General features: G+C 74.0%; 106 protein-coding genes, 1 pseudogene and 1 riboswitch (2 of these 108 cut by a window edge). Of the genes and pseudogenes, 66 read left to right on the top strand and 41 right to left on the bottom strand.

Annotation, left to right across the window (positions count from 1 at the left end):
* The 4 genes from folB to ACIQBJ_RS26125 all read left to right on the top strand — a co-directional run.
* On the top strand, positions 1-117 hold the 3' portion of the coding sequence (folB, locus tag ACIQBJ_RS26140; RefSeq protein WP_400715320.1) for a dihydroneopterin aldolase. 243 nt of this gene lie to the left of the window's left edge; the window shows 117 of its 360 coding nt (coding positions 244-360); its start codon lies off the left edge, out of view; it ends in the stop codon at positions 115-117.
* Positions 114-752, top strand: coding sequence for a 2-amino-4-hydroxy-6-hydroxymethyldihydropteridine diphosphokinase (gene folK, locus ACIQBJ_RS26135; protein WP_400715318.1), 639 nt, complete (start codon positions 114-116; stop codon positions 750-752). The genes folB and folK overlap by 4 nt, the downstream gene beginning before the upstream one ends.
* A 120-nt stretch (positions 753-872) precedes the next feature.
* Positions 873-1,361 (top strand): DUF3180 domain-containing protein, encoded by a 489-nt coding sequence (locus ACIQBJ_RS26130; protein ID WP_400715208.1) that lies wholly within the window; start codon positions 873-875, stop codon positions 1,359-1,361.
* 116 nt (positions 1,362-1,477) lie between these two features.
* A complete protein-coding gene (locus tag ACIQBJ_RS26125; RefSeq protein ID WP_400715206.1) occupies positions 1,478-2,527 on the top strand; it encodes a hypothetical protein in 1,050 nt (349 codons plus the stop codon).
* A gap of 77 nt (positions 2,528-2,604) precedes the next feature.
* On the opposite strand, the gene ACIQBJ_RS26120 is transcribed toward ACIQBJ_RS26125, so the two are convergent.
* Both ACIQBJ_RS26120 and ACIQBJ_RS26115 read right to left on the bottom strand, forming a co-directional pair.
* The gene (locus ACIQBJ_RS26120) at positions 2,605-3,180 is read right to left on the bottom strand and encodes a TerD family protein (protein ID WP_400715204.1); all 576 of its coding nucleotides are present in this window, start codon (positions 3,178-3,180) and stop codon (positions 2,605-2,607) included.
* A gap of 105 nt (positions 3,181-3,285) precedes the next feature.
* Positions 3,286-3,786: a hypothetical protein gene (locus tag ACIQBJ_RS26115; protein ID WP_400715202.1), complete on the bottom strand. Its 501-nt coding sequence runs from the start codon at positions 3,784-3,786 to the stop codon at positions 3,286-3,288.
* 54 nt (positions 3,787-3,840) lie between these two features.
* Here ACIQBJ_RS26115 and arfB point away from each other — a divergent pair, with 54 nt between their 5' ends.
* A complete protein-coding gene (gene arfB / locus ACIQBJ_RS26110) occupies positions 3,841-4,269 on the top strand; it encodes an alternative ribosome rescue aminoacyl-tRNA hydrolase ArfB (RefSeq protein WP_400715200.1) in 429 nt (142 codons plus the stop codon).
* A 58-nt stretch (positions 4,270-4,327) separates the two neighbouring features.
* Here arfB and ACIQBJ_RS26105 read toward each other — a convergent pair whose 3' ends face one another.
* On the bottom strand, positions 4,328-4,897 hold the full coding sequence (locus tag ACIQBJ_RS26105) for a flavin reductase family protein (RefSeq protein ID WP_400715198.1): 570 nt from the start codon (positions 4,895-4,897) through the stop codon (positions 4,328-4,330).
* 213 nt (positions 4,898-5,110) lie between these two features.
* Here ACIQBJ_RS26105 and ACIQBJ_RS26100 point away from each other — a divergent pair, with 213 nt between their 5' ends.
* A complete protein-coding gene (locus ACIQBJ_RS26100; RefSeq protein ID WP_400715196.1) occupies positions 5,111-6,910 on the top strand; it encodes a diguanylate cyclase domain-containing protein in 1,800 nt (599 codons plus the stop codon).
* A gap of 76 nt (positions 6,911-6,986) precedes the next feature.
* Complete coding sequence (locus ACIQBJ_RS26095; RefSeq protein ID WP_400715194.1) at positions 6,987-7,904, top strand: hypothetical protein; 918 nt, start codon at positions 6,987-6,989, stop codon at positions 7,902-7,904.
* A 20-nt stretch (positions 7,905-7,924) separates the two neighbouring features.
* On the opposite strand, the gene ACIQBJ_RS26090 is transcribed toward ACIQBJ_RS26095, so the two are convergent.
* The 4 genes from ACIQBJ_RS26090 to ACIQBJ_RS26075 all read right to left on the bottom strand — a co-directional run bounded on the left by ACIQBJ_RS26090 (position 7,925) and on the right by ACIQBJ_RS26075 (position 12,053).
* Entirely contained in the window at positions 7,925-8,782 is an 858-nt protein-coding gene (locus ACIQBJ_RS26090; RefSeq protein WP_400715192.1) for a ketose-bisphosphate aldolase, read from the bottom strand.
* A 109-nt stretch (positions 8,783-8,891) separates the two neighbouring features.
* Positions 8,892-10,067, bottom strand: a complete 1,176-nt coding sequence (gene nagA / locus ACIQBJ_RS26085) for an N-acetylglucosamine-6-phosphate deacetylase (protein WP_400715190.1) — start codon at positions 10,065-10,067, stop codon at positions 8,892-8,894.
* Positions 10,064-10,996 carry an ROK family protein gene (locus ACIQBJ_RS26080; protein ID WP_400715188.1) on the bottom strand — a complete coding sequence of 311 codons (933 nt, stop codon included), beginning with the start codon at positions 10,994-10,996 and terminating at the stop codon, positions 10,064-10,066. The genes nagA and ACIQBJ_RS26080 overlap by 4 nt, the downstream gene beginning before the upstream one ends.
* Positions 10,997-11,132: 136 nt before the next feature.
* Complete coding sequence (locus ACIQBJ_RS26075) at positions 11,133-12,053, bottom strand: SIS domain-containing protein (protein ID WP_400715186.1); 921 nt, start codon at positions 12,051-12,053, stop codon at positions 11,133-11,135.
* A 155-nt stretch (positions 12,054-12,208) separates the two neighbouring features.
* Here ACIQBJ_RS26075 and ACIQBJ_RS26070 point away from each other — a divergent pair, with 155 nt between their 5' ends.
* The 4 genes from ACIQBJ_RS26070 (at position 12,209) to otsB (ending at position 15,631) form a co-directional block, all read left to right on the top strand.
* A complete protein-coding gene (locus tag ACIQBJ_RS26070) occupies positions 12,209-12,997 on the top strand; it encodes a DeoR/GlpR family DNA-binding transcription regulator (protein WP_400715184.1) in 789 nt (262 codons plus the stop codon).
* A 183-nt stretch (positions 12,998-13,180) separates the two neighbouring features.
* The gene (locus ACIQBJ_RS26065; protein ID WP_400715182.1) at positions 13,181-14,449 is read left to right on the top strand and encodes an extracellular solute-binding protein; all 1,269 of its coding nucleotides are present in this window, start codon (positions 13,181-13,183) and stop codon (positions 14,447-14,449) included.
* 57 nt (positions 14,450-14,506) lie between these two features.
* Positions 14,507-14,737, top strand: a complete 231-nt coding sequence (locus ACIQBJ_RS26060) for a DUF3263 domain-containing protein (RefSeq protein WP_400715180.1) — start codon at positions 14,507-14,509, stop codon at positions 14,735-14,737.
* Between the two features lie 45 nt (positions 14,738-14,782).
* A complete protein-coding gene (otsB, locus tag ACIQBJ_RS26055) occupies positions 14,783-15,631 on the top strand; it encodes a trehalose-phosphatase (RefSeq protein WP_400715178.1) in 849 nt (282 codons plus the stop codon).
* A 17-nt stretch (positions 15,632-15,648) separates the two neighbouring features.
* Here otsB and ACIQBJ_RS26050 read toward each other — a convergent pair whose 3' ends face one another.
* Together ACIQBJ_RS26050 and ACIQBJ_RS26045 are read right to left on the bottom strand one after the other, a co-directional pair.
* Complete coding sequence (locus ACIQBJ_RS26050; protein ID WP_400715176.1) at positions 15,649-17,115, bottom strand: trehalose-6-phosphate synthase; 1,467 nt, start codon at positions 17,113-17,115, stop codon at positions 15,649-15,651.
* Between the two features lie 62 nt (positions 17,116-17,177).
* Positions 17,178-18,176, bottom strand: a complete 999-nt coding sequence (locus tag ACIQBJ_RS26045; protein ID WP_400715174.1) for a glucosyl-3-phosphoglycerate synthase — start codon at positions 18,174-18,176, stop codon at positions 17,178-17,180.
* A 138-nt stretch (positions 18,177-18,314) separates the two neighbouring features.
* A riboswitch (SAM riboswitch) is annotated at positions 18,315-18,442 on the top strand.
* Between the two features lie 17 nt (positions 18,443-18,459).
* On the opposite strand from ACIQBJ_RS26045, the gene thrC reads away from it, so the two are divergent.
* The 6 genes from thrC (at position 18,460) to ACIQBJ_RS26015 (ending at position 23,661) form a co-directional block, all read left to right on the top strand.
* On the top strand, positions 18,460-19,740 hold the full coding sequence (gene thrC, locus ACIQBJ_RS26040; protein ID WP_400715172.1) for a threonine synthase: 1,281 nt from the start codon (positions 18,460-18,462) through the stop codon (positions 19,738-19,740).
* 59 nt (positions 19,741-19,799) lie between these two features.
* The gene (locus ACIQBJ_RS26035; RefSeq protein ID WP_400715170.1) at positions 19,800-20,078 is read left to right on the top strand and encodes a MoaD/ThiS family protein; all 279 of its coding nucleotides are present in this window, start codon (positions 19,800-19,802) and stop codon (positions 20,076-20,078) included.
* Positions 20,079-20,695: 617 nt separating this feature from the next.
* Complete coding sequence (locus ACIQBJ_RS26030; RefSeq protein WP_400715168.1) at positions 20,696-20,902, top strand: cold-shock protein; 207 nt, start codon at positions 20,696-20,698, stop codon at positions 20,900-20,902.
* 345 nt (positions 20,903-21,247) lie between these two features.
* The gene (groL, locus tag ACIQBJ_RS26025) at positions 21,248-22,870 is read left to right on the top strand and encodes a chaperonin GroEL (protein ID WP_073811566.1); all 1,623 of its coding nucleotides are present in this window, start codon (positions 21,248-21,250) and stop codon (positions 22,868-22,870) included.
* Between the two features lie 174 nt (positions 22,871-23,044).
* On the top strand, positions 23,045-23,404 hold the full coding sequence (locus ACIQBJ_RS26020) for a hypothetical protein (protein WP_400715165.1): 360 nt from the start codon (positions 23,045-23,047) through the stop codon (positions 23,402-23,404).
* Positions 23,401-23,661: a DUF4031 domain-containing protein gene (locus tag ACIQBJ_RS26015; RefSeq protein WP_400715163.1), complete on the top strand. Its 261-nt coding sequence runs from the start codon at positions 23,401-23,403 to the stop codon at positions 23,659-23,661. Before ACIQBJ_RS26020 ends, ACIQBJ_RS26015 begins: the two co-directional genes overlap by 4 nt.
* Positions 23,662-23,668: 7 nt before the next feature.
* Here the strand turns inward: ACIQBJ_RS26015 and ACIQBJ_RS26010 are convergent, their stop codons facing one another.
* Positions 23,669-24,307: a hypothetical protein gene (locus ACIQBJ_RS26010; protein WP_400715161.1), complete on the bottom strand. Its 639-nt coding sequence runs from the start codon at positions 24,305-24,307 to the stop codon at positions 23,669-23,671.
* Between the two features lie 162 nt (positions 24,308-24,469).
* On the opposite strand from ACIQBJ_RS26010, the gene ACIQBJ_RS26005 reads away from it, so the two are divergent.
* From ACIQBJ_RS26005 to ACIQBJ_RS25985, 5 genes are all read left to right on the top strand, one after another.
* A complete protein-coding gene (locus ACIQBJ_RS26005; RefSeq protein WP_400715159.1) occupies positions 24,470-25,198 on the top strand; it encodes an ABC transporter ATP-binding protein in 729 nt (242 codons plus the stop codon).
* Complete coding sequence (locus ACIQBJ_RS26000) at positions 25,195-27,897, top strand: ABC transporter permease (protein WP_400715157.1); 2,703 nt, start codon at positions 25,195-25,197, stop codon at positions 27,895-27,897. The genes ACIQBJ_RS26005 and ACIQBJ_RS26000 overlap by 4 nt, the downstream gene beginning before the upstream one ends.
* 72 nt (positions 27,898-27,969) lie before the next feature.
* On the top strand, positions 27,970-28,314 hold the full coding sequence (locus tag ACIQBJ_RS25995; protein ID WP_400715155.1) for a PadR family transcriptional regulator: 345 nt from the start codon (positions 27,970-27,972) through the stop codon (positions 28,312-28,314).
* The gene (locus tag ACIQBJ_RS25990) at positions 28,311-29,258 is read left to right on the top strand and encodes a hypothetical protein (protein WP_400715153.1); all 948 of its coding nucleotides are present in this window, start codon (positions 28,311-28,313) and stop codon (positions 29,256-29,258) included. The genes ACIQBJ_RS25995 and ACIQBJ_RS25990 overlap by 4 nt, the downstream gene beginning before the upstream one ends.
* A 182-nt stretch (positions 29,259-29,440) precedes the next feature.
* Positions 29,441-30,127, top strand: coding sequence for a copper homeostasis protein CutC (locus ACIQBJ_RS25985; RefSeq protein ID WP_400715151.1), 687 nt, complete (start codon positions 29,441-29,443; stop codon positions 30,125-30,127).
* A gap of 17 nt (positions 30,128-30,144) precedes the next feature.
* Here the strand turns inward: ACIQBJ_RS25985 and ACIQBJ_RS25980 are convergent, their stop codons facing one another.
* Complete coding sequence (locus ACIQBJ_RS25980; protein WP_400715149.1) at positions 30,145-32,223, bottom strand: HelD family protein; 2,079 nt, start codon at positions 32,221-32,223, stop codon at positions 30,145-30,147.
* 301 nt (positions 32,224-32,524) lie between these two features.
* Here ACIQBJ_RS25980 and ACIQBJ_RS25975 point away from each other — a divergent pair, with 301 nt between their 5' ends.
* Complete coding sequence (locus ACIQBJ_RS25975; protein WP_400715147.1) at positions 32,525-32,680, top strand: hypothetical protein; 156 nt, start codon at positions 32,525-32,527, stop codon at positions 32,678-32,680.
* 6 nt (positions 32,681-32,686) lie between these two features.
* Here ACIQBJ_RS25975 and ACIQBJ_RS25970 read toward each other — a convergent pair whose 3' ends face one another.
* On the bottom strand, positions 32,687-34,315 hold the full coding sequence (locus ACIQBJ_RS25970) for a DNA repair helicase XPB (RefSeq protein WP_400715145.1): 1,629 nt from the start codon (positions 34,313-34,315) through the stop codon (positions 32,687-32,689).
* A 108-nt stretch (positions 34,316-34,423) separates the two neighbouring features.
* Here ACIQBJ_RS25970 and ACIQBJ_RS25965 point away from each other — a divergent pair, with 108 nt between their 5' ends.
* Together ACIQBJ_RS25965 and ACIQBJ_RS25960 are read left to right on the top strand one after the other, a co-directional pair.
* Positions 34,424-35,986, top strand: coding sequence for a recombinase family protein (locus ACIQBJ_RS25965; protein ID WP_400715143.1), 1,563 nt, complete (start codon positions 34,424-34,426; stop codon positions 35,984-35,986).
* Positions 35,987-36,505: 519 nt separating this feature from the next.
* Positions 36,506-37,081: a recombinase family protein gene (locus ACIQBJ_RS25960; protein ID WP_400715141.1), complete on the top strand. Its 576-nt coding sequence runs from the start codon at positions 36,506-36,508 to the stop codon at positions 37,079-37,081.
* A 230-nt stretch (positions 37,082-37,311) separates the two neighbouring features.
* Here the strand turns inward: ACIQBJ_RS25960 and ACIQBJ_RS25955 are convergent, their stop codons facing one another.
* The 4 genes from ACIQBJ_RS25955 to ACIQBJ_RS25940 all read right to left on the bottom strand — a co-directional run bounded on the left by ACIQBJ_RS25955 (position 37,312) and on the right by ACIQBJ_RS25940 (position 38,753).
* Entirely contained in the window at positions 37,312-37,485 is a 174-nt protein-coding gene (locus tag ACIQBJ_RS25955; RefSeq protein ID WP_400715139.1) for a hypothetical protein, read from the bottom strand.
* Between the two features lie 6 nt (positions 37,486-37,491).
* A complete protein-coding gene (locus ACIQBJ_RS25950; RefSeq protein ID WP_400715137.1) occupies positions 37,492-37,707 on the bottom strand; it encodes a DUF2188 domain-containing protein in 216 nt (71 codons plus the stop codon).
* A gap of 615 nt (positions 37,708-38,322) precedes the next feature.
* Positions 38,323-38,457 carry a hypothetical protein gene (locus ACIQBJ_RS25945; RefSeq protein WP_400715135.1) on the bottom strand — a complete coding sequence of 45 codons (135 nt, stop codon included), beginning with the start codon at positions 38,455-38,457 and terminating at the stop codon, positions 38,323-38,325.
* Positions 38,458-38,564: 107 nt separating this feature from the next.
* Positions 38,565-38,753: a hypothetical protein gene (locus ACIQBJ_RS25940; RefSeq protein WP_400715133.1), complete on the bottom strand. Its 189-nt coding sequence runs from the start codon at positions 38,751-38,753 to the stop codon at positions 38,565-38,567.
* Positions 38,754-39,091: 338 nt separating this feature from the next.
* Here ACIQBJ_RS25940 and ACIQBJ_RS25935 point away from each other — a divergent pair, with 338 nt between their 5' ends.
* Entirely contained in the window at positions 39,092-39,826 is a 735-nt protein-coding gene (locus tag ACIQBJ_RS25935) for a helix-turn-helix domain-containing protein (RefSeq protein WP_400715131.1), read from the top strand.
* 164 nt (positions 39,827-39,990) lie between these two features.
* On the opposite strand, the gene ACIQBJ_RS25930 is transcribed toward ACIQBJ_RS25935, so the two are convergent.
* Positions 39,991-41,592: a DUF2079 domain-containing protein gene (locus ACIQBJ_RS25930; protein WP_400715129.1), complete on the bottom strand. Its 1,602-nt coding sequence runs from the start codon at positions 41,590-41,592 to the stop codon at positions 39,991-39,993.
* A gap of 179 nt (positions 41,593-41,771) precedes the next feature.
* Between ACIQBJ_RS25930 and ACIQBJ_RS25925 the strand changes: the two genes are divergently transcribed.
* A complete protein-coding gene (locus ACIQBJ_RS25925; RefSeq protein WP_400715127.1) occupies positions 41,772-42,059 on the top strand; it encodes a hypothetical protein in 288 nt (95 codons plus the stop codon).
* Positions 42,060-42,128: 69 nt separating this feature from the next.
* Here ACIQBJ_RS25925 and ACIQBJ_RS25920 read toward each other — a convergent pair whose 3' ends face one another.
* On the bottom strand, positions 42,129-44,618 hold the full coding sequence (locus ACIQBJ_RS25920; protein WP_400715125.1) for a helicase-associated domain-containing protein: 2,490 nt from the start codon (positions 44,616-44,618) through the stop codon (positions 42,129-42,131).
* A 294-nt stretch (positions 44,619-44,912) separates the two neighbouring features.
* On the opposite strand from ACIQBJ_RS25920, the gene ACIQBJ_RS25915 reads away from it, so the two are divergent.
* Positions 44,913-45,779: a hypothetical protein gene (locus ACIQBJ_RS25915; RefSeq protein WP_400715123.1), complete on the top strand. Its 867-nt coding sequence runs from the start codon at positions 44,913-44,915 to the stop codon at positions 45,777-45,779.
* 268 nt (positions 45,780-46,047) lie between these two features.
* Here the strand turns inward: ACIQBJ_RS25915 and ACIQBJ_RS25910 are convergent, their stop codons facing one another.
* The gene (locus ACIQBJ_RS25910) at positions 46,048-47,058 is read right to left on the bottom strand and encodes an ABC transporter substrate-binding protein (protein ID WP_400715121.1); all 1,011 of its coding nucleotides are present in this window, start codon (positions 47,056-47,058) and stop codon (positions 46,048-46,050) included.
* A 97-nt stretch (positions 47,059-47,155) separates the two neighbouring features.
* On the opposite strand from ACIQBJ_RS25910, the gene ACIQBJ_RS25905 reads away from it, so the two are divergent.
* Positions 47,156-47,764: an HAD family hydrolase gene (locus ACIQBJ_RS25905; protein ID WP_400715119.1), complete on the top strand. Its 609-nt coding sequence runs from the start codon at positions 47,156-47,158 to the stop codon at positions 47,762-47,764.
* A 7-nt stretch (positions 47,765-47,771) separates the two neighbouring features.
* Here ACIQBJ_RS25905 and ACIQBJ_RS25900 read toward each other — a convergent pair whose 3' ends face one another.
* Positions 47,772-48,029 (bottom strand): hypothetical protein, encoded by a 258-nt coding sequence (locus ACIQBJ_RS25900; protein ID WP_400715117.1) that lies wholly within the window; start codon positions 48,027-48,029, stop codon positions 47,772-47,774.
* A 398-nt stretch (positions 48,030-48,427) separates the two neighbouring features.
* On the opposite strand from ACIQBJ_RS25900, the gene ACIQBJ_RS25895 reads away from it, so the two are divergent.
* Positions 48,428-48,811 carry a cold-shock protein gene (locus ACIQBJ_RS25895; protein WP_014137515.1) on the top strand — a complete coding sequence of 128 codons (384 nt, stop codon included), beginning with the start codon at positions 48,428-48,430 and terminating at the stop codon, positions 48,809-48,811.
* 19 nt (positions 48,812-48,830) lie between these two features.
* On the opposite strand, the gene ACIQBJ_RS25890 is transcribed toward ACIQBJ_RS25895, so the two are convergent.
* The 4 genes from ACIQBJ_RS25890 to ACIQBJ_RS25875 all read right to left on the bottom strand — a co-directional run bounded on the left by ACIQBJ_RS25890 (position 48,831) and on the right by ACIQBJ_RS25875 (position 52,318).
* Positions 48,831-49,682 carry a 1,4-dihydroxy-6-naphthoate synthase gene (locus ACIQBJ_RS25890; RefSeq protein ID WP_400715114.1) on the bottom strand — a complete coding sequence of 284 codons (852 nt, stop codon included), beginning with the start codon at positions 49,680-49,682 and terminating at the stop codon, positions 48,831-48,833.
* A 1-nt stretch (position 49,683) separates the two neighbouring features.
* The gene (locus ACIQBJ_RS25885; protein ID WP_400715112.1) at positions 49,684-50,364 is read right to left on the bottom strand and encodes a futalosine hydrolase; all 681 of its coding nucleotides are present in this window, start codon (positions 50,362-50,364) and stop codon (positions 49,684-49,686) included.
* A 12-nt stretch (positions 50,365-50,376) separates the two neighbouring features.
* Positions 50,377-50,919: a hypothetical protein gene (locus ACIQBJ_RS25880; RefSeq protein WP_400715110.1), complete on the bottom strand. Its 543-nt coding sequence runs from the start codon at positions 50,917-50,919 to the stop codon at positions 50,377-50,379.
* Between the two features lie 97 nt (positions 50,920-51,016).
* Positions 51,017-52,318 (bottom strand): MFS transporter, encoded by a 1,302-nt coding sequence (locus ACIQBJ_RS25875; RefSeq protein ID WP_400715316.1) that lies wholly within the window; start codon positions 52,316-52,318, stop codon positions 51,017-51,019.
* Positions 52,319-52,848: 530 nt separating this feature from the next.
* Here ACIQBJ_RS25875 and ACIQBJ_RS25870 point away from each other — a divergent pair.
* Complete coding sequence (locus ACIQBJ_RS25870) at positions 52,849-53,730, top strand: DUF3027 domain-containing protein (protein ID WP_400715108.1); 882 nt, start codon at positions 52,849-52,851, stop codon at positions 53,728-53,730.
* 127 nt (positions 53,731-53,857) lie between these two features.
* Positions 53,858-57,145, top strand: coding sequence for a sacsin N-terminal ATP-binding-like domain-containing protein (locus tag ACIQBJ_RS25865; protein WP_400715106.1), 3,288 nt, complete (start codon positions 53,858-53,860; stop codon positions 57,143-57,145).
* A gap of 187 nt (positions 57,146-57,332) precedes the next feature.
* Here ACIQBJ_RS25865 and ACIQBJ_RS25860 read toward each other — a convergent pair whose 3' ends face one another.
* Positions 57,333-59,816 carry an HAD-IC family P-type ATPase gene (locus ACIQBJ_RS25860; RefSeq protein WP_400715104.1) on the bottom strand — a complete coding sequence of 828 codons (2,484 nt, stop codon included), beginning with the start codon at positions 59,814-59,816 and terminating at the stop codon, positions 57,333-57,335.
* Between the two features lie 76 nt (positions 59,817-59,892).
* A complete protein-coding gene (locus ACIQBJ_RS25855; protein WP_400715102.1) occupies positions 59,893-60,177 on the bottom strand; it encodes a DUF2530 domain-containing protein in 285 nt (94 codons plus the stop codon).
* A 200-nt stretch (positions 60,178-60,377) separates the two neighbouring features.
* Here ACIQBJ_RS25855 and ACIQBJ_RS25850 point away from each other — a divergent pair, with 200 nt between their 5' ends.
* From ACIQBJ_RS25850 to aspS, 7 genes and pseudogenes are all read left to right on the top strand, one after another.
* Positions 60,378-61,841, top strand: coding sequence for an NCS2 family permease (locus ACIQBJ_RS25850; protein ID WP_400715100.1), 1,464 nt, complete (start codon positions 60,378-60,380; stop codon positions 61,839-61,841).
* 305 nt (positions 61,842-62,146) lie between these two features.
* Positions 62,147-62,665 (top strand): DUF4365 domain-containing protein, encoded by a 519-nt coding sequence (locus ACIQBJ_RS25845; protein WP_400715098.1) that lies wholly within the window; start codon positions 62,147-62,149, stop codon positions 62,663-62,665.
* Between the two features lie 196 nt (positions 62,666-62,861).
* Complete coding sequence (locus ACIQBJ_RS25840; RefSeq protein WP_400715096.1) at positions 62,862-63,815, top strand: hypothetical protein; 954 nt, start codon at positions 62,862-62,864, stop codon at positions 63,813-63,815.
* Between the two features lie 90 nt (positions 63,816-63,905).
* Positions 63,906-64,055: pseudogene (locus ACIQBJ_RS25835) on the top strand (NCS2 family permease); the annotation flags it as partial.
* Positions 64,056-64,186: 131 nt separating this feature from the next.
* Positions 64,187-64,387, top strand: coding sequence for a type II toxin-antitoxin system VapB family antitoxin (locus tag ACIQBJ_RS25830; protein WP_400715094.1), 201 nt, complete (start codon positions 64,187-64,189; stop codon positions 64,385-64,387).
* Positions 64,384-64,803 carry a PIN domain nuclease gene (locus ACIQBJ_RS25825; protein ID WP_400715092.1) on the top strand — a complete coding sequence of 140 codons (420 nt, stop codon included), beginning with the start codon at positions 64,384-64,386 and terminating at the stop codon, positions 64,801-64,803. Before ACIQBJ_RS25830 ends, ACIQBJ_RS25825 begins: the two co-directional genes overlap by 4 nt.
* 272 nt (positions 64,804-65,075) lie before the next feature.
* Positions 65,076-66,392: an aspartate--tRNA(Asn) ligase gene (gene aspS, locus ACIQBJ_RS25820; RefSeq protein ID WP_400715090.1), complete on the top strand. Its 1,317-nt coding sequence runs from the start codon at positions 65,076-65,078 to the stop codon at positions 66,390-66,392.
* Positions 66,393-66,398: 6 nt separating this feature from the next.
* Here aspS and ACIQBJ_RS25815 read toward each other — a convergent pair whose 3' ends face one another.
* Positions 66,399-66,887: a hypothetical protein gene (locus tag ACIQBJ_RS25815; protein ID WP_400715088.1), complete on the bottom strand. Its 489-nt coding sequence runs from the start codon at positions 66,885-66,887 to the stop codon at positions 66,399-66,401.
* A gap of 185 nt (positions 66,888-67,072) precedes the next feature.
* Between ACIQBJ_RS25815 and ACIQBJ_RS25810 the strand changes: the two genes are divergently transcribed.
* On the top strand, positions 67,073-67,618 hold the full coding sequence (locus ACIQBJ_RS25810; RefSeq protein ID WP_400715086.1) for an FHA domain-containing protein: 546 nt from the start codon (positions 67,073-67,075) through the stop codon (positions 67,616-67,618).
* A 30-nt stretch (positions 67,619-67,648) separates the two neighbouring features.
* On the opposite strand, the gene ACIQBJ_RS25805 is transcribed toward ACIQBJ_RS25810, so the two are convergent.
* Positions 67,649-68,215 (bottom strand): SMI1/KNR4 family protein, encoded by a 567-nt coding sequence (locus ACIQBJ_RS25805; protein WP_400715084.1) that lies wholly within the window; start codon positions 68,213-68,215, stop codon positions 67,649-67,651.
* A gap of 121 nt (positions 68,216-68,336) precedes the next feature.
* Between ACIQBJ_RS25805 and ACIQBJ_RS25800 the strand changes: the two genes are divergently transcribed.
* Both ACIQBJ_RS25800 and ACIQBJ_RS25795 read left to right on the top strand, forming a co-directional pair.
* Positions 68,337-68,771: a MarR family winged helix-turn-helix transcriptional regulator gene (locus ACIQBJ_RS25800; protein WP_400715082.1), complete on the top strand. Its 435-nt coding sequence runs from the start codon at positions 68,337-68,339 to the stop codon at positions 68,769-68,771.
* A gap of 115 nt (positions 68,772-68,886) precedes the next feature.
* Complete coding sequence (locus ACIQBJ_RS25795; protein WP_400715080.1) at positions 68,887-70,449, top strand: MFS transporter; 1,563 nt, start codon at positions 68,887-68,889, stop codon at positions 70,447-70,449.
* A 15-nt stretch (positions 70,450-70,464) separates the two neighbouring features.
* Here the strand turns inward: ACIQBJ_RS25795 and ACIQBJ_RS25790 are convergent, their stop codons facing one another.
* Complete coding sequence (locus tag ACIQBJ_RS25790) at positions 70,465-70,995, bottom strand: GNAT family N-acetyltransferase (protein WP_400715078.1); 531 nt, start codon at positions 70,993-70,995, stop codon at positions 70,465-70,467.
* 52 nt (positions 70,996-71,047) lie between these two features.
* Between ACIQBJ_RS25790 and thpR the strand changes: the two genes are divergently transcribed.
* Positions 71,048-71,608: an RNA 2',3'-cyclic phosphodiesterase gene (gene thpR, locus ACIQBJ_RS25785; protein ID WP_400715076.1), complete on the top strand. Its 561-nt coding sequence runs from the start codon at positions 71,048-71,050 to the stop codon at positions 71,606-71,608.
* A 29-nt stretch (positions 71,609-71,637) separates the two neighbouring features.
* Here the strand turns inward: thpR and ACIQBJ_RS25780 are convergent, their stop codons facing one another.
* Positions 71,638-73,404 (bottom strand): beta-galactosidase, encoded by a 1,767-nt coding sequence (locus ACIQBJ_RS25780; RefSeq protein ID WP_400715074.1) that lies wholly within the window; start codon positions 73,402-73,404, stop codon positions 71,638-71,640.
* Between the two features lie 117 nt (positions 73,405-73,521).
* Between ACIQBJ_RS25780 and ACIQBJ_RS25775 the strand changes: the two genes are divergently transcribed.
* Complete coding sequence (locus tag ACIQBJ_RS25775; protein ID WP_400715072.1) at positions 73,522-74,358, top strand: AraC family transcriptional regulator; 837 nt, start codon at positions 73,522-73,524, stop codon at positions 74,356-74,358.
* Positions 74,359-74,478: 120 nt separating this feature from the next.
* Here ACIQBJ_RS25775 and ACIQBJ_RS25770 read toward each other — a convergent pair whose 3' ends face one another.
* The 3 genes from ACIQBJ_RS25770 to ACIQBJ_RS25760 form a co-directional block, all read right to left on the bottom strand.
* The gene (locus ACIQBJ_RS25770) at positions 74,479-75,114 is read right to left on the bottom strand and encodes a ScbR family autoregulator-binding transcription factor (protein ID WP_400715070.1); all 636 of its coding nucleotides are present in this window, start codon (positions 75,112-75,114) and stop codon (positions 74,479-74,481) included.
* Positions 75,115-75,448: 334 nt separating this feature from the next.
* Complete coding sequence (gene serC / locus ACIQBJ_RS25765) at positions 75,449-76,573, bottom strand: phosphoserine transaminase (RefSeq protein WP_400715068.1); 1,125 nt, start codon at positions 76,571-76,573, stop codon at positions 75,449-75,451.
* A 204-nt stretch (positions 76,574-76,777) separates the two neighbouring features.
* Complete coding sequence (locus ACIQBJ_RS25760; RefSeq protein WP_400715066.1) at positions 76,778-77,878, bottom strand: citrate synthase 2; 1,101 nt, start codon at positions 77,876-77,878, stop codon at positions 76,778-76,780.
* A 313-nt stretch (positions 77,879-78,191) separates the two neighbouring features.
* Here ACIQBJ_RS25760 and pdxH point away from each other — a divergent pair, with 313 nt between their 5' ends.
* The 7 genes from pdxH (at position 78,192) to fxsT (ending at position 88,463) form a co-directional block, all read left to right on the top strand.
* The gene (gene pdxH / locus ACIQBJ_RS25755; protein ID WP_400715064.1) at positions 78,192-78,899 is read left to right on the top strand and encodes a pyridoxamine 5'-phosphate oxidase; all 708 of its coding nucleotides are present in this window, start codon (positions 78,192-78,194) and stop codon (positions 78,897-78,899) included.
* A gap of 166 nt (positions 78,900-79,065) precedes the next feature.
* Positions 79,066-79,200, top strand: coding sequence for a hypothetical protein (locus ACIQBJ_RS25750; RefSeq protein WP_400715062.1), 135 nt, complete (start codon positions 79,066-79,068; stop codon positions 79,198-79,200).
* A gap of 329 nt (positions 79,201-79,529) precedes the next feature.
* Positions 79,530-79,715 carry an FxSxx-COOH cyclophane-containing RiPP peptide gene (fxsA, locus tag ACIQBJ_RS25745; protein WP_400715060.1) on the top strand — a complete coding sequence of 62 codons (186 nt, stop codon included), beginning with the start codon at positions 79,530-79,532 and terminating at the stop codon, positions 79,713-79,715.
* A 31-nt stretch (positions 79,716-79,746) separates the two neighbouring features.
* Positions 79,747-82,131 (top strand): FxsB family cyclophane-forming radical SAM/SPASM peptide maturase, encoded by a 2,385-nt coding sequence (locus ACIQBJ_RS25740; protein WP_400715057.1) that lies wholly within the window; start codon positions 79,747-79,749, stop codon positions 82,129-82,131.
* On the top strand, positions 82,128-82,997 hold the full coding sequence (locus tag ACIQBJ_RS25735; RefSeq protein ID WP_400715055.1) for an aminoglycoside N(3)-acetyltransferase: 870 nt from the start codon (positions 82,128-82,130) through the stop codon (positions 82,995-82,997). Before ACIQBJ_RS25740 ends, ACIQBJ_RS25735 begins: the two co-directional genes overlap by 4 nt.
* Before the next feature lie 102 nt (positions 82,998-83,099).
* A complete protein-coding gene (locus ACIQBJ_RS25730; protein WP_400715053.1) occupies positions 83,100-84,353 on the top strand; it encodes a TIR-like protein FxsC in 1,254 nt (417 codons plus the stop codon).
* A 108-nt stretch (positions 84,354-84,461) separates the two neighbouring features.
* Positions 84,462-88,463, top strand: a complete 4,002-nt coding sequence (fxsT, locus tag ACIQBJ_RS25725; RefSeq protein ID WP_400715051.1) for an FxSxx-COOH system tetratricopeptide repeat protein — start codon at positions 84,462-84,464, stop codon at positions 88,461-88,463.
* 64 nt (positions 88,464-88,527) lie between these two features.
* Here fxsT and ACIQBJ_RS25720 read toward each other — a convergent pair whose 3' ends face one another.
* The 3 genes from ACIQBJ_RS25720 to ACIQBJ_RS25710 all read right to left on the bottom strand — a co-directional run bounded on the left by ACIQBJ_RS25720 (position 88,528) and on the right by ACIQBJ_RS25710 (position 91,239).
* Positions 88,528-89,397: an alpha/beta fold hydrolase gene (locus tag ACIQBJ_RS25720; RefSeq protein WP_400715049.1), complete on the bottom strand. Its 870-nt coding sequence runs from the start codon at positions 89,395-89,397 to the stop codon at positions 88,528-88,530.
* A gap of 14 nt (positions 89,398-89,411) precedes the next feature.
* Positions 89,412-90,341, bottom strand: a complete 930-nt coding sequence (locus ACIQBJ_RS25715; protein ID WP_400715047.1) for a DUF4231 domain-containing protein — start codon at positions 90,339-90,341, stop codon at positions 89,412-89,414.
* 148 nt (positions 90,342-90,489) lie between these two features.
* A complete protein-coding gene (locus ACIQBJ_RS25710; RefSeq protein ID WP_400715045.1) occupies positions 90,490-91,239 on the bottom strand; it encodes a sugar isomerase domain-containing protein in 750 nt (249 codons plus the stop codon).
* 196 nt (positions 91,240-91,435) lie between these two features.
* On the opposite strand from ACIQBJ_RS25710, the gene ACIQBJ_RS25705 reads away from it, so the two are divergent.
* Entirely contained in the window at positions 91,436-92,125 is a 690-nt protein-coding gene (locus ACIQBJ_RS25705; protein WP_400715043.1) for a metal-dependent transcriptional regulator, read from the top strand.
* A 560-nt stretch (positions 92,126-92,685) separates the two neighbouring features.
* Here the strand turns inward: ACIQBJ_RS25705 and ACIQBJ_RS25700 are convergent.
* Positions 92,686-93,390 (bottom strand): bifunctional DNA primase/polymerase, encoded by a 705-nt coding sequence (locus tag ACIQBJ_RS25700; protein ID WP_400715041.1) that lies wholly within the window; start codon positions 93,388-93,390, stop codon positions 92,686-92,688.
* 255 nt (positions 93,391-93,645) lie between these two features.
* Here ACIQBJ_RS25700 and ACIQBJ_RS25695 point away from each other — a divergent pair, with 255 nt between their 5' ends.
* Complete coding sequence (locus tag ACIQBJ_RS25695) at positions 93,646-95,022, top strand: transcriptional regulator (RefSeq protein WP_400715039.1); 1,377 nt, start codon at positions 93,646-93,648, stop codon at positions 95,020-95,022.
* Positions 95,023-95,212: 190 nt separating this feature from the next.
* On the top strand, positions 95,213-96,391 hold the full coding sequence (locus ACIQBJ_RS25690) for a hypothetical protein (protein ID WP_400715037.1): 1,179 nt from the start codon (positions 95,213-95,215) through the stop codon (positions 96,389-96,391).
* Positions 96,392-96,453: 62 nt separating this feature from the next.
* Here the strand turns inward: ACIQBJ_RS25690 and ACIQBJ_RS25685 are convergent, their stop codons facing one another.
* Complete coding sequence (locus tag ACIQBJ_RS25685; protein ID WP_400715035.1) at positions 96,454-97,743, bottom strand: ABC transporter substrate-binding protein; 1,290 nt, start codon at positions 97,741-97,743, stop codon at positions 96,454-96,456.
* Positions 97,744-98,027: 284 nt separating this feature from the next.
* On the opposite strand from ACIQBJ_RS25685, the gene ACIQBJ_RS25680 reads away from it, so the two are divergent.
* The 8 genes from ACIQBJ_RS25680 (at position 98,028) to ACIQBJ_RS25645 (ending at position 105,352) form a co-directional block, all read left to right on the top strand.
* Positions 98,028-98,465, top strand: coding sequence for a hypothetical protein (locus ACIQBJ_RS25680; protein ID WP_400715033.1), 438 nt, complete (start codon positions 98,028-98,030; stop codon positions 98,463-98,465).
* Positions 98,466-98,583: 118 nt separating this feature from the next.
* Complete coding sequence (gene purU / locus ACIQBJ_RS25675; protein ID WP_400715030.1) at positions 98,584-99,465, top strand: formyltetrahydrofolate deformylase; 882 nt, start codon at positions 98,584-98,586, stop codon at positions 99,463-99,465.
* 385 nt (positions 99,466-99,850) lie between these two features.
* The gene (locus ACIQBJ_RS25670; protein ID WP_400715028.1) at positions 99,851-100,306 is read left to right on the top strand and encodes an ATP-binding protein; all 456 of its coding nucleotides are present in this window, start codon (positions 99,851-99,853) and stop codon (positions 100,304-100,306) included.
* A 394-nt stretch (positions 100,307-100,700) separates the two neighbouring features.
* On the top strand, positions 100,701-101,969 hold the full coding sequence (locus tag ACIQBJ_RS25665; RefSeq protein ID WP_400715026.1) for an MFS transporter: 1,269 nt from the start codon (positions 100,701-100,703) through the stop codon (positions 101,967-101,969).
* A gap of 92 nt (positions 101,970-102,061) precedes the next feature.
* A complete protein-coding gene (locus ACIQBJ_RS25660) occupies positions 102,062-103,369 on the top strand; it encodes an MFS transporter (protein WP_400715024.1) in 1,308 nt (435 codons plus the stop codon).
* Positions 103,370-103,406: 37 nt separating this feature from the next.
* Positions 103,407-103,934, top strand: a complete 528-nt coding sequence (locus ACIQBJ_RS25655; protein WP_400715022.1) for a GNAT family N-acetyltransferase — start codon at positions 103,407-103,409, stop codon at positions 103,932-103,934.
* A gap of 73 nt (positions 103,935-104,007) precedes the next feature.
* Complete coding sequence (locus tag ACIQBJ_RS25650) at positions 104,008-104,337, top strand: DUF4229 domain-containing protein (protein ID WP_400715020.1); 330 nt, start codon at positions 104,008-104,010, stop codon at positions 104,335-104,337.
* Positions 104,338-104,341: 4 nt separating this feature from the next.
* Positions 104,342-105,352, top strand: coding sequence for a LacI family DNA-binding transcriptional regulator (locus ACIQBJ_RS25645; RefSeq protein ID WP_400715018.1), 1,011 nt, complete (start codon positions 104,342-104,344; stop codon positions 105,350-105,352).
* Positions 105,353-105,368: 16 nt separating this feature from the next.
* Here ACIQBJ_RS25645 and ACIQBJ_RS25640 read toward each other — a convergent pair whose 3' ends face one another.
* Positions 105,369-105,803 (bottom strand): GNAT family N-acetyltransferase, encoded by a 435-nt coding sequence (locus tag ACIQBJ_RS25640; protein WP_400715015.1) that lies wholly within the window; start codon positions 105,801-105,803, stop codon positions 105,369-105,371.
* A 73-nt stretch (positions 105,804-105,876) separates the two neighbouring features.
* The gene (locus ACIQBJ_RS25635; protein ID WP_400715013.1) at positions 105,877-107,073 is read right to left on the bottom strand and encodes an MFS transporter; all 1,197 of its coding nucleotides are present in this window, start codon (positions 107,071-107,073) and stop codon (positions 105,877-105,879) included.
* Between the two features lie 428 nt (positions 107,074-107,501).
* Between ACIQBJ_RS25635 and ACIQBJ_RS25630 the strand changes: the two genes are divergently transcribed.
* Both ACIQBJ_RS25630 and ACIQBJ_RS25625 read left to right on the top strand, forming a co-directional pair.
* Positions 107,502-108,833, top strand: coding sequence for a dicarboxylate/amino acid:cation symporter (locus ACIQBJ_RS25630; RefSeq protein WP_400715011.1), 1,332 nt, complete (start codon positions 107,502-107,504; stop codon positions 108,831-108,833).
* Positions 108,834-108,957: 124 nt separating this feature from the next.
* Positions 108,958-109,518 carry a Uma2 family endonuclease gene (locus tag ACIQBJ_RS25625; protein WP_400715009.1) on the top strand — a complete coding sequence of 187 codons (561 nt, stop codon included), beginning with the start codon at positions 108,958-108,960 and terminating at the stop codon, positions 109,516-109,518.
* 8 nt (positions 109,519-109,526) lie between these two features.
* Here the strand turns inward: ACIQBJ_RS25625 and ACIQBJ_RS25620 are convergent, their stop codons facing one another.
* Positions 109,527-110,078, bottom strand: coding sequence for a DUF1707 domain-containing protein (locus ACIQBJ_RS25620; protein ID WP_400715007.1), 552 nt, complete (start codon positions 110,076-110,078; stop codon positions 109,527-109,529).
* 103 nt (positions 110,079-110,181) lie between these two features.
* Here ACIQBJ_RS25620 and ACIQBJ_RS25615 point away from each other — a divergent pair, with 103 nt between their 5' ends.
* Both ACIQBJ_RS25615 and ACIQBJ_RS25610 read left to right on the top strand, forming a co-directional pair.
* Positions 110,182-110,544, top strand: coding sequence for a DUF1304 domain-containing protein (locus tag ACIQBJ_RS25615; RefSeq protein ID WP_400715005.1), 363 nt, complete (start codon positions 110,182-110,184; stop codon positions 110,542-110,544).
* Positions 110,541-110,800, top strand: the start of a protein-coding gene (locus ACIQBJ_RS25610) for a TetR/AcrR family transcriptional regulator (protein WP_400715003.1). It continues 304 nt past the right edge of the window; only the first 260 of its 564 coding nucleotides appear in the window; its start codon is at positions 110,541-110,543; its stop codon lies beyond the right edge, outside the window. The genes ACIQBJ_RS25615 and ACIQBJ_RS25610 overlap by 4 nt, the downstream gene beginning before the upstream one ends.

Below are 110,800 nucleotides of genomic sequence, written 5' to 3'. Positions count from 1 at the left end.
CGGTGCCTGGAACACGAGGTGGTCGAGGAGGTCGAGGTCACCGTGCACAAGCCGGACGCCCCGATCACCGTCCCCTTCGACGACGTCACCATCACGATCCGCCGCGGCCGCGCCTGACCGCGCCCGGCGGAGCCCGAGCAGAGGGAACTCCATTGGCCACCACCGACCCGACCGCCACGCCGAGCACCTTCGACCTCCAGGGCAAGGTGGACCGCGTGGAGTCCACCCTGCACGACTCCCGCACCGCCGTCGTCGCCCTCGGCAGCAACCTGGGCAACCGCCTGGAGACCCTGCAGGGCGCCGTGGACGCGCTGGAGGACACCCCCGGGGTCCGGGTGACCGCGGTCTCCGCGGTGTACGAGACCGACGCCGTCGGCGGCCCCGCCGACCAGCCCAGCTACTTCAACGCGGTCGCGCTGCTGCGCACCTCGCTGCCGCCGCAGGACCTGCTGGAGCGGGCCAACGCGGTCGAGGACGCCTTCGGCCGGGTCCGCACCGTGCACTGGGGCCCGCGCACCCTGGACGTCGACCTGCTGGCCTACCAGGACGTCACCAGCGCCGACCCGCACCTGACGCTGCCCCACCCGCGGGCGCACGAGCGGGCGTTCGTCCTCGCCCCCTGGCAGGACGCCGACCCGGCGGCCGAGGTGCCGGGCCGCGGCGCGGTCGCCGAACTGCTGGCCGGCCTCGGCGGCGCCGCCGGTCAGGGCGTCCGGCTCCGCGCCGACCTGCAGCTGCGGCTGCCGGAGTGAGCGCCCGCCCGCCCGGCCGGGGAACTTCCGCGGCCGCGCGGGCGTAGCTCCCTGGCGAAGGCCCCACCGCCCTGCACCGCACCACCCCGTACCGCACCACTGGGAAGGACGCCCGTCCGCGTGAAGCCGCTCCGTCTCCGCCTGCTGCTCGGCATCACCGGGATCACCGGGCTGCTGTCCTGGGGCGCCTCCCGGCTGTGGGACACCCTGGGCACGCTGCCCTCGGTGCCCCGCTACGCGCCGTACGTGCTGGCGGCGGTCGCCGTGGTGCTGCTCGCCGTGACGCTCTCGCTGCGCTCCCGGCTGAAGGCGGCCCGGGAGCGGCAGCGGGACGCCAAGCGGGTCGACCCGCTGCACGCGGCGCGGGCCCTGGTGCTGGGCCAGGCCAGCGCGCTGGTGTCCGCCGTGGTGACCGGGATCTACGCGGGCACCGGGGCGTTCCTGCTCGGCCAGCTCGACAACGCGGCCCGCCGCTCGCAGGCGCAGACCGCGCTGTTCGCGGTGCTGGCCGGCGCCGCGGTGATCGCCGTCGGGCTCTGGCTGCAGCACGTCTGCCGGCTCCCCGACGACCCGGACCACCCGGGCGGGACGGCCGCCTCCCCGCGGTGACCCGCGGTGGACGCGGCGTCACCGTCCGGTCGCGGAAGGTGGCGCCGGTGGCCTGTCAAGGCCCGAATGGGGGGCGAGGCTGACAGGGCCGCGATTCGCACGCTAGTTTCTAGTCCATGTCTCGCGGACGCCACCGTCATTCCTCCGTCCTCGGCCGGTCCCTGCCACCGGTCGCCTCCGGTGTGCTCGTGGTCGCGGCGGTGGCCGCGCTGGTGGCCAGTCCGGACCAGATCGTGGCCCGCTCGGTCGGCGTCGCCGCCGTGATCGCGGTGGTCGGCCTCGCCCTGGTGCTGCGCCAGCGCGACCGGGCCGCCAAGGCCGCCGCCGAGCAGGCCATGCAGCGCCGCCTGCGGGTCGAGGAGCGCTACGAGGAGCAGATCGCCGAGGCCGAGTACGCGGCCGAGGTCGCCGAGGAGCGGGCCACCCGCTTCGGCCGCCGGCTGACCGCGGAGAAGTCCCGGCTGGCGAAGGCCGAGACCGAGATCGCCCGGCTGCTGCGCGAGCGCGCCGTGATGGTCGCCGAGCAGGCGCTGAAGGAGGCCGACGCCGCCCGGCAGGCGCTGGAGGCGTCCCGCCCCAAGCACCCGCTCACCCAGGCCGGCTACGTCCGCGCCCAGGCCGCGATGCGGCACCTGGAGCGGCAGGCGGCCGCCGCCGAGGCGCGCCGCGAGGCCGACGGGCGGGCCCAGGTCGAGCTGCGCCCGCGGATGCCCGAGCCCGTCCCCGCCACCGCCGGCACCACCGCCGCCGCGCTGCGCCCGGTCGGCCCGGCGCTGCCCGGCACCCGCCCGGCCGCCGAGGAGGACGGCCGCCCGGCCGCCGCCGCGCACCCGGTGCCGCCGCGCCCGCGGGCCGCCGCGTTCAGCTTCTTCGGCCGGCCCGGTGCCGCCCGGGCCGCGCTGCGGGCGGCCGCCCCGGCCCCCGCGGTCGGCGACCTGGCGGACCTGGCGGACGTGGTGGGCGACGAGGCGGTGGCCGAGTCCGAGCGCTACGCCGTGGTCGGCGCGGCCCCGGTGGACGCCGGCCGCCCCGCGCACCAGGCGGTGGAGCAGCCGCCCACCCACCAGCACGCCGAGTCCGACACCGAGCCCGAGGTGGTCGACCTGACCGCGCACGACGAGACCGAGCTGCTGGAGCTGCCGGAGCTGCGGGCGACCCGCAACTGACCGGCCGCCGCCCGCGCCGCACGCGGAAGGCCCCCGCTCCGTCAGGAGCGGGGGCCTTCGCGGTGCGTGACGCCGGATCAGACGTTGACGCCGAAGTCCTGGGCGATGCCGACCAGGCCGGAGGCGTAGCCCTGGCCGATGGCGCGGAACTTCCACTCGGCGCCGTTCCGGTACAGCTCGCCGAAGATCATCGCGGTCTCGGTGGCCGCGTCCTCGGAGAGGTCGTAGCGGGCGATCTCGGCACCGCCGGCCTGGTTGAGGACCCGGATGTAGGCGTTGCGGACCTGGCCGAAGCTCTGGCCGCGGCCGTTGCCGTCGTAGATCGAGACCGGGAAGGTGATCCGGGTGACGTCGGCGGGCAGCGCGGCCAGGTTGACGTTGATCTGCTCGTCGTCGCCGTCGCCCTCGCCGGTGCGGTTGTCGCCGGTGTGGACGACGGTGCTGTCCGGGGTGCTGGTGTTGTTGAAGAAGACGAAGTGGCGGTCCGAGTAGACCCGGCCCTCGCCGTTCAGGACGATCGCGCTGGCGTCCAGGTCGAACTCGGCGCCGGTGGTGGTGCGCACGTCCCAGCCGAGGCCGACGACCACGGCGGTCAGGCCGGGCGCCTCCTTGGTCAGCGAAACGTTGCCACCCTTGGAGAGGCTCACGGGCATGGTCTGTGGTGTCCCTTCGGTCGGTTCTGCCGGAAGAACGCGGGACGGGTGGCCGTTGGTTCCACCGGTTGGTGGACGGACGGATTCCCGGCCGCCCCGCGGCGGTCAGATCCGGGGGTAGCGGCCCTGCACGGTCCAGACGTTCGGGTTGTCCGCCAGACCCTCGTGCAGCTCGGTCAGGTCGGCGAGTACATCCTGCAGGAAGTCCCGTGCCTCGCGGCGCAGTTCCGCGTGTCGCACCACCAGCGGTTCGTCCTCGGGCCGCCAGGTGGCGGAGATCTCGACCCAGCCGAACCGGCGGGCGAAGCGCAGCAGCTCGGTGTTCTGGGTGAAGTCCAGGTCCTCGGTGCGGACCCGGGACTCCCGGCTGCCGCGCGGGTCGGCGTCCAGCCGCTCGGCGATGTCGCACAGCGCCCAGGCGAAGTCCAGCACCGGCACCCAGCCCCAGCGGGTCTCCAGGCCGGCGCCCTCGTCGGTCTCCAGGTAGACGTCGCCGGCGAACAGGTCGTGCCGCAGCGAGCGGACCGACGCGGTGCGGTAGTCGGTCTGCGGGGGGTCGGGGAGGCGGGTGGAGAGGGAGTAGCCGAGCTCGATCACGCCCGCCATTGTGCCGGGTTAACCAGGTGACGCGGGCCGCGCCCGGGCGGGATGATGGGCGGCATGACTGAGCCCGTGCGCGTCCGGGGCTCGGTGGTCGTCCCCGACGCCGAGCTCGTCTGGCGCTTCTCCCGTTCCTCCGGCCCCGGCGGCCAGCACGTCAACACCTCCGACTCGCGGGTCGAGCTGCTGTGGGACCTGGCCGCCTCGGCCGCGCTGCCCCCGGTGTGGAAGGAGCGCGCCCTGGAGCGCCTCGCCTCCCGGCTGGTGGACGGGGTGCTGACGGTCCGCGCCTCCGAGCACCGCTCGCAGTGGCGCAACCGCGAGGTCGCGGCCGCCCGGCTGGCCGCGCTGCTCGGCGAGGCCACCGCGCCGCCGCCGAAGGCCCGGCGGGCCACCAAGCCGAGCCGGGGCATGGTCGAGCGGCGGCTGGAGAGCAAGCGGCACCGCTCGGGCCTGAAGCAGGGCCGCGGCCGGGTCCGCCCGGAATAGGGGCCGGAGCGGGGCCGGAGTGGGGCTGGAGTGGGGGAGCGGGGTCGGCGGGCCGCCGTCAGCCGAGCTGCCGGTAGCCGCCGCGCAGGTACAGCAGCGGCCGGGCGGCGGGCGCGGGCACCTCGGCGGCCAGCACCCGGCCGAGCACCAGGGTGTGGTCGCCCGCGGGTATCAGCCGCTCGGTGCGGCACTCGACGGTGGCCAGCGCGCCCTCGATCAGCGGCGCCCCGGAGCGCGGGCCGCGCCGCCAGGCGGCGTCGGCGAACAGCAGGCGGTCGCTGAGCCGCCCCTTCATGGCGAAGCGCGAGGCGAGGGTGCGGTGCTCCTCGGCCAGCAGCGACACCGCCCAGGACCCGGTCCGGGCGAGCAGCTCGTCCATCCGGGAGCCCTCCCGGACCGAGACCAGGACCAGCGGCGGCTCCAGCGACACCGACAGGAACGAGGTCGCGGTCATCCCGGCGTCCTCGTCGTCCTCCTCGTCGTGCAGGGTCAGCAGGGAGACGCCGGAGGCCAGTTGGGCGAGGGCGGCGCGGAACTCCTCGGGGGCGGCGGCGGCCGCCGGGCCGGAGTCGGGGCCGGGCGCCGCGGGGGCGGTGGGGGGCTGCGTGGGGCTGGGCACGTACCGCACGGTAGTCCCCGGTCGGGGGAGCCGGTATCGGGCCCCGGACGTAGGTCCGCTCGGTCCTTGGTCGTCCACTCCTTGATCATTATGTGATTTGAGTCACACTCACGGGCTATTGCTGACCGAGCGTGCCTATCGCAGTGCTCGCTGTGATTCAGTTCTTCTGGCAATCGGACGACAACCTTTCAAGAACTATCCGAGCAGCCGGGGAGCCCCCGCATGGAAGCCGAGTCGGAGCCCTACGTCCGCCTCGCGACCCTCCGCACCTTGCACCGGGTCGTGGCGGACCTCAACGCTGCCCGGAGCCTGGCGGGAACCCTGCAGGCGGTCGTCGAGGGAGCGGTCCACGGGCTCGGGTTCGACGCCGCCGCGGTCAGCCTGGTGCGCCCCGACGGCGACCTGGTGGTCGCCGCCGTCTGGGAGATCGAGGAGAGCGCCTTCGGCGGCCCCGCCGTGCTGCTCGGCCAGGTCGGCTCCCGCGAGTCCTGGGAGCGGATGCTCCAGGTCGCCGACCACTGGGGCACCCTGCGCTTCCTCCCGCACGACCGCGGCTGGGCCATCGCCACCGACATCCCGACCTGGACCGGCGACGGGCCGATGCCCGTCTACGGCAACGACTGGCACCCCCAGGACGTCCTGCTCGCCCCCATGTACAGCGCCGGCGGGGACCTGCTCGGCATCCTCTCGGTCGACCGCCCGCGCAGCGGCAAGCGCCCCGGCGCCTGGACCAGGGAGGCGCTGGAGATGTTCTCCCTGCAGGCCTCCATAGCCATCGGCAACGCCCGGCTGCGCGCCGAGATGCAGCGCGCGCTGGCCCGGCTGGAGAAGGAGCAGCAGGCGCTGCGGGCCAGCGAGGAGTCGTTCCGGCAGGCCTTCGAGTACGCCCCCAGCGGGATGGCCATCACCGAGCTGCACGGCGACGCGATGGGCCAGCTCACCCGGGTCAACGACGCGCTCTGCCGGCTGCTCGGCCGCCCCCGCGCCACCCTCCGCCAGCAGCGCTTCGCCGACCTGGTGCACCCCGAGGACCTCGAACTGCTGCACCGCACCAGCGCCGAGGGCGGCCGGGCCGAACTGCGGCTGGCCCGCCGGGACGGCGGCTACCAGTGGGTCTGCCTGCGCAACTCGGTGGTCGCCGACGCCACCGAGGGCCCGAGCTTCCTGCTCACCCACGTCGAGGACATCGAGGACCGCAAGCGGCACGAGCTCCAGCTCGCCCACCGGGCCAGCCACGACGCCCTGACCGGCCTGCCGAACGGCGCCGAGCTGCGCGCCCGGCTCGCCCGCCGGCTCTGTCCGCGCCCCCCGCTGCCCGACCCGGTCGGCGTGCCGGGCCAGGCACTGCCGCCCGCCGCCCCCCATCCGACCTCCTACGCCCCCCTGGGCGACCTCCCGGCCCCCGGGGCGCCCGCCCCCCCGGCGCACGGCTACGCGGCCCCCGACGGGGCCCTGGAGCGCGACCGCGCCGCCTTCGCGGCCGGCCAGGTGCTCCGCCACGACGGCACCCCCGCCCACCACGTGCACACCGCCGTCCCGTCCGCCGACCAGCCCGCCGGCGACCTCTGGCACGGCCACCGCCGCGGCCCGGCCGGCGACAAGGGCCTGGCCGTCCTCTACTGCGACCTGGACGGTTTCAAGCTGGTCAACGACCGCTACGGCCACAACACCGGCGACGCCGTCCTGATCGAGATCGCCCGCCGGCTCCAGCAGGTCGTCCGGGAGGGCGACACGGTGGCCCGGATGAGCGGCGACGAGTTCGTGGTGCTCGCCGACGGCATCGGCCGCGAGGAGGCCAAGGAGCTGGCCGGGCGGCTGCGCGCCGCGATCCTGCCGCCGATGCGGATCGACAACCGGACCGTCCGGGTCGGCGTCAGCCTGGGCATCGGCTGGGCCGGCTGCGGGATGAGCATCGACGAGGTGCTGCACGCCGCGGACGAGCGGATGTACGACGAGAAGCGCACCCGGGGCGGCCCCGCGCGCGGCGCCCGCGGCGAGCGCTCGCACCGGCGCGCGGGCTGAACCGCTTACCGGGCCCCCGCCGGGGGCAGGTAGGGTGCCCTGGGTACACAGCACATCCAGTACTGGGGAGTTGACCGTGACCACGCCCGGCGACAACGGCGCAGCGCCCGACGAGGCGGGCCAGGACGACCCCTTCGCCTACCTGTACCGGCCCGCCGACGGCGAGCAGCCGGTCGCCGAGCGCCCGCGCACCGGGTACCAGCGCCCGATGGAGGTCGGCCGCGCCACCTACGGCGAGCGGCCCGCGTACGCCCAGCCCGGCCCGCCGCCCGGGTACGGTCCCGGCCCCGGCGCGGAGCCCACCGCGGCGCTCCCCCCGCAGCAGAGCCGGTACGCCGAGCGCTCCCGCCCCCGTCCCGGCGAGGACCGGCCGATGGGGCGCGGCAAGGCCGCCGTCATCGGCGCCGTCGCGGTGGTCGCCGCGATCGCGATCGGCGCGGGCGTCGCACTCTCCGGCGGCGGCGACGAGAAGGGCGGCAAGGCCGCCCCCGTCGGCCACAGCACGGGCGCGCCGGCCCCGACCGGCACCGGCGCGGCCGGGGCCAGCCCCTCGGCGAGCGCCAGCGCGTCGTCGGCGCCGGTCAGCGACGCCACCAAGCTGCAGGCGCAGGGCGCGGCCACCGACAGCGCGGTCAAGGGCGCGGTCTCCGCGGACGGCTCGTACCTGACCCTGCAGGGCGGCTCCACCGTCACCTGGACGGTCAACGCCGACGCCGCGGGCCAGGCCAAGCTCTGGCTGCACTTCAACAACACCGGCGCGGACCAGCCCGCGCAGGTCCTGGTCAACGGCAAGGACCACCCCAACGGGGTGGTGCTGAAGAACTACGGCAAGAACACCGACCCGGCGATGTCCTGGTTCAGCACGAACATATGGCCCACCCTGCAGGCGGGCCCGAACACCATCACGCTGACCCTCCCGGCGGGCGCCGGCCCCGTCCTGCTGGACCAGGTCGCGCTCACCCCGATGTCGGTGAACACGTACCCGACCCGGTAGGGCGGGGCGGCGGGGCGCGCTCAGAACCGGGCGGAGACCACCCGGGCCAGCTGCTCGACGGTCGCCGCCATGGCGGTCCGGGCCGCGGTCAGGCCGGGCCGGGGGTCGCTCGCCGTCGGGTGGGCGGCCAGCCGGGCGCGGACGGCGGGGGTGTAGGCGAGGTTCAGCGCCGTCCCGATGTTGATCTTCACCATGCCGGCCGCGACCGCCTCGGCCAGGCTCGCGTCGGGCACGCCCGAGCTGCCGTGCAGCACCAGCGGGACGGGGACGGCGGCGGCCAGCTCGCGGATCAGCGCGTGGTCGAGCGAGGCCGTCCGCGCGGTCATCGCGTGCGAGGAGCCGACCGCCACCGCGAGCGAGTCCACGCCGGTGTCGGCGACGTAGCGGGCCGCCTCGGCGGGGTCGGTGCGGGCCCCGGGGGCGTGCGCGCCGAGCGGGGGCTCGCCGTCCTTGCCGCCGACCCGGCCGAGCTCGGCCTCCAGGTGCAGGCCGTGGCGGTGCGCCCAGGCGGTGGCCTCGGCGGTGGCCTTGACGTTCTCGTCGTGCGGCAGCGCGGAGGCGTCGAACATCGCGGAGGAGAACCCGGCGGCGGGCGCGGCCCGCAGCAGGTCGACGTCCTCGACGTGGTCGAGGTGCAGCGAGACGGGGACCTCGGCGGCGGCGGCGACCTCGGCGCAGGCGCGGGCGATCGGCAGCAGGCGGCCGCCGCGGAAGGCGATCGCGTTCTGGCTGAGCTGGAGGACCACGGGCGTGCCCGCGGCCTCGGCGCCGGCGGCGATGGCCTCGGCGTGCTCCAGGGTGATCACGTTGAAGGCGGGCAGGCCGCGGCGTTCGGCGGCGGCGGCGGCGAGCAGGTCGGAGGTGGGGACGAGGGGCACGGCAGGGGCTCCCGGTGGGGTGAGTAGCGGGGCGCAGGTTCCGCTGCTCACCCGACCGTGGAACCGGGCGGGAGGACCGGGTGCCGCCCCTCCGCGGGGCGGCGCCGGGTCAGGCCGGGTTGCCGGCCCTGGCGAAGCGGTCCGCGCCGACGATCCACTCGCCGCGGCGCATGACGGCGGCGAGTTCGTAGCTGTCGGAGTCGAGGACGACCAGGTCGGCGTTCTTTCCGGCCTCCAGGGTGCCGATGGTGTCGGCCAGGCCCAGCAGGCGGGCCGGGACGGTGGACAGCGAGGTGACGGCCTGGTTCAGGGACAGGCCGAGGACGGTGACGGCGCGCCGGAAGGCGACGTCCAGGGTGAGGGTGGAGCCGGCGATGGAGCCGCCCTCGACCAGGCGGGCCACGCCGTCCTCGACCCGGACCTGGAGCGGGCCGAGCGGGTACAGGCCGTCGCCCATGCCGGCGGCGCCCATCGCGTCGGTGATCAGCGCGACGCGCTCGGCGCCGGCCGTGCCGTAGGCGAGTTCGACCACCGAGGGGTGCAGGTGGATGCCGTCGTTGACCAGCTCGACGGTGACCCGCTCGTCCTCCAGCAGGGCGACGATCGGGCCGGGGGCGCGGTGCTGGATGCCCGGCATCGCGTTGAACAGGTGGGTGGCGACGGTGGCGCCGGCGTCGACCGCCCGCAGGGTGGTCTCGTAGTCGGAGTCGGTGTGGCCGACGGCGGCGATGATGCCCAGCTCGGACAGCATCCGGACCGACTCCAGGCCGCCGGGCAGCTCCGGGGCCAGGGTGAACATCTTCGTGTGGCCGCGGCCCGCGTCGGCGAGCTTGCGCACCAGCGCCGGGTCCGGGTCGCGCAGCAGGTCGGGGCGGTGGGCGCCGCACCGGTTGTGCGAGATGAACGGGCCCTCGAAGTGGATGCCGGCCAGGACGCCGTCCTCCACCAGCTCGGAGAGCACCGCCGCCTGCCGGCAGACCTCGTCGATCTCGCCGGTGACGGTGGAGGCCATCGTCGTGGTGGTGCCGTGCTCCAGGTGCGCGCGGGCGGCGGTGAGTGCCTCCTCGGCGATGCCGGAGGCGTACGAGGCGCCGCCGCCGCCGTGCACGTGCAGGTCGACGAAGCCGGGGACGACGGTGTAGCCGGTCAGGTCGAGGTCGCTCGGCTCCGCCTCGCCGCCGAGGCCCGCGACGCGGGTGCCCTCGACGGAGATCCGGCCCGCGTCGATCACCCCGCCGGGCAGGACCAGTCGGGCTCCGGCCAGTGCAGTACGGTCCGCGGTCACGCGGTCACCTCCATGGAGAGCAGATCCCAGGCGAGCAAGCCTGCGCCCAGGGACGCGGCGGTGTCTTTGAGCATGGCCGGTACGACCTTCGGGGGCATCTGGAAGGTCAACCGCTCGGAGACCGCGGCGCGCAGGGGGGTGAAGAGCGTGTCACCGGCTTCCGCCAGCCCGCCGCCGACGATCACCGTCGACGGGTCGAGCAGGCTCTGGGCCAGCACGATGCCGTCGGCGAGGGCGTCGACCGCGGTCCGCCAGACCTCGACCGCCCGCGGGTCGCCGGCGTCGACGGCGCTCGCGCAGGCGGCGGCGTCGGCCTCCGGGTCGCCGCTGGCGCCGGCCCAGGCGCGGGAGACCGCGGAGGCCGAGGCCAGGGTCTCCAGGCAGCCGCGGGCGCCGCAGCCGCACAGCGGCCCGCCGGGGCGGACCACCACGTGGCCGATCTCGCCGCCGTAGCCGTGCGCACCCGCCTCGATCGAGCCGTGGATGCCGATCGCGCCGGCGATGCCGGTGCCCAGCGCGATGAACAGGAAGCGGTCGACTCCCTGTCCGGCGCCGATCCGCCCCTCGGCGAGCCCGCCGGAGCGGACGTCGTGGCCGAGGGCGACCGGGATGCCGCCGAGGCGCTCGCCGAGCAGCTTGCGCATCGGCAGGTCGCGCCAGCCCAGGTTCGCGGAGAAGACCGCGATCCCGTTCTTCTCGTCGATCGTTCCCGGCACGGCGACGCCCGCCGCGAGGGGGGCGGCACCGAACCGGGTGCGGCCCTCCTGCGCCAGGTCGGCGGCGAAGTCGAGGATGGTGGCGACGACGGCGTCCGTGCCGTGCTCCCGCCCGGTCGGTCGGCGTGCTTCGAACAGCACGGAGCCGTCCTGGGCGACCAGCGCGGCCTTCATGCCGGTGCCGCCTACATCGAGTGCGATGACGTGCTTCACGGGGGACAGTTTCCCTTGGCCAGGTCGAAGAGGTCTAGTCCAGTTGCTCGATTGGTCTGGTCCTGAGAGGTGAGGTTTATCGCTCTTTGGAATCTCCTGGGGGTTTTGCGTTCCGGGGCGCGGCGGCCCCGGGGGGTCAGGACAGCACGATGGAACGGGTCAGGTTGCGCGGCCGGTCGGGGTTCAGGCCGCGGTGCTCGGCCAGCGCGACGGCCAGCCGGTGCACCCGGACCAGGTCGGCCAGCGGGTCCAGGCCGCCGGTCCGCGAGTCGGCCACCAGCGTGCCGCCGACCGCCGCCACCTCGTCCGCCAGGCCGTCCGGCAGCTCGCCGAACGCCCAGGCGGCCCGGCCGGGGGCGGTGATGGAGATCGGGCCGTGCCGGTACTCCATCGCCGGGTAGGACTCGGTCCAGGCCAGCGCGGCCTCGCGCATCTTCAGCCCGGCCTCCTGGGCCAGGCCGTTGGTCCAGCCCGCGCCGAGGAAGGAGATCTGCTCCAGCGCGACCAGCTCGGCCGGCACCTGCCAGGCCACGGCCCGCTCGGCGTCCGCGGCCGCCCGCTCGACGGTGGCGACGCCGGGCGGCAGTGCGCCCTCGGCCTCCAGGTGGGCCCGGAGCAGGGCGACCACGGTGGTGGCGAAGCGGGTCTGCACCACCGAGGACTCGTCGGCGAAGCCCAGGTCGACCAGGTCGCCGGCCACCGCCGCGACCGGCTGGTCCGGGCAGGCGGTGATCGCGGTGCTGGGCAGGTCGGTGGCGGCCAGCAGGCGTAGCACCTCGGTGGTGGTGCCGGAGCGGGTGATCGCCAGCACCCGGTCGTAGCGGCGGGCGAGCGGGAACTCGGAGGCGGCGAAGGCGTCGGTCTCGCCGTGGCCGCCGGCCTCGCGCAGCGCGGCGTACGCCTGCGCCATGAACCACGAGGTGCCGCAGCCGACCACGGCCACCCGCTCGCCGCGCCGCGGCAGGCCGGCCGGGCCGGTCGCCGCCAGCGCCGCGGCGGTGCGCCAGTTCTCGGGCTGGGTGGCGATCTCCTCGCCGGTCAGGGACAGGTGCGGCATGGGTGGGGACTCCTCTGGCTTCGGCGGAGCAGGCTGTGTGCGCAAAGCTGATTGATTTATAGCTGTTTCGAGCACGAGTGCGCAATGCATCGGGAGTGCTCCCGGTGTGCGAAGCTGTCCCGACCGCGAACCGCACGGTCGGGAGGAGCAGGACGGTGTCCAGGTACGAACGGTGGAACGCACTGCTGGAACTGCTGGCCGAACACGGCAAGTTGGACGTGGAGGAGGCGGCCGGCGCACTGGACGTCTCGGCCGCGACCATCCGCCGCGACCTGGACCAGCTGGCCCGCCAGCAGATGGTCACCCGGACCCGGGGCGGAGCGGTGGCGCACAGCGTCTCCTACGACCTGCCGCTGCGCTACAAGACCGCCCGCAACGCCGACGCCAAGCAGCGGATCGGCGCGCTGGTGGCGGGCCTGGTCGAACCCGGCGAGGTGGTCGGCCTGAACGGCGGTACCACCACCACCGAGGTGGCCCGGGCGCTGGCCGTCCGCCCCGACCTGGCCGAGCAGGGCGAGAGCGGCCAGAGCCTGACCGTGGTCACCAACGCGCTCAACATCGCCAACGAGCTGACGGTCCGTCCGCAGGTGAAGATCGTGGTCACCGGCGGGGTGGCCCGCCCCCAGTCCTACGAGCTGATCGGCCCGCTGGCCGCCCAGGTGCTCGGCGAACTCGCCCTGGACACCGCGGTGCTGGGCGTGGACGCGATCGACGTCGAGCACGGCGCCACCGCCCACCACGAGGGCGAGGCGGCGATCAACCGGCTGCTCGCCGAGCGCTCCCGCCGGGTCGTGGTGGCCGCCGACTCCTCCAAGCTCGGCCGCCGCGCCTTCGCCCGGATCTGCGGCCTGGACCGGGTCGACACCCTGGTCACCGACGAGCAGGTTCCGGCCGAACTGGCGGCCGCCTTCGCCGAGGCCGGGGTGACCGTCCTGACCGCCTGACGGTTCGGGTGGGTGCGACCGTTTTGGTCCGGCCGGTTTCCGCATAGCGGACGGAAAAGGACCCGGTGTTGCGCTGGGCGCAACGGGATCTGACACTTCGATAACTTCCGTCACTACAGGTCTGGACCACTACGGCACGGGCTGTCAGGGTCGCCGCTGTTACCCTCCCGAAGGCGGTCCACCTTGAAGCGAACAGCGCTGATCCCCCTGCCCCTCGTCGGATGCCTGCTGCTCACCGGCTGCGGTCTCGTCTCCGGTGCGAGCGGGGTGACGCTCACCGTGGTCGCCGCCGACTACGGCGACGGCCCGGCGAACTCCAGCACCGCCTACTGGACCCAGCTCGCCAAGGACTTCGAGGCCGCCAACTCGGACATCAAGGTCAAGGTCGACGTGGTGCCCTGGCCCGACATCGACAAGCACGTCGCCCAGCTGATCGCCGACGGGAAGATCCCCGACGTGGTGCAGACCGGCGGCTTCGCCGACCAGGTCACCGCCGATCGCCTCTACCCCGTCGGCGACGTGCTCTCCATCGACACCCAGGCCAACCTGCTCGACTCCTTCAGCAAGGCCGGACAGGTGCTCGGCAGCCAGTACGGCATCCCGTTCATCTCCTCCAGCCGGGTGTTCGTCTACAACAAGGCGATCTTCGACAAGGCCGGCATCACCGCCCCGCCCACCACCTGGGAGGAGCTGCGCAAGGACGCCGACCTGGTCAAGGCCAAGGTCCCCGGCGTCACCCCGTACGCGCTGCCGCTCGGCCCCGAGGAGGCCCAGGCCGAGTCGATGATCTGGTCGATGAGCGGCGGCGGCGCGCTCTCCGACAACGTCGGCAACTACACCATCGACAGCCAGCCCAACCGCGAGACCTTCAAGTGGCTGCGCACCAACCTGGTCGACAAGGGCCTCACCTACGCCGACCCCGGCAAGGTCAACCGGGCCACCGCCTTCGAGGACTTCGTCAACGGCAAGGTCGCCATGCTCAACGGCCACCCCGGCCTGCTCAAGGCCGCCGCCGGCAAGGTCCAGTTCGGCACCGCCGCGATCCCGCGCAAGGACAAGACCGTCAAGCCGGTCGCGTTCGGCGTCGCCGACTGGCTGATGGCCTTCAAGGCCAACGGGCACCGGGCGGAGATCAAGAAGTTCCTCAACTTCACGCTCGGCAAGCAGAACACCCTCAAGTTCGACGAGGAGTACAACCTGCTCCCCGTCACCCAGGACACCCTCGACGAGCTGTCCGCCAACCCCGCGCACCAGGACCTCACCGAGTTCCTCAAGGTGCTGCCCACCGCCAACTTCTACCCCTACGGCGACCCCTCCTGGGACAAGGTCAGCAGCCTGCTCAAGCAGCGGATGGGCGAGGTGGTCCGCCCCGGCGGCAACGCCGACGGGGTGCTCGGCGAACTGCAGAGCTCCGCCGCCGCCGAGTCCTCCCGGGCCCGCAAGAGCGGCTGACCGGAACGGGGCACCGGTCCGGCGGGGGCCGACACCCCGGGCGCTTAGCCTGGGGACATGGCCGAACTGACCGAACGCGACCGGGCGGTGCTCGCCCTGGAAGCCCGCGGGTGGCGGACCGCCGGCGCCAAGGAACAGGCGATCCGGCAGGAGCTCGGGATCTCCGCCACCCGCTACTACCAGCTGCTCAACGCCCTGCTCGACCGCGCCGAGGCGCTCGCCCACGACCCCGTCCTGGTCAACCGGCTGCGCCGGGTCCGGCAGGCCCGGCGCGAGGCCCGGCAGTGACCGGACACCGCCCGCCCGGGCCCGCCGCCCGGTAGCGTCTCGGCCATGGGAATCGCCGAACAGCTCACGTCCCCGGCCGGCCGCGACGGACTCGCGGGCCTGCTCGCCGACCCGCGCGCCGCCGTCGTCGGACTCGACTTCGACGGCACGCTCGCCCCGATCGTCGCCGACCCCGAGCAGGCCCGCGCCCACCCCGGCGTGGTCCCCGCGCTCGGCGCGCTCGCCCCGCTGGTCGGGGCCGTCGTCATCGTCACCGGGCGCCCCGCCGCGACCGCCGTCGCGCACGGCGGCTTCGCCGGCGCCCCCGGACTGGAGCACCTCACCGTCCTCGGCCACTACGGCGCCGAGCGCTGGGACGCCGCGACCGGCACCGTCACCGCCGCCCCGCCGCCGCCCGGCGTCGCCGCCGTCCGGGCGGCGCTGCCCGGGCTGCTCGCGGACCTCGGCGCCCCCGCGGGGACGTTCGTGGAGGACAAGGAGCGGGCGGTCGCCGTGCACACCCGGCGCGCCCCCGACCCGGACGGGCTGCTGGCCCGGCTGAGCGGCCCGCTCGGCGAACTGGCGGGCCGGCACGGCCTGGTCGTCGAACCCGGCCGGATGGTCCTCGAACTGCGGCCCCCCGGCGTCGACAAGGGCGTCGCGCTGCGCGGCTTCCTCGCCGAGAAGGCCGCCGGCCCGGTGCTGTTCGCCGGCGACGACCTCGGCGACCTGGCCGCCTACGCGGAGGTCGCCCGCCGCCGCGAGGCCGGCCTCCCCGGCCTGCTGGTCTGCAGCGGCCCGGTCACCGGCGAACCCCCGGTGGCGGCCCTCGCCGACCGCGCCGACCTCGTGGTGGCGGGGCCGGCCGGGGTGGTGGACGTGCTCGACTCGCTCGCGGAGCTGCTCGGCCGGTAGCGCGGCCGCGCCGGGGCTCAGAGGGCGTTCAGCTGGTCCAGGAACCACTGCTGGGGCGGTAGGGCCGTCGCCGCCGCCGCGAGCCGCTTGGTGCGGTCGGCGCGTTCGTCGGCCGGCATGGCGAGGGCCTCGGCGAGGGCGTCGGCGGTGGCGGTGACGTCGAAGGGGTTGACGGTGATCGCGTCCTCGCCGAGCTCCGCGTACGCGCCGGCCTCGCGGGACAGGACCAGGGCGCAGCCGCGGTCGGAGACCACCGGGACCTCCTTGGCGACCAGGTTCATGCCGTCCCGGATCGGGTTGACCAGGGCGACGTCGGCGAGCCGGTACGCGGCCAGCGAGCGCGGGAAGTCGTCGTCGAGGTGGAGCAGCACGGGCTGCCAGTCGGCGGTGCCGAACTCGGCGTTGACCTCGCCGGCGAGCCGGCCGACCTCGGCGGTGTAGTCGCGGTAGGCGGCCAGGTCGGTGCGCGAGGGGTAGGCGAAGGCGACGTGGACCACCCGGTCGCGCCACTCGGGGCGGGTGCGCAGCAGGTGCCGGTAGGCGAGCAGGCCGCGGACGATGTTCTTGCTCAGCTCGGTGCGGTCGACCCGGACGACGGTGCGCCGGTCGCCGACGGCCGCGCGCAGGGCGGTCAGCCGCTCGTCGACGTCGGGCCGGTGGGCGCGCTCGCGCAGGAAGTCGCCGTCGGCGCCGAGGCCGTGCACGCCGAGCCGGGTGGTGCGGCCGCCGTGCGTGACGGTCAGCGCGGCCCGGTCGACCTCGGCGCCGAGGACGGCCGCGCAGCAGTCGGCGAAGGCGAGCGCCCAGCGACGGGTCAGGAAGGCGGCCCGGTCGGCGCCGAGGATGCCCTCCAGGACAGTGGCGGCCACGTCGTCGGGGAGCAGCCGGTAGTAGTCCGGCGGGGCCCACGGGGTGTGCGAGAAGTGGCCGATCCGCAGGTCGGGGCGGAGGGCCCGGAGCAGCGCCGGGGCCAGCGACAGGTGGTAGTCCTGGATCAGCACGGCCGCGCCGGGGGCGGCCTCGGCGGCCAGCGCCTCGGCGAAGGCGGTGTTGTAGGCGAGGTAGCCGGCCCACTCGGTGCGGAACTCCGCGCCGAAGGCGGGTTCGACCGGCATCTCGTACAGCAGGTGGTGGACGAACCACAGGGTGGAGTTGGCGACGCCGTTGTAGGCGCGGGCGAAGGTCTCCGGGTCGATGTCCAGCATCCGGACGGCCTGTCCGCCGACGTCGTGCCCGGCCAGGTCGAGCCGCCCGTCGGGGGCCTGCCGGGCGGCGGCGCGGTCGGCGTCGGAGAGCGCGGCGCACACCCACACCGCCGAGGGGTCGTCGATCGCGGACAGCCCGGAGACCAGCCCGCCGCCGCCTCTGCGCAGGCTCAGGGTGCCGTCGTCCTCCGCGCGGAAGGACACCGGCCCGCGATTGGAGGCCACCAGGATCGGGGCGGCTCCGGACGACTCGGGACGTTCGGTCACGTGATCGGCCATACAGCCAACCTTGCCGTGCGACCGCCGCAGCAAACCACTCGACGCGGCCCGGGCGGGGGCGGTCAGCGGTCGCGGTACTCCGGGACGGTGGCCATCGGGGGGCGTTCGGCGGTCGGGACGGGGTGGGTGCGGGGGGTGAAGCCGGCGGGGGTGCGGGTGTACTGGGTGAGCAGCGGGCGGACCAGGTCGGGACCGGCCTTGAGGCGGTCGGTGCGGTCCAGGCGTTCCAGGGCGGTGCGGTAGATGGTGGCGGCCATCCGGCCGAGGGCCTGGCCGTCCTGGTGGCGGTGGTGCCGGACGCCGACGTCGACCTGGGCCAGCGCGTCCAGTCCGACCAGCTCCAACGCGTCGACCAGTAGGCCGAGTTCGACGCCGTAGCCGGTCGGGAAGGGCAGCCGCTCCAGCAGGCTGCGGCGGGCCGCGTACTCGCCGCCGAGCGGCTGCACGAAGCCGGCCAGCTGCGGCCAGTGCAGGTTGAGCAGCGGGCGGGCGACCAGCTCGGTGACCCGGCCGCCGCCCGCCGGGACGACCGCGCCGTCGGCCTCGAACGGCCGGTCGTACATCGCCTTGACCAGCTGCAGGCCGGGGTCGGTGAGCAGCGGGCCGACGATGCCGGAGACGAACGCCGGGTCGAACTCGCGCAGGTCGGCGTCCACGTAGCAGACGATCGCGCCGCGGGTGGCGAACAGGGAACGCCAGAGCACCTCGCCCTTGCCGGGGCCGGCCGGCAGCCGGGGCAGCACGCTGTCGCGGTGCACCACCCGGGCGCCGGCCGCGGCCGCCGCGGCGGCGGTGCCGTCCACCGAGCCGGAGTCGACCACCACCAGCTCGTCGACCAGCGGGTGACGCTCCATCAGCTCGGACCGGATCGCGCCGACGATCGCGCCGACGGTGGGCTCCTCGTCCAGCGCGGGCAGCACCACGGAGACCGTGCCGGCCGGGCCGGCGGCGCGCTTGGCGGCGAGCAGGGCGGCGAGCGGCCGGTCGGCGGCCGTCCACGACCTGCGGCGCAGCCAGTCGGCCACCTCCGGCAGTACCCCGGGCTCGGGCTGCTCGGCCAAGGTCTCGCTCCCTGTCTCGGTTCGTCTCGGGTGTCGGACGGCAGGTGGGTCCACCGCCGCCTTCGGATACAGTCTTCGTAATGCGGTCGGACCTTCGCACGTCGGGGTCGCTCGCAGCGTACGACCACAACTTCACAGAGCTCATCCAGAGGGACTGAGGGAACGGCCCGTTGAAGTCCCGGCAACCCTCCCGTGCGGCCAGCAGGCCCGGCGGGACAGGTGCCAATTCCGTCCCGGACGCGACCGCGCTCCGGGGAAGATGAGGAGAAAGGGCCTCGCCACCATGGCTGCTGACACCGCCGCACCTTCCGCCGTCGACCTCGGTCCGGCCACCGCGCTGTCCTGTCGGGAGTGCGGCACGCGCTTCCCGCTCGGCCCGAGCTTCGCCTGTCTGGAGTGCTTCGGCCCGCTGGAGATCGCCTACGACTACGCGGGCTACGACGCCGAGGAGCTGCGCAAGCGGATCGAGGCCGGCCCGGCGTCGATCTGGCGCTACGCCCCGCTGCTGCCCGTTCCCGCCGACGTCGCGGGCAAGCCGAACCTGAACCCGGGCTGGACCCCGCTGGTCAAGGCCGACAACCTGGGCCGCGAGCTGGGCTTCACCGCGCAGCTGCACATCAAGGACGACTCCGGCAACCCCACCCACTCCTTCAAGGACCGGGTGGTGGCCTGCGCGATCGAGGCCGCCCGCGCCTTCGACTTCACCACCCTCTCCTGCTCCTCCACCGGCAACCTGGCCGGCGCGGTGGGCGCCGCCGCCGCCCGGGCCGGCTTCAAGTCCTGCGTGTTCATCCCGCACGACCTGGAGCAGGGCAAGGTCGTGATGGCCGGCGTGTACGGCGGCGAGCTGGTCGGCATCGACGGCAACTACGACGACGTGAACCGGTTCTGCTCCGAGCTGATCGGCGACCCGGCCGGCGAGGGCTGGGGTTTCGTCAACGTCAACCTGCGCCCGTACTACGGCGAGGGCTCCAAGACGCTGGCCTTCGAGATCTGCGAGCAGCTCGGCTGGCGGCTGCCCGAGCAGATCGTCATCCCGATCGCCTCCGGCTCCCAGCTCACCAAGATCGACAAGGGCCTGCAGGAGCTGATCAAGCTCGGCCTGGTCGAGGACCGGCCGTACAAGATCTTCGGTGCCCAGGCCGAGGGCTGCTCCCCGGTCTCCGCCGCCTTCAAGGCCGGCCGTGACGTGATCAAGCCGGTCAAGCCGGACACCATCGCCAAGTCGCTGGCGATCGGCAACCCGGCCGACGGCCCGTACGTGCTGGACATCGCCCGCCGCACCGGCGGTGCGGTCGAGGACGTCACCGACGCCGAGGTGGTCGAGGCGATCAAGCTGCTGGCCCGCACCGAGGGCATCTTCGCCGAGACCGCGGGCGGCGTCACCGTCGGCGTGCTGAAGAAGCTGGTCGAGACGGGTCAGCTGGACCCGGCCAAGGAGACCGTCGCGATCAACACCGGCGACGGCCTGAAGACCCTCGACGCGGTCGCCGACGCCGGCATGACCGCCGTGATCCGCCCGACGCTGGAGTCCTTCCGCGCCGCCGGTCTCGTCACCGCCTGACCTCCAGCCGTAGGACCCCCACGCCGCCCGTACGCCGCCGCACGCCCGAGGAGCCCCGCATGAGCGCCACCGTCCGCATCCCCACCATCCTGCGCACCTACACTGGCGGCGCCGCCGAGGTCACCGCCGAGGGCGCCACCCTGTCCGCCGTCATCGCGGACCTGGAGGCGAACCACGCGGGCATCGCCGCCCGCCTGCTGGACGACACCGGCAAGCTGCGCCGCTTCGTCAACGTGTACGTGAACGACGACGACGTGCGCTTCGCCGAGGGCCTGGACACCGAGATCAAGGACGGCGCCTCGGTGTCGATCATTCCGGCGGTGGCCGGCGGCTGCTGAGGCCGTACCGCATTCACGTCGCCGCCGCCAGACCCGGAATTGCTTTTCCGGCCCGTCCGGCGGCGGCTTCGTGCGTAACGGTGCGCGTATCGGCGGGAATGCCGGCGGGCCGCGGTTTCCCACCTGGTGGGCCGCTGGAATTCGGCTCGCGGCGGAGCGGTAGAGTGCCGGTGCGGGCGTTCCCCGCCGCGGACCGGTTCAATCCTGATTTTCCGCACTGCCTCGCACACCGCCGCACTGCCCGCACCGCACCGTGCCCCGCCCGTTCAGGACCGCCTTCCGTCCCGGGTTCCGTCCCGGCTTCCGAGACGCGGGCCGGACCGTCCGCCGACCTTTCTGTCAGGCCGCCGTCAGAATTATCCCGGCGTTTTGCGGTGATGCGTCCGTTATGCCCGGTGGCAATTGTCGGCCGATGCTCCTTTCGCCCCGTCATATCCCCGGCCCGGCTTGGCCATTCCCGGAAATTAGGGCCTGTTGCAGAGGGCGCATATCCGGATACATTCAGCCGCGACAGAGGCTGCGCCGTACGGGGGGGAGTCCCCAGGCCGGCCTTCCAGACCTCCGGGTCCGCGTCCGCGGATCTCTGAAGGGCCAGCACAGCACAAGGGGAGTTCGGAATGGCTCAGGGCACCGTCAAGTGGTTCAACGCCGAGAAGGGCTACGGCTTCATCGCGGTCGACGGTGGAGCGGACGTGTTCGTCCACTACAGCGCGATCCAGATGGACGGCTACCGCACCCTGGAAGAGGGCCAGCGGGTCGAGTTCGAGATCTCGCAGGGTCAGAAGGGTCCGCAGGCCGACATGGTCCGGGCCCCCGGCGCCTGACGGCACCGGCAGACCGACAGCGCACGGCCCGGCGGGCCTGTTCCCGACGCATCGCGTCCGGGGGCAGGCCCGTCGGCCTTTCCGGGGGCGCGGACGCCCTTTCCGGGGCCCCGGCGGCGGCCTGCGGGTTTCCCCGGGGAGCCACCGGCGCGGGCCGAATGGGCTTGCACTCGACACCCGAGAGTGCTAATCATTGGCGTTAGCACTCGCAGTGTGAGAGTGACAAACGGACCGGGCCGGTGAGGCTCCGGAGGCGGTAGGGGAAGGGACCCCCGCTTCCTGGGCCGTCCGTCGCGGGCACCCCTTGGTCCGAGCAGTCGACCGTGTCCCGGAGGACCACTTCTGATGGCCAAGATCATCGCCTTTGACGAGGAAGCCCGCCGCGGCCTTGAGCGTGGCATGAACCAGCTTGCCGACGCCGTGAAGGTCACGCTCGGCCCCAAGGGTCGCAACGTCGTCCTGGAGAAGAAGTGGGGCGCCCCCACGATCACCAACGACGGTGTCTCCATCGCCAAGGAGATCGAGCTCGAGGACCCGTACGAGAAGATCGGCGCGGAGCTCGTCAAGGAGGTCGCCAAGAAGACCGACGACGTCGCGGGTGACGGCACCACCACCGCCACCGTGCTCGCCCAGGCGCTCGTCCGCGAGGGTCTGCGCAACGTCGCCGCCGGCGCCAACCCGATGGCCCTGAAGCGCGGCATCGAGAAGGCCGTCGTCGCCGTCTCCGACCAGCTGCTGGCCCAGGCCAAGGACGTGGAGACCAAGGAGCAGATCGCCTCCACCGCCTCCATCTCGGCCGCCGACACCCAGATCGGCGAGCTCATCGCCGAGGCGATGGACAAGGTCGGCAAGGAAGGCGTCATCACCGTCGAGGAGAGCAACACCTTCGGCCTGGAGCTCGAGCTCACCGAGGGCATGCGCTTCGACAAGGGCTACATCTCCGCCTACTTCGCCACCGACCTGGAGCGCATGGAGGCGAGCTTCGAGGACCCGTACATCCTCATCGCCAACTCCAAGATCTCCTCGGTCAAGGACCTCCTCCCGCTGCTGGAGAAGGTCATGCAGAGCGGCAAGCCGCTCGTCATCATCGCCGAGGACGTCGAGGGCGAGGCGCTCTCCACCCTGGTCGTGAACAAGATCCGCGGCACCTTCAAGTCCGTCGCCGTCAAGGCCCCGGGCTTCGGCGACCGCCGCAAGGCCATGCTCGGCGACATCGCCATCCTGACCGGCGGCACCGTGATCTCCGAGGAGGTCGGCCTCAAGCTCGAGAACGCCGGCGTCGACCTGCTGGGCACCGCCCGCAAGGTCGTCATCACCAAGGACGAGACCACCATCGTCGACGGCGGCGGCGACAGCGACCAGGTCGCCGGCCGGGTCAACCAGATCCGCGCCGAGATCGAGAACTCCGACTCGGACTACGACCGCGAGAAGCTCCAGGAGCGCCTCGCCAAGCTGGCCGGCGGCGTGGCCGTCATCAAGGCCGGCGCGGCCACCGAGGTCGAGCTCAAGGAGCGCAAGCACCGCATCGAGGACGCGGTGCGCAACGCCAAGGCCGCCGTCGAGGAGGGCATCGTCGCCGGTGGCGGCGTCGCCCTGCTGCAGGCCGGTGTCGCGTTCGACAAGCTGGAGCTCGAGGGCGACGAGGCCACCGGTGCCAACATCGTCCGCGTGGCCCTGGAGGCCCCGATCAAGCAGATCGCGACCAACGCCGGCCTCGAGGGCGGCGTCGTGGTCGAGAAGGTCCGCAACCTGCCCGCCGGCCACGGCCTGAACGCCGCGACCAACGAGTACGTCGACCTGATCGCCTCCGGCATCATCGACCCCGCCAAGGTCACCCGCTCCGCCCTGCAGAACGCCGCCTCCATCGCGGCCCTGTTCCTGACCACCGAGGCCGTCATCGCCGACAAGCCGGAGAAGGCCTCCGCGGCCGCCGGCGGCGGCATGCCGGGCGGTGACATGGACTTCTGATCCCCCGGGATCGGAACGTTCCGCTCGTTCGCTCGTGAGGGCGGTCTCCTTCGGGAGGCCGCCCTCGCGGCGTTCCCGCCCGGGCCGCCCCTTTCCCGCCGCCGGCACCGTTCGACTTCGAGTCGAGTACGGCGGAGTTCCCGCTGCCGTGGCGGAGTGCGGGACAATGGGCGGATGGCCAGTTCCGACATCGAAGCCGCCCTGCACAGTGCGCGGGCGTTGATCCTCGCCGACCTGACCGCCCGGGACGTCGCGGAGGCGGCGATCGTCTCGTTGGTGGAGGACGCCGTCACCCATCGCCGGTGGTGGCTCGAACAGTGGCCCGCGGGCTGCGAGTTCGTGCTCGGGCTGATCGCGCAGGACGTGCAGGACGCGCTGCTGGAGTCCTACGGGCGGTGGCCGCTGTGCACCGCCTGTGCCGAGGAGGAGGACGACCCGCACGCGCTGGGCGTCGAGCCGGAGTTGGGGCCGGACCCGCACTGGGTGTGCGGGAAGCGCGGGGTGGCCGTGGCGCCCGTCGGCGGGCTGGCGTGATCCTGATCGATCCGCCGGATTGGCCCGGCCACGGGAAGTGGTGGTCGCACCTGGTCAGTGACGTCTCGCTGGACGAACTGCACGCCTTCGCCGCCGCGTTGGGGGCTCCCGCGAAGGGCTTCGAACGGGATCACTACGACATCCCGGCGCACTGGTACGGGAGGGCGGTGGCGCTGGGCGCGACCCCCGTGGCCAGCCGGGAGCTGGTGGCCCGGCTGACGGCGGCGGGGCTGCGGGTGCGCAAGCACGGCGGGTGAGGGGCCGTCAGGCGGTGAGCCGGTCCAGTTCGGCGTGCATGTTGGCGCGGGCCTGCGCGTCGTAGCGCGCGTGCGCCTCGGGGGTGCGGAACAGGGCGGGCAGGGCGAGGAGTTGGCGCAGGATCGCGGCGCGCCCCTCGCGGAAGGCGTCCGGCGGGACGAAGGCGTACTCCTCGCGGACGGCGGCGGTGTAGGCGGCGTACTGCTCGGGGGGCGCGCCGAGGACCGCGAGGTCGGCGTCGCAGAGCACCTCGCCGTTGCGGTCGCCGGGGTCGGGGTGGTGGGTGGTGGTGAGGCGGACCAGGCGGGCGACCTCGTGCACCAGGGGTTCGGGCAGGCCCGCCTCGCGCAGGGCGCGGCAGGCGAGGCCCGCGCTGCGCTCCTCGTTCTCGGAGCGGTCGGGCCGGTAGACGGCGTCGTGGAACCAGGCGGCCAGCCGGACGGCGTCGGGGTCGTCGGCGTGCCCGGCGAATTCGTCGACCCGGTCCAGGACCGCCGCCAGGTGGGCGGTGGTGTGGTAGCGGCGCTGCGGCTCGGCCCAGCGGGCGAGCAGGTCGTCGGCGTAGGGCCCGGGGTCGGCGGTGGCACCGCAGCGGGTGAGCAGGTCGTGCCAGCGAGCGGACAGCGAGGCGGTCATGGCGGCCATTCTGCTCCCTCCGGGTTCCTGCCGGGGTCGGTGTCGCCGTCCCCGCCGGTGTGACCTAGCCTATATGTAGTTCGCCGACTTATGTCGCAGACTTGAGTACTCGACGGCCAGCGGCTATACATACTCGGTATGCAAGACGTTCCGCTGTTCCGAGGGGGAGCCATGACCGGATCACTCGCGCAGGCCGTCCTGCGCCTGGAAGGCGTCGGCCGCGTGCACGGCAAGGGCGCCGCCGAGGTGCACGCCCTGCACCCGATCGACCTGGAAGTACGGGCCGGGGAGTTCCTGGCCGTGATGGGGCCCTCCGGCTCCGGCAAGTCCACCCTGCTGGCCCTGGCCGGAGGCCTGGACCGCCCGTCCACCGGCCGGGTGCTGGTCGAGGGAACCCCGCTGGAGGGCCTGAGCCGGGCCGGGCTGGCCGACGTGCGCCGCCGCTCGGTCGGCTACGTCTTCCAGTCCTACAACCTCCTCCCGTCGCTAACCGCGGCCGAGAACATCGCCCTGCCGCGCGAACTGGACGGCGTCTCCGCCCGCGCCGCCCGCAAGGAGGCGCTCGCCGCGCTCGCCGAGCTGGGCATCGGCGACCTCGCCGACCGCTTCCCCGAGGAGATGTCCGGCGGCCAGCAGCAGCGGGTCGCGATCGGCCGCGCCCTGGCCGGCGAACGCCGCCTGGTGCTGGCCGACGAACCGACCGGCGCACTGGACTCGGCCACCGGCGAGGCCGTGCTGGAACTGCTCCGGTCCCGCTGCGACGCGGGCGCCGCCGCCATGATGGTCACCCACGACGCCACCCACGCGGCCTGGGCGGACCGGGTGGTCTTCCTGCGCGACGGCCGGATCGTCGACGAGGCCGTGCACCGCGCCCCGCAGCGGACGGGAGCGGCCCGATGAGCACCTGGCGCCCCCTGCTCCGGATCGCCCGCCGCGACGCCTGGCGGGCCAAGGGCCGCAGCGCCCTGGTCGCCGCGATGATCGCGCTGCCGGTCCTCGGTGCCACCGGCATCGACGTGGTCCACCGCAGCACCCAGCTCGCCCCCGCCGAGCGCGCCGACCGGCTGATGGGCCGGGCCGACGCGCTGATCGGCGCCCACGACCCCGGCCACACCCTCCAGCAGGCGGTGTTCCCGGCGGACGGCGTGGTCGTCCTGCCCCGCCGCCCCGCGGACGGGCCCACCGCCGAACAGAAGCGCGCCGTCGAGACCGAACCGGACGTCCTGCTGCGCGAACTGCTGCCCCAGGGCAGCACCCTCACCCCCGCCCGGACCGGCCCGGTCGCGGTGGTCGGCAGCAAGGACGGCCTGGCCTCCGTCGACACCTTCGAGGCCGACCTGGCCGGGCAGCTCTGGCAGGGCCGGATCGACCTGGTCTCCGGCCGGGCCCCCGCCGCCCCACACGAGGCCGCCGTCACCGCCGGCTTCCTGGACGCCACCGGCCTGCGGATCGGCGACAGCGCGGTCTTCCGCGGCCTGGAGTCCACCCCGTTCCGGCTGACCGGCGTGGTCGAGCACCCCGCCGACCTGAACAAGGTCGAACTGGTCGCCCGCCCCGGCGAGCTCTACCAGCCGCTGGACGCCGCGATGGCCGCCGCCGGCATCGCCCCGAAGACCGAGGGCGCCGAACAGGCCGCCGCCCGCAAGGCCGCCTGGCTGGTCACCCTGCCCGCCGGCGCCCCACTGGGCTGGGACAAGGTCACCGAACTCAACCGCTACGGCTACACCATGGCGAGCCGTCAGGTCGCCGCCCACCCGCCCGCCGACGCGCTGCACATGGAGGAGGGGGTCACCGAGAAGGAGGAGCGCGAGCGCCGGGTGATGACCATCGCCACCACCGCCGCGATGGCGCTGCTGGAGGTCGCCCTGCTGGCCGGACCGGCCTTCGCGGTCGGCGCCCGCCGGGCCCGCCGCCAACTCGCCCTGCTCGGCGCGGCCGGCGGCCGCCCCGGCCACGTCCGGACCGTGGTGCTCGGCGGCGGCCTGGTGCTCGGCGCGGTCGGCGCCGCCCTCGGCGCGGTGCTCGGCACCGGCCTGGTCGCCGTGCTGCGCCCGCAGATCGAGAGCTGGGGCGGCAGCCGCTTCGGCGCCCTGACGCTCCGTCCGCTCGACCTGCTGGTGATCCTGCTGGTCGGCGTCGCCACCGCGCTGGCCGCCGCCCTGCTGCCCGCCCTGCAGGCCGGCCGCCGCGAGGTGCTGGCCGGGCTCACCGACCGCGACCCGGCGCGCCGCTCCGCCCGCTGGGTGCCGCCGCTCGGACTCGCCGTCGCCGTCGCGGGCGCCGCGCTCGCCCTGTACGGCGCCGTGCTGGCCCCCGCCGGCGGGATGCCGGTGCTCGGCGGCCTGTCCGCCCGCACCCTCTGCGTGCTCACCGGCGGCGTGCTCGCCGAACTCGGCCTGCTGCTGGTCATCCCGCTGCTGCTGGCCGGCCTCGGCCGACTCGCCCGCCGCCTCCCGGTCGGCCCCCGGCTCGCCCTGCGGGACGCCTCCCGGCACCGCTCCCGGACGGCGCCCGCCGTCGCCGCGGTGCTCGCCGCCGTCGCCGGCGCGGTCGCCGTCGGCGTCCACACCGCCGGCGCCGAGGCCCAGGACCGGGCCACGTACCGGCTCGACCAGCCGCCCGGCGCGGTCCGGATCGACCTGTACGGCGACGCCGACGCGATGCCGCAACTGCGCACCGCGGTGCCCCAGGACATCCCGGAGCTCGGCGAGCGCGCCGACCTCTACCAGGCCGTCTACGTGTTCTGCGACAACTGCCAGTCCATGGTGACGGCGCAGGGCGGCAAGTCCTTCGAGGAGAGCCGCGGGCGCTCCGCGGTGGTCGGCGACGCCGCCGTGCTGCACAACCTGCTGGCGCTGCGCGACCCCGCCGCCGAGACCGCGCTCGCCGCGGGCAAGGCCGTGGTCACCGACCCCGCGTACCTGCACGACGGCAAGGTCGTGCTCCAGATGCAGGGCAACGCCATGGAGCCGAAGACCCTGCAGGTCGACGCGGTGCTGGTCGACCGCCCGGTCGGACAGCGCTACGCGCCGGTGGTGGTCCCGCCGCGGACGGTCGAGCGGCTCGGCCTGAAGACCGCGCCCGCCGGGGCGGTCTGGCTGCCCGCCGGACCGGTCTCCGAACGCGCCGAGCAGCGCGCCGCCGCCACCGTCGCCCGGCTCGCCCCGCACTCCGAGCTGAGGGTGGAACGCGGCTTCCGGGCCCAGGACAGCGTCATGCAGATCGCCATCAGCGGCTTCGCCGCCCTGGTCGTGCTCGGCGCCGCCATGGTCTCCACCGCGCTGGCCGCCGCCGACGCCCGCCGCGAGCGCGCCGTGCTCTCCGCGGTCGGCGCCCGCCCCCGCACCCGGCGCACCGTCGCCGGACTCCAGGCCGGACTGATCGTCCTGTTCGGCGCCCTGCTCGGCACCGTCAGCGGATTCGTCCCCGCCTACGCCCTGCTGCGCTCCCGGGTGGCCGGCATGATGGGCGCGCCCACCGTGCTGAACCCCGCCGACGTCCCCTGGGCGAGCATCGGACTGCTGGCCCTGGCCCTGCCGCTGTTGGCCGGACTGCTCGGCGCGGCCCGCCGGGACGACACCGCGGGCTGGCGCGGCTGACGGACCGGCGGTGCGCGGTCGGCGGCCGGGCGGGGTGGCGCGGATAGGCAGTCCGGCGATATATGTAGTCGTATGACCGAACGCGCCATGCAGGAGCCCACGCTGCTGCTGCTCACCGCCCTCGCCGACGCCCCCCGGCACGGATACGCGCTGATCCAGGAGATCGACGCGATCTCCGGGGGGCGGGTGAAGATGCGGACCGGCACCCTGTACGGCGCGCTCGACCGGCTGCTCCAGCAGGGCCTGATCGAGGTCTCCGCCGAGGAGATCGTCGACGGCCGGGCCCGCCGGACCTACGCCCTCACCGACGGCGGACGCGGCCTGCTGGCCGCCGAGGCCGAACGGCTGCGCACCGTCGCCGCCGAGGCGCAGCGCCGCCTCGGCGGCCTCGGCGCGCCCAAGGGGGCGACGGCATGAGCGCCGCCCTGCGCACCGCCCTCGCGCTCTACCCCGCCCGCTACCGCCGGGACCGGGGCGCCGAGCTCGCCGAGGTGTTCGCCGACACCACCGAGGGCGCCGGCCGCCTCGCCACCGCCCGCGAGGCGCTCGACCTGGCCGGCTACGGCCTGCGGATGCGGGTCGGCCTGACCACCACCGCCCTCGGCGGCCGGCTGCTCGCCGTCGCCGCCCCGCTGCTGGCCGGCGCGATGGTCGGCCTCAGCGCGCTGCCCGGCTTCGGCGACAGCCGCCTGCTGCACGTGAAGTGGGCCGCCCGCGCGGGCCTGCACGCCCCCTGGGGCGAACTGCCGGAGAACCTGGCCGTCCTCGGCCTGGCCGTCGTCCCGCTGCTGATCGCCGCCGCCGTCGTGACCGGCGCCTGGCGGGCCGCCCGCGTCCTGGCCGCCGGGGTCGCGCTGCTCGCCGCCGTCCGGCTCGGCTTCGCCGCCGTCCAGTACTGCGACTTCGGGCAGGACTACTACTGGTTCTTCCTCTACGAGGCCACCGCCCTGGTGCCCTACCTGCTGGGCGGCGCGATGCTGGCCGCCGCCCCCGCCGACCTCCTGGAGTCGCGCGGCCGCACCGACCGGCTGCTGGTCCTGGCCGGCGCGGCGGCCGGGTTCGCCGTCACCCGCGCCCAGGGCGGCTACGACACCCGCAACCTGATGGACGGCTGGTGGCCGCTGCTCCTGCTGCTGCTCCCGCTGCTGCTGGTGCTGTTCGCCGCCCGCGACCGGCTGCTGCCCGCCGCGCTCGGCCTGGCCGTGCTGCCGCTGACCGCCGCGTTCAGCCTCTTCTCGCTCTGGGAGCAGGTCGGCGGCATGTGGCGGCTGGCGCCCGCCGCGCTGCTCGTCTCCGCCACGCTGCTGCTGGCCGCCCGCCTGCTGGGCGGCGGACGGCGGGAGCGGGCCCTGGAGTTCTGAGACCGCACCCCCCGAGGCCGGTCCCCGGAGCGATGTCCGCTCCGGGGACCGGCCTCGGTCGTACGGTCCGCCGGGCACCGATCCGGCGGACCGGGACGAACGGGACGCGAACGGTGGAGGAAGCCCCGCCGAACGGCCGAGAGGGCTCGCCCGGCGCGGGCGGATGTGGCACGCTATCCGATATGTCTAGACCAATGTTCGAAGTCATCGCGCTGACCCCCCAGGACGCCAGGGCCGCCGAGTCGGGCGGCGCCGACCGCCTCGAACTGGTCACCGACATGGCCGCCGACGGACTCACCCCCGACCTCCGGGACTTCGCCGCGATCCGCGCCGCCGTCGACCTGCCGCTGCGCGTCATGCTCCGCCTCCGCGACGGCTTCACCCCCGGCGACCTCGACGCGCTGCTCGGACGGGCCGCCGCGCTGCGCGCCGAGGGCGCCGAGGAGTTCGTCTTCGGCTTCCTCGCCGCCGACGGCTCGGTGGACCTCGACGCCACCCGCGCCCTCGCCGAGGCGGTGGCCGGCGGCCGCTGGACCTTCCACCGGGCCATCGACCACAGCGCCGACCGCGCCGAGGTCCGCGCCGCCGTCGCCGACCTCCCCGGCCTCGACACCTTCCTCACCTCCGGCGCGGCCGCGGGCGTCGACGCCGGCCGCGAGGTGCTGGCCGGCGAACTCGCCAAGGCCGGCGAGCCCGGCTACCGCCAGCGGATCCTGGTCGGCGGCGGCCTCCGGGCCGAACACGTCCCCGACCTCCGCGCGGCCGGCTTCGACGCCTTCCACATCGGCGGCGCCGCCCGCGAGGGCGGCTGGACCGGCGCGGTCGACCCGGCGAAGGTCGCGCACTGGCGCGAGCTCATCGGGGGCTGAGGCGGCGCGGTGCCGCACTACCCCAGTTCGGCGGGCAGCGGCTCCGCGTGCAGGACCGTCAGGCCGGAGACCGCGCGGGTCAGGGCCACGTAGAGGCGGCGCAGACCGGTGCGGTGGTCGGGCTCGCCGGCCACCACCGCGGCGGGCTCGTCGAGGACCACGTGGTCGTACTCCAGGCCCTTGGCGAGGGAGGCCGGGACGAGGGTGAGGCGGGCCTCGGCGGTGGTCTCGGTGCCGGGGTCGAGGAAGGGCAGCCCTGCGGCGTCCAGCGCCGCGGCGAGGACCGGGACCCGGGCGTCCGCTGCGATCAGGCCGACGGAGCCCTCGTGCCGGAGGGCCGCCCGGCAGGCGTCGAGGACGGCGGCGTCCAACCCCTCGGTGCCGTCGGCGACGTGCCGCAGGACGAGCGAGCCGGGCGCCTCGCGGACCGAGGTCGCGGGGGCCAGCCCCGGGGCGATCGCGGGGAGCAGCCGGGAGGCGTAGGTGATCACCTCGTCGGGGACCCGGAAGCCGGTGGTCAGCTCCTCGACGTGCGCGCCGTCCTTGCCGAGGTGGTGCAGGGCCTCCTCCCAACTGCCGGTCGCCCAGGGGGTGGTGCCCTGGGCGAGGTCGCCGAGGACGGTCGCCGAGCCGGTGGTGCAGCGGCGGCCGACGGCCCGGTACTGCATGGGGGAGAGGTCCTGGGCCTCGTCGACCACCACGTGGCCGAGCGAGGGGGTGCGGTGCACCAGGTCGGCGGCCTCGTCGATCAGCACGGCGTCGGCGGCGGACCAGGGCGCGGTGCGGACCGAGCGCGGGGCCTTCGCCCACCGCAGCAGGGCCTGCTCCTCGTCGCTGAGCAGGCCGTCCGCGGCGGCGGCCAGGAACGCGGCGTCGGTGAGCAGCCGGTGCACCAGCTTGACCGGGTCGACGGCGGGCCAGCACGCCTTGACGACGGCCTTCACCGCGGCGTTGCGGGCCACCGCGTCCTGGACCCGGTCGTCGGGGGCCTCGCCGCCCTGCTCCATCTTGACCAGGACGGCGTGCGCGATCCGCTGCGGCAGCGCCTCCATGGCGGCCCCGTAGCGGATCTCCCGGTCCATCAACTCCCGGACGATCTCCTCCAGTTCGTAGGCGGGGACGCGCCAGCGGCGGGAGCCGCGGACCACCATGCAGGGCTCGGCGGGCACCGTGATCCCGGCCCGGACGGCGTTCCGCAGCACCTGGGCCATCCGGGCGTCGCCCTTGATCCGGGCGGTGTCGGCGGCGTCGGTGCCGCGCACCTCGACGTGGCCGACGAGTTCCTGCACGGTGGCCTGGGCGACGTCCAACTCGCCGAGGGCGGGCAGCACCTGCTCGATGTAGTGCAGGAAGGAGCGGTTCGGGCCGACCACCAGGGTGCCGGTCCGGGCCAGCCGGTCGCGGTGCGCGTACAGCAGGTACGCGACCCGGTGCAGGCCGACGGCGGTCTTCCCGGTGCCGGGGGCGCCCTGGACGCAGACGGTGCCGGAGATGTCGGCGCGGACGATCTCGTCCTGCTCGGGCTGGATGGTGGCGACGATGTCGCGCATCGGGCCGACGCGGGGCTTCTCGATCTCCGCGGCCAGCAGCGCGGACCGAGTGTCGGCCTCCTCCGGGTCGGACAGGTTCTCGTCCTCGTAGGCCGTCAACTCGCCACCGGTGTAACCGAACCGGCGCCGCTTGGCGACGTCCATCGGCTCGGCGCGGGAGGCCCGGTAGAACGGCTGGGAGACCGGGGCGCGCCAGTCGATCACCATCGGGTCGCCGCCGGCGTCGTGGACGTGCCGGCGGCCGATGTAGAAGCGCTCGCCGCCGCTGCCCTCGGACGCCGCCTCGCTGATCGCGTGCAGGTAGTCGAGCCGGCCGAAGAACAGCGGGGTGTGGGCGAGGTCGGCGAGCGCCTTGATCCGCTCGTCGACCTGCTTCTGCAGCACCAGGGCGGACACCCAGGTGCCGGTGACGTCGCTCAGGTCGAGCGCCTCGACGTCCGCGCGCATCGCCTTCAGGGCGGCCCGGGACTCGGCGAGGTGGGAGCGTTCGCGGCCCAGCGGATCGGCGTCGGCGGCGAGCGTGTCGGTGGGGGTGGGGGAGTGCACGGCGGACCTTCCCGGCCGCCCGGCATCCACGGGCGGCGGACTCGTCTTGGCTCACGGTGAAGGACACCGGCCGGTTTCCGAGCGGCCGGCACCTCCCACGGCTGCCGACGCGGCACCACGGTTCGGGAGGGGCAGACGGACGATCCTAGACCCGCCGCCGACCGGGGACCAATCGATTTCCCCTCCGGGATCACCCCGTACCGGGGTAGGGGGTCCGTACGCCGCGAGGACGACCCCGCCGCCGGACGGGCGGGTCTTTCGGCCGATTCCCCCGACCGGGTTGTGAACCTACCGTGGAGACATGACGACCGAACGAGTGAACTCGCAGGCCAGGGGCGCCTCGCCCGCCAACGAACGCCGCCGGCACCCGGTGGCCAACGCCGTCCGCAACGTCGGCATCGTGCTGGACACCGCCGCGCGCGTGCTCTTCCTCGGGCGCGACGGCGTCCGGCTCTAGCCGCCGTCAGAGGTCGTCGGCGTCGACGATCCGGTAGGCGTAGCCCTGCTCCGCCAGGAAGCGCTGGCGGTGCGCCGCGAAGTCCTGGTCGACGGTGTCCCGGGCGACCACCGAGTAGAAGTGCGCCGCGTGCCCGTCCGCCTTCGGGCGCAGCACCCGGCCCAGCCGCTGCGCCTCCTCCTGCCGGGAGCCGAAGGTGCCCGACACCTGGATCGCCACGGTGGCCTCCGGCAGGTCGATCGAGAAGTTCGCGACCTTCGAGACCACCAGCACGCTGATCTCCTTCGAACGGAACGCGTCGAACAGCTTCTCCCGCTGCGCGTTCGAGGTCTCGCCCTTGATCACCGGGGCGTCGAGCGCCTCGCCCAGCTCGTCCAGCTGGTCGATGTACTGGCCGATCACCAGCGTCTGGTCGCCCGCGTGCTTCTCGACCAGCCGCTCCACCACCCGGCGCTTGGTCGCCGTGGTCGAGCAGAACCGGTACTTCTCCTCCGGCTCGGCGGTCGCGTACGCCAGCCGCTCCGAGTCGGTCAGCGTCACCCGGACCTCGCAGCAGTCGGCGGGCGCGATGTAGCCCTGCGCCTCGATCTCCTTCCACGGGGCGTCGAACCGCTTCGGGCCGATCAGCGAGAACACGTCGCCCTCCCGGCCGTCCTCGCGCACCAGCGTCGCGGTCAGGCCGAGCCGGCGGCGGGCCTGCAGGTCCGCGGTGAACTTGAACACCGGCGCGGGCAGCAGGTGCACCTCGTCGTAGACCACCAGGCCCCAGTTGCGGGCGTCGAACAGCTCCAGGTGCGCGTACACGCCCTTCCGCTTGGTCGTCATCACCTGGTAGGTGGCGATGGTGACCGGCCGGATCTCCTTGCGGGTGCCGCTGTACTCGCCGATCTCGTCCTCGGTCAGCGAGGTCCGCTTCACCAGCTCGTGCTTCCACTGCCGGGCCGAGACCGTGTTCGTCACCAGGATCAGCGTCGTCGACTTGGCCTCCGCCATCGCCGCCGCGCCCACCAGCGTCTTGCCCGCGCCGCAGGGCAGCACGACCACGCCCGAGCCGCCGTGCCAGAACCCGTCCACCGCGTGCCGCTGGTACGGGCGCAGCTGCCAGCCGTCCTCGCGCAGGTCGATGGGGTGCGCCTCGCCGTCCACGTACCCCGCGTGGTCCTCGGCCGGCCAGCCCAGCTTCAGCAGCACCTGCTTGATCTGCCCGCGCTCCGAGGGGTGCACCACCACGGTGTCCGGGTCGACCCGGGCGCCCACCAGCGGGGCGATCTTCTTCGAGCGCAGCACCTCCTCCAGCACCGGCCGGTCCGTGGTGGACAGCACCAGGCCGTGCACCGGGTGCTTCTGCAGCTGCAGCCGCCCGTACCGCGCCATGGTGTCCGCGACGTCCACCAGCAGGGCGTGCGGCACCGGGTAGCGCGAGTAGTTCACCAGCGCGTCCACCACCTGCTCCGCGTCGTGCCCGGCCGCCCGCGCGTTCCACAGCCCCAGCGGCGTCACCCGGTAGGTGTGGATGTGCTCCGGCGCCCGCTCCAACTCGGCGAACGGCGCGATCACCCGCCGGCACTCCGCCGCCCGCGGGTGGTCGATCTCCAACAGCAGCGTCTTGTCGCTCTGCACGATCAAGCAGGACACGCATACCTCCACGGTTAGGATCGCCGAGTGACCGACGCCACATCTGCCGCTGTCCGGGCCATGCCCCGTGCCCGTCGCCCGAAGGGCGTTCCGGCCGGTACCACCGGATTGCGCGCAGCCATCTATGTTCGCCTATCGCGCGAGACAGAGGAAACGACGTCTCCCGAGCGGCAGCGCGCCGCCTGTGAAGCGCTCTGCCGGGCCCGGGGCTGGACCGTCGTCGCCGTCGAAGAGGACATCGACGTCTCGGGCTTCTCGCGCGGGCTCGAACGGCCCGGACTCCAGCGGGTTCTGTCGAGGCTAACCGAACTGGACGTCGTCGTATTCTTCAAGATCGACCGGCTGGCCCGCTCCACCGTGGACTTCGCCGAGATCATGCGGATCACCGAGACCGCCGATGTCGCGCTCGCGTCCGCGACCGAACCGCTGGACCTGACCACCGCCATGGGCCGCGCCATGGCGAAGGTGATCGCGGTCTTCGCCGAGCTGGAGTCCGACACCATCGGCATGCGGGTCTCCAGCGCCCACGAACACCTGCGGCGCGAGGGCCGCTACACCGGCGGACGCGTCCCCTACGGCTACCGGGTGGCCCCGAACCCGGACGGCGCGGGCAAGGTGCTGGAGGTCAACCCGGAGGAGGCCGGGACCGTTCGCGGCATCGTGGAGCGCGTCCTCGCCAAGGACTCCCTGATGACCGTCGCCGCCGACCTGAGCAAGGCCGGCGTCCCCTCGCCCGGCCACACGTCGCGGCAGACCACCGGCAAGCGCAGCGACTCGAAGAAGTGGTACACGACCACGCTGCGGAGCCTGCTCACCAACCCGCAACTGCTCGGCCAGGTCATCGAGGACGGCAAGCCCATCCTGCGCACGGACGGCCTGCCACTGGTCAACCGGACGCCGATCCTGGACATCGACACCTGGCAGGCCCTCCAGGACGAACTGGAACGCCGCAGCAACCCCGGCGACCGGCGGCGCGAAGGCACGTCGCTGCTCCGGGGCATCGTCCACTGCGCGCTGTGCGGCTTCCGGATGTACACCTACGTGGCCGGCGGACGGCTCCGCTACCGCTGCATCGGGCGGTTGAAGAAGCGGCAGAGCGGCGAGCAGATCGACTGCTACGGCGTGAGCATCGCCGGGGAGTCGATGGAGAACCACGTGGAGGCCCGCTTCCTGGAGTCCTTCGGCAGGCTGCCCGTGGTGCGCGTGGTCGAGCAGGCCGGGGAGGACTTCCGCCCGCAGATCAGGCAGGCCCAGGAAGCCCTGTCCGACCTGGAGAAGGACCGGTACGACCGGGGCCTGTTCAAGGGCGAGGACGGTGCGGACCGCTACGCCGCGCAGTACGCCAAGCTCGAAGACCGCGTCGCCTCGCTGAAGGAGAAGCAGCGCACCGCCAAGCCCGGCGGCGTGCTCGAGGTCCCCACCGGCCGGACCTTCGGCCAGCACTGGAAGGCGGCCGACACGGCAGGCAAGCGGGACCTGCTGCTGCACGCGGGCGCGTTCGTGGAGGTCTCGCCCGCGACGAAGAGCGGCCCCGCTTTCGACGCCTCACGGCTGGCGGTCCGGTTCGGCACGGACGGGCGGGTCAGGCGGGCCGACGCGGAGGGCAAGGACGTGGAGGTCGTGATCAGGCAGGCGGAGGCGGAAGAGCTGGCAGGTAGTACGGGCCCGTAGCCCGTGCGGTAGCCAGCCGAGCCCCGTCCGGCCACTCAGGTTCGGGCGGGGCTTCTTCGCGCCCGCAGGCGGCGACCGGTTCCTGGCCTTTGTTGTCCCATCCCGGTGGGGGCCTGAAGCGGCGTTGAGGGCGGAGCGGGCGCCCACTGGCGTCCGGGGTGGTGACGGGTGACGCAGGAGATGAAGAAATCAGGTTCTTCTATGGGCGCGTACGTATGGGAGAAACCGATTTTCGTGTCTCCAGCGTCACCCGTCACCACCCTCCTGTGCTGCCACCCAGGGGGTGACTCCCCTCTTGGTTGGGGTGGCGCGGCAGGGAGGGAAAACTCTCACGTGGCCCATCGGGCTGTTTCGGTGGGCATGTGACGCAGGGTCACTCTGGTCTGGCGTCTCAGAAACGATGGTTTATGGGACGGTCGGCGAACGGGTCTCGAAGGGGCCCCGAGGGTGTTCATAACTCGTCTCAAAATTAGCTGAAACCCCTTGGTGTTGTGAGACGAGTTATGAGACAGTCGGGGCATGGCGAAGAACACGGGACACCTGATCGGCTACGCGCGAGTCTCCACCGACGACCAGGAGACGCAGCTCCAGCGCGACGCGCTCACGGAGGCGGGTTGCGCGCGGATCTTCACGGACAAGGCGTCGGGCAAGAACACCGACCGTCCGGAGCTTGCCGCCGTCCTGGACTACGTGCGCCCCGGCGACACCCTGTGCGTGTGGAAGCTGGACCGCTTCGCCCGTTCGCTGATCGACCTGGTGACGATGGTGGACGCGCTGTCGGCCCGGGGCATCGGATTCAAGGTGCTGACGGGTGCGCTGGCGAGCATCGACCCGAACACCCCCGACGGCCGCCTGATGCTCCAAGTGGTCGGCGCGATGGCGGAGTTCGAGCGGAGCCTGATCAAGGACCGCACCCGGGCCGGTCTGGATGCCGCCAAGGCACAGGGCCGTACCGGTGGTCGGCCGAACGTGCTGGACGCCGACAAGCTCGCCGCCGCCCGTGCCCGGCAGGCGAACGGAGAGAGTGTCACGGCCATCGCCAAGGCACTCGGTGTGAGCCGCGCGACCCTGTATCGCCACCTCGGCCAGGAGTGACGTGCCATCGACCTGACCAGCGGTGTCGCCCTTGGAAGCTGCGATGACCCGTGGAAACTCGCCGTCGGCCGTCAAGGTTGACGGCCATCAGCCGCCCCAGTGCGGCCCAGAATGAGCGGCTTCACAGGCCGCTGACGGATTTGGGCGCGGACCTCGGATGACCTGCCCCGAGGTCCGCGCTCAGTTCCAGGCAGCCGCATCTGGTCCGCGTCTGGTCCGGATCACGGCACTCAGGCGGCCCCGGGCTCCTCCCGCTCGATCACGTAGACCTGCCCCGCTCGAACCGTCAGCACGGGCGTGTTGTCGGCATCCACGAAGTGAATGAAGTCGCCCTCAACCCGGTAGGTCCACGCATCGATGGTCCGATAGTCGGAGTACCCGGAGTTGATCGAATACTTGGCCACAGCTACTCAACCCTTCGGCGGGTAGGGGTCGTTGCCGGGCTTGATCGTGCGCTTGTCCACGATCGTGCCGTTCCGACCATGCCGGATGACCTCGCCGCCGCCGGAGTTCCGGACGACCTCGGCAGCACGGCGATCTGCCGCTGCCTGCGTGTCGGCAACCACGATCGCTCGCGTCGCCGTGTCATCCTTCGCCTGCCACTTGCCGTCCGTACGCTGTGTCACATGCACAGTCCTGGGCCTTCCGGCCATGGGACATTCCTTCCTGAGGCATGTACCACCTTCGGGGGATGCCCCCTTGGTAGACCAGCTACGACGGGGTAGGGTCCGACCGCGCGACCAACGCAACGGGCCCCAACATCCGGGTGGGCATGACTCTTTGTCGACCCCGACGTTGGGGCCTGCTCACTCTGAGCAGTCATCAGTGAAGCAGGACACACCGACACTCGCAAACACCATCGACGCCCAGATGTTGTACACAGTCAGCGCAAGCCATACCACATCTTGTGTCCACAGCCTCTGATCAGCGCAATCCACAGCACTCGCCGGTTCATCCACAGCATGGTCCACAGCCCCCTGTGGACAGAGCGTGTTGCGACATGGGTGGCGGAGCGGTTTGGTCGGCGTCCCATCTGCTCTGGGTCCGAGCATGATCGGGAGCCGTAAGCTCGCCCGTGATGTCGGACAATCTCCTCGCCTGCCCGACATCTGGCCGGAAGGCCCTCGGTGTATCGGGGCGGAGCCCAGGGCGGTAAGAAAGTTCGGCACGATGCCGCTCTGCGATCCCGGCCCCAGCTTGCCGCGCACGCCCTGAGTCCGACGCCGTTTTTGGTCGGCCGATCAGGGGTGGTCCTGGTGGTAGACGGCCCACAGTTGTCCGCTGCCGTCGGCGAACCCCCGGTGCCCGTAGCGGTCGGACCGGCCCAGAACGGAGAGCACTTCGAGTTGGTCCACCTCGCTGTCTTCGGAGTGCACGGGAAGCCTGATGCGAACCCCTTCGGGGACTCCTGTCAGCTGTACCTCCGCACCCGTCAGCACCGCCAACCGCGAGGCCGCTTCCCAGGCTCGGCGGTACGTCTCCGTCATTGCTCCTCCGCCGTGTGCTTCGGCGGGGCCAACTCCTCTAGCACGGTGATGCCTTCGCGCCCGTCTCGCAGGTGCCGGACGAACACTCCGCAGGCGTGCACCGAGATCACCCGCACCGTCTGGCCGGAGCGCCGGTCGTAGGCTTCCCGTCCCTCTTCGGGCTCCCAGTGCTCAGGAGTGCTCATTCGCCCACCTCTCGGCGGCTCCGAAGAACGGGAACACCAGTGGTTCGCCGTCGGTACCGGTCACGGGGCTGTCGGCATCGGCGCAGTCGACCAACCCCCAGAGGTCTACGACCAGCGCACCGGGCGCTCCTGGTACGGGCACCACTCTGTAACACTGCCGGGATGCTGTTGGCATGGGCCGCTCCTCCGTCCGCTCGGTCTGCTTCCGCGCCCACACTGGCGCGCGCTATCGGACGAAAACGGCACGTACGCAGGACAGTTGGGCCGTCGTGGCAGTAGGTTCGGAAAAGGCCCAAACGTCCCTGGGGGAAGTCTTGAACGCTGCCTTACGATCGGCTATGTCCGCTGCCGGACTTTCACCACGTCAGTTGGCGGGCCGGGTTGGGGTGTCGGGCAAGACCGTCGAACGGTGGCTGTCCGACGGCCAGCTGATCCCCCACGCCCGCAACCGCGAGGATGCCGCCGAGGCGCTGGGAGTTGACGCAACGATGCTGTGGCCGAAGGCCGTCCGGGAGGCGCTCAAGACCGGCCCGGATCGGGAGATCATTCGCAGCTACCCGTACCGGTCCTCCTGCCCGTCCACCGTGTGGGGCGACCTGATCAAGGACGCCAGGGCGGATCTCTACTTCGCCGGTTACACCAACTACTTCCTGTGGCTGGAACAGCCGAACCTCGTCGAGAACCTGCGCCGGAAGACCGAAGCGGGCTGCCGCGTGCGGTTCCTGCTCGGCGACCCCGACGGTGAGGTGACCCGGCAGCGGGAAGCGATCGAGGATGTGGCTCTGACGGTCTCCACGCGCATCAGGATCACCCTGGAGCACCTGGCCCGCCTCGGCCCCCTGGAGGGCCTGGAAGCCCGCTTCTCGGCCCCGCAGGACGCCATGAACCACGTCAGCCTGTCCGTGTTCCGCTTCGACCGTGACGCGCTGGTCACGCCCCACCTCGCCCGGCTGGTGGGCCACGACTCCCCGCTGATGCACCTGCGCGGACAGGAGAAGGACGGCATGTGGTCCCGCTTCACCGACCACGCCGAAGAACTCTGGGGACGCGGCACGCCCGTTTCGCCGGCCTGACGGGCGGCCGGGCCGGACAGCCGTACTGACAGCAGATCAGCCGCTAATATGCGCACCAGGCTTGATCGCTTGCACGATCAGCGGTCCGTCCACGCCTGTGCATCCCCTTCCGCGCGGGCCAAACCTCCAGTGTGCCGCATCGGCGCGGCGCGCGGCGGGGCGCGTCAGCCGAGGAAGAAGTTGTGGCCGACGTCCGGGGGGATGACCTCGACGTACGGGGTGGAGCCGGGGCCGGGGAGGTGGGTGCCGGGGACGGGGTCGGTGCCGGTGCGGTGGAGGAGGGTGACGCCGTCCTGGTCGAAGAGCTCCTGGTAGCCGTGGGCGAGCAGGAGGGCGCGGTACTCGGCCTGCTCGGGGTCGCGCTGGAACGGGAAGGCGCGCTGGGTGTAGCGGAGGATCACGTACTCCTGGCCGCGCGGGGTGCCGTCGGCCAGCATCACCTGGGTGCGGTTGGTCAGGCGGGGCGCGATCTGGTTGTCGGCCTCGACGGTCGCGCCGTCCGGGATCAGCTTCGCCGCCCGGGCCAGCGCCGCCGTCGGGGCCTTCGGCTCCCACTCGTACGGGACGGCCAGGTGGTAGAGGCCGAGCCCGGTGGCGGCGGCGAGCGAGAGGGCGGCCGCGGCGGTGCCCAGCCGGCGGGCCTGCCGGTGCCGGCCGCTCGCCCACAGGACGCCGAGGGCCTCGATCGCGGCGGTCACCAGGATCGGCCACAGGAAGGCGTCGTAGTGCCGGGCGATCGACCAGTGGTTCGGGTTGTCGGAGAGGACGCGCTCGGCCAGCAGCGGCAGCGCCACGAAGGCGGTGGCCGAGCGCAGCGGCAGCGCGGCCGTGGTGAGGACCAGCCAGCCCAGCAGCATCGGCTTGAGCGGGCTGGAGAACGCCGACTCCACCAGCAGCCACGGGTTGCCGAGCACGTGCCGCAGCGCCTCGCCGCCGTCCGCGCCGAGCTGCGAGTAGTTCCAGTAGTAGCCGGGCACGCCGCCCATCGCCGGGATCAGCCGGGCGATCTCCACCGCGCTCGCCAGCGGGCCGCCCAGCAGCAGGACCCAGCCGAGCACCTTGCCGCGCCGGTCGGCGCCGCCGCGCTCGCGCCACAGCAGCACCGCGCCGAACACGCCCACCGCCAGGCCGACGTCCTCCTTGGTCGCGCACAGCAGCAGCGCCGCGACCGCGGCCCCGCCCCAGCGCCGCGCCCCCGCCCGCTCGAACAGCAGCAGGAACAGCGGGACGGCGAACCCGACCTCGTGGAAGCCGCCCCGCGAGGAGATCAGCAGCGGCCAGCCCAGGCCGTACACCAGCGCGGCGACGTCCCGGACCCGGGTGCGGACCCGCTGGTCGGCGCCGGCGAACGCCCGGGTGGCGATCCGGCGCACCAGCGGGACGCCCGCCGCGTACAGCGCGGCCTGCCCGACCAGCAGCATCCGCGGGTCGTCCCAGAGCCAGTACAGCGGGGCGAGCAGCGCCAGCACCGGCGAGAAGTGGTCGCCGAGCAGCGAGAACCCGGGCGGGAACTCGTGGTGCACGCTCTTCAGCGTCGACACCGGCAGCCCGAAGTGCGCGTAGCCGCGCACGCCCTGGTCGAAGATGCCCAGGTCGAAGCCGCCGAGCTGGAGCGAGGTCCACTGCTGGAGGCCGAGCGCCAGGCAGACCGCGAAGGTCAGCAGCATCAGCAGGACGGTGCGCAGGCGGGTGGTGCGCGAGACCGACGCGGTGCGGGCCGCCGTCCCGGAGGCGGTGGCGGTCTGCGGAACGGAGGTAGTGGTCACGGCGTCGGTCCTGCTCGGGGGCCGGGGCCCTTGTCCGTACGGGTGCGCGATTCCCACCCATGGTCGTTCCGCAGTCTAACCGTCGGCCGGCGGCCGTCCCCGGTTCCCGGGCATCCGCACAAGCGGAATCCGGGCTCCCGCGCCAGTGACCGGGCGGCCCGCCGCTCGTTGGGCAGGCCATGACGACCAAGCGCAACCGATTCCTGGCCGGCCTCGCGCTCTCGGGCGCGGCCCTCGCCACCACGCTCGGCGCGGCCCCCGCCCACGCCGCCGACACCGAGGCCATGGCCCTCGACCAGGTCGCCGACATGGGCCAGCCCGGCGGCCTGTTCGGCACCGTCGCCTTCACCGCCACCGGCCTGCTCACCGGCGTCGAGCCCAAGATGCCGGACCCGAAGTCGCTGGTGGACGAGGCGAAGAAGCAGAAGGCCGAAGAGGACGCCAAGAAGCAGCAGGCCCCGAAGTAGCCCCCGCGCACCGCGCCGCGGGCGGCGACTCCCCGCGGCGCGGCCCCGGCCGGCGCTCCTCGACAGCCGCTACTCCTCGACCTCGGCGACGCCGGTGATCCGGTGCAGCGCGAAGGTGCGGACCTCCTCGGCGAGGTGGTCGTAGGCGGTGACGAAGCCCCCCTCGACCTTGACCGGGTCGATCACCCGCTGCGAGGACAGCCCCTCCGCGTTGATGTAGCCGATCCACATCCGCTCGCCGAGCAGCACGGCGGTCTGCAGCGCCGCCAGGGTGTCCGCGGCGGCGGTCCGCGGCACGGCCGCGCCCGCCGGACCGGCGATCGGCGCCCTCCGCACCGCCGTCGCGGCCCGGTCGCCCGCCCGGACGGCCCGGACCGCCGCGGCCAGCAGCACGTCGTCGGGCCGGGCGGGCCCGTCCGGGACGGGCACCGGGGCGCTCCGCGGCGGGGTGCGCCGACTGTCCGCCCGGGTGATCACCAGATCGCCCTCGGCGGACTCCGCGGCGGGCGCGTGACCCATCGTGCGCAGCACCGCGAGCAGCGTCTCCGGCCCGGCCTGCGCGGCCAGCACGGTCGGGGAGAGCAGCCGCAGCCGCAGCTCGGCGGCCCGCCGGTCGGCCAGCACCTCGCCGAGCAGCTGCGGGTCGTCGCAGCGCAGGTAGGAGGAGGCGGCGCCGACCCGCAGCACGCCGTGCCGGCGGGCCACGTCGTCGATCAGGTACGCGAGCGGCTGCGGGACGGGCGTGCGCGAGTGCTGGGCCAGGAAGGCCCGCAGGTCGGCGGCGGTCCGCCCGGCGTCCAGGGCGCGGCGGACCGAGGCCGGGGTGAACCGGTAGACCGTCGCCCCGCCCTTGGACTCGATGTCGGCGGCCAGCGCCAGGGCCTGGGCGAGCGGGGCGAGCAGCGGGCCGGGCGCGATCGCCGTCAGGTCGGGCTGCAGGATCACGTGGTCGAGCGGCTCCGGCAGCAGCGGCGCCAGCACGGCCGCCGGGTCCGCGCCGCCGAGCAGCGCCCGGGCCGGGGCGGCGAGCGCGCCGCGGCCGGTGACGCCCAGCAGCTCGGCCTCGTGCAGCGTCCAGCCGGTCAGCGTCTCGCGCAGCTCGTGGCCGTCCGGTCCGACGGGGCCGCCGCGCAGCGGGCGGTGCCAGCGCAGCGCCGGGAGCAGGGCGTCCGCGGCGGCGGCGGTGCCCGGCGGCAGCTCGGCGAGCCGGGCGAGGGCGGCGCGGCGGACGGACGGGGCGAGCGAGCGGTCCAGCTCGGGGCCGAGCGCGGCCCGGGGCCGGCCCTTGCCGTCGGGGGTGCCGGTCAGCCGGCCGACCCGGGTGGCGGCCAGCCAGGCCCGGGCGAGCACCGCCCAGCGCTCGGCGGTGTCCTGCTGCAGCCACTGGTCGTAGCCCGGGGTCGGCGCCCAGACCTCGTCGGCCTCCCCGTCCGGGGCCAGCAGCCCGGCGGTGTGGGCGAGTTCGAGCCAGAACGCGGCATCGCCCTCCGAGCACTCCAGCAGCAGCGCGGCCCGCTTCAGGTCGCGCACGCCCAGCCCGCCGGCCCGCAGCGTCGGCGGCGGGGTCAGCCCCCAGGACTCCAGCAGCTCCTCGACCGTCCGGACGGCCGTGGCGGCCTGCCCGGCCGCGGTGCCGTCGACGCCCGCCGGGTCGCGCGCCACCACCGGTGCGACGGCGGGCGGGGCCGGCTCGACGGCGCGGTGGGTGCGGCCGCCGCGCAGGTGCAGGGCCAGCTCGCGGGGCAGCACCACCGAGGTCGGACTGGACGGCAGCAGCAGGCCGCGGGCCAGCAGCCACTCCACCGGACTGTGCGCCACCTCCGCGGTGACCTGCCGGGCCGCGTCCGGGACGGTGCCGGTCGGCGGGCCCCACACCAGGCGCTCCAGCAGGCCGAGCGCGGCCGGCGGGGCCTGCTCCAGCAGCGCGCCCAGCCGCTTGCGGTCGCCCAGCAGCGCGGTCAGCGCGGCGATCCCGGTCACCGGGTCCGGCGTCGGCGGCAGCCCCGCTCCGGCCAGCAGCTGCTGCAGCCGGGCGGGCGACACACCGACGGTCGCCTCGGCCAGCGTCGGCCCCAGGCCGGTCCGGCCCGGGTTCACGGCGCTCGGCGCCAGCGCCTCCCGGACGGCCAGCACCAGCCGCAGGCCCGAGTCCGGGCCCCAGAGCAGCGCCTGCTCGCGCAGCCGCTCCAGCGCGGCCGGGAACGCGGCGGCGACGGCGGCCCGGTCGACGGCCTCCGCGCCCGGGTGCGGCTTCACCCGGGCCGGGCCGGTCAGCAGGTTGCGCACCACACTGTCGGACGCGCCCTCCGGGGCGGCGGCCAGCGCCTCGGCGACCTGCAGGGTGAACCGGTCCAGCCGCTCCAGCGCCCGCAGCACCGAGGCCCGGCCGGACAGCCGCGAGGACAGCTGCGCCAGGTCCGTCGGCACCGGGTTCAGCAGGTCCGGGCGGGCCCTGAGCAGCGCGGCGACGGCCTCGTCGCCCCGACCCCGGAGTTCCTCGGCCAGGGTGCGGGGGGCGTTGGCGCGGGTGGCGCGCGGCGCGCTCTGCGGTGCGGTCATCCGGTCCAGATTAGTCAACACCCCCGACCGCGGCCCAGAACGGCGGAAGAACTCCCCACGAACCGGGGGCCGAACCGAACCGGCGGGAGCCCGCGAGGCGGGCGGTGAGGAGCTGGGGGATGGATGGCGAGAAGCCGTGAGGCAGGCGGCGAGAGCCTGTGGGGCGGAGGTGGTGGCAGGCCGGGGGCGGGCGGTGACAGGCCGGGGGGTGGACGGGGCTCGCTTCGGGTGGGTGCGGGTGGGTACCGTCTCGGCAGGCGGCGGGGTACGTGGACGTGAGGGCGGGGGCGGGCGATGGCGGGCGGCTCGTGGTGGCGTGAGGACGGGGCGGGCAGCGGCGGGGGCGGGCCGGTCCCCGACGGCGGGGAGAGCGTCTACCTGCCCCCGCAGGCGGCGGACTCGCCCCCGGCCGCCGCCCCCGACGCCCCGCCGGTGCCGCCGAGGCCCTCGGCGCCCCCGGCGCCCCCGGTGCCCATGGCGAAGCCGCGCCCCGCGGAGCCGCCGCGACCGGACGGGCCCACGCCCGCCGAGGTGCACCGGGCCTTCGACTTCGCGGAGGACCACGGCCGCACCGACGTCACGGCGGTCTACCCGGGCTGGAGCGAGGTGTTCTTCGACCTGCCGGTCGAGGAGTCCGCGCCGAAGGCCGAGCCCGAGCCCGAGCCCGTCCCCGCGCCGGACCCGGCCCCCGCGCCGGAGGCCGCGCCCGCCCCGGACCGGCCGGGCCTCGGGCGTCGCGCCCTGAAAGCGCTGCTCGGCCGCCCGCAGCCCGCCCCGGCGCCCGAGGCGAAGGCGTCGGCCCCGGGGGCGGGGCGTCGGCCCGCGCCGCTGCTGCTGCTCGGCGCGGTGCTGCTGATCGGCGGGGCGGCGACCGGCATGCTGCTGGTGATGCTGCTCGGCTGGGGCCTGGCGTACCTCTCGCACGGCTGGTCCGACCTGATGAAGAAGTTCGCGGTGCTGGGCATCCCGCTGATCACGGTGACCGGTCTGACGGTGTGGAACTGGGGCCGCGAGCAAGGGCGTTGGGGTGCCGCCCTGGCCCCGGGCACCCACGCGGGGGCCGCGACCTGGGCGGCCGCCCCGGGCGTCCTCCGGGTGGCCGCCGCCCTCTCGGCCCTGTTCGTCCTCGCGGTGGCCCTGCGCCGCCGCAAGGGCGAGTGACGGGGGAGCCGGGAAGGACGCCGACGCGTCGAAGGCGTCGAACCGCCGCCGGACGGGGCCGACGGGCGCACGGGCACGACACGCCGGCCCTTCGGTCGGTTCGGTCCGGCCCCCCCGCGCAGCGGCTTCGCGCTTCGCCCACCGGTTGCTGACGCCCTGCCAGGTCGTGCCGCGCGGGCGGGCGGCTTCGGTCGGGCATCCTGTCCGATCGCCGTGTCCGGCCCCGCGCAGCGGCTCTGCGGTTCGTCCCTCCGTTGCTGACGGAGGCTCAGGCCGCGCCGAGCAGGTGGAGGAGTTCGGCGATCAGGAAGTGCGCGCCGGTGTAGCCGATGCCCTGGAACCAGAGCTGGTCGTCGACGGGGAAGGCGCGGTGGGCCCGGACGGCGGCGAGGGACTGCCAGGCGGGGGAGGCCAGGGCGGCGGTGAGGCCGTTGCGGTCGGGGTGGCCGTAGCCGGCGTAGAGCAGCAGGTCGCCGTCGGCGAGGGGGAGGCGGTCGGGGGCGGCCTCGACGGCGAAGCGGTCGGTGTTCTGCGGGTCGGGTCGGGGGAGGCCGAGGTCGGCGAGGACGCTGCCGGGGAAGTTCTGCCGGGCGTAGAGGCGGGGACCGGGGGAGCCCTCGACGAAGCGGACCAGGCTGATCCGCTGCCCGCCCGCGCCCGCCGAGGCCAGTGCGCGGACGGCCTGGTCGACGTGCCGGGTGTAGCCGCCGAGGACGGCGGCGGCCTGTTCGCGGCGGTCGAGCGCGGCGGCGTGCAGCTGGAAGTTCTCCTTCCAGGGGGCGCCGGTGGTGGCGGTGGCCACGGTCGGGGCGAGGGCGCGCAGCGTGTCCAGGTGGGCGCCGTCCCGGGTCAGGTTGGTGAGGAGCAGTTGCGGCCGGGCGGCGCTGATCGCGGTGGCGTCGGGCGGGGCGGCGACGTCGCCGACCACGGCGACCCCGGCCAGCCGGGAGGCGGGCCAGTAGCCGGGCAGGGCGGCGTCCAGCGGGGCCTTCGCGGCGCCGACGGGCGTGATGCCGAGGGTCATCGCGGAGTCCAGTTCGGCGGTGTCGAGCACCACCGCCCGGATCGCCTCGCCGGGCACGGTGACCGGCCCGTCCGCGGTGCCGACCGTGACGGGCGGCCGCGGCCGCGGGCTCGGGCTCGGGCTGGGGGTGGGCGTCGGGCCGGCGGAGGTGTCGCTCGACCGCGGGGGCACCGGGAGTTCGCGCGGGCCGCAGCCGGTGAGCAGGGCGGCGCCGAGCCCGGTGAGGACGGTCCGGCGGGGGAGCGGGGGCGGCATCCGGGGCCTCCGGCGAGGTCGGGCGGGGAGTTATGTCCGTATTGTGCGGGTGCACCCGCCGCTTCCGGTCGGAACCACGCTGACTAGGCTGGTCGGCATGGCTCTCACCGTCGGCTTCGACCTCGACATGACGCTCCTCGACACCCGCCCCGGCATCAAGGCCACCTACCAGGTGCTGGCCGCCGAGACCGGGGCCCGGATCGACGCCGACCTCGCGGTGAGCCGGCTCGGGCCGCCGCTGACCCACGAGCTGGCGCACTGGTTCCCGGCGGACCAGGTGGAGCGGGTCGCGGACCGCTACCGCGAGCTGTACCGGGAGCACGCCGTCCCCGGCAGCCTCGAACTGCCGGGCGCGCTGGCCGCGGTGGCGGCGGTGCGGGCGGTCGGCGGCCGGGTGCTGGTGATCACCGGCAAGTACGAGCCGAACGCCCGGCTGCACCTGGAGGGGATCGGCCTGGAGGTGGACGCGCTGGTCGGCGACCTGTGGGCGGAGACCAAGGGCGACGCGCTGCGCGAGCACGGCGCGGACGTCTACGTCGGCGACCACCTGGGCGACGTCCGGGGCGCGCTGGCCGCCGGGGCGGTCGCGGTGGGCGTCGCCACCGGCCCGTACGGGCCCGCCGAACTCACCGCCGCGGGCGCGCACACCGTCCTGAACGACCTGACCGAGTTCCCGGCCTGGCTGACCGCCCACCTGGCGGGCTGAGCCCCCGTCAGCCGGTGGCGGACGCGGCCTCCCGGGCGGCCCGCCGCCGGCGGGACTGCGCGCGGGCGCCGGCCAGCAGGCCGAGCAGCGACACCAGCAGGCCGGCCGGCATCAGCATGGACAGCCAGTACGCGGTGGCCGGGAAGCGCGCCAGGTCGAAGGCGTACGGCACGAAGGTGACCAGGGTGGCGAGCGCGCCGAGGGCGAACAGCACGCCGCCGACGCGGACCAGGGTGTCGCCGGAATCGCTGGGCTGACGGCTCACTTCGACTCGCTCCTTCGCACGCTCGGTCCTCCCAGTGTCCCACTGCCGCCGGGGCCGCCCGCCCACCCCTCCTGACCGGCGGCGCGTCACAGCCCGCAACTCCGTGCGCGCAAGGAGTTTCGACTCTCGGCGGGGCCGGGTATGCAGCCATCGCGCGGGCGTGCGGCCGATCGGCCCACCGGAGCCCGCCCGTCGGCGATCGGGGGTGTGGGCCAGTGGAAGGCGCGTCAGTCGCGGGGCACGGCCGCGCCCCGGTCCGGAATCCCTTGGCTGTTCCGTTGCACGCTGAGGGATCATTGCTCCACTGAGCGAAACCGGCCGTCCGCAGTCAGTGGCCGGCCCGCACCCATCCGCGACCCGACGGGGTCGCTCGCACCCGACATCGAGGACTTTTCGAGATGCCCACCGGCCAGGTCAAGTGGTTCAACGAGACGAAGGGCTACGGCTTCCTGTCGCGCGACGACGGCGGCGAGGTCTTCGTCCACACCAAGGCGCTGCCCGCGGGCGTCACCACGCTGCGGCCGGGGCAGCGGGTCGAGTTCGGCGTCGCCGCGGGCCACCGCGGCGACCAGGCGATGAGCGTCCAACTGCTGGACGCGCTGCCGTCGGTGGCCGCCGCCCAGCGCAAGAGCGCCGACGACATGGCCCCGATCGTCCAGGACCTGATCACCAAGCTGGACAGCGTCCTCCCGGGCCTGCAGCGCGGCCGCTACCCGGGCAAGCCGGAGGGCCAGAAGATCGCCATGGTGCTGCGCGCCATCGCCGACCAGTTCGACGTCTGAGCCCGGCCCCGACGCCTGCTCAGACGAAGGCCAGCGCGCCCGGGTCGACGGCGGGGACGAGTCCCTGCTCGGCGGCCCGGGTGAGCAGGCCGCGCACCGCCGCGTAGCCGTCCTCGCCGAGGTCGGCGGTGAACTCGTTGACGTACAGCCCGATGTGCTGCTCGGCGACGGCCGGGTCCATCTCCTGGGCGTGCGCCAGCACGTACGCCCGGGAGGCCGCCGGGTCCGCCCAGGCCGCCCGGACCGAGGCCCGCACCGTGTCGGCGAGTGCGCGCAGCCGCTCGGCGCCCAGCGAGCGCCGGGCCACGATCGCGCCCAGCGGGATCGGCAGCCCGGTGGCCGCCTCCCACGCCTCGCCCATGTCGGCCAGGCAGTGCAGCCCGTACTCCCGGTACGTGAACCGGGCCTCGTGGATCACCAGCCCGGCGTCCACCTCGCCCGCCCGGACGGCCGGCATGATCTCGTGGAACGGCAGCACCACGATCTCGCCGAACCCGCCCGGCACCGCCTCCGCCGCCCACAGCCGGAACAGCAGGTACGCCGTCGAGCGCTCGCTCGGCACCGCGACCCGCCGCCCGGCCAGCGCGGCCGGCTCCAGCGGACCGGCCGTCAGCACCAGCGGCCCGCAGCCCCGGCCGAGCGCCCCGCCGCACGGCAGCAGCGCGTACTCGTCCAGCACCCACGGCAGCTGGCCGTAGGAGATCTTCAGGACGTCCAACTCGCCGCGCTCGGCCAGCCCGTTGGTGACGTCGATGTCCGCGAACCGCACCTCGGGCGCGTCCGCGCCCGGGATCAGGCCGTGCGCCCAGGCGTGGAAGACGAAGGTGTCGTTCGGGCAGGGCGAGTACGCGACGGACAGCGGCTCGGCCATCTCAGACCTCCTGGAGCAGACGTGGCAGCGGCGGCAGCGCCGCGAAGGCCCGTTCCAGGGCCGCCAGCGCCTCGCCGATCCGCCAGGACGCGCGGTCGCGCGGCCCGACGGCATTGGACACGGCCCGCAGCTCACCCACCGGGAGCCCGGCCCGGGCGGCCGCCTCGGCCACCCCGAAACCCTCCATCGCCTCGGCCAGCGCCCGCGGGTGACGCCCCCTCAGCAGGTCGGCGCGCTCCGCCGACCCCGTCACCGTGGACACCGTCAGCACCTCGCCGACCGCCCCGCCGGTCGCCCCGGCCAGCGCCGCCGCCAGCCCGCCGGGCACCGGGTGCCGGACGGTGCCGAAGCCCAGCTCGGCGACGTCCGCGAACCCGTCCGGGGTCTCCGCACCCAGGTCGGCGGCGACCAGCGCGTCCGCCACCACCAGCGAGCCGACCGGCGCGGCGGGCGCGAAACCGCCCGCGATGCCCGCCGACAGCACCAGCCGGAACCGGCCGCCGGCCAGCGCCGCCGCCGTGCCCGCCGCCGCCGCGGCCGGGCCGACGCCCGCCGCCAGCACCGTCGCGCCGCTGCCCGGGCCCAGCCCGCGCCGCACCGCTTCGGCCTCGGCCTGCACGGCCACGACGACGAGCAGTCCGGCGGCGGGGCCGGACTGCTCGTCGGGGAGCTCAGCGGTCATCGACCGAGCGGCTCAGCTGGTCTTGTTGGTCAGGTCGAAGGCCCAGACCGCGTAGTACTCCTGGGTCTTCTTGTCCTGCGCGACCACGGTCACCGAGGTGACGTCGTTGGTCGACAGCAGGCCGGCCGCGCTCTTCGAACCCGAGTAGGTCACCCCGGTGAGGACCGCCTCGGCCGGGCCGCCGGCCAGTGCCGCCTGGCCCTCCGCGCCGCCGTTGGTCAGCGCGAACCAGCCCTTCTCGGCCAGATCCTCGGGCACCCCGACGCCGATCCGGTCGCTGGCCCGGACGTCCAGCTTCGGCAGCTTCTTGTCCTTGCGGGCCTGCTGGATCTCCTTCAGGCACTTGGACAGGACGTCCTCGCCGAGCGGCTTCCCGTCGTTGTAGCAGGTCGGGGAGGGGGCCGTCGAAACGGTCGAGGTGCCGACGACCAGCATGGCCTTGGCCTCCTCGGGCTTGCCGGCGTCGTTCGCCAGGTAGATGCCGGTCCCGAGGGAGGCGGCGCCGACAACGACGACACCGGCGATACCGGCGATGGCACGGGTGCTGAGGCTCATGCGCAAGAGGCTACTCGCCTTCCGCGATCACACGATGCCCGGGGCCCCGAGTCGCCCGCGGGTTGCTCCGCACGCGGGCGCGTCGCGCCCGCGCGGGTCAGGCCACCCGGGGCCGGGCCGCCGACCGGCGCGGACCCGCCCGCAGCAGCGAACGGAACGTCAGCAGCAGCATCACCGCCATCACCGCCGCCGCCACCGTCAGCCCCAGCACCGCGTTCAGCGGCAGCGAGATGCCCACCACCCCGCCCAGCACCCAGCTCAGCTGCAGCGCCGTCTCCGAGCGGGCGAACGCCGAGGTCCGCACCGCCTCCGGCACGTCCCGCTGGATCAGCGCGTCCAGCGCCAGCTTGCCCAGCGACGCCGACATGCCCGCCACCCCGGCCACCACCGTCACCGTCGCCACGCCGTACCAGAGCGCCGCCGCGCCCGCCGCGACCGTCGCCAGCGCCAGCACCGCCGTCACCGTCACCTCGCCCGCCCGGGTGCGCAGCCACGAACCCAGCACCGAGCCCAGCGCGTTGCCCAGGCCAGCCGCGCCCGCGACCACGCCCAGCGCCACCGTCTCCGGCAGCCCCCCGATCGGGTCCTTGCGGATCAGGAACGCCAGGAACATCACCAGGAAGCCGACCAGCCAGCGCAGCGCCGCCACCCCGCGCAGCGCCATGATCACCGAGGGCCCGACCGCCCGCAGCACGCCCTTGGGCCGCTCCCCGTGCGGCTCGGCGTGCAGCTCCGCGCGCTGCTCGCCCTTCGCCGAGTCCACCTTGTGCGGCAGGTGGAAGGCCATCAGCGTGCCGATCACGAACACCACGAACGCCCCGCGCAGCGGCCACCCCGGGCCGATCAGGTGCAGCAGCCCGCCCACCCCGCCCGCCACCAGCGTGGTCAGCAGACCCGCCAGCGTCACCCGCGAGTTCGCCTTCACCAGCGACAGCTGGGCCGGCAGCAGCCGCGGCACCACCACGCTGCGCACCACCCCGTACGCCTTCGACGCCACCAGCACGCCCAGCGCCTCCGGGTACAGCTCCAGGCCGCCCGAGGTCACCGTCCCCGCCATCACCCAGGCCAGCGCGGCCCGGGCCAGCATCGACATCGCCATCGCGGTCCGCCGGCCGTGCGGCAGCCGGTCCAGCAGCGGGCCGATCACCGGGGCCAGCACCGCGAACGGCGCCATCGTGATCAGCAGGTACAGCGCCACCCGGCCGCGGGCCTCGCCGGTCGGCACCGAGAAGAAGATGGTCGACGCCAGCGCCACCGTGATCAGCATGTCGCCGAACGAGTTCAGCGCGTGCAGCTCGATCAGCTTCGCCAGCCCGGACTCGCCCGCGCCCTCCGCGGACGTCGCCCGCCGGATCCGCCGGCCCGTCCCGTGCACCACCCGCCCCGTGCGCACCCCCATCGCCGACGCGCCGCGCGCCAGACGGTTGGGCGACTTCACGGTCGGCGCCCCCGCGTCCTCCTGAGGGGCCGTCGGACGCGCCTCGTCCGCCTCCGGCTCGCCGGGGGCTGCGGGGTGCGGCCGCGGCACGGCGGACGGCTCCGACCGGCCCTCGGCCTGCCCCGGAAGCGGTCCGTGCCGCGGCGGGTTCTCGTCCGCCACAACCCCATCCTGCCCGAGAATCGGAAGCCTAACGAGTGATTGCCGCACCCACGGCGCGCCCGCACGGGCCGCCCCGGACTGTGCCGCACCGTCGACCGGCGGGTAGCCTGCACTACGCGCGTGCCCGGCCTGCGCAAGGGGGCGGCCGACCGAGGCGGCGCGGCCCGGCCACGGAGCGGCCCCGGGTCTAGCAGAATGGACCGGCCCCGTGTCAACGGGCGCCGCTCCCGAGACGTGGCAGTGACAACCGGTGCGTGCCCGCCCCGCCGGGCTGCCTCGGGACCGCAGGATGACAGGACTGGGAGAGAACCGACGCCGTGAGTGCTGCGATGCGAAGCCGTACCCCTGACCGGCTCTGTGCCGAGGCCGTCGACCTCGCCCGCCAGGCAGTCGTGGAGAGCGTCGGAGAGGCCTTCGTCGGCCCCCACGTGAAGGCGAGCCCGGACGCCGAACGGGTCGTCACCCACACCTTCGAGTGCCTCGACCCCGCCTACCGCGGCTGGCACTGGGCGGTCACCGTCGCCCGCGCCCCCCGGGCCAAGAACGTCACCCTGGACGAGGTCGCGCTGCTCCCCGGCGGCGACGCCGTCCTCGCCCCCCAGTGGGTGCCGTGGAGCGAGCGGCTGCGCCCCGGCGACCTCGGCCCCGGCGACCTGCTGCCGACCGGCGCCGACGACGAGCGGCTCGAACCCGGCTGGAGCGGCGAGGACGAGCCCGCCCCCAACTCCGCGCTGGCCGAGGTCGACGAGGAGGACCTGCTCGCCGCCGAACCCGGCATCCAGCCGCTGCCGGCCCGCGCCGAGATCGGCGCCGTCGCCGGCGAACTCGGGCTCGGCCGCCCCCGGGTGCTCTCCCGGCGCGGCCTGCACCAGGCCGCCGAGCGCTGGGAGACCGCGTACGGCCCGCAGACGCCGATGGCGCAGTCCGCCCCCGCCTCCTGCTCCACCTGCGGCTTCCTGGTCCCGATCGGCGGCTCGCTCGGGCAGGCGTTCGGCGTCTGCGGCAACGAGTTCGGCCCGGCCGACGGCCAGGTCGTCTCGCTCGGCTACGGCTGCGGCGCGCACTCCGAGGCCGCGATCCTCCCCGCCCCGCCGGTCCCCGCCGAACTGATCCTCGACGAGACCGTCGTCGAACCCCTCCAGATCCACCCCGACCGCGGCTCCGGCTCGGTCGAACCCGACGCCCCCACCGAGGAGTTGGGCCACTCCTGACGGGCCCTCCGGCAGGCCCCCGCCCCCGCTCCGCGCGCCGCCCCGGGCGCGCGCGGAGCGTGCCGCGTCCGACACCCCTGGCAGAATGCCGACTCGTACGCAGACCACGCGAAGGGCGGCTCGGCACGTGGAGTCTCGGATCATCGGCAGTGCGGCGTCCCCCGAGGAATCGGACGTCTTCGACACCGCCCGGCTGCGGCACACCGTGCTGGCGGCCTGGACGGCGGCACCCGCCCGGTTCCGGGAGGACGCCAACGCCGAGGAGGAGCTCGCCCTCGGCGGCTACCGCGACCGCCTGATCGTCGAACTCGCCCAGAACGCCGCCGACGCCGCCGCCCGCGCGGGCGCCCCCGGCCGGCTCCGGCTGATCCTGCGCGACGGCGTCCTCGCCGCCGCCAACACCGGCGCCCCGCTGGACGCCGCCGCCGTCGAGTCGCTCTCCACCCTGCGCGCCTCCGCGAAGCGCGCCGACGCGCAGCCCGTGGTCGGCCGCTTCGGCGTCGGCTTCGCCGCCGTCCTCGCCGTCAGCGACGAACCCGCCGTGATCGGCCGCCGCGGCGGAGTCCGCTGGTCGCTCCCCGACGCCCGCGCCAGGGTCGCCGAAATCCCGGAACTGCACGACGAGTTGACCCGCCGTGAGGGCCACGTCCCGGTGCTCCGGCTGCCCTTCCCGGCCGAGGGCGACACCGTCGAGGGCTACGACACCGTCGTTACCCTCCCGCTCCGCGACCCCGCCGCCGAGGACCTCACCCGCCGACTGCTCGCCGGGATCGACGACGCCCTGCTGCTCACCCTGCCCGGCCTGGCCGAGATCGTCGTGGAGACCGCGGACGGCGTCCGCACCCTCACCCGCGTCGAGGACCCGCCGCGCCCCGACCGGCTCCCCACCGTCACCGTCACCGACGACGGGCGCCGCACCGTCTGGCAGACCGTCAGCGCCGCCGGGACCGCCGCGCCCGCACTCCTCGCCGACCGCACCACCGAGGAGCGCGCCCGCCCGCAGTGGACGCTCACCTGGGCCGTCCCCGTCGACGAGCACGACCACCCGCGGCGGCCCGCCACCGCCGCCGTGGTGCACGCCCCCACGCCCAGCGACGAACCGCTCGGCCTCCCCGCCCTGCTGATCGCCTCCTTCCCGCTCGACCCCACCCGCCGGCACGTCGCCCCGGGGCCGCTCACCGACTTCCTGGTCGAACGCGCCGCCGACGCCTACGCCGACCTGCTGCGCACCCGCGGCGCCGACGTCCACGCGCTCGACCTGGTCCCCGGCCCGCTCGGCCGGGGCGCCCTCGACAACGCGCTGCGCACCGCCGTCCTGGAGCGGCTGCCCGACACGCCCTTCCTGCCGCACCCGCCCGGCACCGAGGAGGGCACCCCCGCGCTCCGCCCGCGCGACGCCGTCCTGCTGGAGGGCGCCGACCAGGACGTGGTCGAGGCGCTCGCCCCGGTCTTCCCCGGCCTGCTCCCGGCCGGCCTGGAGCGCCGCGTCGAACTGCGCACCCTCGGCGTCCGGCGGGTCCCGCTCGCCGAGATCGTCGACCAGCTCGGCGGCCTGGAACGCGAACCCGCCTGGTGGCGCGGCCTGTACGCGGCCCTCGGCGGCGCCGACCCGGAGGCCCTCGGCGCGCTGCCCGTCCCGCTCGCCGACGGCCGCACCGTCACCGGCCCGCGCCGGGTCCTGCTGCCCTCCGACGCCGCCGACTGGGCCGGCCACGAGGGCTACCCCGAGTCCCTCGCCGAGGCCCTCGACCTGCTCGACCTGCGCCTCGCCCACCCCGAGGCCGCGCACCCGCTGCTGGCCAGGCTCGGCGCCGGCACCGCCACCCCCGCGGGCGTCCTGGACACCCCCGAGGTGCGGGCCGCCGTCGCCCGCTCGCTGGAACTCGGCGAGGACGACTTCGACGCCGCCCTCGACCTCGCCGACGCCGTCCTCGCCCTGGTCAAGGCCGCCGCCCCCGCCCCCGGCGAGCACCCCTGGCTGGCCCGCCTGGCCCTCCCCGACGACGAGGGCGAACTCGCCCGCGCCGGTGAACTCCTGCTCCCCGACAGCCCGTTGGCCCGCCTGGTGGACGAGGACGAGGCCGCCTTCGTCGACGAGGACCTGCTGGAGCGCTGGGGCCCCGAGACGCTGGCCGCGGTCGGCGCGCTCACCGGCTTCACCCTGGTCCGCGCCGAGGACGTCGTCCTCGACCCCGACGACCTGGAGCGCCTCGACCCGACCGCCCCCGCCGACCGCGCCGCCGGCGGCCGCCCCACCGGCCTGATCGACGAGGCCCCCGACGGCCTCGCCGAATGGTGCGAGGACGCCCTCGACGCCCTGCACGCCGACGACGCCGCCGACCTGGGCGTCCCGCCGGTCGCCGCCGAACTCGTCGCCGTCCGCGACCTCGACCTGGTCGCCGACGACGCCTGGCCCGAGGCGCTCGCCCTGCTGGCCCGGCCCCCGTACCGGGACGCCGTGATCACCCCCGTCCGCACCCTGCTGCCCGACGGCAGCTACACCGACCTCCCGCCGTACACCGCCTGGTGGCTGCGCGACCACCCCGTCCTCGACGGCCGCGAGCCCGCCGGCCTGCGCGCCGCCGGGGCCGACCCGCTGCTCCGCGGCCTCTACGACGAGGCCCGCACCGACCTCGACCCGCAGTTCCTGCACGCGCTCGGCGTCCGCACCACGCTGGAGGCGCTGCTCGCCGAACCGCACGGCCCCGAGGAGCTGATCGACCGGCTCACCGACCCGCTCTCCGCGGTGACGCACCGCCAACTGCACGGCATCTACAGCCTGCTGGCCGCCCTCCCGGCGGAACGGGTCGAACCCCTGGACGTGGTCCGGGCGCTGGCCCCGCTGGACGACGGCACCGGCCGCCGCGAGGACACCACCGTCATCGTCGACGCCGCCACCGCGGTCGTCGCCGACGCCCCCGACCTGGTCGAACTCCTCCACGACCACGCCGTGCTGCCGGTCCACCCCGCGCTCGCCCCCGCGCTCGCCGAACGCCTGCACGTCTCGCTCGCCAGCGAGGTCGCCGGCGGCCGGGTCCTCTCCGAGGGCACCCTGCACCGCACGCCCGCCGTGGTCCGCGAACTCCTCCCCGGCTGCCCCGCCGTCTACGAGGAGCACGAGGACCTGCTGGTCGTCGGCCCCGACGGCGAGGAGGCCCGGGTCGACTGGCGCTGGGACACCGGCGCGACCGCCCCCGAACTCCCCTACGACCCGCAGGAGGCCGACCCCGCCGACGAGGACGACGAGTTCGACGTCCCGCCGGTCCCCGGCCTCCTGCACGCCGCCACCCCCGAGGGCCTCGCCGCCGGCCTCGCCTGGTCCGTCCACCAGTGGCACCGCCGCTTCGAGATCCTCGCCGCCCTCACCGAACCGGACCGGGCGTACGAACTGCTGGCGGCCCGCGACTACGAATAGATCTGGTCGCGGGTTCGGAAGGATGCGCTTTCAGGGGCCCGGGGAACGGCGGAGCCGAGTGGCGGGTGTCCGACGGGCCGCGGGGCGCCACCCCGTTTCGGGCCGGAGGTCCTCGGCGAAAGCCCCGTAGCGCCCCACTGTGCTCCGGCGCATCGCCCCTCGGCCCCGCCGTTCCCCGGGCCCCTGATCACCCAGCGTGTGCCGCAGAGCTTTCCCGGTCCCCTGACGGGTCCTGTTGCCGTTCCACGAACAGCCGAGAGGTGACCTCCAGCAGGCCGCCCGCCACCAGGGCGGTCGCGACCCCCGTCAGCGGGTCGCGCCAGCCGACCAGTTGGAGCTGGAAGAAGTCCGCCAGCCAGGGCACCACCAGGACCAGCGCGAACGCCCCGGCCATCGTGCCGATCAGCAGCAGTCGCCACCAGGTGTACGGCCGGGCGACGATCGCCAGGACCCAGATCGCCGTGATGAACAGCGTCAGCGTGGCGACCGAGGTGTCCGCCTTCAGGGTCGTCTCCTCGTCGCCCCGGGCCAGCGCGTACGCCACGAAGGTCGCCGTCCCGCAGATCACCCCGCCCGGGACGGCCAGCCGCAGCACCCGCCGGACGAACCCGGTGCGGGCCCGCTCGTTGTTCGGGGCCAGCGCCAGGAAGAAGGCCGGGATGCCGATGGTCAGCGAGGAGAGCACCGTCGAGTGCCGGGGCAGGAACGGGTACGGGACCTGGGTGCACACCACCAGCAGCGCCAGCAGCACCGAGTAGACCGTCTTCACCAGGAACAGCCCGGCGACCCGTTCGATGTTGCCGATCACCCGGCGGCCCTCGGCGACCACCGAGGGCAGCGTGGCGAACCGGTCGTCCAGCAGGACGATCTGCGCGACCGCCCGGGTGGCGTCCGAGCCGGTGCCCATCGCCACGCCGATGTCCGCGTCCTTCAGCGCCAGCACGTCGTTCACGCCGTCGCCGGTCATCGCCACCGTGTGGCCCTTCGACTGCAGCGCGCCGACCAGCGCCCGCTTCTGCTGCGGCGTCACCCGGCCGAACACCGCGGTGCGGTCGGCGACCTCCGCCAGCTCCGCCGGATCGGTCGGCAGCGTCCGGGCGTCGGTCGCGGTCTCCGCGCCCGGTAGGCCCAGGTGCGCGGCCACCGCGCCCACCGAGACGGCGCTGTCGCCGGAGATCACCTTCGCCCGGACGTCCTGCGAGCGGAAGTAGCGCAGCGTGTCGGCGGCATCCTCGCGCAGCCGCTGCTGCAGCACCAGCAGCGCCAGCGGCCGCAGCCCGGCCGCCGGGTCCGGGTCGTCCAGCGGCAGCGGGCTGCGGCCCAGCAGCAGCACCCGCAGGCCCTTGGCGCCCAGCTCGTCCACCTCGGCCAGCGCCGGGTCGCCGGCCGGGAGCAGCACGTCCGGCGCGCCGAGCAGCCAGCTGCCCTCGGTGCCGCCGGGCTCCAGCAGCTGCACCCCGCTCCACTTGCGGGCCGAGGAGAACGGGATCGCCTCCAGCACCCGCCAGCGCCCCTCCGGCGGCGGCCCGTACGCGTCGATCACCGCGCGCATGCTCGGGTTCGGCCGGGCGTCGGCGGCGCCGATCGCGCCCAGCGCCTCCGCCAGCAGCGCCTCGCCGGCCTGCGGCACCTCGGCCGGGTCGGCGAGCGGGCGCAGGTCGACCAGGTCCATCCCGCCCTCGGTGAGGGTGCCGGTCTTGTCCAGGCAGACGGTGTCGACCCGGGCCAGGCCCTCGATCGCCGGCAGCTCCTGCACCAGGCACTGCTTGCGGCCCAGCCGGACCACGCCGATCGCGAACGCCACCGAGGTCAGCAGCACCAGGCCCTCGGGCACCATCGGCACGATGCCGGCCACCATCCGGCGGACGGCCTCCTTCCAGTCGTGCCGCTGCACCGCCAGCTGGCTGACGATCAGGCCGATCGCGGTCGGGATCAACAGGTAGGTGATGAACCGCAGGATCTGGTCGATGCCGGAGCGCAGCTCGGACTTGACCAGGGTGAACCGGCTGGCCTCCTCGGCCAGCTTGGCCGCGTACGCCTCCCGGCCGACCTTGGTGGCGGTGAACGCGCCCGCGCCCGCGACCACGAACGAGCCCGACATCACGTGGTCGCCCGGGTGCTTGAGCACCGGGTCCGGCTCGCCGGTCAGCAGCGACTCGTCGATCTCCAGGCCGTCCGCCTCGGTGACGTCGCCGTCCACCACCACCTTGTCGCCGATGCCCAGCAGCACGGTGTCGTCCAGCACGATCTCCGCGGTGGCGACCTGGGTCGCGGCCCCGTCCCGGCGGACCTGCGGGCGGGCCTCGCCGATCAGCGCCAGGCTGTCCAGGGTCTTCTTGGCGCGCGTCTCCTGGATGATGCCGATCGCCGTGTTCGCCACGATGACCAGGCCGAACAGGCCGTCCTGGATCGGGCCGACGACCAGGATGATGCCGAACATCACGCCGATGATCGCGTTGAACCGGGTGAACACGTTGGCCCGGACGATCTCCCGCACCGAGCGGCTGGAGCGCACCGGCACGTCGTTGACCTGCCCGCGGGCGACCCGCTCGGCGACCTCGGCCGCGCTCAGCCCGGGCCGGTACGCGCCGCCCGCGCCGGTGGGGTGCGCGCCGGGGCCGCCGTCGGTACCTGACTGCTGGGGGGCCGTGCCTTCCACGGGGTGCGTCATGGCACCGACTCTAGGTGGGCGATTTGTCCGGTGCGTCCCACCTCGGTGCTATTCGGGCCGGACGGGTGGCGGGGTGTCAGTCCTCGGTTCCCGCGCCGGGTTCCGCCCCGGCCTCCGCCGCTTCCCGGGCCCGGCGGATCGCGGCCCGGCGGGCCGTGCAGTACTTCAGGCCGATCAGTCCGAGCAGGCCGCCGGACAGGCAGATCCACGGCCAGCTGCCGTGACCGTGGTCCGAGAGCCACCCCTGGAACGGCACCAGCGCCACGAAGCCGACGAACCACAGCACCGTGCCGGTGCCGACGATGGCGACGTCGTTCCCCTCGATCGCCGGGGGAGCGGGGCGCAGTGCGGTCTTGGGCATGGGGCCTAGCCTACGGGGCGGTTCCGGCGGGCCGGGAGAGGCGGACGGTTCCAGGCCTGACCGTTGATGATCGTAAGGGCCTTGTTCTACGCGCGAAGATGGCGCGTGCACGACCGGAATCGCCATACTGAAACTCCCCCACCCTCAGTTCTCCGACCGGTTCCCCCCGGTCGCCCCTCTCCCGATCGAGGACCCCCGCCATGTCTCCGCAGGCCCAGTCGACCACCGCGTCGCCCGAGCCCACCCCGAGCGCGCCGCAGCCCCCGTCCGGCGCCCTGGACCGCTTCTTCAAGATCTCCGAACGGGGCTCCACCCTGCCCCGGGAGATCCGCGGCGGTGTCGCCACCTTCTTCACGATGGCGTACATCCTGGTGCTCAACCCGATCATCCTGGCCTCGGCCACGGACATGAACGGCACCCACCTCAGCAGCGGCCAACTGGTCACCGCGACCGCGCTCACCGCCGGCCTGACCACCCTGCTGATGGGCGTCATCGGCAACGTCCCGATCGGCCTGGCGGCCGGCCTCGGCGTCAACACCATCGTCGCGCTCCAGCTCGCGCCCAAGATGACCTGGCCCGACGCGATGGGCATGGTCGTCCTGGCCGGCGTCGCGATCATGCTGCTGGTCGCCACCGGCCTGCGCGAGCGCGTCATGAACGCCGTCCCGCTCGGCCTGCGCAAGGCCATCGCCATCGGCATCGGCCTCTTCATCGCCCTGGTCGGCCTGGTCGACTCCGGCTTCGTCACCCGGATGCCGGACGCCGCCCACACCACCGTCCCGCTCCAGCTCGGCACCGGCGGCCACCTGCACGGCTGGCCGGTCCTCATCTTCATCCTCGGCCTGCTGCTCACCATGGCGCTGGTCGTCCGCAAGGTCCCCGGCGCGATCCTGATCTCCATCGCCGTGATGACCGCCCTCGCCGTCGTCGTCCAGCAGGCCGCCGGCCTCTCCGACGCGGCCTGGGGCCTGACCGTCCCGACCTGGCCCGGCAACCCCGTCGCCACCCCCGACTTCGGCCTGGTCGGCCACTTCAGCCTGTTCGGCGGCTTCTCCAAGGTCGGCGTGCTGACCGGCGTCCTGTTCGTCTTCACCGTCCTGATGAGCTGCTTCTTCGACGCGATGGGCACCATCCTCGGCGTCGCCGACGAGGCCCACCTGCTCGACGAGAAGGGCGACCTGCCCGGGATCAACAAGATCCTCATGGTGGACGGCATCGCCACCGCCGCCGGCGGCGCGACCTCCTCCTCCGCCAACACCTGCTTCGTCGAGTCCACCGCCGGCGTCGGCGAGGGCGCCCGCACCGGCTTCGCCTCGATCGTCACCGGCGCGCTCTTCCTGCTCGCCCTCTTCCTCACCCCCCTGGCCACCATGGTCCCGGCCCAGGCCGCCACCCCCGCCCTGGTCACCGTCGGCTTCCTGATCCTCGCGAACTCCGTCAAGGAGATCGACTGGACCGACTACACCATCGCCATGCCGGCCTTCCTCACCATCGTGATGATGCCGTTCACCTACTCCATCACCAACGGCATCGGCTTCGGCTTCATCGCCTTCTGCGTCCTGCGCATCGTCGCCGGCCGCGCCCGCACCGTCCCCGTCGCCATGTACGGCGTCGCCGCGGTCTTCGCCTTCTACTACCTGATGCCGGCCCTCGGCCTGCTCTGACGCCCGACTCGTGATGCGGTTGGTGGGCGCAGCCGTGCCTTGTGGGCCCTCTCCTCGCGGGAGGGCCCACTCTGTCGTCTGTCCTCAGCGTTCGACCACACCCAGAAGGATGAAGATAGGGCGCCTGTCGGCTTGAAGCCCGGTTCCCTGCCGGAAGATCGAGGGCTGGAGGCGGAGAGCGGAAAGCCACGTAGGAACGTACGTGGCTCTCCTCGGCAGAGTCCTGTCGTACACCCGCTTGACTGGAAACCCTAGACTCTGCGCAGGGTCGGCCCATTGGTAGACGGACGCTTGGGGGCGGTGACGTGACTCTCAACAGCGAGGTGTGGCAAGGCCACTTCGCGGAGGGCTTGGTCTGGGCGCTTGCCTGCGCGGCTGGCCTCAATCCTGGCAAGAGAGCACTGGATGTCGACGGCGTCGACATCCAGATCTGCTTCCCCGGCAGAGCAGGGACGAAGAGATATCCACTCATTGAGGCGCAGGTGAAATCCTGCAGTAATCCGATGTATGTGGATAGTAGCTTCTCCTACTCGATTCCTGTCAAGAACTACAATGATCTTGTCGGGGTGGTCGGCGAGGATCTTCCGACTCGGCGGTACCTATTTCTGGTGCACGTTCCGGCCGATAAGGGTGACTATGTTGAATCATCTATTGATTTCAGTCGATTCCGCCATGCAATCTATTGGGTCGATCTGATGGAGAGAGAGCCGATCGACCCCGCCAAGCAGGCCAGCAAGTCCGTGCATGTGCCTACGAGAAATCTCCTCACGGTTGAAACGCTGACTGGCTTGGTAGCCGGTTCTCTCGCGATCGGTGGTGAATAGAATGATTACAGGGTTCGGAGACTTCGGCGAATCGCAGGCGTCTGACCCTCGGCGCATCTCTTTGTATCTCACCTCGCGTGGCTGGAGCCCTGCAGCCGAGCCCGGCGGGACGCTTTGGTTCTCCAGTGGTGGAGATTTTCAAGTATTTGTTCCAAAGAGCCCTCGGATGCGCGGATATGCGTCACACATTCGCAGCATGATTGAGACATTGGCGACTGCTGAGGGCCGTAGTTCGAATCAGATTGTTGTCGAGATTGCGCGCTCGGATGCTGACGTTCAGTATGTTCGAACGCGCCCAGGGGGGGATCCTGGAACGACTCCGATCGAAGATGGCGTGAGGGCGTTCGAGAGTCTCCGCCAGTGGGTGCTTGCCACTGCTGTATCGGCAAGCAGTGACCGGCCTCGGCTCGTGCAGCCAGCAAGGAAGCCTGCGCAGGCCCTGGACTTCATGCGCTCCGTGCGCCTGGGGCCGACTCTTGAGGGAAGCTACGTATTCACCGTCTATATTCCTATTCCGCCGCGCATCGGGCAACTATCTCTCGATGGCGAGGATATTGGATTCCCTGATGTCGATCAGCCATTTCAGCGACGCGTTTCATTGTCGCTTCGAGAATCCACTGTTCAGGCTGTGGATGCTGCTGATGAGGTGATTAGACTCGGGCGCGGGATGGACTCTTTTGTCGGACGCGTCGATCGGGGGGTGAATGCAAACCTTTGTGAGGCGCTGTCGGGCCTGTCGGGCGGGAGTCAGGAGCCCGTCGACATCGAATTCTCATGGGCCCTCTCTCGCCCAGTGGAGCCAACTCGACCCGTCGTGGTGACCAGTAGTCATGCGGCAGTTTTGCGAGAGGCGGCCCAGGAATTGCGGGCGCAGACGCCCGCCGAGGACGTCAAGGTAGTCGGAGCAGTGGTGCGGCTGCATCGTGAGGGCTCAATGGGCCCGGGTGAGGTGAGCATTGCCGGTATCGTCGAGGGGGATTTGAACGATAAGCTGCGACGGGTCTGGTTTGAATTGCCGGAGGTCAGCTATGCAGTTGCCACGCAAGCGCATGAGCGCGGATCGACGGTTTCAGTGACCGGGACGCTCGTCAGGCGTGGGAACAGATATTTTCTTCAGAATCCAAGCGATTTCTATGTAATTCCCGAGTGAGTCGGCGCAGCCGGGGCTGACATACACGCGAACCGTGTGGATTGGTGTGGGGTGAGCGGGGTGCTCTCCCTGTCCGAGGCCGTGGTGGCTTCCATCACCAACGGCATCGGCTTCGGCTTCATCGCCTTCTGCGTCCTGCGCATCGTCGCCGGCCGCGCCCGCACCGTCCCCGTCGCCATGTACGGCGTCGCCGCGGTCTTCGCCTTCTACTACCTGATGCCAGCCCTCGGCCTGCTCTGACGCCTCCGCGCCGGGCCCCCTCGACGGCTCTCCCCCACGACCACTGCGGGGGAGGGCCGTTGTGCTGTTCGATATCGGGCGAGAAACGATATCGATATCACGGAGGCTCGTCGGCCGACGGAGGGGCGAACATGACGCGCACGGTCATCGACCTGGACGACGACCTCCTCGCGGAGGCCCAGCGGCTCTTCGGGACGTCCACCAAGGTCGCCACGGTGAACGCCGCCCTGCTCGAAGCCGTCAAGCTCGCCCGCCGGACAGAGTTCGCGGACGCCGTGGCCAGCGGGGAGTTCGACCTCCTCAACGAGCCGGGCGACCGGGCGGTGGCGTGAGCAGGGAGCACTTCCTGATCGACAAGTCGACCCTGGCCCGGTGGGGAAAGCACCCCGTGCGGCCGGTGCTGGACGACCTCTCCCAGCGGGCCCTGCTCGCCGTCAGTCCGACGGTGGAGATGGAGGTGCTGTACAGCGCCCGCACCCTGGCCGAGGCCGAGCGGCTGCGCCACCTGCTCCGGGGCTTCGACTGCCTGTCGTGTCCCGACGAGGTGTGGGACCGGGCGAAGCAGGTGCAGCAGCAGGCGCTGTTCCGCGGGAACCACCGGGCGCTGTCGATGGCGGACCTGCTCATCGCGGCCACGGCCGAGCGGCACGATGTCACCGTCCTGCACTACGACGGCGACTACGACATGATCACCGCCATCACCGGGCAACCCACCCGCTGGGTCGTACCGGCGGGGACGGCCGACTGAGTCCCTGGCCGAGTCGATGGTGGCTTCCCTCACCAAGGGCTTCGGCTTCATCGCCTTCTCCTGCCCCCTGCCTGACGCCCCTGCGCCGGTCACGGTGCGACGACGGCCCTTTCCCGTGGTGTCCGCGGGGGAGGGCCGTCGGGCTGCGGGGGGGAAAAAGGGGAGGTGGGGCGGGGTGGGGGCGGGTTAGGTTGGGCGGGTCCTCGGGCGGCTGTCTACCGCTCTTCTCGTGGCGCGAACAACGCGTCCGCAACCCAGGGAGTTGCTTCGGCATGGTGCGTGTCCTCGTCGGTGAGTTGGCGTCCGCGGTCGGTGGGACGGTGACGGTCAAGGGGTGGGTCAACACGCTGCGGCTGCAGAGCAAGGTGCAGTTCGTGGTGGTGCGGGACCACACGGGGGCGGTGCAGGTGACGCACCGGCGCGGGGGTGCGGAGGATGCGCTGGGGGAGGTGCTGCGCGGGCTGACGGTGGAGTCGGCGGTCGAGGTGACGGGCCGGGTGGTGGCCAACCCGGTGGTGAAGCTGGGCGGGCTGGAGATCGTGCCGGAGCGCGTCGTGGTGGTGTCCGCGGCCGAGCCGGGGCTGCCGATCGGGCCGGAGACCGGGGCGGAGCAGCGGCTCAACTGGCGGTTCCTGGACCTCCGGCGGCCCGAGCGGCGGCTGGTGTTCGAGGTGCAGAGCACCGTCGAGCAGGCGATGCGGGAGGTCGCGGCCGAGCAGGGCTGCACCGAACTGCACACGCCGAAGCTGATGGGCACGGCCTCCGAGTCGGGCGCCGAGGTGTTCGAGGTCGGGTACTTCGACCGGACGGCCTACCTGGCGCAGTCGCCGCAGTTCTACAAGCAGATGGCGATCGCGGCGGGCCTGGACCGGGTGTTCGAGGTCGGCCCGGTGTTCCGCGCCGAACCCTCGTTCACCTCCCGGCACGCCACCGAATTCACCGGCGTGGACGTCGAGTTGGCGTGGACGGACAGCGCCGAGGAGGTGATGGCCTTCGAGGAGCTGATGCTCCGCCGGGTGCTGGAGCGGGTCGCCGGGCGGCACGGCGAGCAGATCGGGCGGCACTGGAACACCCCGGTCGTGGTGCCCGAACTCCCGTTCCCCCGGCTGACGATGGCCGAGGCGATGACGAGGCTGCGGGCGGCCGGCTGGGACGCCGAGGGCGTCCGGGAGGACCTCGACCCGGAGGGCGAGCGGCTGCTGAGCGCGCTGGTGGCGGAGGAGAGCGGGCACGAGTTCGTCTTCGTGACGCGTTACCCGGCCTCGGTGCGGCCGTTCTACCACCGTCGGCCGGACGGCGAACCCGGCCTCACCGACTCCTTCGACCTGCTGTGGAAGGGCATCGAGATCACCACCGGCGCGCAGCGCGAGCACCGGTACGACCGGCTGGTCGCGCAGGCCGCCGAGAAGGGCATGGACACCTCCCCCGAGGGCCCGCTCGGCCGCTACCTGGACTGCTTCCGGTACGGCATGCCGCCGCACGGCGGGTTCGGTCTCGGGCTCGGCCGGGTGCTGATGCAAGCCCTCGGACTGCCCTCGATCCGGGACGCGGTCTTCCTGTTCCGCGGCCCCAACCGCCTGGAGCCGTAACGGGGCTCAGTGCCCGGTGCGGGCCGCGCCGGACGGCCAGAGCACGTGCACCGGCAGTCCGGCGGCCCGGGCCGCGGCGACCATGTCGGCCGTCCCGCCCGGGCCGTTGCCCGCCCCGCCGTCCCAGACCGCGACCAACAGGTCTGCCAGCCGCAGCAGTTGCTCGTTGGCGGCGACGTACGCGGCCGGGTCGAGGACGGTCGCGGGCAGGGTCAGCACCCGCTCGGCGGCGGCCAACAGCCGGGCGAAGCAGGTCCGTTCGGCCGCCGTCGCCGACGGGCCCGGGTGGCCGGGCCCCGGCAGGACGGCGAGCAGGCGGCCGCCGCGGGCCAGCACGGCCTCCGCGAACAGCGAGTCGGCGCCCGGGGCGAGACACGAGGCGCCCGTCAACTCCGCCGCCGGGTAAGGGGCGAGGAACTCGTCCAGGGCGCGGCGGACCGACCGGGCGGTGGCGGGGGAGAGGTCGAGGTGCCCGGTCACGGCGATCACGGGCATGGCGGGGCTCCCCCTCGGCGGTCGTCCGGTGCTGGGCCGGATACTGCCAGCAGGAGGCCGCCCCGCGCGGGAGTTGACGGAGATTGGGCCCGGCGGCGCACCACCGTGGGCGGATCGTGAACGCCGCTGGTCACCGCATGGCCGGACGCTGGACAGTGCCGCCCCGCGCGCCGGACAATCTCGCCATGAGCGCTCAGGAGTTCGGCACCGAAGCGGCCCGCCCCTCGCAGGCCGAACGGGACCGCGCCCTGGAAGTGCTCAAGGACGGCGTCGGCGCCGGCCGGCTCTCCCACGACACCTTCGTCCGCCGGATGGAACTGGTGCTGACCGCCCGCAGTCGGGCCGAACTCGCCGAGGTGGTCGGCGACCTGCGCCCGTACGGGCCGGTCTCCCGCCTGCTGCTGCGCACCGTCGCCAAGGTCTCCGCCCTCCACGTCCGCCTGCGGCAGACCTGGCAGGCCGAGCAACTGACCAGGCTCCGCCTGCCCGAACCCGCCGTGGCCCGCCTCCTGATCGGCCGGATGACCGGCGCCGACCTCCGCCTGGGCGACGGCACCGTCTCCCGGCGGCACGCCGAACTGCGCTTCGAGGACGGCCACTGGGTGCTCTACGACCTCGGCTCCAGCAACGGCACCTTCGTCAACGACCGCCGCGTCGCCGGCGGCACCGTGGTCCGCCCGGGCGACCGCCTCCGCTTCGGCCGCCTCGGCTTCCACCTGACCGCCGACTGAACAGCTCTCCGGTCGGCGGGAATCGGCCGGTCAGGGGGCGTACGGGTGGTAGCGCGCGCCGGCGGTCGGCCAGGCGCGGGCCAGGAACGGCGGGCGGTCGATCCGGTCGAAGCAGCGCAGCAGGAAGTCGGTGAAGGTGCCGGCGGTCTCGAACCACTCGCCGGCCTCGCTCTCGACGACGATCCGCCAGTCGTCCGGGTCGGGTTCCTCGGTGAGGAACCAGTAGCGATTGCCGTGCGCGTCCGCGCCCCAAGGGACCAGGCCCCCCTCGGCGGGGTGCGGCGGCCACGGGCCGGGGACGGGGGCGGCTCCGTCGGCCGCCCCGGTGCTCCAGAGCCGGTCCGCCTCCGCGGAGCCGCCGTCCGTCGGGCGGTCGAGCTCCAGGTAGCCGTCCACCGAGCCGGGCCCGTACAGGTCGAGGAAAGCCTTGTAGTCGGCGGGCAGGGCCAGTCCGAGCCACGCCTCCGAGGCCGCCCACAGGGAGGGGCGGGGAGTGCCCCAGGCCGGTGGCGTGCCCAGGAGGCTCCGCAAGCGGTCCGGCACGGCCACCGTTCCGCCGGTCGTCGCCCCGCCGGTCGTCGCGCCGTCGGTCGTCATGTGGGGTGCCTTCCTCCGCGGTTCGTCCGGTCCGTACCGGGGATTGTGCCGGGCGGGTCGGACGGTCCGGGCATGCCGAAATGAATTTTCTTTAGCTTCGGTAATGACGTAGGCTAAGGACATGCCCGAGATGTCCGAGGACGACCTGCAGGCGGTCAGCCAGCTGAGGTCGTCCGCGATGCGCCTGGCCCGACGGTTGCGACACCAGCGGGTCGAGGAGTCGCTGAGTCCCACCGAGATGGGGGTGCTCGGCACGCTCGCCCGTTGCGGGAGGGCGACACCAGGTGAGCTGGCGCGCAAGGAGCACGTCCAGCCGCCGTCGATGACCAGGATCATCGCCATGTTGGAGGAGAAGGGCCTGGTGCGGCGCGAGCCGCATCCGGAGGACCGCCGGCAGGTGGTGGTCAGTAGTACCGAGCAGGCCGAGGAGATCCTCAACGAGTCCCGCCGGCGGCGCAACGCCTGGCTGGCGGAGCTCGCGGAGGGCCTCGACCAGGAGGAGTGGGAGCGGCTGAAGGCGGCCGCTCCGGTGCTCTACAAGCTGGCCCACCTGTAGGAAGGCCCGTCCCGGGCGAACGAAGGGGAACCGCATCACCGCAGCACCCACCAGCGCAGTACACCGCGCCGCGGCCGTCCGGGAGACGGCCGCGGCGCGCCGAGGGGAGAACACTGTGACACCGCCGGCCACCCGCGCCGCCGCGATCCGCACCGCGACCATCCGCACCGACTTCCGTACCGACCCCCGACGCATCACCGCGGCCCGGCCCACCGGCCTCCGCGCCGACGAACCGCTCACCGACGAAGCGGCCGCCACCACCGCGCCCACCGGCGCCCCCGCCGCGCAGAGCCAGGCACCCGCCCCCGCGGGCCTGCCGGGCAGCGGCGACGACGACCCCGAGCATCCCACCGCGGCGGAGATCCCCGCCGCTCAGCCGGGCCGGTTCACCCGCCCGGGAGGGATGTTCTCGTCCCTGCGCATCCGCAACTACCGGTACTACTTCGCCGGCCAGGTGGTCTCCAACACCGGCACCTGGATGCAGCGCATCGCCCAGGACTGGCTGGTCCTCAGCCTCACCGGCAGCCCGTTCGCGGTCGGTGTCACCACCGCCATGCAGTTCCTGCCGATGCTGCTGCTCGGCCTGTGGGGCGGCGTCCTCGCCGACCGGCTGCCCAAGCGCCGCCTGCTGATCGCCACCCAGGCCGCGATGGGCCTGCTCGCCGCCGCGCTGGCCGTGCTCACGATCACCGGCACCGTCACCGCCGTCGCCGTGTACGGTTTCGCGCTGCTGCTCGGCCTGGTCACCGTGGTCGACAACCCGACCCGGCAGGCGTTCGTCAGCGAGATGGTCCCGGCCAAGGACCTCGCCAACGCGGTCAGCCTGAACGCCGCCAACTTCCAGACCGCCCGCCTGGTCGGCCCCGCCGTCGCGGGCGCGCTGATCGCCGCGGTCGGCAGCGGCTGGGCGTTCGCCGTCAACGCGCTCTCCTTCGTCGCGGTCATCGGCGGCCTGCTCGCCATGCGGAGCTCCGAACTGCGCCCGGTCGAGCGGATCGCCCGCGAGCGCGGCCAGCTCCGCGAGGGCCTGCGCTACGTCCGGGAACGGCCCGAACTGCTCTGGCCGATGGTGCTGGCCGGCTTCATCGGCACCTTCGGGTTCAACTTCCCGACCCTGCTGGCCGGTTTCGCCCACGACACCTTCCACGTCGGGGCCGGCGCGTACGGCCTGCTCAACACCGCGATGGCGGTCGGCTCGCTGACCGGCGCGCTGCTCGCCGCCCGGCGCGGCGCGCCCCGGCTGCGCCGCCTGGTCGGCGCCGCGCTCGCCTTCGGGGCACTGGAGGTACTGGCCGCGTTCGCGCCCGGCTACTGGACCTTCGCGCTGCTGCTCACCCTGATCGGCGTCTTCGGCCTGACCTTCAACACCTCGGTCAACGCCGCGCTCCAGCTCGGCACCGACCCCGAGATGCGCGGCCGGGTGATGGGCCTGCTGGTGCTGGTCTTCACCGGCGGCACCCCGATCGGTGCCCCGCTGGTCGGCTGGGTCACCGCCGCCTACGGCCCGCGGCTCGGCCTGCTCGCCTGCGGCCTGGTCTCCGCCGCCGCGGCCGGCGTGGTCGCCCTGGTGCTCGGCCGGATCGGCGGCCTGCGGCTGCGCCTGGACCCGCACCCGGTGCGGACCCGCGGCCGGGTGTTCTCGGTGGTCCAGAAGGGCGACCTGGCGACCGCCTGCTGATCGACCGCCTGCTGATCAGTCGTCGGACCGGTCCGTGCGCCGCGCCAGTACCTGGCCCGGCCACGGGCCGGCCGGCCGGTCGACGGTGAACGCGGTGGTGCGGGTGAACCCGAGCCGCTCGTACTGCTCGACCAGTCGGCCGTCGCCGCCCGCGTAGCAGTCCACCCGGAGCAGGCCGATGCCGCGCTCGCGGGCCTCCCGGACGGCGTCCGCGACCAGGGCCGCCCCGATGCCGGAACCGCTGCGCGCCCGGTCGGTGACCAGCCAGTGCACGTACAGCTCGCGCTCCCCGGCCGGGCCCGCGTACGCGGGGGCGTGCTCGGACAGCACGCAGACACCGGTCACCGCCCCGTCCGGGGCCTCGGCGAGCCGGACCAGCTGCTCCCGGCAGGAGTGCTCGGCCCGCTCCACCGACTCCGGCCGTTGTGACCACGGGACGGTGCCCCACTGGCCGGTGCGGCCCCGCCCGGCCAGCCAGGCGACGGCGCCGTCGATCAGGGCGAGCAGGTCGGTCGCGGACTCGGGTCCTCCGGTGCGGATGCGCATGAGGGCCTTTTTATCCGATGGCCGCGCGGGGGCGGTAAGGCAATATGACGGGATGAGGCTCTTCGTCGCCGTGAATCCGCCGGCCACCGCCAAGCAGGAACTCGTCGATGCCGCCGCGCCCCTGCACGGGCTGCCCGGCGCGGACGGCCTGCGCTGGACCGACCCGGCCGGCTGGCACCTCACGCTGGCCTTCCTCGGCGAGGTCGAGGCCGACGAACTTCCCAGGCTGGAGCGGGAGTTGTCCCGGGTCGCGGGGGAGCACCCGGCGCACCGGCTGGGCCTGGCCGGTGGCGGGACGTTCGGCGACCGGGCGCTCTGGGCGGGCGTGGCGGGCGAGGTCCGGGCCCTGCGGCAGCTCGCGGAGGCGGTCCGGGCGGCCGTCGGCGGCGACGACGAGCACCCGGTCTACCGCCCGCACCTGACGCTGGCCAGGTCCGGCGCCGCCCGGGGCCGGGAGCGCGGCGGAACGGGCCCGCTGCCCGCGATGGCCGCCGCGCTGCACGACTTCCGCGGCGCCGAGTGGTCGGCCGGACGGATCCAGCTGATGCGCAGCGGGACGGGCTACGGCCCGTCCCGCTACACGGTCGTCGAGGGCTGGCCGCTGGCGCGCTGAGCGCCCGGCCCGCTCCGGGTCGGCCCGGTTCAGCCCAGGTCGGGCCGCTCGCGCAGCTCGACCCGGTCCGGCGCGGCGTCGCCCAGCTCCAGCAGGGCCAGCGTGTTGGCGCCCTCGCGGAGCAGCGGCTGCGGGCAGAACAGGGTGGTCTGCGGGCCGCGCGCGTCGTAGCGGCCGAGCAGGAACCCGTTGACCCAGAGGTAGCCGTGCCCGCCCCCGGGGACGGCGAGGAAGGCGTCGCCGGTGGCGTCCAGGTGCAGCACGCCGCGGGCCAGCCGCTCGGCGCCCGGCGGGCCCGGGGCCCAGTCGGCGGCGGGCAGCGGGTCGAGGGCCAGCGGTTCGGCCTGCCAGCCGTGCAGGTACTGGCGCTCGTGCCGGACGCCGGTGAGGCCCTTGGTCTCGCCCACCTGCGGGCCGTAGTTGACCCGGCCGAGCGACTCGACCAGCAGCTGCACCCGGGCGCCGCCACCGGCCGTGAGCTTCTCGCCCTCGACGCCCCGCTCCAGCTCGGCGACCCGCTCGCCGTCCAGGTACACCGTCGCCCGGTCCCGCAGCCCCTCGACGGCGAGCGGGTACGCGCCGCTGAGCGCGGGCACCGTCGTGGTGTAGCGGACCAGCCCGTGGGCCAGCCCCAGCTCCTCGAACAGCGGCGGCACGGGCGAGGCCACGGCCGGGCCGAACGGCAGCTCCGCCACCTCGTCCAGCGCGACCTGACGGGCCGTCAGGATCGGCGGGAGTGCCGGGAACTCCGGCTCACGGTCGTCCAAGTACCGCGCCAGCTCCGGGTGTTCGGCCGCGAACTCGGCGATCACCTGCCGGAAGGCGGCGAACTTCGGCGCCGCGTCGCCGCGTTCGTCGAGCGCCGCGTCGTAGTCGTAGGAGGTGGTGACCGGCTGGAACGGGGAGTGCGTCCAGTCGGTGGAGTTGAACGGCGGGTCGGCGTGGTTGGCCCCGGCGGTGGTGCCGAAGTTGGTGCCGCCGTGCGCCATGTACAGGTTGACCGAGCCGCCGGCCGCCAGGATGCGGCGCAGCGCGTCGGCGGCGTCGTCGGTGTCCCGGGTGTGGTGCGGGCGGCCCCAGTGGTCGAACCAGCCGTTCCAGAACTCCATGCAGAACGGCGGGTCCTCCGGCCGGTGCCGGCGCAGCACCTCGAACGCCGCCTCCGGCTCGGAGCCGAAGTTCACGGTGGCCAGCACGCCGGGGACGGCGCCCGCCGCCAGCATGTGGTCCTCGGGGCCGTCCGAGGTGAACAGCGGCACGGTGATCCCGCGCTCGCGCAGCCCGCGGGCCAGGTGCCCGAGGTAGGCGGCGTCGCCGCCGAAGGAGCCGTACTCGTTCTCCACCTGCACCATCAGCACGCTGCCGCCGGGCCGCCCCCACTGGCGCTCCGCCACCTGCGGGAGCAGGACGTCGAAGAAGGCGTCCACCGCGGCCAGGTACTCCGGGTCGGAGGTCCGGGCCCGGCGGCCGACCCGCGCGGTGAGCCAGGCCGGCAGGCCGCCGTTGTCCCACTCCGCGCAGATGTACGGGCCGGGCCGGACGATCGTCCACAGGCCCTGGCGGCGCGCCTCGTCCAGGAAGGCGCCGAGCTCGTCCAGCCGCTCGAACCGGCCGGGGGCGGGCTCGTGCAGGTTCCACGGCACGTACGTCTCGACCGTGTTCAGCCCCATCGCGCGCAGTGCGGCCAGCCGGGCCGGCCACTGCTCGGGGCGGGTGCGGAAGTAGTGCGCCGCGCCGGACAGGATGCGCAGCGGGTGGCCGTCGAGTCGGAAACCGGTCGAGTCGTAGGTGAGCATGCCCCCAGCCTGCCCGCCGGGACCGACCCGGGCCATGGACAAAGCGGCCCGGCGTGTTGGACTTGTCGCGGACCGGCGACCGACCGGGCGGAGCCGCGGGGACGGGACGGAGGACCGGTGGAGCGCTGGTGGCACTACCTCACGCCCGGCCCGGCCCAGCTGGCCACCGGCCTGGCCTGCCTGGGCGTCGGGCTGCAGCGCGGCCGGCTCCCGGTGGTCGGCCCGCGCGTCCTCGACCACTGGGTGGCGGTGGTGATCGGCACCGGGAACGGCTGGTACCGGACCCCGGCCGGCCGTCGGCTGCCGGTGGCGGCCCCGGCGGTGCTCTGGCTGCGCCCCGGCGTGCCGCACCACTACGGGCCGGACCGGGACGGCTGGTCGGAGTCCTTCGTCGACTTCACCGGAACGGGTGCCGCCGGGTACGCCGAACTCGGCCTGCTGCCGGACGCCGAGGTGGTGCCGCTCGACACCGCCGAACCGGCCCTGCGGGTGATCGCCGGGATCGCCGCGGTGTGCCGCCGCGGCGGGGCGTCCGCCGGGCCGCGGGCCGCCGCGGCGGTGCACCAGCTGCTGGTGGAGCTGCACCGGCACCGGGCCGACCTCGACCCGGAGGGCGCGCCGGTGCTCGAACTGCTGCGCCGGGACGCCTGCCTGCCGATCCCGGTCGCCGAGCACGCCCGCCGGGCCGGGATGACCGTCGAGGAACTGCGCCGGGCGGTCCGCGCGGCGGGCGGCAGCAGCCCCAAGGAGTACCTGCTCACCGAGCGGCTGAACGAGGCCAAGCACCTGCTGGCGGCCGGCGGGCTCCCGGTCGCGGTGGTCGCCCGCCGGGTCGGCTACCAGGACCCGGCCTACTTCACCCGGATCTTCACCCGCCGGGTCGGCGTCGCCCCGACGGTCTTCCGGGAGCGGGAGTACCGGGGCGGGGCCGGGCCGGGGCCGGGGACCGACTAGTCTCGAAGCGTGGACCCGAAGACCCGTATGCGGATCGTGACCGGCGCGTTCCTCCTGCTGCTCGCCGTGGTGATCGTCGGCGCGCTCGTGCAGAAGTAGCGGCCCGGTCGGCCGGGCCGCTCAGGACTCCCCGGCGGGCTCCGGCGGCTGCGGCGGCGGGGCGATCCGCAGGTGGCCGATCATGCCGGGGCTGGCGATGCCGGGCAGCAGGACCCGCCACAGGGCGGTCAGCCGCTCGGGGAGGTCGGCCCGGCCGGTGTAGACCTGCGACATCACCCGGACGCCGGTGAACGCGGCGATGATCACGTCCGCGGTCTCCGGCACGTCCAGCCCGGGCAGCGTCTCGCCCTGCTCGGCGGCCTGGCCGAGCAGCGTGCGGACCACCTCCCGGGACTGGTCGTACGGGGTGTCGGCGGGCCGGGGGAGCGAGGTCTGCTCGACCGCGAGGCGGACGCCGGCCCGCAGCACCGCGTCGGTGCGCAGGCGGTCGGCGAAGGCGAAGCCCAGGTCGATGACGGCCTGCAGTTTGCTGCCGGAGCCCTCGGGGACGGCCAGGCCGTCGACGTGGGCCTCCAGCACGGCGAGCGCGATCGCCTCCTTGGACGGGAAGTGGTGGTAGAGCGCGCCCCTGGTCAGCCCGGTGCGGGCGAGGATCTCGTTCGTCCCGGCGGCGTCGTAGCCGCGCAGGTCGAAGACCTCCGCGGCGGCCTCCAGGATGGCTCTCCGGGACCGGATGCCCCGTTCCTGCTTCGTCATGTCCGACCTCCTGCTGGGGGGATCGGCCACCGGGGAAAGATGCCGACCTGTCTGCATCATAGTGGGGTACACGGACGGACCGGAGCCGCCGATCGGCGGGTTTGCCGGGGCCGGGCCCATGCCCGCGCCGTACAGGTCTGTATGCCGGGTGCTGCGATCAGCGGTTCGTTCGTACGGGGGCGGCGTTCAGCTCGGGCTTTGCGGAACGGGCGGAGCCGGCGGGGCGGCGACCCGGCGCAATACCATACAGTTCGGTTTGTATGTCAAGGGAGGCCGGGCACGGCGAAGGCCCCGGTCCGCGTGCGGACCGGGGCCTTCGGGAGCTGACGGAGGGTCAGTCGTTCAGGTGCTCCACCACGTAGTCGATCGCGCCGGTGAGCTTCTCGACGTCCGCCGGGTCGATCGCCGGGAACATCGCGACGCGCAGCTGGTTGCGGCCGAGCTTGCGGTACGGCTCGGTGTCCACGATGCCGTTGGCACGCAGTGCCTTGGCGACCGCGGCGGCGTCCACCGAGTCGTCGAAGTCGATGGTGCCGACGACCTGCGAGCGCTCCTCCGGCTTGGCCACGAACGGCTGCGCGAAGGAGGACTTCTCGGCCCAGGAGTACAGGATCGAGGAGGACTCCGCGGTGCGGGCCACCGCCCAGTCCAGACCGCCCTGGCCGTTCAGCCACTCCAGCTGGTCGGCCAGCAGGAAGAGGGTGGTGATGGCCGGGGTGTTGTACGTCTGGTCCTTCGAGGAGTTGTCGATCGCGGTCGGCAGGTCGAAGAACGGCGGGATGTACCGGCCGGAGCCGGCGATCTCCGCGGCGCGCTCCAGCGCGGCCGGCGAGAAGGTGGCCAGCCAGAGGCCGCCCTCGGAGGCGAAGGACTTCTGCGGGGCGAAGTAGTAGACGTCCGTCTCGCGGATGTCGACCGGCAGGCCGCCGGCGCCGGAGGTGGCGTCGACCAGGACCAGCGAGCCGGCGTCCGCGCCCTCGGGGCGGCGGATCGGCATCGCGACACCGGTGGAGGTCTCGTTGTGGGTGAGGCCGTAGACGTCCACACCCGCCTCGGCGACCGGCAGCGGGTGGGTGCCCGGGGCGGTCTTGATCACCGTCGGCTCGGCCAGCCACGGGGCGGCCTTCACGGAGGAGGCGAACTTGGAGGAGAACTCGCCGAAGTCCAGGTGCTGCGACTTCTCGCGCACCAGGCCGAAGGCGGCGATGTCCCAGAACGCGGTGGAGCCGCCGTTGCCGAGCACCACCTCGTAGCCCTCCGGCAGCGAGAACAGCTCGGCGACGCCCTGGCGGACGCGCTTGACGATGTTCTTCACCGGGGCCTGGCGGTGGGAGGTGCCCAGCAGGGAGGTTCCGGTGGCGGCGAGGGCACTCAGGGCCTCGGGGCGCACCTTGGAGGGGCCGCAGCCGAAGCGGCCGTCGTTGGGCAGATTGTCGGCGGGGATCTGAATCTGAGCCACGGCCGCAGCCTATCCCCCGGATAAGCGGCGGCGGAACGGCAGTCCGGCGGCTGAGACGTGATCTTGGCCGCTCGGGACAGCCGTCACCGGGGCGCGTGACCCCTGGTCAGGGGGCGTGCGCGCGCCCGGTGTCGGCCCTTCTTCCGCTGACGGTCCGTCAGCTTTTCACCCGGAAGTGGGGTGGTCCCGCGACGGGTCGGCCGGTCAGCCGGCGATCTGGTCCCAGCCCTCGATCTCCTGCGGGGTGCGGGAGCCCGGGCCGATGTAGCGGGCGGCCGGGCGGACCAGCCGGCCGGTGCGCTTCTGCTCCAGGATGTGCGCGGACCAGCCGGCCGTGCGGGCGCAGGTGAACATCGAGGTGAACATGTGCGCCGGGACCTCGGCGAAGTCCAGCATGATGGCGGCCCAGAACTCGACGTTGGTGGCCAGCACGCGGTCGGGGCGGCGGTTGTGCAGCTCCTCCAGCGCGGCCTTCTCCAGCGCCTCGGCGATCTCGAAGCGCGGCGCGCCGAGCTCCTTGGCGGTGCGGCGCAGCACCCGGGCGCGCGGGTCCTCGGCGCGGTACACGCGGTGGCCGAAGCCCATCAGGCGCTCGCCCTTGTCGAGGGCGTTCTTCACGTAGCCGGCCGCGTCGCCGGTGCGCTCGATCTCCTCGATCATGCCGAGCACCCGGGACGGGGCGCCGCCGTGCAGCGGGCCGGACATCGCGCCGACCGCGCCGGACAGCGCGGCCGCGACGTCGGCGCCGGTGGAGGCGATGACGCGGGCGGTGAAGGTGGAGGCGTTCATGCCGTGCTCGGCGGCGGACGTCCAGTAGGCGTCGACGGCCTTGACGTGCTTCGGGTCCGGCTCGCCGCGCCAGCGGATCATGAAGCGCTCGACGATGGTCTCGGCCTTGTCGATCTCGCTCTGCGGGACCATCGGCAGGCCCTGGCCGCGGGCCGACTGGGCCACGTAGGAGAGCGCCATCACGGCGGCCCGGGCGAGGTCGTCGCGGGCCTGCTCGGCGGAGATGTCGAGCAGCGGCTTGAGGCCCCAGACCGGGGCGAGCATGGCGAGGGCGGATTGCACGTCGACCCGGATGTCGCCGGAGTGGACCGGGATCGGGAACGGCTCGGCGGCCGGCAGGCCGGGCGCGAACTTGCCGTCCACCAGCAGGCCCCAGACGTGGCCGAAGGAGACCTGGCCGACCAGGTCCTCGATGTCCACCCCGCGGTAGCGCAGCGCACCGCCCTCGCGGTCGGGCTCGGCGATCTCGCTCTCGAAGGCGACTACACCTTCAAGGCCGGGTACGAAATCCGACATCAGAACGGCTCCTTCAGTGATCCGACGCGGCGGACCGCCGTGGTGGGGCGGCAGGCCGGAGGCCGATGGTGGTTGGCACTCGGTGTCAGAGTGTCAGGCACGGAGTGCATTGCGCCATACACCACGACGGTGATGTTTCCCCCACGGGCCGCCCGAACCCCTGTCGTCTCCGGCGTCCTCGGCGGATTTTCCGGGGCGGGCCGGTGAAAACCGGACGATTCCCCGGGCAGTGGGTCGTGAAGCGGTGGCGAGCCACCATATCCCCAGCGGTTCGGACAGGCGCAGCGACGCCCGGTGCTTGTCGTACGGAATGATGGGAGATGTGCCTACCCCGGAACGCCACCCGAGCGACCAGTCCGCGCCCGCCGAGGGGAGGTCCGGTCCGGACCCCGCCGCGATGCGCCGGCAGTACCAGCACGACGGGCTGGCCGAGGGAGGGCTGGCCGAGGACCCGTTCCGCCAGTTCGCCCGCTGGTTCCAGGAGGCCGGCGAGGCCGGGGTGGCGGAGCCCAACGCGATGGTGCTCTCCACGGCGGACGCCGCGGGGGTGCCCTCCTCGCGCACCGTGCTGCTCAAGGGCTACGACCCGCGCGGCTTCGTGTTCTACACCAACTACGGCTCCCGCAAGGGCGTCGAGCTGGCCGCCAACCCGTACGCCTCGCTGCTGTTCCCGTGGATCGGGCTGGCCCGCCAGGTGGTGATCGGCGGGCGGGTCGAGAAGGTCGGCCGGGACGAGACCGCCGCCTACTTCCGGACCCGCCCGCACGGCTCCCGGCTCGGCGCCTGGGCCAGCGAGCAGTCCAGCCCGGTGGCCGGCCGCGAGGTGCTGGAGCGGCGCTACGCCGAGCTGGCCGCCCGCTACCCCGAGGGCGAGGGCGTCCCCGTCCCGCCGTTCTGGGGCGGCTACCGGGTCGTCCCGAGCACCGTCGAGTTCTGGCAGGGGCGGGCCAACCGGCTGCACGACCGCCTCCGCTACGTCGCCGACGGCGAGGGCTGGCGGGTCGAACGGCTGTGCCCCTGACGGGGCGTCAGGCCGCTTCGCCCGGTGACCGGTTCGTTCGGTTCCGTCCGGTTTCGGTCCGGCGGCACCGGGCACTCCCGCTTCACTGTCCGCGTGGTGCGCCGGATCGGTCCGGGGCGCCGCCGTGCGGAGGACCGCCCTCCGCCGGTCGCGGAGAGGAGTTCCGATGAGGAACCGGAAGGGCGGGGCCGACCGCCCCGAGGCGCGCGGCACGGCCGCGCTGGTGCGGGCGACCCGGGCGCTGACGCTGAGCACCTGGTGCCTGGCGGTCGTGACCGCCGCCGAACTGCTGGTCAGGTAGCGGGCGAAGCCCGTTCCACCGGGTGGCGCCGCCCGGTGGTCCGTCAGTTCGAGGGTCGCGCAATAGCAGCAGTGCGCGAGGGGAGGTACCGCCGACCGGGTGATCTTTGCCAGGGGTGCGGAGCTGGCGAATCGTCAACTTCCTTGTGTCCTGCGGGAGAAGCGGTTGTATCGGTTTGGAACCTGATGCGCGGGGGAACCGGGCGGGGCTATGCTCGTCCAGGTGTCATGCCGCAGTGAGACACTGCGGCATCGGCTTGCGCTCTTGAGGTTCTCCACCCGCTGCGGCACTTCCCCCATGCCCACGCCTCAATTGAAGAAGGCAACGCCATGACCACTGCACTCGTCGCCGCACCGGCCGAAGACCTGACCGGGGCTCAGGTCGCTCTCGAACGCGCCACGATGGCGGATCTCGCCGCCCTCGACGCCGAGGATCTCGCGGCACAGATCGAACGGGTGCTGCCGGCCGCCGCGGCCGGTCAGGTGGCGGTGGCTGCCTTCCAGTCCTCGATCTGATCGGGCGGACCACGCCGAATCGGTTCGACCCATGACGTCCGAGCCCGTCCCGTTCAGCCAGTTCGTCCTCAAGGTGCACAGCCGCTGCGACCTGGCCTGCGACCACTGCTACGTGTACGAGCACGCCGACACGAGCTGGCGCGGCCGGCCCAGGGCCGCCCCGGACGAAGTGCTGGAACGGGCGGCCGGACGGATCGGGGAACACGCGCGGGCGCACCGGCTGCCCGCCGTCCACGTGGTGCTGCACGGCGGCGAGCCGCTGCTGGCCGGCCCGGCCCGGCTGCGGCGCGCCGCCGAACTGCTGCGCGCGGCGCTGCCCGCGGGCTGCGCCCTGGACCTGCGCATCCACACCAACGGCGTGCTGCTGGACCGCGCCTTCTGCGAGCTGTTCGCCGAACAGGACATCAAGGTCGGCGTCTCGCTGGACGGCGACCGGCTCGCCAACGACCGGCACCGGCTCTTCCCCAACGGCCGCTCCAGCCACGCCAAGGTGCTGGCCGCGCTGGAACTGCTGCGCGCACCGGAGTTCCGGCACCTGTACGCCGGGCTGCTGTGCACGATCGACGTCGCCAACGACCCGATCGCGGTGTACGAGGCCCTGGTCGCCGAGCGGCCGCCGCGGATCGACTTCCTGCTGCCGCACGCCACCTGGGACCACCCGCCGGCCCGCCCCGAGGGCGCCGGGCCGACGCCCCACGCCGACTGGCTGCTGGCGATCCACCGGCACTGGAGCGAGCGGGGCCGCCCCGTCCCGGTGCGGATCTTCGACTCGGTGCACCGCACCCTGCGCGGCCGCTCCAGCCTCACCGAGTCGCTCGGCCTGGACCCCGCCGACCTGGTGGTGATCGAGACCGACGGGACGCTGGAGCAGGCCGACAGCCTGAAGACCGCCTACGACGGCGCGCCCGCCACCGGCTTCGACGTGTTCGCGCACACCCTGGACGAGGTCGCCCGCCACCCGGGGATGCTGGAGCGCCAGTCCGGCCTGGCCGGGCTCGCCGACGCGTGCCGGGCCTGCCCGGTGGTCCGCTCCTGCGGCGGCGGACTCTACGCCCACCGATACCGAACCGGCGGGGGCTTCGACCACCCGTCGGTGTACTGCGGGGATCTCTTGAAGCTCATCACCACCATCCGGGACCGGGTCCAGCCCCCCACCGCCGTGCCCGCCCAGGACCGGCGGCCGCTCACCGAGGGGCACCTCGACGAACTGGCCCGCGGCCTCGGCGGCGAAGCCGCGGTCGGCGCCCTGGCCAAGGCCCAACTGGAGCTCTCCCGAAGGCTGGTGGCCGCCGTCGGGGCCCCGGCCGGCAGCCCGGCCTGGCAACTGGTGGCGGAGACCGACCGCCGCGCGCCCGCCGCGCTGGACGCGGTGCTCGCCCACCCGTACACCCGGGCCTGGGCGGTGCACTGCCTCGGCGGCGACGGGCGCGCCGACCTCGGCGGGCTGGCCGAACTGGCCGCCGCCGCCGCGCTGCGGGCCCGGTCGGAGTTCGAACTGCTGCTCCCGGTGCGCTCCGGCTGGCTGCACCTGCCCACGCTCGGCCGGCTGCGGCTGGACGGCCGGGCCGAGGCGGTGCTGCGCGGCGACGCCGAGGGGCTGCACTGCGACGGGCAGACCGTCCGCTGGGACCGGCCGGGCGACGACCGGTGGCAGCCCGTCCGCCGGGTCGTCCTGCCGGGCTGGGCGCTCGCCCTGGAGGACACCGACCCGCAGCGCGACAGCCACCAGTGGCCGGCCGCGGGCCGCCTCGCCGAGGCCGAACTCCTGGACTGGACGGGCGCGTTGCGGGAAGCCTGGGAACTGCTCGGCCGGGACCTGCCGGAGTACGCGGCGGGCATCGCGGCCGGCCTGGGCACCGTCACGCCGCTCGCCCCCGGCACCGACGGGCGGGACATCAGCGCCGCCGCCCGGCAGGCCTTCGGCGCGGTCGGGATCGCCCGGCCGAGCACCTCCCCGGTGCTCGCGCTGCTGCTCGCCCACGAGTTCCAGCACGTCAAGCTCGGCGCCGTGCTCGACCTGTACGACCTGTACGACCAGGAGGACCGGCAGCTCTACTACGCCCCCTGGCGGCCCGACCCGCGCCCGCTGGAGGGGCTGCTGCAGGGCACCTACGCGCACCTCGCGGTGGCGGCGTACTGGGCGAGCCGGGTGCGGACCTTCGACGGCATCCGCGGCGACGCCGCGGCCGCGGCCCGGCTGCAGCTGGCCACCTGGCGGGCGCACACCGCCGCCGCGATCGGGACGCTGGCCGGCTCCGGCTCGCTCACCCCGCTCGGCCTGCGGTTCGCCGAGGGCATGCGGGCCGCGCTCGCCCCGGTCCTGGAGCTGCCGGTCGGCGCGGCCGCCGAGGAGGCCGCCCGGGAGGCCGCCGCCGCCGACCTCGCGGCCCGGCGGGGCACGGTGGGCCGGCGGTGACCGCGGTCGGCGGCCGGGCGACCGCCGTGCGCGCGGCGGCCCCCGCCCGGCCCGCCGCCCCGCCCCGGACCGGGCCCGGCCGCAGCGTCCGGGAGCTGGCCGACGACCTGCGGCGGCTCGGCGTGCGCCCCGGCGAGACCCTGCTGGTGCAGTCCTCGCTGCGGTCGATCGGACCGGTCGCAGAGGGCGCGCGGGGGGTGGTGAAGGCGCTCGGGGAGGCGCTGGGGGCGGACGGAACGCTCGTGGTCTACACCGCTACACCCGAGAACTCCCGCACCTCCCCCTACTACCGAGCCGCCACCGCCGGTCTGACGCCCGCCCAACTGGACGAATACCACGACCGGATGCCCGCCTGGGACGCCGCGACCACCCCCGCCTCACCCACCATGGGCCTGCTCGCCGAGACGGTGCGGCGCACGCCCGGCGCGCTGCGCAGCCCGCACCCGCAGACCTCCTTCACCGCGCTCGGCCCCGCCGCGGCGGAGCTGACCGGCGTCCACCCGCTGGCCAGCCACCTGGGCGAGGGATCGCCGGTGCGCAGGCTCTACGACAGCCCGGCGCGCTGCCTGATGATCGGGGTGCCGGTGTGGTGCTGCACCCCGCTCCACCTGCTGGAGTACTGGCAGCCGGACCGACGCCCGCAGGACTACAGCTGCGTGGTGCGCACCCCCGACGGCGGGCGCCGCTGGGAGCGGTTCACCGGCACGCGGCTGGAGGACGCGCACTTCCCCGCGATGGGGGTGCAGCTCTCCCGGGGGCTGGCCGAGCTGGTGGAGGGCCGGCTCGGCGACGCCGACTGCTTCCTGATGCCGATCCGCGAAGCGATCGATCTGGCGGACAACTGGTACCGCGACAGGGACAATTGAGCCCTGGTCGGATCAAGGCCCTATTCCATTGGGGCCGTCGGCCTTCCTACACTTGAGACCCTTTCGGGGAACAGGTGACAGGCGGGCTCGGGGGAGGCGCGTGTGAACAGCCCAGCGGGTCGGGGCAAGGAAGCGCCGAGGCCGTACTTCTTCCTCAGCTACGCGCACACGCCGAGGATGAGCTCACGGGGCTCCGCCGACCCCAACCTGTGGGTGGCCAAGCTGCACCAGGACCTGTGCGAGGCGATCCTGCAGATCACCGACGCGCCCGCCGGGCATCCGATCGGGTTCATGGACCGCTCCATGCACCAGGGCCAGAAGTGGGCCGAGCGGCTGTCCCGGGAGCTGGCGAACTGCCGGGTGTTCGTGCCGCTGTACTCGCCCCGGTACTTCAAGTCCGAGGCGTGCGGCCGGGAGTGGCACCTGTTCAGCCGCCGCTCGGTCTACCAGCGGCGGCCCACCGCCGAGCGGATGACCGGCATCGTGCCCGCGCTGTGGGTGCCGATGGACCACTACCCGCTGCCCCGGGTGGCCGGCGAGCTCCAGTTCAACCACGACAGCTTCGGCGGCGACTACGCCGCCGAGGGCCTGTACGCGCTGATGAAGATCGCCACGTACAGCTCGCAGTACCAGACCGCGGTCTGGCGGCTCGCCCAGCGGATCGTGGACGTCGCCGAACAGACCGTCATCCCGGCCGGCCAGGTGCTCGACTTCGAGTCCCAGCCGTCCGCCTTCGACCCGCCGGACGTCGCCGACAAGGTCCGGATCTCGGTGTTCTCCTACCACCGGCCCGAACTGCCGCCGAACCGCAGCGCCGCCTGGTACGGCGAGCAGCGGATCGACTGGCAGCCGTACCGGCCGGACTCCTCCCGACCGCTCGCCCAGGACGCCGCCGACGTCGCCCGGAACATGGGGTTCCAGCCCACCGTGCGGGAGTTCGAGGAGGAGTCGGAGCACCTGCTGACCGGCGACCACCCGTCCGCGCCCTGCGTGCTGCTGGTCGACCGGTGGGCCTTCCTGGACGGGCGGCGGGCCGAGGCGGTGCGGCGGCTCGACCGGCGCAACCTCGGCTCGGTCGCCATCGTCGAGCCCTGGAACCGGGACGACCAGCAGAGCCGCGACCACGAGCGGATGCTCAACGAGATCGGCGACAGCGTGCTGACCGTCAGCCGCGGCGCCCGGCAGAAGCCCAGCCTGCGCGAGGACGGCGCCGGCGGCGCCCCCGGCAGCCTGGAGGAGTTCCGCGGGGAGATGGAGCGCGCCGTGATGCGCGCCTGCACCGCCCACGAACAGCACCACCAGGCCAACCGGCCGGACAGCGGCACCGGGGAGCGCAGACCCAGCATCGGCCCCTGACCGCGGCCGCGGAACGGACAGAGCAGGACGCCGGAAGGTCGGGATTCCGTCCGGTGGCACGGCATGCGGGAACACGGCGGGCACCAGCGGCCCGAGGGAGGGAACGTCATGACCGAGAGGCCGGCGAAGGGCCCGCAGATCCAGGCGCGCCGCCGCGACGCCACCGTGGAGAACCGCCACGGCCGGATCATCACCTTCTACTCCTACAAGGGCGGCACCGGCCGCACCATGGCCCTGGCCAACACCGCCTGGATCCTGGCCGCCAACGGCTACCGGGTGCTGGTCGTGGACTGGGACCTGGAGGCGCCCGGCCTCGCGCAGTTCTTCCGGCCGTTCCTCAACCCGGACGTGGTCGCCGCCACCACCGGCATCATGGACCTGTTCGCCGACTACCTCGAAGAGGCCCGCCGGCCGATCGACCGCGACCCCGAGTGGATCGAGGACTTCGCCCGCATCCACCCGCACGCCCTCTCGCTGGCCTGGCCGCACTTCCCCGGCGCCGGCCGGATCGACCTCGTCCCGGCCGGGCAGCAGAACCGCGACTACTCGGTCGCCCGGCTCGACTGGGACCTGCTGTACGAGCGCTACGAGGGCCGGCGCTTCATCCAGTCGCTGCGCGCCGACATGAAGCGCGGCTACGACTACGTGCTGATCGACAGCCGCACCGGCCTCACCGACACCGCCGACATCTGCACCGTCGAGATGCCCGACGACCTGGTGGTCTGCTTCACCCTCAGCGACCAGTCCATCGACGGCGCCTCCCGGATCGCCCGGGTCATCGAGGACCGCTACGGCGACCGCGCCATCCGCATCCTGCCCGTCCCGATGCGGATCGACGAGGGCGAGAAGGAGAAGGCCGACGCCGGCCGGGCACTGGCCCGGATCAAGTTCGCCGGACTGCCCGCCGGCTTCGGCGAGGCCGACCTGGCCCGCTACTGGGCCGGCGTCGAGATCCCCTACCGGCCGTTCTACGCCTACGAGGAGATCCTCTCCCCGTTCGGCGACCAGCCCGGCCTGCCCGGCTCGATGCTCGCCGCCAACGAGCGCCTCACCCGGGAGATCACCCAGAGCCGGGTCGCCGGACTGCCGCCGATGTCCGAGGACCTGAGACTCCGTCACCTCGACGGCTTCGCCCGCCGCCGCCCCACCGCCCCCGCCGACCTGTACCTCAGCTACGTCCCCGAGGACCGGGCCTGGGCCGACTGGGTCTCCGCGCTGCTCACCGACGCCGGCTACCGGGTCGTCCCGCGCGACTTCGGCGTCGGCGCCAACCCGCGCGAGGCCACCGGACGGGGCATCGACTCCGCGTACCGCACCGTCGCGCTGCTCTCCTCCTCCTACCTGCAGTCCCCGCAGGCCCAGGCGCTGTGGGACCGCACCGTGCTCGCCGACCCGGCCGGCGCCCGCCGCCAGCTCATCCCGGTCCGGGTCTCCGACGTGCGCCTCAACGCGCCCTACAACAGCCGCAACCCCGTCGACCTGATCGGCCGCGACGAACCCGCCGCCGCCACCGCCCTGCTGCGCGCCCTCGGCCGCACCGAGGCCGAACTGCCCGAGCGCAGCCCCGGCGCGCCGCGCTTCCCCGGGACCAAGCCCACCTACTGGGAGGTCCCGCAGCGCAACCACTCCTTCACCGGCCGGGTCAAGGTCCTCGACGACCTGCGCGCCCAACTCGCCGGCGGCACCACCGCCGTGCTGCCGCCGCCGCAGACCCTGTACGGCCTCGGCGGCGTCGGCAAGACCCAGGTCGCGCTGGAGTACGCGCACCGCTACATGTCGCACTACGACCTGGTCTGGTGGATCGACGCCGAGCAGAGCGAGAACGTCGTCGTCGACCTCGCCGAACTGGCCGGCCGGCTCGGACTGCGGGTCGGCGACAACGTCAACGAGGCCGCCCAGGCCGCCCGCGACGCCCTCCGGCAGGGCATCCCCACCCCCAACTGGCTGCTGATCTTCGACAACGCCGACGAGCCCGCCGAGATCCGCCGGTTCTTCCCCGACGGCCCCGGCCACATCCTGGTCACCTCCCGCAACCAGGGCTGGTCCGGCCAGGCCGGCGTGCTCAACGTCGACGTCTTCGACCGCACCGAGTCCGTCGACCACCTCACCCGCCGGGTCCGCGGCCTGTCCCGCGGCGACGCCGAACGGGTCGCCGAGGCCGTCGGCGACCTCCCGCTCGCCGTCGAGGTCGCCGCCGCCTGGCTGGAGACCACCCGCACCCCCGTCGACAGCTACGTCAGCCAGCTCAAGGCCGAGGCCACCCGGGTCCTCGCGGCCGGCGAGACCCCGGTCGACTACCCGACGCCCGTCGGCCTCACCTGGAACGTCTCGATCGCCCGGCTGCGCGAGCAGTCGCCCGCCGCCGTCCGGCTGCTGGAGCTGTGCGCGTTCTTCGCGCCCGAGCCGATCTCGCTGCGCCAGTTCTTCTTCTCCGAGCAGATGCGGATCGCGCTGTACCCCTACGACGAGGAGCTGACCGACACCTTCCTGCTCGGCAAGGTGCTGCGCGCCGTCAGCCGGTACGCCCTCGCCAAGACCGACGCCGGCTCCGACTCCTTCCAGGTCCACCGGCTGGTGCAGGCCGTGGTCCGCAGCGGCATGAGCGAGGCCGACCGCAACTCCACCATGCACCAGGTGCACCGCATCCTGGTCCACGCCCGCCCGCAGCGCGGCGACACCGACGACCCCGCCAACTGGCCCACGCTGGAGAAGATCTGGCCGCACCTCACCCCCTCCCGGGCGCAGGACTGCGACGAGCGCGAGGTCCGCGAACTGCTCATCGACCGGGTCCGCTACCTGTGGAAGCGCGTCGACCTCGACCAGGCCCTGCAGCTCGGCCGCCAGCTCGACGCCAACTGGACGGTGCGCTCCGAGACCGAGCCCGACCCGGCCGAGCAGAAGATCTGGCGCCGGCAGATCCTCAGCCTGCGCCTGCAGATCGCCAACGTGCTGCGCTCCCAGGGCGCGTACACCGAATCGCTGGGCCTCAACCAGGCCACCCTGACCGGCCAGCGCGAACTCCTCGGCGAGCACCACCCGTACACCCTGATGACCGCCAACTCGATGGCCGCCGACCTGCGCTACCTCAGCCGGTTCGAGGAGGCGCTCACCCTCGACCAGGACACCTACGGCCAGTTCGTCGAACTGTTCGGCGAGGACGACCCGCGCACCCTCACCGTCGCCAACAACCTCGCCATCGACCACCGCCTGGTCGGCAACAGCCGCGAGGCGCTCGCCCTCGACCAGGACACCTTCGAGCGCAACGTCGCGGTCCGCGGCCCGCACCACCCCTACACCCTCGGCACCAAGTCCAACCTGGCCCGCGACCTGCGCGAGATGGGCGACTACAAGGGCTCCGCGGACCTGCTGCGCGAAGTCACCGAAGCCTTCGCCGACCTCCCGCAGTCCGACCTCCCCGAGGAGCTGCGGAACGCCAAGTCGCTCGCCGTCTCGCTCCGCCGGGCCGGCCAGTACACCGAGGCCCGCGAACTGACCGAGCGAACCTACGAGCGCTACGTCGACCTGTTCGGCCCCGACTTCGCCGACGCCCTCGCCTGCCGGCTCAACCTGGCCGCCGACCACAGCGCGGCCGGGGACAAGGAGACCGCCCGCGACATCGCCACCGAGGCCTACGAGGGCCACCGCCGGCTGTTCGGCGACGACCACCCCTTCACCTTCGCCTGCGAGAACAACCTCGCCATCTACCTGCGCGGCTCCGGCGACCTGGGGGGCGCCGTCCGGCACGGCCGCACCGCGAGCGAGGGCCTGGCCCGGGTCCTCGGCCGGGCGCACCCGTTCACCCTCAACTCCACCATCAACCTGTCCAACGCCCTCGCCGAGGCCCGCGAACTCGCCGAGGCCGAGGACCTGGCCCGGACCGCCTACGACGGGCTCGCCGCCCGGTACGGCGTCAACCACCCCGACGCGCTGATCTGCCAGGCCAACCTGGCCGTCACGCTCCGGGCGGCCGGGCGGCGCAGCGAGGCCGAGAGCCTGCGGATGCAGGCGATCGCGGCGCTGGTCGAGCTGTTCGGGGAGGAGCACCCGTCGGTGGTCGCCGCCCGCAGCTGGCAGCGCACCAACCGCGACCTGGAGCCGCAGCCGCTGTAGCGGAGCGGAAGGGGGCGGGGCGCACCGCGCGGTGCGCCCCGCCCCCTTCCGCCCGCCCGGCCGCTCAGGGGCGGGCGGCCCAGCGGATGGCGTCGGTCATCTCCTTCAGCGAGCCGAAGTGCGCGGCGCCCGGCTCCAGGTAGAGCTGGGCGCCGGGGATGTGGTCGGCCAGCCAGGCGGAGTGGCCGACGGGGGAGAACTTGTCGTCGGCGCCGTGCCACAGGCGGACCGGCGTCAGGATGCTCTCCACGTCGAAGCCCCAGTCGGTGATGAAGGCCAGCACGTCGTCGATCCAGCCGTCGGCGCCGTACCGGAAGGCCTGCCGGTACGTGGAGTGCAGCATCCGGCGGATGCCGATGTCGGCGACCACGGTGCGGTCCGGCGGGGTCAGCTCGGGGACCAGGTTGCGGATCAGCTGGGCCGGGTCGCGGCGGATCACCCGGGACCGGACCTGGAACTGGCCGGCGATCCGGGGCTGTCCCAACTCGGCCTGCCGGTAGGCCCGTTCGTTGGACGGGGTCATCCCGGCGAACCAGTCCAGGCCGTCCGCGTGGCGCGGGGCCAGTGAGACCTGGGCGGCGGCCCGGCGGACCCGGTCGGGCAGCAGCGCGGCGCAGGCCAGCGCGTGCGGCCCGCCGCCGGAGCGGCCGACCACCGCGAACCGGTCCAGGCCGAGGGCGTCGGCGATCACCGTGGCGTCGGTCGCGGCGGCGGCCACGCTGCGGCCCGGCAGCCGGGTCGAGTCGCCGTAGCCGGGCCGGTCGAAGGAGATCAGCCGGACCCGCATCCGGGCCAGCACGGCGCTGCGCGGGGCGGGCCCGACCCGGCTGCCGGGGGTGCCGTGGAGCAGGAACACCGGTGTCCCGGACGGGTCTCCGGACGTCTCGACGGCGAGCACGCCGCCGTCCGGCGTCTCGATCCTCCGTGTCGCCACGCGGACCCTCCTGTTCAACTGGGGATGTCGAGGCTGCGCACCTCGCGGCGGGCCTGCCAGGTGGTGTGCTCCCGGGAGATCGCGTCCTCGGCGTCCCGGGCGAGCCGGGCCCAGGTCTCCTCGGCGTCCGGCGAGGAGAGGTCCACGGTGGCCAACTGGGCTTCCACCTTGGACAGTTCGGCCGCCGCGAGGGTGTAGGCGGCGGCCTGCGGGCGGTACTGGCGCAACTGCGCCCAGGCGGCGATCGAGGCGGCCACCGCGGAGATCGCGCCCAGCGCGTCGAAGCTGAACTCGCCGACCGCCCGCAGCACCGCGAGCAGCAGGCCGGCCGCGGGCAGCACGATGGCGAGCCGGCCGACCCGGCGGGTGGCGTTGCGGCACTGCACGGCCTTGGCCTGGTACCACTCGCGCTGGCTCTGCACCCGCTCGCGCAGGTAGGTCTCCCGGCGGACGGCCAACGGCTGGTCGCGGAGCCGCTCCATGGTCTCGGTGATCTGCGGGTGCCGGGCCGGGGCCCGCCAGCCGCGCAGCTCCTCGGCCACCCCCGGGGTGACCCGGTCGGTGTCGAACTCGCCCAGGATGCCCGCGAGCTGGATGTCGTAGAGGCGCTCGGCGTCCGGCAGCTTGCGGGGCGGCGGCTGGTAGGAGTCGGCCCGCACCGCGTACTTCCACACCAGGGTCTTCACCGACTCGGCGACCGCCCGGCCGTCGTACCAGAGCCGCTGCGGGTTCTGCCAGGCCACCACGACGGCGGTGAACAGCGCGCCCAGGTAGGCGAGCGCCGCCGCCCAGGCCCAGAGCGCCCCGTCGGCGGAGCCTGCGAAGGCCGCGCCGACCAGCAGCAGCAGCTCCCAGCGGGACAGCGCCACCGCCCTGGTCTGCCCCAGCAGGGACGCGCCGTCGGCGGCCCAGAACAGGCGCGGGAGCAGGTCCTGCTCCCGCACGAAGCCGATCGAACGCCCCGCCCCAGCCGCCATCCCCGCCCCCGCAGCGCCGTCTCACCGGTCTCGGGAGTCCTTCCCAGTGACGGACGAACTTACGCGAACGGAAAAGGAGTTGGCCGAATGGAGCGGGTCGGCGCGGGGGCCGCCGTCACCAGGCGTAGAAGATCCGGTCGGCGTTGTCGGCGATCACCTTGTTGTTCCACTCGGTGCCGCCGTCCACGTTCCCCGAGCGGAACAGCGGCGGGGTGATGCCGCGGTCGGCCAGCTTGGCGGTCGCCGAGGCCGTGACGGACTGCATCAGGGCGCTGGTGACGATGGTGGAGACCGAGCCGAACGGGGCGCCCGCGCCGGGGTGCTCCAGCTCCCCGTCGCCGAGCCCGATCTTGCTGTCCAGCACCACGTCGCAGTTGTCCTTGAGGTAGGTGCCGGAGGAGTGGTTCGAGGACACCGCGCCGGGATAGGCCAGCGAGGTCACGCCGATCACCTTCAGGCCGCGGTCGCGGGCGTGCCGGGCCAGCTCGACCGGCATCACCTGGCGGCCGGAGAGCGAGATCAGGAACAGCAGGTCGCCGCTGCGCGCGGGGGTCAGGTCCAGGGTGGTGGTGGCCAGCCCGGAGACCCGCTCCAGGGCACTGCCCAGGTGCGCGGGCATCACGTTGACGCCGGTCATCCCCGGCACGTTCAGCAGGTTCATCACGACCAGCCCGCCGGCCCGGTAGACCACGTCCTGGGCGGCCAGCGAGGAGTGCCCGGCCCCGTAGGTGAAGATCCGCCGCCCGTGCTCGACGGCCTCGGCCAGCAGCTCGGCGGCGGCCTCGATGTTCTCCCCCTCCTCCGCCCTGACCCGTTCCAGGTGGGCCACCGCGATGTCCAGGTACCGGTCGACCAGTCCGCTCATCTCTGCTCCGTCCGAGCTCGGGGGCGGTCCGGTGGTCCGGACCACTGGGAGAAAGCTACGGCGTGCACGGTGGCCCCTGGCGGAGGCGGCTGTCAACCGGCACGAAAAGCCGGGGCATAGCGGGCGCGCGGGACGGGTTGTCACTCCGGTACGTCAGAATTGGCGGTGAGGACACCGAAGAACGGAGCCAGGGGCGATGTCAGGGCTGATCGACACCACTGAGATGTACCTCCGCACCATCCTGGAGCTGGAGGAGGAGGGCATCACCCCGATGCGCGCCCGGATCGCCGAGCGGCTGGAGCAGTCCGGCCCGACGGTGAGCCAGACGGTGGGCCGGATGGAGCGGGACGGCCTGCTCCAGGTCGCCGAGGACCGGCACCTCGAACTGACCGGCGAGGGGCGCAAGTTGGCTGTCCGGGTGATGCGCAAGCACCGGATCGCCGAGTGCCTGCTGGTGGACGTGATCGGCCTGGAGTGGGAGCAGGTCCACGAGGAGGCCTGCCGCTGGGAGCACGTGATGAGCGAGACGGTCGAGCGCAAGGTGCTCGCCATGCTCGGCCACCCCACCCAGTCCCCGTACGGCAACCCGATCCCCGGCCTGGACGAGCTCGGCGACACCAAGGCCGAGGGCGAGGGCTTCGACGCCGGACTGCTGACGCTGGAGGCCGTCGCGGCGGCGGACGGCGCGGACGTCGTGGTCCGCCGGATCGGGGAGCCGATCCAGACCGACGGCGACCTGATGCGCACGCTCCGCCGGGCCGGTGTCCGCCCCGGCGCGACCGTCCGGGTCTCCCCGGCGCCCGGCGGCGTGCTGGTCGGCACCGGCGAGAGCGCGGCCCAGCTCGGCAAGGAGATCGCCGCGCACGTGTTCGTCGCCCAGCCGTAGGGCCCGACCGCCCCGCCGCGCCCTGCCGCGATGCGGGGCGGAGCACGCGCCTCGGGCCCGGTGTCCCCACACCGGGCCCGCGCGCTCCCTCCCTGCTCCCTCCCCGTCCCCTCCTGCTCCCCTCCGGTTCCCCCGCCGCCCCGCCCCGCTCCCTCCCGGGTTCCCTCCCTGCCGTGCCCGGCGCGGTCCCTGGGCCCGCGCCGGCTCCCTCCCGCTGCCGCGTTCGGCTTCCCCGTCCGAACGCCCTCCCGGCAGCCCCCCACGTCCTTTCGGCCTGTCCGCTCCCTTCGCTCCGCTCCGTGCCGACGCTGGAGATGATCCCCTCGGCACCCGCGGCCAATCCTTGAGCGATGTCACCCGATCGGTGGGCTTCCCCCGCTGACCTGCGGGTATGACGACCGGTTCCGGAAGATCCGGCTCCGGACGGCGGTGGGGCGCGCTGCTCCGGACGTGCCGACGGCGGGCCCGGCCCCCGATCGGGAGGCCGGGCCCGCCGCCGCCCGCGCGGGGTGCCGCGCGGGAACGCCCCCGCCGGATCGGCCGGGGGCAGGCTCGGGGGGTCAGCGCACCGCGGCCGCCCGGCGCGGCGCCTGGCGCGGCGAGGACGCCTCCCGCCCGCAGGCGTAGGCCAGCGGGCTGACCAGCTCCGCGGCGTCCGGCAGCCAGCGGTTCAGCGCGGACGGCGGCCGGGCCCACTGCGCGGACGCGTACCCGCCGACCCGGGACGGCGGGGCCACCACCCAGTCGCCCTCGCCGCGCGCCACCAGGTCCAGCCGCTCCGGCGACCAGCCGATCTGCCGCAGCATGTCCGGCAGCTTGTCGGCCACCCCGGGCAGCACCAGGAAGTGCAGCCGCCGCCCGCCGCACCCCGGCGCGGCCGGGACCGCGACCACCGGGCCGAGCTGCAGCCCCATCCGCTCCATCCGGGCCAGCGCCAGGCAGCCCGCCACCTCCGGCACGTCCAGCACGTCGAACGCCCGTCCGGCGGGCAGCAGGATCGAGGCCGCCGGGTTCTCCGTCCACCACTTGCGGACCACGCCGGGCCCGGCGCTGGCCCGCCGCCGCCAGTCCTGCTCGGCCGGGTGCGCGCCGGGGAGCGCGCAGTCCGGCGCACCGCAGGAGCAGCACGCCGGTCCGTCGCCGTCGACCAGCCAGGTGCCCGGGACCACCTCCCAGTGGCGGTCCTCGGCGTAGCGGACGGCTTCGAGCAGCAGCGGCGGCAGGTTCTGTTCGGGGGCTCCGGAGGTGTTGTCCACGTGCAGCACAACTACCGTCCGTGAGTGCGGGTTACGGCCCGCCGCCGAACGCCTCGGGCGGGGCGCGCGATGTCACCCGGGACGGTGATCCTGGTCGGAACCCCTCCGCTGAGCAGGGGCGGTAACGGGCGCAGTGGGGGCGCACAGAGGCATTCACCCGGGCGCGTGGGGAGTGGGTACGTCACCGTGGGTATTCCGCATGGTGTTGCACAGTCGTCGCCCTCCGGTCGGGTCCGGACGGCGTTGGGGAGGCGGAAAAATCCCATGGCCGCGAGACCGCTCGTCGCACGAGAGCCGAACGAACGTCTTCAGCAGTTGATCCAGGAGGCGGGCTGCTCCAACGCGGGCCTCGCCCGCCGGGTCAACCTCTGCGGAGCAGAGCACGGACTGGACCTGCGCTACGACAAGACCTCGGTCGCCCGCTGGCTGCGCGGGCAACAGCCGCGCGGGCAGGCGCCCGCCGTCATCGCCGAGGCGCTCGGCCGCAAACTCGGCCGCGGCGTCACCGTGGACGAGATCGGCATGGCCGACGGCAAGAGCCTCAGCTCCGCCGTCGGACTCCAGTTCGCGCCCAGCCTGTCCACCGCGCTGGAGCAGATCTGCGAACTCTGGCGCAGCGACGTCGGCAAACGCGACTTCCTGGCCGGCGCCACCGTCGCCGCCTCCGCGCTGGTCGAACCCAGCCGGGACTGGCTGATCACCCCGCCCGACCCGGTGGTCGCCCGCACCGGCGGCACCCGGGTCGGCCTGGCCGACGTGGCCGCGATCCGGGCCACCACCCAGATGCTGGTCGACCTCGACCACCGGTTCGGCAGCGGCCACGTGCGCCCCGTGGTGGTGCACTACCTGAACAGCGTGGTCTCCGGCTTCCTCGGCGGCTCCTACCGCGACGAGACCGGCCGCCAGCTCTTCGGCGCGGTCGCCCGGCTGACCGAACTGGCCGGCTACATGGCGGTCGACACCGGCCAGCCCGGCCTGGCCCAGCGCTACTACATCCAGGCGCTGCGGCTCGCCCAGGCCGCCGACGACCGCGGCTACGGCGGCTACGTGCTCGCCGCCTCGATGAGCCACCTCGCCGCGACCCTCGGCAACCCCCGGGAGATCGCCCAGCTCGCCCGCGCCGCCCAGGAGGGCGCCCGCACGGTGGCCACCCCCACCGCGATGGCGATGTTCTACGCCGCCGAGGCCCGCGGCCACGCCCTGCTCGGCGACGCCTACGCCTGCGAGGACGTCGCGGCCAAGGCGCTGGCCGCGATGGAGCGCCGCAACCCGGCCGACGACCCCGACTGGATCGTCCACTTCGACGAGGCGTACCTCGCCGACGAGCTGGCGCACTGCCACCGGGACCTGCAGCAGGGCGAACGGGCCGAGCACTACGCCCGCACCGCGCTGGAGCTGCACCCCGCGCACCGGGTCCGCCGCCGCGCCGTCGACCTGGTGCTGCTCGCCACCGCCCAGCTCCAGCAGCGCGACCTCGAACGGGCCTGCGAGACCGGCAGCGAGGCGGTCCGGCTGCTCAGCGGGCTGCGCTCGAACCGGGGCGTCGAGTACCTCGACGACTTCCGCAGCCGGCTGGAGCCGTACCGCGGGCACCGGGCGGTCCGCGAGTTCCACGCCCGGATGGACGGGGAGGCGGCGTAGCGGACGGAGCGGGGGGCCGGGCCCACCGGCCCGGCCGAACGTGAATCAATAGCACAGAACAACGGTGCGCGTAGTCACCTGTGCCGGTGAACCGGTAGCGTGGGCCCGCAGTTGTGGTCCGCCGTCAGCGACCGGCGGGGCAACCGAAAGGCCCGGGACCACCGGTGCCGTGCACAGGTGAGGAAACGCGTTGAGCCAGCGCCGCTCGTATCCCAACTCCGGCGACTTCAATCTGGACGACCTGTTCCGGCCGGAGCCCGCCCAGCCCCAGGCCCAGCCCCCCTACCCGGCCCAGCAGCCGTACGACCCGGCGCAGCCGGCCCAGCAGCCGTACGATCCCGCCCAGCCGGTCCAGCAGCAGCAGTCGGTGCCGCCGGTCGGGCAGAGCGGCAGCCCCGAGTACTGGGGCGCGCCCCCGCAGGCCGGGCCGGTCGTGCCCGAGCAGGAGGGCGCCACCCAGTACCTGCCGCCGTACCCGTCCGGCGACCCGTCCTTCGGCGGCCAGCCGCCGCAGCAGCAGCCGTACGCGGGCGGCACCTTCGGCGGGCAGGCCCCGCTCCAGCCGCCGGCCCAGCCGGGCTACGGCCCCGCCCAGCCGGGTTACGGCCCCGCGCAGCCGGGCTACGGCGGCGCGGGCGGGGCGGGCGGCTACCAGGCCCAGGCGCCGCAGCAGCCCGGCTACCCGGCCCCGGTCGGCCACCCGCAGGGCGAGGACGGCGGCCGCCGCACGCCCGACCGCCGGCTGCTGATCGGCGCGGGCGTCGCCGGTGTCGCGCTGGTCGCCGTGCTGGCCGGGGTCCTGCTGAGCGGCGGCGACGAGGGCGGCGCGGGCAAGGAGAAGACCAAGGCGAAGGCCGGGACCAGCCAGCCGGCGGCCACCCCGGCCGCCGGCGGCGGTGCCGGGGACGCCGTCACCCCCGCGATGAAGGCCCAGGCCCAGGCGATGTCCGACCTGCTGGGCACCGCCAGCGCCAGCCGCACCTCGGTGGTCAACGCGGTCGGCGCGGTCGGCAAGTGCCAGACCCTGCCGGACGCGCAGGGCGCGCTCACCGCGGCCGCCGCGCAGCGGCAGGACCTGCTGAAGAAGCTGGGCGACCTGAAGGTCGATCAGCTGCCGGACGGCGCCAAGCTGGTGACCCAGCTGCAGGCCGCGTGGCAGGCCTCCGCCACCGCCGACACCGAGTACGCGGGCTGGGCCGGCGACCTGGTGGCGGGCTGCGACCCGGCCAAGGCCAAGGACAACGACCACTACCGGAACGGCAACACCGCGAGCGGCTCCGCCACGACGGCGAAGGAGCAGGCCTCGACGCTCTGGGGCGTCGTCGCGGGGAAGACCGGCCTGCCGCCCAAGGGCGCGATCGAGCTGTAGACGGCGGACAGGCCCCCGGCGCGTCGCGCCGGGGGCCTGTCGCGTGGTGCCGGGGCCTGTCGTTACGCCGGGGGCCTGTCGTTGGTGAGGACCCAGCGGACGTCCGTGAAGCCCTTGCGCTGCTCGGTGAGGCGGCCGTCCCGGACCTGCTGGAAGGTGACCGAGGTGTTCACCAGGCGGGGGGAGTCGGCGGTCGGGAGCATGTTGGTGACGCCCCAGCCGAGCGGCGGGGTGGCGCCGGCGGTGTCGATCGGGTCGCCGCTGTCCAGGACGCTCTGCAGGGCCTTCGCGCTGATCGGCCGGGACCGGTCGACCCGGTCGGCGGCCTGGCGGAACACCTCGTAGGCGACCCAGGTGGTCTGCACGCCGGGGTCGGCGACGTCGATGGTGGCGCCGTTGCCGTAGGTGTGGGCGGTGGAGCGCAGGCCGTCCCAGACGGCGGAGGACTCGGCGGGGAACCAGCCGGTGGCGAGCGCGCCGCGGAGCGGGCCGTTGTCGCCGCCGGTGGAGTCGACCACGGACTGCTGGAAGGAGCCGATCACCGAGGCGAGCTGGGTGTTCCTCGGGTTGGCGCGGCGGTACGGGTCGAGCAGGTTGCCGGTGGGCTCGGCGCCGAGCGCGGAGAGCACGCAGTTGCCGGGCCGGTCCTCGCCGATGGCCTTGCGGGCGTACGGGGCGTAGTCGTTGGACTTCTCCGGCGCCTTGACGTCGACGACCTTGATGCCGGTCTGCCGGGTGGCCGAGCCGAGGTAGTTGACCAGGGCGTCGCCGGCCCGGGTGTCGGGGCGGATCAGCGAGATCTGCTTGCAGCCGGCCTCGACCAGCTGGCGTCCGCTGCCCGCGACCAGGGCGGGCAGGCCGCCGTTGACGGGGTAGGACAGCGGGCTGCTGAACTCGGGGGTGGAGAGGCCGTACCCGCCGATGAACGGGATGCCGGCCTCCTCCAGGACGGGCATGAAGTTGCTGCCGTACTGGCTGGCGGAGCCGACCACGGCGACCGCGTGCGCGCTGACGGCCTGGTCGGCGCAGGCGGTGGCGCCGTCGGTGGTGTCGTGCTCGTTGCAGGTCAGGACGCGGATCTTGCGTCCGGCCAGGCCGCCGTGGGCGTTGAAGTCGCGGCCGATCGCCTCGGCGAGCGCCGTCATGCCGGGGCGGTCGGCCGCGCCGGTGCCGGACGGGGCCCAGGTCATCACGGTGACCTCCTGGCCCGCCGAGTCGGCGGCCGCGGGGCCCCCGCAGGCGGAGAGCGTCAGCAGGGCGGGGAGGGCGGCGGCTCCGGCGGCGAGCGCGGCACCGGTGCGGCGGCGTCCGCCGACGGCGGGATGCGGCTGGGGGGTTCCGTTCCGCGTCATGCTGCTCTGTTCCTCCCTGGACATGCTGCTGCGGGGTGTCCCGTGCTTCGTCGCGCAGGATCGGCGGATCAAGGGTGGTCCCGGCTTCGCACGCCGAGAGGGACGCTGTCTGAACGGATCGCCAACGAGGCGCGAACACGGTGTGCGCACGGCCGGTGACGCGTGTAGAGGGCAGGTGGCTCGGGAACGTACGATCGGCTCCCGTGTCCGACAGCATCGAATCTCCGCACCGGTCTGCCCGAAACACTTCTCGAACGGGTGGCCGCTCCAGCACGATGGGCGGCATGCCCCTGACTGATCTGCCCTGGTGGCGCTGGCGGGCCCGGATCCGCTCGGCGCTGCACATGTTCTCCGACCCCGCCTTCCAGCAGGCGGCCTGGCTGGACGGCCGGGACGGGTACGGAGACCTCACCGACGCGGTGTACCGGCTGGTGGAGGACACCTGGCTGGACCGCTGGTCCGCGGAGCGGTACGTCGGCTCGATCTTCCGGGACTCCGCGGAGGCGGTCGCGGTGGACGCCGCCGTGCTCCGGGTGCTGCGCATCCTGCACCAGGTCGGCGGCGACGCCCCGGCCGCGGTGTACCTGGGCCACCCGGACTGGCCGGAGGCCGTGCAGGCGGCCCGCGAGGCGCACCACCGGCTGGCCGTCAACGACGGCGACGACCCCGACCTCCCGCCGCGCCCGCTGGACGAGCTGCGGCAACTGACCGCGCACCACTGACCGGTGCGGGTCGGGCGGCCGGTCTCGGGGACCGGTCGCCCGCCCCGCCGCCGCCCGATCTGTGCCAGGGTGGGCCCCTGCCGTCCGCACCAGAGCCGAGAAACGGGGCCCCGCGCACATGGAAGAGACCGCCCGCTCGCAGTACGTCCTCACGCTGTCCTGCCCGGACAAGCAGGGAATCGTCCACGCGGTCTCCAGCTACCTGTTCATGACGGGCTGCAACATCATCGACAGCCAGCAGTTCGGCGACGCCGGGACCGGCCTGTTCTTCATGCGGGTGCACTTCTCGGCCGAGGAGCCGGTGACGGCGGAGAAGCTCCGGGCCAGCTTCGCGGCGATCGGCGCCTCGTTCCGGATGGACTGGCAGATCCACGAGTCCGCGGAGCGGATGCGGGTGGTGCTGATGGTCTCGAAGTTCGGGCACTGCCTGAACGACCTGCTGTTCCGCACCCGGATCGGGGCGCTGCCGGTGGAGATCGCCGGAGTGGTCTCCAACCACACCGACTTCCGCGAGCTGACCGAGTCCTACGGCGTCCCGTTCCACCACATCCCGGTCGCCAAGGACGCCAAGGACACCGAGCACACCAAGGCCGCCGCCGAGCAGCGGCTGCTCGACCTGGTCGCCGAGGAGCGGGTCGACCTGGTGGTGCTGGCCCGCTACATGCAGGTGCTCTCCGACGACCTGTGCAAGGCGCTGTCCGGCCGGGTGATCAACATCCACCACTCCTTCCTGCCGAGCTTCAAGGGCGCCAAGCCCTACCACCAGGCCCACGCCCGGGGCGTGAAGCTGATCGGCGCGACCGCGCACTACGTCACCGCGGACCTGGACGAGGGCCCGATCATCGAGCAGGAGGTCGCCCGGGTCACTCACGACGTCACCCCCGAGCAGCTGGTCGCGCTCGGCCGGGACGTCGAGTGCCAGGCGCTGGCCCGCGCGGTGAAGTGGCACAGCGAGCACCGGGTGCTGCTGAACGGCTCCCGGACGGTGGTCTTCGCCTGACGCCCCGTCGGGCCCGGCGTCCCGTCAGCACCCGTGCGGGGCAGCCGCGTTCGAGCCGCGGTGGACATTTGTCGCAAGGGTGGTTCGCCCGTGGCGCGCCGGTGCCCGGCGGCCCGCGGCGGGTACCGTCGGGGTACCCCGTGAGGGCGGTGCCGCCGACCGGTCGTGCGAACCCCGGCAAGGTGAGCGGGACAGTATGCACCGCGGCGTCCCCCGAACGCTGGAATATGCCCGAAGCTCTTGCTGCGACCCGGTCGCGGAATCATTCTGGGGCGTATTCGTGTCGATGCCATGGGCAGTTCGGGTCCGCGACCTCCGCGGTGGACGCGGCCGACCGGACCGGCGGGATCAAACGGGCCGAATACCGAGTGCGGGTGGTGGAACGGTGCAGGTACTTCAGGTACAGCTGGCGGTCCAGGCGGACCCGGCCGAGGTGTCGCGGGCCAGGCGGTGGGTCCGGGCGCGGCTGCAGGCCGGCGGGATCGACCCGGACTCCCCGGTCGCCGAGACCCTGGTGCTGGTGGTCTCCGAGCTGGTCACCAACGCGGTGGTGCACACCGGGTGCCCGGCGGTGCTCCGACTGCTGCTGCCGCTCGACCCGGCCGCCGGTCCGGCCCCGGTCCGGGTGGAGGTCGCCGACGCCAGCCGCACCGCCCCCGCGCCCCGGCACGCCGGGGCCGACGAGGACGCCACCAACGGCCGCGGCCTGGAGCTGGTCGACCTGCTCTGCGAGCGCTGGGGCTGGTACCCGGACGGCTCCGGCAAGCGGGTCTGGTGCGAGGTCGATCCCGCGCTCGGGGTCTGCGAGCGGACGGCGCAGCCGGTCGCCGCGGCGGGCTGAGCGCCCGTCCGGGCAGGTCGGCGCACGCCGGTCGCGCGCGGTCCGCGCCCCGGATGATCCGTCTGAATTTCCGACAACCCATTGACGTGACGTATCCGACTGATCACTCTTGGGTGCGGCGCCCCGTTGCGAGGGGACGCCGAGGGAGACCGGGCGGTGCCGACACTCAGGGGGTCGTTGGCCGACCCCGCCCGGAACCTCGGCGAAATCGGAGCGCCCGGGCGTCACGGCTTCAGGGCCCGGACGCCGACCAGGACGGCGGCCCGCCGTGTCGTGCTCGGGGTGCGCGCGGCGGGCCGGCGTCGGGTCCGGGGCGGGCGGCTGCCCGGCGGAGGCCGCATCGTGACCCAAAACCACTGGAAACCAGTAGTGGTCTACACCAAAACTGAGTGCCGTGACCGCACCCGAACTGCACCCCGCCCCCACCCCGCAGGTCAGCGCACCGCACCGGCCCGCCATCTGGTCGGGCAACTTCCGGCTCTACTTCACCGCCCGCTCGGCCGGCCTGCTGAGCGACGCCATGCTCCCGGTCGCCGTCTCGGCCGGACTGATCGCCGCCCACCACTCCACCGCCACGGTCGGCTTCGCGATGGCCTTCCTGCTCGGCCCGTTCGCCGGACTGGTGCTGTTCGGCGGTGTGCTCGCCGACCGGTTCACCGCCCGACGGCTGATGATCTTCGCCGACCTGCTCAACCTCACCACCCGGGTGCTGCTCGCGCTGCTGTTCTTCCGCGGCGTCGACCAGCTCTGGCAGCTCTACCTGCTGCTCGCGCTGGCCGGCACCGCCGCCGCGATGTTCCAGCCCGGCGCCGCCTCCACCGTCCCGCTGGTCTCCACCGACGTGCAGGGCGCCAACGGCGTGCTGCGGATCTCCGAGGCCCTCACCACCCTGGTCGGCCCGCCGCTGGCCGGCCTGCTCGCCGCCGTCTCCACCGGCTGGGTGATGGTGATCGCCGCCGTGATGTACGCGGTCAGCGCCTGCTGCCTGCTCGCCCTGCGGCTCGGCCCCGTCCCCGCCCCGCCGCCCGGCGACAGCCTGTGGCGCAACCTGGTGGTCGGCTGGCACGAGTTCTGGTCCCGCAGCTGGATGTGGGGCGTCATCCTGGTCTGGATGGTCTTCACCGTGCTCTCCTGGGGCCCGTTCGGCCCGGTGGTGGCCGGCCAGGTCATCGCCCGCGACGGCGGCACCGTCTACGGCCTGATCAACGGCATGTTCGGGGCCGGCACCGTGGTCGGCGGCCTGCTGGCGATCCGGGTCAAGCCGCAGCGCCCGCTGGCCGCCGGCGCGGTCGCCCTGTTCGTCTTCGCCACCCAGCAGTTCGCGTTCGCCGCCGGCCTGCCCTGGCCGCTGCTCGGCACCGCCCAGCTGGTCTCCGGCATCGGCATCAGCTTCTGGGGCGTCATGTGGGCCACCAGCGTGCAGACCCAGGTCCCCGGCGAGGTGCTCAACCGCATCCACGCGTACGAGGTCGCGGGCTCGGTCTGCATGTTCCCGCTCGGCTCGGCGCTGGCCGGACCGGCCGTCGACGCCCTCGGCACCACCCGGGTCTACCTGATCGGCGGCGCGGTCACCCTGGCCACCGCCGCCACCCTGCTGCTCAGCCGGCCGGTCCGCGAACTGCGCCGGGTGCCCGACGGCGGACCGGTGGCCGGCGGGCACTGACCGCCCCGCCCCGCCCCGCTGTCCGGATCTCGGGGATACATGGCAGCCGGACCCGTCGCGCGGACGGGGCCGGGAACGGCAGACTCCGGCAGGTGAAGGAACTGGAACTCACCGCCGGCCCCGCCGCCGACCCGGCCCCGCCGCCCCGCGCCCCCCGCCTGCACTACGGCTGGATCGTCGTCGCCGTCTCGCTGGTCGTCCTGGTCGGCTCGGCCGGGTTCCGCTCCACGCCGAGCCTGATGATGGACGCGCTGCACAACGAGTTCGGCTGGTCGCGCGCCACCATCTCCAGCGCGGTCTCCGTCAACCTCGCCCTCTACGGCCTCACCGCGCCCTTCGCCGCCGCCCTGATGGACCGCTTCGGCGTCCGGCTGGTCGTGGTCTGCGCGCTGCTCACCATCTCCACCGGCGCCGGCCTCACCGTCCTGATGACCGAGCCCTGGCAGCTCGTGCTGTGCTGGGGCGTGCTGGTCGGACTCGGCAGCGGCTCGATGGCCGGGGCCTTCGCCACCACCATCTCCGGCCGCTGGTTCGAGGCCCGGCAGGGCCTGGTCACCGGCGTCCTCACCGCCGCCGGCGCCGCCGGGAACCTGGTCTTCCTGCCGCTGCTCGCCGCCCTGGTCGAGCAGCAGGGCTGGCGCACCGCCGTGGTGGTGGTCTCGCTCTGCGCCACCGCCGTCGCCGTCCCGGTCCTGCTCCTGATGCGCGAACGCCCCGCCGACCTCGGGCTGCTGCCCTACGGCGCCACCGAGGCCCCCGCGCCGCCGCGCACCGACGGCTCCGCGGTCGCCCGCTCGCTGCGGGTGCTCCGGGAGGCGGCCCGGACCCGGGCGTTCTGGCTGCTCGCCGCCTCGTTCGCGATCTGCGGCGCCACCACCGTCGGCCTGGTCGGCACCCACTTCGTCCAGGCCGCCCACGACCACGGCATGTCCGAGACCACCAGCGCCTCGCTGCTCGCCCTGATCGGCGTCTTCGACATCGCCGGCACCATCGCCTCCGGCTGGTTCACCGACCGCTTCGCCCCGGCCCGGCTGCTGATCGCCTACTACGCGCTGCGCGGCCTCTCGCTGCTCTTCCTGCCCGCGCTCTTCGGCGACAGCCTGCGGCCGCCGATCCTGGCCTTCGTCATCTTCTACGGCCTGGACTGGGTCGCCACCGTCCCGCCGACCGTCGCGCTCTGCCGCCGGCACTTCGGCCCGGACGCCCCGATCGTCTTCGGCTGGGTGCTGGCCGCGCACCAGGTCGGCGCCGCCCTGGTGGCCGGGCTGGCCGGGCTGGCCCGCGACCGGTTCGGCGACTACGACGCCGCCTGGTACGCGGCCGGCGGGCTGTGCGCCGTCGCGGTGCTCTGCTGCGTGGCGGTGCGCCGGGTCCCCGAGCCGACCGCCGCCGCGGCCTGAACCGGGGAGGGTCGGCGGCGGCTCCTAGGCTGGGCCCATGAGCCTGCGCTTCGAACTGGAAACCGACCCGTCGCCCGCCCTCCGGACGGAGGTCACCCGGCTGTGGACGGACGTGTCGAACGCCGGGGGCGCGGTCGGGTTCGTGCCCCCGGTGACGGTGGCCGAGGTGGCGCCGGTCGCCGAGCGGCAGTTCGCCGGGCTCGGCCCGGACCGACTGCTGGTCGGGTACGAGCCGGGCGGCCGGGTCGCCGCGGTGCTGTTCTTCGAGGACCTGCGGTTCGGGCTGATGGACCACTGGCGGATGCTCAAGCGGGTCATGGTGCACCCCGACTTCCAGGGCCGCGGCTACGGGGCCGAACTCCTCGCCGAGGCCGAGCGGGTGGCCCGCGGCTGGGGCCTGTCCGGGCTGCGGCTCACCCTGCGCGGCGGGCACGGCCTGGAGCGGTTCTACGGCCGCGGCGGCTGGGTCGAGGTCGGCCGGGTCCCGGGGGCGATCCGGGTCGCCCCGGGCGACGAGCGCGACGACGTGACGATGTGGCTCGACCTGCGCGCCCCGGCGGTGTGAGGTCGTGCTTCACTGGGAGGGCCATTACCCCCCGCGCCCGGCGGCGCGACCCGGCAGTGAAGGACGAACCCCGGTGAGCAGCAAGAACAACGCCACGCTCCGCTACACCTCGCTGCGGGCCAGCATCTTCCTGGCCTGCCTGCTGGTGGCGCTGCTGCTCGGGCACTTCGGGGTGATCCCGGTGGTGGGGTCGATGGGCCTGCTGATCCTGTTCGTGCTCGCCATGGTGGCGTCCTCGGCGATCAGCTACGTGGTGCTGAGCAAGCAGCGCGACGAGATGTCCGCGCAGATCGCCGCCCGGGTCGAGAACCGCAAGGAGCGCTCCGCCGCCCGCGACTCCGCCGAGGACGCGGCCGACGACGCGGCCCGGGCCGCCGCGGCCCGGCAGGCGCAGGCCGGCTGACGGCGTGTCGGAGAGCCCGTCCGGCGAGGGCGCGCGGCGCCGGCCGACCGGCCGGGACGTGGCCCGGCTGGCGGGGGTGTCGCAGGCCACCGTCTCGCTGGCGTTCTCCGGCGGCTCCGGGCACCGGGTCTCGGAGGCCACCCGGGAGCGCATCCGCTCCGCCGCCGACGCGCTCGGCTACCGCCCGCAGGCGGCCGGCCGCCAACTGCGGCTCGGCCGCAGCGGCATGGTGCTGCTGGCCGTCCCCAACCTGCTCGGCCCGTTCTTCGGCCGGGTGCTGACCGGCGTCCACGAGGAGGCCGCCCGGCACGGCCTGTCGGTGGTGGCCAGCAGCGGCTGGGACGCGGCGACGCTCGCCGAGGCGGCCGCCGCCGGGCGCTTCGACGGCCTGCTGGTCTGCTCGCCCGACGACCGGCAGCTGGGCGAACTGCCCGCCGACACCGCCGCGGTGTTCCTGGACGCCGACCCCGCCGCCAACCCCGGCCGTCCCACCGTCGAACTCGACCTGGCCGCGGGCATGCGGGCCGCCGTCGACCACCTGGCCGGGCTCGGCCACCGGCGGATCGGCTACCTGCGCTCGGTGCACTCCGCGTACACCTTCCGGGTCCGGCAGGCGGCGTTCGCCGCCGCGGCCGCGCACCTGGAGGTGCGGGAGCGGGCGGTCAGCCTGAACGAGGGCAGCCGGGCGGCCGCCGCGGCGGCCCGCGAGCTGCTGGCCGGACCGGACCGGCCGCGGGCCGTGGTCTGCGACGACGACGTGGTGGCGGCCGGCCTGTACCGGGCCGCGGCCGAGGCCGGCCTGCGGATTCCGGCGGACCTCTCGGTGGTCGGGATGGACAACATCCCGGTCGCGGAGCTGCTCAGCCCCCCGCTCACCACCGTCGACCTGCCCGGCGAGCGGCTCGGCCGGACCGGGCTGGCCACCCTGGTCGCCCTGCTGGGCGGCGAACTCCCGCCGCCCGCCGACCCGTTGGCGACCAGCCTGGTGGTGCGGGGCTCGACGGCGACGGCCTGAGCCCGGCCCCGCCCGCTCACTGCTCGCCGAGGATCATCCACTTCTCCGGCACCGCCATCGGCGCGAAGCCGACCTTGGCGTACACCTCGTGCGCGTCCCGGGTCGCCAGCATCAGGCGGCGCAGGCCCATCCCGGCCAGCTCGTCCCGGACGGCGGCGGTGAGCGCGGTGCCCAGGCCGCGGCCGCGGGCCGGTCCGGCGATGAACACGTCGCACAGCCAGGCGAAGGTCGCCCGGTCCGTCACCACCCGGGCGTAGCCCACCTGCTCGCCCGAACCCTCCTCGTACACGCCGAAGTTGAGCGAGGCGTCGATCGCGGTGTCCTGCTTGGCGCGCGGCCGTCCGAGTGCCCAGTACGCCTCCTCGGAGAGCCAGCGGTGCACGGCCGCCCGGTCGAGCCGGGCCGGGTCGGTGGAGAGGGTGTAGCCCGCGGGCAGCGCGTAGTTCGTCATGCGGCGCATCCAAGCAGCCCGGGGCCGGTGCGGGCGAGCGGATTGCGGGCCCGCACCGGCCGGTGACGGGGCGTCAGGCCAGGGCCGGGACCGGCGCCGGCAGCGGGCGCAGCCTGGTCCGGCCGGCCAGCAGCAGCAGGCCGCCGAGGGCGATGCCGGCGGTGGCGCAGAGCGCGACGGCCTGCAGCGAGTCGGCGACCAGGGCGCCGGAGACGGCGTAGCCGGCCGCGTTGCCGGTGGCGAACAGGGTGACCAGCCAGGCGAACGCCTCGGTGACGGTGCCGGTCGGGGCCAGCTCCGCGACCAGCACGAAGGCGGCGGCGAGCAGCGGGGCGAGGCCGAGGCCGGAGACGAAGGCCAGCGCGGCCATCGGGAGCGGGCCGGGCAGGAGCAGCAGCGGGAGGTAGCAGACGGCCATGCCGAGGGCGAGCACCCAGGTGCGGGTCGCGGTGTCGGCCTTCCAGGCGGCGGCCCCGTAGGCCAGCGCGCCGAGCAGGCCGGCCAGCGCGGCGAGCGCCAGCAGGGTGCCGGCCCCGCCGGGGAGGCGGCCGGGGTGCTGCTCGGCGTAGGCGATGAAGAGCACGTTCTGCGCGCCCACCGCCCAGCCGGCCCCGGCCAGGCCGAGCAGCAGCAGGACCAGGCCGGGGGAGCGCAGCGGCCCGAGCAGCCCGGCGGAGGCCGCCCGGGCGGGCGCCCGCCACTGCCGGGCGGGGGCGGAGGTGGCGACCACCAGCGCGCCGAGCAGGCCGAGGACGGCGGCCGTCCAGAGCGCCGCGGTCGGCGAGAGGACGGCGGCGATGCCGGCCACCGCGAGCGGCCCGGCCACGTACAGCACCTGTTGGGAGGCGGAGTCGAAGGCGTACGCGGTGTCGAGCTGCTCCTCGTCCACCACGTCCGGCCAGAGCGAGCGCAGGCAGGGTTCCAGCGGGGGCATGCAGAGTCCGGCGATCGCGGCGCCGAGTGGGGCGGCGACCGGGGAGCCCGGGGCGAGCGCCAGCAGCGCGTAGCCGCCGCCGGCCGCGACGGCGGAGGCGAGCAGCACCCGGGGCTGGCCGGTGAGGTCGACGATCCGGCCGAGCACCGGGCCGCCGATCGCGGCGGCGATCGCGTACGCGGCGGTGGCGAGGCCGATCCGGCTGTAGGGGGTGTCGGCCGCGCGCAGGGCGAGGGCGATCACCAGGGCGGTCATCCCGGCCGGGAGCCGGCCGAGCAGGGTGCCGAGCAGGAGCCGGGTGACGTGCGGGGCTCGGAGCAGTGCGGCGTAGCCCATGGGCGTCCTTCCAGCGGCGGGTGTCGCTTCAAGTTATACGTATAACTGAAGAGCGTCAAAGTCGGCCGGACGGAGCTGATGGTCCGTCAGTCAGGGGTCGTTCGGAAACGATCTCAAACAAGTACTTTGAACATCTCAAAGGTTTGTTGCTAGTCTGCCGGTCATGACCACCGCAGACACCGCGCACCGCGCCGGCCCGGGCACCCCGCCCGCGCCGTGCCGCCCGCGGCTGTCCGCTGCCGTGGACGGCCCGCGCCGCTGTCGCTCCGGCGGCTGTATGCGGGCGGCACGCCGCTCCTGACGCCCCGACGCCTCCCCGCTGTCGGTCCGCCCGGGCCTCCCCGCCCGGCCGCGCGTCCCCTGCCGTGCCGCCGCCTCCGCCCCGCCCCCGCTCCTCCCCGCCCCGCACCCCCGGAGTCCGTACACCCATGTCCACCGCGCCCGCGCCCACCACCCTGCTGGGACGCCTCCGCCGCATCCCGTTCTGGGTCCAGATCGTCGGCGGCCTCGTCCTCGGCCTGCTGCTCGGCTGGATCGCCCGGTCCAACGACGTGTCCTGGCTGACCACCACCCTCGACACCATCGGCAAGACCTTCGTCCAGCTGCTCAAGCTGGCCGTCCCGCCGCTGGTCTTCACCGCGATCGTGGTCTCGGTCGCCAACCTGCGCAACGTCACCAACGCCGCCCGGCTGGCCACCCGCACGCTGTTCTGGTTCCTCGCCACCTCGCTGATCGCGGTCGCCGTCGGCCTCGGCCTCGGCCTGCTCACCGACCCCGGCAAGGGCGCCAACCTCTCCACCAAGGGCCTCAAGGGCGTGGAGAAGGGCGGCACCTGGATCGACTTCCTGACCGGCATCGTCCCGACCAACATCGCCGACGCCTTCCTGAAGGTGAACGTCCTCCAGATCGTCTTCCTCGGCGTGGTCGTCGGCGCCGCCGTCCTCAAGCTCGGCGCCAAGGCCGACCCGGTCCGCAAGCTCTCCGAGGCCGTCCTCGAACTCGTCCAGACCGCCCTGTGGTGGGTCATCCGGCTCGCCCCGCTCGGCACCCTCGGCCTGATCGGCAAGTCCGTCGCCGTCTACGGCTGGGACCTGCTCAAGCCCTTCTCCACGCTCACCGTCGACGTCTACGTCGGCTGCGCGATCGTCCTGTTCGGCGTCTACTCGCTGCTGCTGCGCTTCGTGGCCGGCCTCAACCCGCTGAACTTCTTCAAGGGCGCCTGGCCCGCGATCCAGCTGGCCTTCGTCTCCCGCTCCTCGGTCGGCACCCTGCCCGTCACCCGCCGGGTCACCGAGCGACTGGGCGTTCCGTCCGAATATGCGAGTTTTGCCGTTCCGTTCGGCGCCACCACCAAGATGGACGGTTGCGCCGCGATCTACCCGTCGCTCGCCGCGATCTTCGTCGCCCAGGTGTACGGCATCGACCTCGGCGTCCAGGACTACCTGCTGATCGCCTTCGTCTCGGTGATCGGCTCCGCGGCCACCGCCGGCCTCACCGGCGCGATCGTGATGCTCACCCTGACCCTCTCCACCCTCGGCCTCCCGCTGGAGGGCGTCGGCCTGCTGCTCGCCATCGACCCGATCCTCGACATGATGCGCACCGCCACCAACGTGGCCGGCCAGGCGGTCGTCCCGATCCTGGTCGCGGCCCGCGAGAAGACCCTCGACCTCGCCGCCTACAACAACCCCACCGGCGACCTGCTCGCCGAGGACCGCCCGGCCGTCCCGGCCCAGGCCACGACCGAACCGGTCGCCGCCTGACCGGACCCGGCCACCCGAAGGCCCGCACCCCACCGAGGGGGTGCGGGCCTTCGCACGTTGGAGTGAGTTTCCGTGGGAGGGTGCGGCACGGTCGGTAGCGTGGGGGCGACTGAAGGAGGGGCCGATGAGCGCACTGCCCGGCGGACGGACGTACGACGTCGCCGATCCGGAAGCGGCCCTGAAGTACGCGATCCAGCACCATGCCGGCAGCCGGGTGCAGATCGTGGAGGGCGTGCTCGAGCCGATGCGGACGGAGTGGGACCACGAGACGATGGCGGATGACATCCGTTGCCAACTGTTCGGCAAGGTCCGGGAGATGGGCTGCGTGATGGGCGCAGGCGATCTCGACCTGCCGGGATCGAGCAACTGGTACATCCCCGATATCGCGGTTGTCCCCCGGGCGCTCTCCAAAGGCGGTGCCGCGCTGTTGCCCGACCAGACGCTGCTGGTGGTCGAGGTGACGTCCGATTCGAACGCGGACACCGGCCGGGTGGTGAAGCGGCGGCGGTACGCCGAGTACGGGGCACCGCTGTACCTGCTGATCGACCGTCAGGACCGGGCCTGCACGCTGTTCTCCGAGCCCGGGGCGCTCGGGTACACCAGGGCGGTCGGGCCGCTGCCGTTCGGGGAGCCGATCGAGCTGCCGGAGCCGTTCGGGCTGCGGGTGGACACGTCCGGGTTCTGACGGGCGGGTCAGCGGGGCTTGGCGTGGCGGATGCGGAGGCGGCCGAAGCCGGTGGTGCCGGTGAGGCGGATGGTGGGGCCCGGGGTGGGGGAGGGGCGGCGGGGGGCCCGGTAGCGGAGGCCCTTCCAGCCCGGGGTGAGGCCGTCGAGGTCGACGGTGGCGTGGTGCGGGACGGTGATGGTGGCGCGGCCGAACTCCAGGCGGAGTTCGATGTCGACCACGGGGTGGTCGATGACCGCGTGGCCGAGGTCGAGGCGGACCTTGGCGAAGGGGGAGACGACCGTCAGGGTGCGCGGGACGCGCCAGGCCCCGCGGCGGTCGATCCGGCCGGCGACGGCGGTGAGGGTGGTCGCGGCGGGGGCCGGGGCCGGGCCGGGCAGGTCGTGCAGGACGGTGTCGAGGTCGGCCCGGGTCGCCGCGGTGAGCGCGTGGTGGACGCGCTGCTCCAGCTCGTCCTGGGTGATCCGTTCCTCGCTGTACGCCTGCTGGAGCCGATCGACGGCCGTGTCGCGCTCGGCCGCGCCGATCCGGGTCTGCGGGCTCTCCGGGAGTGAGGTCACCCGTGCAGCGTAGGCGGGGGACGGGGCCGGACGGGGAGCTCGGCGAGAAACTGGACGAGTGTCCAGCTATGCTGGACGCCTATCCATAAAAGGAGGCGGCGGCATGGAGCTCGCGGCGGCGGTACTGGTCGGGCTGGTGGCCCTGTTGCACGGGTACATCCTGGTGCTGGAGATGTTCCTCTGGGAGCGCGCGCCGGGCCGGAAGCTGTCCGGGTTCGACGCCGAACTCGCCCGGCGGACGGCCCCGTTGGCGGCCAACCAGGGCCTGTACAACGGCTTCCTGGCGGCCGGCCTGGTCTGGGGCCTGCTGGCGGGCGACCCGACGGCGTTCGGGGTGCGGGTGTTCTTCCTGTCCTGCGTGCTGGTCGCGGGCCTCTACGGCGGACTGACGGCCAACCGCCGCATCCTGGTCGCCCAGGCCCTCCCCGGCGCGGTCGCGCTGGCCGCCGTGCTGGTGGCCGGGTGAGCGCGGCCGGTGACCCGCGGGCCGAACGGACCAGGGCGAAGCTGCGGGCCGCGCTGCTCGCGGAGTGCGCGGACCGCCCGCTGGCCGAACTGACGGTGGCGGCGGTCGCCCGCCGGGCCGGGGTCGGCCGGGCCACCTGCTACCTGCACTACCCCGACCTGGCGGCGCTGGCCGTGGACGCCTGCGCCGAGGTGGTCCGGGAGGCGGTGGAGGCGCTGCACGCCTGGCGCGGCGTCCCCGACCCGGCCGTCCCGCC

This window comes from Kitasatospora sp. NPDC088391 (assembly GCF_044753345.1).
In the GTDB taxonomy this organism is placed as follows: domain Bacteria; phylum Actinomycetota; class Actinomycetes; order Streptomycetales; family Streptomycetaceae; genus Kitasatospora.
The sequence above is the reverse complement of the archived record's forward strand: the minus strand, read 5'-3'. Positions and strand labels throughout refer to the sequence as shown.

Excerpts from the sequence above, each read along its gene's own strand:
- ACIQBJ_RS26125 (WP_400715206.1), top strand. The coding sequence starts at position 1,478 with ATGTCTCGCGGACGCCACCGTCATTCCTCCGTCCTCGGCCGGTCCCTG.
- ACIQBJ_RS26120 (WP_400715204.1), bottom strand. The coding sequence starts at position 3,180 with ATGCCCGTGAGCCTCTCCAAGGGTGGCAACGTTTCGCTGACCAAGGAG.
- ACIQBJ_RS26115 (WP_400715202.1), bottom strand. The coding sequence starts at position 3,786 with ATGGCGGGCGTGATCGAGCTCGGCTACTCCCTCTCCACCCGCCTCCCC.
- arfB (WP_400715200.1), top strand. The coding sequence starts at position 3,841 with ATGACTGAGCCCGTGCGCGTCCGGGGCTCGGTGGTCGTCCCCGACGCC.
- ACIQBJ_RS26100 (WP_400715196.1), top strand. The coding sequence starts at position 5,111 with ATGGAAGCCGAGTCGGAGCCCTACGTCCGCCTCGCGACCCTCCGCACC.
- ACIQBJ_RS26075 (WP_400715186.1), bottom strand. The coding sequence starts at position 12,053 with ATGCCGCACCTGTCCCTGACCGGCGAGGAGATCGCCACCCAGCCCGAG.
- ACIQBJ_RS26060 (WP_400715180.1), top strand. The coding sequence starts at position 14,507 with ATGGCCGAACTGACCGAACGCGACCGGGCGGTGCTCGCCCTGGAAGCC.
- otsB (WP_400715178.1), top strand. The coding sequence starts at position 14,783 with ATGGGAATCGCCGAACAGCTCACGTCCCCGGCCGGCCGCGACGGACTC.
- ACIQBJ_RS26050 (WP_400715176.1), bottom strand. The coding sequence starts at position 17,115 with ATGGCCGATCACGTGACCGAACGTCCCGAGTCGTCCGGAGCCGCCCCG.
- thrC (WP_400715172.1), top strand. The coding sequence starts at position 18,460 with ATGGCTGCTGACACCGCCGCACCTTCCGCCGTCGACCTCGGTCCGGCC.
- ACIQBJ_RS26035 (WP_400715170.1), top strand. The coding sequence starts at position 19,800 with ATGAGCGCCACCGTCCGCATCCCCACCATCCTGCGCACCTACACTGGC.
- ACIQBJ_RS26030 (WP_400715168.1), top strand. The coding sequence starts at position 20,696 with ATGGCTCAGGGCACCGTCAAGTGGTTCAACGCCGAGAAGGGCTACGGC.
- groL (WP_073811566.1), top strand. The coding sequence starts at position 21,248 with ATGGCCAAGATCATCGCCTTTGACGAGGAAGCCCGCCGCGGCCTTGAG.
- ACIQBJ_RS26020 (WP_400715165.1), top strand. The coding sequence starts at position 23,045 with ATGGCCAGTTCCGACATCGAAGCCGCCCTGCACAGTGCGCGGGCGTTG.
- ACIQBJ_RS26010 (WP_400715161.1), bottom strand. The coding sequence starts at position 24,307 with ATGGCCGCCATGACCGCCTCGCTGTCCGCTCGCTGGCACGACCTGCTC.
- ACIQBJ_RS26005 (WP_400715159.1), top strand. The coding sequence starts at position 24,470 with ATGACCGGATCACTCGCGCAGGCCGTCCTGCGCCTGGAAGGCGTCGGC.
- ACIQBJ_RS26000 (WP_400715157.1), top strand. The coding sequence starts at position 25,195 with ATGAGCACCTGGCGCCCCCTGCTCCGGATCGCCCGCCGCGACGCCTGG.
- ACIQBJ_RS25995 (WP_400715155.1), top strand. The coding sequence starts at position 27,970 with ATGACCGAACGCGCCATGCAGGAGCCCACGCTGCTGCTGCTCACCGCC.
- ACIQBJ_RS25990 (WP_400715153.1), top strand. The coding sequence starts at position 28,311 with ATGAGCGCCGCCCTGCGCACCGCCCTCGCGCTCTACCCCGCCCGCTAC.
- ACIQBJ_RS25985 (WP_400715151.1), top strand. The coding sequence starts at position 29,441 with ATGTCTAGACCAATGTTCGAAGTCATCGCGCTGACCCCCCAGGACGCC.
- ACIQBJ_RS25975 (WP_400715147.1), top strand. The coding sequence starts at position 32,525 with ATGACGACCGAACGAGTGAACTCGCAGGCCAGGGGCGCCTCGCCCGCC.
- ACIQBJ_RS25960 (WP_400715141.1), top strand. The coding sequence starts at position 36,506 with ATGGCGAAGAACACGGGACACCTGATCGGCTACGCGCGAGTCTCCACC.
- ACIQBJ_RS25940 (WP_400715133.1), bottom strand. The coding sequence starts at position 38,753 with ATGAGCACTCCTGAGCACTGGGAGCCCGAAGAGGGACGGGAAGCCTAC.
- ACIQBJ_RS25935 (WP_400715131.1), top strand. The coding sequence starts at position 39,092 with ATGTCCGCTGCCGGACTTTCACCACGTCAGTTGGCGGGCCGGGTTGGG.
- ACIQBJ_RS25925 (WP_400715127.1), top strand. The coding sequence starts at position 41,772 with ATGACGACCAAGCGCAACCGATTCCTGGCCGGCCTCGCGCTCTCGGGC.
- ACIQBJ_RS25920 (WP_400715125.1), bottom strand. The coding sequence starts at position 44,618 with ATGACCGCACCGCAGAGCGCGCCGCGCGCCACCCGCGCCAACGCCCCC.
- ACIQBJ_RS25915 (WP_400715123.1), top strand. The coding sequence starts at position 44,913 with ATGGCGGGCGGCTCGTGGTGGCGTGAGGACGGGGCGGGCAGCGGCGGG.
- ACIQBJ_RS25910 (WP_400715121.1), bottom strand. The coding sequence starts at position 47,058 with ATGCCGCCCCCGCTCCCCCGCCGGACCGTCCTCACCGGGCTCGGCGCC.
- ACIQBJ_RS25905 (WP_400715119.1), top strand. The coding sequence starts at position 47,156 with ATGGCTCTCACCGTCGGCTTCGACCTCGACATGACGCTCCTCGACACC.
- ACIQBJ_RS25895 (WP_014137515.1), top strand. The coding sequence starts at position 48,428 with ATGCCCACCGGCCAGGTCAAGTGGTTCAACGAGACGAAGGGCTACGGC.
- ACIQBJ_RS25890 (WP_400715114.1), bottom strand. The coding sequence starts at position 49,682 with ATGGCCGAGCCGCTGTCCGTCGCGTACTCGCCCTGCCCGAACGACACC.
- ACIQBJ_RS25885 (WP_400715112.1), bottom strand. The coding sequence starts at position 50,364 with ATGACCGCTGAGCTCCCCGACGAGCAGTCCGGCCCCGCCGCCGGACTG.
- ACIQBJ_RS25880 (WP_400715110.1), bottom strand. The coding sequence starts at position 50,919 with ATGAGCCTCAGCACCCGTGCCATCGCCGGTATCGCCGGTGTCGTCGTT.
- ACIQBJ_RS25875 (WP_400715316.1), bottom strand. The coding sequence starts at position 52,318 with ATGGGGGTGCGCACGGGGCGGGTGGTGCACGGGACGGGCCGGCGGATC.
- ACIQBJ_RS25870 (WP_400715108.1), top strand. The coding sequence starts at position 52,849 with ATGCGAAGCCGTACCCCTGACCGGCTCTGTGCCGAGGCCGTCGACCTC.
- ACIQBJ_RS25860 (WP_400715104.1), bottom strand. The coding sequence starts at position 59,816 with ATGACGCACCCCGTGGAAGGCACGGCCCCCCAGCAGTCAGGTACCGAC.
- ACIQBJ_RS25855 (WP_400715102.1), bottom strand. The coding sequence starts at position 60,177 with ATGCCCAAGACCGCACTGCGCCCCGCTCCCCCGGCGATCGAGGGGAAC.
- ACIQBJ_RS25850 (WP_400715100.1), top strand. The coding sequence starts at position 60,378 with ATGTCTCCGCAGGCCCAGTCGACCACCGCGTCGCCCGAGCCCACCCCG.
- ACIQBJ_RS25840 (WP_400715096.1), top strand. The coding sequence starts at position 62,862 with ATGATTGAGACATTGGCGACTGCTGAGGGCCGTAGTTCGAATCAGATT.
- ACIQBJ_RS25830 (WP_400715094.1), top strand. The coding sequence starts at position 64,187 with ATGACGCGCACGGTCATCGACCTGGACGACGACCTCCTCGCGGAGGCC.
- aspS (WP_400715090.1), top strand. The coding sequence starts at position 65,076 with ATGGTGCGTGTCCTCGTCGGTGAGTTGGCGTCCGCGGTCGGTGGGACG.
- ACIQBJ_RS25815 (WP_400715088.1), bottom strand. The coding sequence starts at position 66,887 with ATGCCCGTGATCGCCGTGACCGGGCACCTCGACCTCTCCCCCGCCACC.
- ACIQBJ_RS25810 (WP_400715086.1), top strand. The coding sequence starts at position 67,073 with ATGAGCGCTCAGGAGTTCGGCACCGAAGCGGCCCGCCCCTCGCAGGCC.
- ACIQBJ_RS25805 (WP_400715084.1), bottom strand. The coding sequence starts at position 68,215 with ATGACGACCGACGGCGCGACGACCGGCGGGGCGACGACCGGCGGAACG.
- ACIQBJ_RS25800 (WP_400715082.1), top strand. The coding sequence starts at position 68,337 with ATGCCCGAGATGTCCGAGGACGACCTGCAGGCGGTCAGCCAGCTGAGG.
- ACIQBJ_RS25790 (WP_400715078.1), bottom strand. The coding sequence starts at position 70,995 with ATGCGCATCCGCACCGGAGGACCCGAGTCCGCGACCGACCTGCTCGCC.
- thpR (WP_400715076.1), top strand. The coding sequence starts at position 71,048 with ATGAGGCTCTTCGTCGCCGTGAATCCGCCGGCCACCGCCAAGCAGGAA.
- ACIQBJ_RS25780 (WP_400715074.1), bottom strand. The coding sequence starts at position 73,404 with ATGCTCACCTACGACTCGACCGGTTTCCGACTCGACGGCCACCCGCTG.
- ACIQBJ_RS25770 (WP_400715070.1), bottom strand. The coding sequence starts at position 75,114 with ATGACGAAGCAGGAACGGGGCATCCGGTCCCGGAGAGCCATCCTGGAG.
- ACIQBJ_RS25760 (WP_400715066.1), bottom strand. The coding sequence starts at position 77,878 with ATGTCGGATTTCGTACCCGGCCTTGAAGGTGTAGTCGCCTTCGAGAGC.
- pdxH (WP_400715064.1), top strand. The coding sequence starts at position 78,192 with ATGGGAGATGTGCCTACCCCGGAACGCCACCCGAGCGACCAGTCCGCG.
- ACIQBJ_RS25750 (WP_400715062.1), top strand. The coding sequence starts at position 79,066 with ATGAGGAACCGGAAGGGCGGGGCCGACCGCCCCGAGGCGCGCGGCACG.
- fxsA (WP_400715060.1), top strand. The coding sequence starts at position 79,530 with ATGACCACTGCACTCGTCGCCGCACCGGCCGAAGACCTGACCGGGGCT.
- ACIQBJ_RS25740 (WP_400715057.1), top strand. The coding sequence starts at position 79,747 with ATGACGTCCGAGCCCGTCCCGTTCAGCCAGTTCGTCCTCAAGGTGCAC.
- fxsT (WP_400715051.1), top strand. The coding sequence starts at position 84,462 with ATGACCGAGAGGCCGGCGAAGGGCCCGCAGATCCAGGCGCGCCGCCGC.
- ACIQBJ_RS25710 (WP_400715045.1), bottom strand. The coding sequence starts at position 91,239 with ATGAGCGGACTGGTCGACCGGTACCTGGACATCGCGGTGGCCCACCTG.
- ACIQBJ_RS25705 (WP_400715043.1), top strand. The coding sequence starts at position 91,436 with ATGTCAGGGCTGATCGACACCACTGAGATGTACCTCCGCACCATCCTG.
- ACIQBJ_RS25695 (WP_400715039.1), top strand. The coding sequence starts at position 93,646 with ATGGCCGCGAGACCGCTCGTCGCACGAGAGCCGAACGAACGTCTTCAG.
- ACIQBJ_RS25685 (WP_400715035.1), bottom strand. The coding sequence starts at position 97,743 with ATGACGCGGAACGGAACCCCCCAGCCGCATCCCGCCGTCGGCGGACGC.
- ACIQBJ_RS25680 (WP_400715033.1), top strand. The coding sequence starts at position 98,028 with ATGCCCCTGACTGATCTGCCCTGGTGGCGCTGGCGGGCCCGGATCCGC.
- purU (WP_400715030.1), top strand. The coding sequence starts at position 98,584 with ATGGAAGAGACCGCCCGCTCGCAGTACGTCCTCACGCTGTCCTGCCCG.
- ACIQBJ_RS25655 (WP_400715022.1), top strand. The coding sequence starts at position 103,407 with ATGAGCCTGCGCTTCGAACTGGAAACCGACCCGTCGCCCGCCCTCCGG.
- ACIQBJ_RS25640 (WP_400715015.1), bottom strand. The coding sequence starts at position 105,803 with ATGACGAACTACGCGCTGCCCGCGGGCTACACCCTCTCCACCGACCCG.
- ACIQBJ_RS25635 (WP_400715013.1), bottom strand. The coding sequence starts at position 107,073 with ATGGGCTACGCCGCACTGCTCCGAGCCCCGCACGTCACCCGGCTCCTG.
- ACIQBJ_RS25630 (WP_400715011.1), top strand. The coding sequence starts at position 107,502 with ATGTCCACCGCGCCCGCGCCCACCACCCTGCTGGGACGCCTCCGCCGC.
- ACIQBJ_RS25625 (WP_400715009.1), top strand. The coding sequence starts at position 108,958 with ATGAGCGCACTGCCCGGCGGACGGACGTACGACGTCGCCGATCCGGAA.
- ACIQBJ_RS25615 (WP_400715005.1), top strand. The coding sequence starts at position 110,182 with ATGGAGCTCGCGGCGGCGGTACTGGTCGGGCTGGTGGCCCTGTTGCAC.